Below are 112,526 nucleotides of genomic sequence, written 5' to 3'. Positions count from 1 at the left end.
GACGGTCGATCCGGTGTATCCCGCGCCGAAGCACCGCTTCCGAGACTCGCCGGTATACAACGCCGGCGTCACCGCGCCCGCCGCGACCGACGCCGCTGCGTTGCTGACCCAGCGGATCTACGAGGTCTTCGCTAAGGCTGCCAAGGAGAACCTACCGCCAGGGGTACCACTACGGATATCCGGTGGCTGCGGCCTGAACTGCGAGTGGAACCAGCGGTGGCGCACCGACGGTTTCTTCTCATCGGTATTCGTGCCACCGTGCACGAACGACTCCGGGTCCGCCATCGGCACCGCTATCGACGCGCAGCTCGCCATCGAGGGCGATCCGCACATCAACTGGGACGTCTACCGCGGCCTCGACTTCGCCGTCGACCGGACGCCTGATCCGGACCGCTGGCAAGCCGTGGCGCTGCACCATCGCGCGCTGGCACGGGCCATGGCCGACGGGCACATCGTGGCCTGGGTGCAGGGCCGGTGGGAGATCGGCCCACGAGCGCTGGGCAACCGATCCCTGCTGGCGGAGCCGTTTCACGCCGCTACCAAGGACCGGCTCAACCACATCAAGCAGCGCGAGGACTATCGCCCCATCGCGCCAGCCTGCCGCGTCGAGGATCTGGATACGGCGTTCACCGAGCCGATCGCCGACCCGTACATGCTGTACTTCCAGCGGTTGGCCGCCGAGCGCTACGGCGCGGTCACGCACGTGGACGGGACCGCACGCGTACAGACCGTCGAGCAGGCCAGCAATCCCGAACTACATCGACTGCTGTCCGCGGCGGCCGAGGAATACGGCATCGGCATGACGTGCAATACCTCGCTCAACCACAAGGGCCACGGATTCATCAACCACATGTCCGACCTCGTGGAGTACTGCGAGACCCGTGGTGTCGACGACATGGTCGTCGGCACCACCTGGTATCGCCGCCGGTGACCACCGGTACGTGTCCGAGACGAACGCGGTCGTTTCCGGTCACCGTCGACGGGTACCCCTCGAATATCCCGAACTGACAACCTACTGAGGAGGACGACGTCTATGACCGCCGCGCAGCAAGCCGATCTGGTCTCGGTGATCGTGAACGACCACCGGGCGGTGGAGCAGGCATTCAGCGAATTGGAAAGCGGCGCAGGTGACGCCGAATACCGCCACAACCTCACCGACCACGTCATCGCGGAACTCGTACGTCACTCCATCGCCGAGGAGCAGTTCATGTACCCGGCGGTCCGCAGGTATCTCGACGGCGGCGAGCAAATCGCAGACAAAGAAATCGAGGAGCACGGCGAGGCTGAGAAGATCATGAAGCAGCTGGAATCGGCGGACGCGACCGACGAGAAGTTCGACCAGCTGTTGCGTCAGCTCATCCAGGATGTGCGCCACCACGTCGAGGACGAGGAGAACAATCTGCTGCCGAAGCTGCAACACGCCTGCACCGCGGACGAACTGCGTGACCTCGGGTCGAAGGTAGAGCAGGCCAAAAAGGTCGCGCCGACCCGGCCGCATCCCAGCGCGCCGAACACCCCACCCGCCAACCTTGTCCTCGCGCCGGGAACGGCGTTCATCGACAAGATCCGGGACACGCTGTCCGGGCGGCAGACCTGAGCGAGTCGCATCGGCCGGGCCCCACAGCTCTAACGCCGCGGGGCCCGCGTCGTCGACGGCCTCCGCTCGTGCCGGTGGCCGATAGCCTTGTGACCGTGACCTTTGGCGCGGCCACAAGGCCTGTCACCGGATCGGAATCAGGAAGCCTCGGAGATCGTTATGAATCCAACATACCTCCGATATCAAGTTGTCGTGTTCACGTCGCCCGTGGCACCGTGAAGGCAGAGGCAGGACATGACCGTCTCTCATCGACTGGATGAGGCGAGACCGATGACGTACACCGATCACGGATGCTCCCCAGGCAGCGGATCACTCGACGTCGCGGTGCGACAGCTTGACGGCGACGTCATCCTCGTGGACACTGCTGGCGAGATCGATCTGGCGACTCACGGCGGGCTCAAAGAGTCGTTGTTCGATGTCTTGGCTCCCCCTTCGCCCGGGCTCCTGGTCGCTGACCTGAGCAAGGTGACCTTCTTCGACAGCTCGGGCATCTCCACCGTAGTGGACGCGCATCAACGAGCCCAGACGGTCGGCACCGAATTGCGCATCGTCTGCGACGGTCGCGCCGTGATGCGGCCGCTGGTCATCACCAGCGTCGACCGGTACCTCAACGTGTACTCAGACCGGGCCACGGCGGTCGAGACACCCGTGTCCCCTATGCTCGACGTGAACTAATTCCGGCTCCCTCGCGCACTCCCGAAGTGCGCGTGCGGGCGCGGTGGACGCTCCTAGGCACCACGGTCCACGCTAGAGCCGAGGCAGTTCCTGCTGCACACCGATCAGCGGGGCCAGCGGATCGCCTACCTCCGCCAACCGGTCCAGCACCGTGTGCACCGTCCAGCCGTCCGGCCGTAACTCGGGGTCGTCCAGTTCCTCCCACGTAATGGGCACTGAGACGGGAGCACCTGGCCTCGGCCGGGCGCTGAACGGCGCGACCAGGGTCTTGTTGCTCGCGTTCTGGGTGTAGTCCAAGCGAATGAGACCGGAGCGCTTGCGCTTCTCCCACTCCCAGCTGATCAGGTCCGGCTTCGTCTTACCGATCATGCGTGAGAGCCGGTGTACCCACTGCCTGGTGTCGTCGAAGGTGTAGCCCGCCCTGATCGGCACCCAGATTTGCAGGCCTCGCTGTCCCGTCACTTTCGGCGCGCCCGCGAGGCCGAGGAAGTCAAGGGCCGTGCGGTACAGCCTGGCGTAAACCAAGACATCGTCGAAATCGGTGTCCTCGCCGGGATCGATGTCGATCAGCGCCCAGGTGGGCTCGCGGACGTCGGGCAGCCGCGAGGTCCACGGATGCAGTTCGACCGCGGCGTAATTGGCCAGCCACGCTAGCGCGGGCATGCTGTCCACCACCGCGTAGCGCCGTGTTTCGTCCTCGTCGGCGTCCGGGTTGCGCCATGTCGTCAACCATTTCGGTGCGTGACTGGGCACTTCTTTGTGCCAGAAACCCGGCTTGTCGACGCCGTCGGGGTATCGGTGTGTGTTCACCGGGCGCCCAGCGAGGTACGGCAGCAGGTACGGCGCGATCTCGGCGTGATAGCGGATGAAGTCGCGCTTCGTCACCGGCGGCTCATCGGCGTTGTCCCCGGCGGCGGGGAACAGCACCTTGTCGAGGTTCGTCAGCTTCAGGTCGCGGCCACCGATCCGCCAGCGGCCCTCGGACCTCAGCTTCGCCAGCGCGACCAGCTCGTCGTCACTCGGCGGGTCCCACGTCTGCTCGGGTTGCTCCAGCCGCTGCTCCGCCTCGGCGGCGGGAGCGCCGCTACGCCAGATCGCCTCCGGCCGCGCGGCCACCTCGTCGTTGGTGCGGCCGCTCTTCACCGAGGCGGGGTGCTCCTCGGGATCCCAATCCGCCACGGCATGCTCGTCGTTCTTGTGCAGCAGCAGCCACTGTTCCTTGTCACCGTCCTGGTCGCGGCGGATCAACACGAACCGGCCAGCCAGCTTCTCGCCGTAGAGGTCGAAGTGCAGTTCACCGTCGCGGATGGCTCTGGCAGGGTCGTCGGTGCGCGCGGGCCGCCAGTTGCCGCGATCCCACACGATGACGTCGCCGCCACCGTACTCCCCGCCAGGAATGACGCCCTCGAAGTGCAGGTACTCCAGGGGATGGTCCTCGACGTGCACGGCGAGATGACGCGCCTTCGGATCGAGCGTCGGCCCCTTAGGGACCGCCCAGCTCACCAGCACGCCGTCGACGTCGAGCCGCAGATCGTAGTGCAGCCGCCGCGCCCGATGCCGCTGCACGACGAACCGGCCGCTGCCGGATGCCGCCTCGGCGCCGGACGGCTCCGGGGTGACGGCGAAGTCTCGCTTCGCGCGGTACGACTCCAGGCGTGCCATGCCTCGAGTATTCCCGCCGACGCCGTGGCGGCAATCGTCCTTCCGGTGATCAGATCGTCGCGAGCGTGTGGCCCGATGCGAGGGATACGCGGATTCACCGATCGAAGAGGAATGGCCGCGCGCGCCGCTGGCTATCCCATAGCTAGGCCGTCGGAAAGGAAACCGCGATGACACCCGAAACAGATCCCGCGCGCATGAGCAGGTCCGAGCTGGTCAGAGAAGCGCACGAACTCGGCATGTCCCACCTCGAGCACCTGCACATTGAGGAGCTGATCGAAGCGGTCACCGAGAGCAGGGAAGGAATTGGCGCCGGCTTGGTGTCGGAACCTACCCGATCGGGTATGCGGACCCAGTGACCGCATACCCAACACACGAGACTGCCCATACCCCTACCCTCGCCGGCGACAGCAGCCTGGCGTTCCTGCGCGACCCGTACGGCTTCCTCTCACGTCAGAGCAGGTCGCACGACACGGACGTCATCGCGATGAGACTCATGCTCCGCCCGACGCTCTGCGTCACCGGACCGGAGGCGGCGGAGCTGTTCTACGACCGTAACCGCTTCGTACGCCAGGGCGCCGCGCCATGGTGGCTGCGCATGACACTGTTCGGGCCGCAGCTCGTACTCTCCGGCGCGCTGCGCCTGCTGCTGACCCGCACCGTGGGCGAGTGGGCGGGCATCCCACTGCCGCGTGGGACGACGGACAGGCGGACACGGGAGCTCACGGCGTTGTACGCCGACGCCGTCCCGCTCGGCACACGACACGGACGCGCCTACCTCGCCCGGTTCTCGTTGGAGCGCTGGCTCGGGGCACTCATCCAGCGCGCCCGTACCGGCGCGCTCCGGCCGCCGGAGCAGTCGGCGCTCGTCACCATCGCCTGGCACTGGGACCCCTCTGGCGAGCTGCTGCCGCCGCGCGTGTGGCGGCCGTGGAACTGCTCAACGTCGTCCGCCCGCTCGTCGCGGTGTCGATCTACCTCACGTTCGTCGCGCACGCACTACGCCAACACCCGGAGTCATCCGGTCGAGCATCGGCCGGTCCTGCGCCGACTCATGCATCTGGTACACCGCGACGTCCGGGTGTTCTCCGCGACCCGCATGGCCACCGGTCTCCGCTCATGCATCGCGGCGACCGGGTCGTCGACGGGCTCGCTGCTGCGCACCGAGACCAGCGTGGTCTCCGGCAGATACGGCCCACCCAGCGCGGCCGCGAGGCGCGTGGCCGCTCCGCCGGACGCCCCCACGACGATGGTCGGGTACTGCTGGGTCACTTAGTGCGGGACGTCGCCGGTGTTCACTCGATCGACGTGGTGCCGCGGACTGCCTTGGAGCGAGCCCATCACTTCAAACATCCGGGACCGCAGGGGACCCGGCAGGCTCGACACGAGTCGATCACCTGGCGCGGTGCCCTGGCACGACGCCGAACGCGTGAGACCGGGTTGCTCATCGGACCCACCGCCGTCCCGCCGTGGCGGCCGCGGTGACTACAGCCGCCGCGGTGGCCGCGCGTCGCAGGGCGGTGCGCTTCCGGCCGCCCCAGCCGCCGTGTGCCGTGCCGGTCCCGGCGGCGGGTTGATGCAGGTTGCCCGTACTGGCGGGTGCCGGGCGGTCGCGGTCCAGATGCACCCTATCGACCTGGATGGCCATCGCCCGCTCGGCCAGCCCGGGTGCGACCTTGGCCAGCGCCACGACGGCGCGTCCGGCTGGGCCGACGGTGACCTCGCGGCGCGGCCGTCGACTCAGCCGCACGATCGCCCGAGCCGCCCGCTCAGGGGTGTAGACCGGTGACATCGCGACCGGGGTGCGTCCGGTGTAGTTCGCGCCGTGCTGGTAAATCGGCGTGTCGATCGTGGCGGGCAGCACCGAACAGACGCGCACCCCGCACGGTCCTTCGAGCTGGAGTTCCTGACGCGCGCTGGTGCTCAACGACCGGATCGCCGACTTCGTGAGGTCGTACGCGAAGGTGTAGGGCTGAGGCAGCTCGCCGAGGACGGACGACACGTTAACCAGCACCCCGCTGCCCTGCTCGCGCATCACGCCGAGCGCCGCTCGCACGCCATGGACATAGCCCATTAGGTTGACGTCGAGCACCCGGCGAATGTCGGGAAGCGGGACCTCCTGGATCGGGCCGAACACGGTGACCGCCGCGTTGTTCACCCAGACGTCGATCCGGCCGAAGCGCTCCACCGCGCGGCCTGCCAGCTCGTCGACCTGCGCAGGGTCGGCCACGTCTGTCGGGACCGCGAGCGCCTGCCCGCCCCGGTCGCCGCACTCGCGTGCCACCTCGTCCATGGCGTCCGCGCGCCGTGCCGCCAGCACGACCGCGGCGCCTCGCCGGGCGAACGCGTGGGCCGTCGCCCGTCCGATGCCGTCCGACGCGCCGGTCACGACGACAACGCAGTCCTTCAGTCGCATGGCACGGACATACCCGCACAGGATCAGGGCAAACAAGCCGTGGACCCGGCGTCGTGGTCAGAGCCAGTGCGCCGGTTCGCGACCAGTGTGGCCGGAAGGCCGTGACGCTACCGCGACGCCGCGTGCGGTTCGGCGGGCGCGGCCTCGCCGTGAGTGGGGACGCGGTCGGCTTCGCGCAGACTGACACCGGTTTCGGAGACCAAGCCGAACTGGACGAGCTGCCGCGACGTGAGCGCGTCGGCCAGCCAGTCGAAAGCGACCCGCAGCTTGCCCGCTGGCAGCGCGGCCAGGTGGTATCCCCTGGCGATGACCTTCGCGAGCGGGCCACTGACCGGAACGTGGAACGGGTCGGCGACACCGTGCCAACCGCCCAAATCCACGACGAACCCCTTGGCACGATAGCGATATGGCTCCGGCTCTCCGTAGCCGAGCGCGGCGGCGACGTTGCGTCCGGCCGTCTCGCCGTGGCGCTGGGCGTGCTGTGCCGTCATGGGCGTGCTTTCCCCCGGCTTGGCTGGGTCAGGCACTGCCGCGACGTCACCGATGGCGTACAGCCCCTCCGTGCGGGGCACGCGCAGGTGGTCGTCGACGGTGACACGGCCGCGTTCTGTCTCCAGCCCGAGCGATTCCACGACCGGATCCGGCCGCACCCCAACGCACCAGACCACGGTGCGGGTCGGGATCTCGGTGCCGTCGGTGAGCTTCGCGTAATCCTCGCCGACCTCGCTGACACTGGTCTCCATACGGACGTCGACACCGCGGCGCCGCAGCACGCGCGCCGTCGGCTTGGACAGCCTCGGGTTCAGACCGGGCAACACCCGGGGCGCCAGGTCGAGCAGCATCCAGCGAATCTCGTTGTCATGCAGGCCGGGATGCTGCTTCAGCGCCTGCTGCGCGAGCAGTTGCCCCTGCGCGGCTACCTCCGTGCCAGTGTAGCCCGCGCCGACCACCACGAACGTCGTGCGCGCGGCACGCTCCGCCGGGTCCTCGGTCTGCTCGGCGAGCTGCAACTGCCGCAGGATGTGGTCGCGCAGGTAGATACTCTCCGCGATCGATTTGAACCCCTTGGCGTGCTCGGCGACGCCGGGAATGGACAGCAGCCGGGTGACACTGCCGCTGGCGAGCACAATGTAGTCCCAGTGTTCGCTACGGGCCCTGCCCTCGACGTCGACGATCGTGCACACCTGCCGCTCGACGTCGATGTCGGTGGCGGAGCCCAGCATCAGCTTGGTCCGAGGTAGCGCCGACCGGAGCGGGACGGCCACTTGCCTCGGATCGAGACTGCCCGCCGCCACCTCCGGCAACAGCGGGACATAGAGCATGTAGTCGGACGGGTTCACCGCCACCAGCTCCGCCGCACCGGCCGGGAGTATGCGCTCCAGCGTCCGCAAGCAGTGGAAACCGCCGAATCCGGCGCCAATGACCAGGACACGCGGGCGCTCGCGGCCCACGCCAGTTCCCGAGCTCATCCGTGTCGCTCCTCCATGCACGATGGTCCGCAGCGATCTCAACCTTGCTCACGTTCCGGATTCTCCAGCCGGAAGAAGTTGCTCGTCGAGCCATCGGAACGCTGTTCCTGGTACAGGAAGTTGAGGCGACGCTTGTCGAACGTGTCGAACCACTCCTCCCAGCTCACGTGGCGGAGGTCCTTGCCGCCATAGTCGGGGAAGTCGACCCGCAACACGCCGAGGTGGTCGCCGTGCTCGGTGCCCGGCACCGTCGCGGGCTGACCGCCGCGCGCCTCCACCCACCGGCGGATCACGTCGTGGTTCGTCGTCACCAGCGAACGACCGGGCCGCTCCGGCTTGTCCTCGACCAACTTGATGGCCTGCGCGTACTGCACCGACTTCGACGTCTTCCCACCCATGCGAATCTCGGTCTCGTGGGCGGTGGCCTCCAGCTTGTCCAGCTCCCGTTTGCGGCGATCGGAGAACTGGGTGCCCAGGTCGGCCAGCCGGCCCTTGCCGAGGGACTCCCGCATCGCGGGCAGTACCTCGAACTCCTCCTCCTGAACGTGGTGCGACACCGCATCGACGAGTTGGTCGACGAGCTGATCGAACTCGGTGTCGTCCGGGTCCGCCTGCTGCAACTGGTGAATCAGTTGCTCGGCCTGCTGGTGCTCCTTCTCGCTGTGTTTGATCTCCTGCTTCTCGCCTGCGTCCTTCGCCGCGACCGGATAGACGAGTGCTTCTTCCGCCTTCGAGTGCGCGAGCAGGATGCGGCCGACCTCTTGGGCAAGGCCTGCCCGGTCTCCGTTGCCCGACTTCAGCTGGTCGAACAGCTTCTCGACCTCACGGTGATCCGCTTCGATCAACGCGGTGACGTCCTTGGCCATCAGTAATCGCTCCTTCCGGGGCAGTCAGTTCGCTATTACGTCGTCCTCGGCCCTCTATCGCGTCGCAACGAGGTCGCGTGCGGCGGTGGCGATCCCGGCCGCGTCGATCCCCTGGAACCGCAGTTGTTCCTCCGGCGTGGCGGAGCCGGGCATCTCGCGCACCGCCAGCTGGCGCACGTGAGCGTCAACGCCAGCGAGCGCGGTCAGCACCGCCTCACCGAGCCCACCTTCCGGGAAATGGTCCTCGACGGTAAGCACCCTTCCCCCGGCCGCGCCTGCCGCCGCCGTGAGCGTCTCGACGTCGATGGGCTTGACCGAATAGCAGTCGATCACGCGCGCGGCGATCCCGTCCTCTGTCAGTCGCTCGGCCGCGGCCAGCGCCTCATGCACGGTCACGCCCGCGGCGACGATGGTGACGTCGTCAGCATCGCTTGCCCGCAACACCCGCGCGTGGCCGATGCGAAATTCCTCATCGGCGGGGTAGATCACGGGTGTCTTGCCTCGGTTGGTGCGCAGATATCGGATCCCGTCCCGGTCAATGAGTCGCGCGAGCAGCGCGGCGGTCTGGTTCGCGTCACACGGGTAGATCACGGTGCTGCCGTGGACAGCGCGGAACGCCGCGATGTCTTCCAGCCCCATCTGCGAGGGCCCGTCCTCACCGATCGCGACCCCAGCGTGAGAGCCGGTGACGCAGAAGTTGGCACGGCTGATCGCCGCCATGCGCGTGAAATCGAACGCACGGGCGGTGAACGCGGCGAACGTCGAGACGAACGGTCGCCAGCCACGGACCTGGAGCGCGATCGCGGTGGCGAACATCTGCTGCTCGGCGATGTACATCTCCAGGTAACGCTCGGGCACCGCCTTGGCGAACAGCTCCGACTTCGTGGAGTTGCTGACCTCACCGTCCAGGGCGACGATGTCACCGCGCCTACGGCCCAACGCCGCCAGCGCCTCGCCGTACGCCTCGCGGGTGGCGACCTCGTCGCCGACTCGCCACGTTGGCAGCTCAGCCTCCTCCGTGGCGAATACGTGAGGTGCGGCGTCGACGTCCGGACGCTCGGCTGAGATGCGCACGTCGCGATACCCGCCAAGCTCGGCGACCGCCGCGTCGGTGTCCGGTAACGGCTTACCGTGCTTGCCCGTCGCGTTCTCGACCTCGGCGACGCCCTTGCCCTTGACGGTGCGCGCCACGATCACGGTCGGGCGGCCACTGGTGGTGGCGGCCCGATAGGCGTCGTCGATCGCTCTCATGTCGTGACCGTCGACGGTGATGGCGTGCCAGCCACACGCCCGCGCCCGGGCCGCGTACGCTTCGACGTCCCAGCCATGCATCGTCTCACCGGTCTGACCGAGACGATTGACGTCGATGATCGCGGTTAGGTTGTCGAGATTCTCGTGGGCGGCGTGCTCGAATGCCTCCCACATCGACCCCTCCGCCATCTCGCCATCGCCGCACAACACCCACACTCGGTAGCCGAGCCGGTCGAGGCGCTTACCGCACAGCGCGAGCCCCACCGCGATCGGCAGGCCTTGGCCAAGCGAGCCAGTGGCCACATCGACCCAGGGCAGCACTGGAGCCGGATGGCCTTCCAACCGACTGCCCGCCTTGCGGAAGGTCAGCAGTTCGTCGTCGTCGATCGCGCCGACCGCCTTGTACAGCGCGTACAACAGCGGACTCGCGTGCCCTTTGGAGAAGATCAGGTGATCGTTGTTGGGATTGTCCGGCGCGGCGAAGTCGTAGCGGAAGTGGCGCGCCGCGAGCACGACGGCGAGATCCGCTGCCGATAGTGAGGAAGTCGGATGTCCGGAACCGGCGGCGCCGCTGGCACGCACCGAGTCGACACGCAGCTGTCGCGCGACGTCGGTCAGTGTGTCCAGGTCGGTGGTCATTGTCGTCATCGCATGATCCCCGCGCACATTGGTTTTGTTGCTTCGCACGTCCCCTGCTGGGACGTGCTCCCGGGACTGTGGCTACCCCTAAACCCCGGTCCTCAACCCGGACCAAAACGACCCATCGCGCGCCCGCTACGCCTGCGGCGCCTTCCGCGTCTCCTGAACCGCGCCATCGCGTTCCCGCTCGCCCGCCGCACGATCGCGCCGGCGCCGCTCCGGCTCTCTGCGGATGGGGGCGCGCCCCGCGGGCTGGGACGGCCGCGGCAGCGACGGTGCTGGCGGGATCGGTGCGGTAACACCGTCCTTCTCACCCACGGTCACCACGTCGCCAAAGTGGTAAATGTCCAGGGAGCCGCCGTCAAGCAGGCGATAGGTCGCCTCCGCTTCGCGTACCTCCACCAGCAGGTGCGCGTGTCGGAAGCACATGCGGAAGGCGATCCGGTCCAGTCCGGGTGGTAGCCGGGGCGAAAACCTCAGCTCCCCGCCGCGGTTGCGCATTCCACCGAATCCAGCGACCACCGCGATCCACGCACTGGCGAGCGATCCCATGTGCAGTCCATTGCGGACGTTGTGGTGCAGGTCGTGCAGATCGATGAAGGCGGCTTCCGCCAGGTAGTCGTAGGCGAGGCGCAGGTGCCCGACCTCGGCGGCCAGCACCGCCTGAGTTCCGGCCGACAGCGACGAGTCTCGGACGGTCCGCGCCTCGTAGTAGTCGAAGTTGCGTGCCTTCTGCTCGTCGCTGAAGGCATCGCCGCGCAGGTGCATGGCGAGCACCAGGTCGGCCTGCTTGACCACCTGTTTGCGGTACAGGTCGAAGTACGGATAGTTGAGCATCAGCGGGTAGTGATCCGCCGGGGTGTCCGCGAAGCTCCATTCCGCGTACCGGGTGAACTCATCCGCCTGGGGATGGACCCCGAGCCGCTCGTCGTACGGAATCACCATCACGTCAGCGGCAGTGCGCCATGCGGACGTCTCGGTGCCGTCCACACCGAACGCCGCCGCGATGTCGGGCTGCCGGTCGCAGGCGTCGGCGGCCGAGCGCAAGTTCTGCTGGGCCATCAGGTTGGTGTAGACGTTGTTGTCGCTGACCGCCGAATACTCGTCAGGGCCGGTGACGCCGTCGATCCGGAACTCGCCGGTCGCCTCGTGGTGTCCGAGGGACAGCCACAACCGCGCCGTCTCCACCAGCAGTTCGACACCGTATTGCCGCTCGAACTCGATGTCGTCGCTGGCGTTGAGATACCTGGTGACCGCGTCCGCGATCGCGGCGCCGACATGAAAAGCGGCCGTTCCCGCTGGCCAGTACGCCGAGCACTCCGCGCCGTTGATGGATCGCCACGGGAACGCCGCACCGCGCAGGCCAAGCTGTCGTGCGCGTGCCCGTGCTTTGTCCAGAGTGGCGTGTCGCCAACCAAGCGCGTCCCTGGCTGAGCCGGGCAAGGCGTACGTCAGCGCCTGCAATACGAATGTCTCGGTGTCCCAAAACGCGTGCCCGTCGTAGCCGGGTCCGGTCAGTCCCTTGCCGGGAATCGCCCTGCTCTCACCGCGCGCACCCGCCTGTAGCACGTGGAACAGTCCGAACCGCAGCGCCTGCTGCAGTTCCGGATCACCGTCGATCTCGACGTCCGCCGACGCCCAGAAGTCGTCGAGAAAACCCTGCTGCTCAGCGAGCAGGCCTTGCCAACCGGTCTGCACCGCACCGGCCAGCGCCGCTTCGACCTGTGCTCGCAGCGCGGGCGCGGACCGCTGGGAGGACCAGCCGTAGCCGAGGAACTTCGTGACCGCGAGACAACCACCGCGCGGTACGTCCACCGCAGCCGTCAGACGCGCCAGATCCTCCTCCGCTTCGATCGTGGTCTCCAGCGAGTCGGGCGCGTCGATCTCGTGGTCCATCGCGGCCGCCATCCGGAGGCCGGACCTGGCGGTCCGATGCACCAGGGCCGCGCGATAGTCCTTCGATGATGCGAACTCGGCCACCAGGGGCGCTTCCAGCGCGACCGCGACGCGCGGATCACCTGTCTCGGGTTCGATCGGCTCGTTGGCAAGTAGATCGGACTGGATGACGAACTGGACGTCGTCGTCCAGCGGCTCGATCTCGTACCGGATGGCCGCTACCGCGCGCTGCGTGAACGACACCAGGCGCTCGGTGTGGATGCGGACGCGGCGCCCGGACGGCGAGTGCCATTCGGTCGTGCGGCGCAGCGTGCCCGAACGGAAGTCGAGTACCCGCTCGTGGGTGGCGGTCTCCCCGTACCGCACATCGAGCGGCTCGTCCTGGACCAGCACTCGGATGATCTTGCCGTCCGTCACGTTGACAACCGTCTGCCCCGACTCCGGGTAACCGTACGCACCCTCGGCGTACGGCAATGGGTGCTCCTCGTAGAACCCGTTCAGATAAGTACCCGGCAGCCCTCGCGGCTCGCCTTCCTCGAGCGTCCCTCGCATGCCGATGTGGCCGTTGGACAGCGCGAAGGTCGACTCGGTCCGCTCCAACTGCGTGACGTCGAGGCCACGCCACCGCAGCTCCCAGGGGTGGCACACGTAGCCCTGGTCAGGGGTCGTCACGATTCGTCCTCCAGCAGATCGGCGAGGTCTTCGACGACGACGTCAGCACCATGCGCACGCAACGCCTCCGCCTGGCCTGCCCGGTCGACCCCGACGACGTAGCCGAACCCTCCCGCCTTCGCCGCTGCCACTCCCGCCTGGGCGTCCTCGAACACGGCGGCATGCTCGGGCGGCACGGACAACTCCCTCGCCGCCGAGAGGAACGAGTCCGGTGCGGGTTTGCCGCGCAGGTGGTCGCGCCGGATCACAACGCCGTCCACCAGAGCCCGCACGAACGGCGTCAGCCCGGCCGCGTCGAGCACCGTGGCACCGTTGGCCGACGACGTCACCACGGCGATGGCCAGGTCCGCGTCTCGCGCCGCCTCGAGGAACCGGACGGAGCCGGAATATGGTTCGACCCCTTCCTCAGCGATGATCCGGTGCAGCAGCTCGTTCTTCTTGTTGCCGACGCCGTTGATGGTTTTGGCGTCGGGAGGATCGTCGTGGTGGCCGTTCGGCAGTTCGATGCCCCGCGAACGGAGGAACTCACGCACCCCATCGGCACGCGTCCTGCCGTCGACGTAGTTGGCGTAATCGGCCGCCGTGAAGGGCTCGAACGTCGGCCCGCTGTGTTCTCGGAGGAGGTCGTCGAACGTGCGCTGCCACGCCGCCCTGTGCAGCCGCGCCGTCGACGTCAGCACGCCGTCCAGGTCGAAAAGACACGCTTGGATCGTGTCGGGCAAGCCGATCATGTCTTCTCACGGTAATGCTTTCGGTGACCTACCGCAGGCCCGATGTGGCCATGCCAGCGAGGCAGCCGTCATCCCACGGACACTCGCGCGGTTAACGCCGCACGCGCCGGGGTATCCATAGCCACCGGGATACACGGCCGACACCAGTCTGGAGGACCCGCGCCATGGAGACGGTTCGGAATACGCAGGCCGAGTGGGGTCTCGACCGCTACGTCACGATGATCACGGAAGGGCTCGGGGTGACTGACACACCGAGCTACACCGACATCACCAGCCCCGCGATCGCCTACATCGAGCTCGCGGAGCCATTCCCGCTCTTCCCGAATCGCCCCGCCGCACTGCTGTGGGACGAGGCGTATGGCTGGGCGGCCGCTATCGAGTCGGCGTCCGGCCAGGACTGGGTCATGGTCGCGTACCTCGGCATGGAGATACTCCCTCATCCCGATATGGTTGTCGCGTTCGCACGTCGGCTGCAGCGCGGCAATCACGCCGACGGACCGTTCCCGCCGGAATTCACGGCGTGCGACGATCTCCATGACCGCCTTGCCGCCTACGCGTCGTCGCGGCACTGACCGCCGCCCGAAGCCAGTCGTGCCACTCGCCGAGGCCTGCCCCGCTCACGGCGGACACCGGCAACAACTCCGCATCCGGGTTCACGCGCCGTAGGTGCTCGGTGAAACGCCCCTGCTCGAACGGCACGTACGGCAGCAGGTCCGCCTTGGTGAGCAGTACCAGATCCGCCGCACGGAACATGTGCGGATACTTCAGTGGCTTGTCCTCGCCCTCGGTGGTGGACGCCAGCACGACGCGGCGGCCCTCGCCGAGGTCGAACAGCGCGGGACACACCAGGTTGCCTACGTTCTCGATGAACACCACCGAGCCGTCCTCGGGATCGAGCGACCGCAACGCCTTGGCGAGCATGTCCGCGTCAAGATGACACCCAGCGCCGGTGTTGACCTGGACGGTGCGGCAACCAGTAGCGCGCAGCCGCAGAGCGTCCATCGGCGTCTCTTGGTCACCTTCGATGACGGCGACTGGCTCCGCTACCGCCAGCTCACGCACCGTGCGCTCCAGCAGCGTGGTCTTGCCCGCACCGGGCGAGCTCATCAGGTTCACGGCGCGGATGCCGTGGTCAGCTAGCCATTGCCGGTTTTGCGCGGCAAGGCGGTCGTTCTTCGCCAGGACGTCCTGGTCCAGCGTGATGGTCTCGACCGCACCGTCGGAGGCATGGCCATGAGCGTGGCCCTGCCCGGCGGCGTGCACGTGGTGCCCATCGCCGTGGTAGTGGCCGTTGTGGTGGTGGTCGTCGTGGGTATGCTCGTGGTCGTGGTCATGCTCATCGCCATCGGCATGGTCGTCGAACCCCTCGATCCGCACGCCCTCAGTGTCGTCACACCCGCACGTCGCGCACATCTGTCGTCACTCTCACTTCCTGGATTCGCAGTTGATCCCCTGACGTCACCTCGAGGTCGATACCGCCGCATTCGCAGCGTCCCCAGAGGTCCGACAGCTCGCACGCCGCGCCGCACGACCGGCACCGTGCCTGGCCGGATGGCTCGTCGATCTCCAGGTCCGCCCCCTCCACCGTCGTCCCCGCTGTCACGACGTCGAAGCAGAACCGGATCGCGTCGACCTCCACCCCGGACAGCTTCCCGATCTCCAGCCGGACCAGCACGACCTGGTCGTCGCCGGTCCGCTCCGTGATGGTCTCCACCACCGCCTGCGCGAGCGCCAACTCATGCATATCAGCAGATGCGTGGTAGTGGGTCGCCGACAAGCAGGTCCATGATCCGGGTGCCGCCGAAGGCCGTCTTGATCAGCACCATGCCGGGTGGGTCGTCGCCAACACGGCCGATGATGGCGGCGTCGGTGCCGAGCGGGTCCTGCCGTAGCGCGGCGACGGCGTCGTCGGCCTTGTCACCGTCCACAATGGCCACCAGACGTCCCTCGCATGCGACGTAGAGCGGGTCGATGCCCAGCAGCTCCGACGCCCCACGCACCTCGTCGCGCACCGGCACCATGTCCTCGTCGACGACGACGGACACGTTCGCGGCACGTGCGACCTCGTTGAGGATGGTCGCGACACCTCCCCGCGTCGCGTCGCGCATCGCCCGCACGCCGGGCACGGCGTCCAGCAGCCCACGGCACAGCTCGTGCATCGGCGCGGTGTCGGACTCCAGGTCGTCGGCGACGATGTCCAGCTCGCCGCGTTCCAGCATGATCGTCACGCCGTGGTCTCCGACAGGACCGGATACGATCACCGCGTCACCAGGACGCGCGGTCGCGATGCCGAGCGCGCGATCCGGGTCGAGGACGCCGATCCCGGTGGTGTTGATGTAACAGCCGTCCCCGGTGCCCTTACCGACCACCTTGGTATCGCCCGTCACCAGCGTCACGCCCGCCGCCTCGGCGGCAGCGGTCATCGACGCCACGACGCGCCGCAGATCCTCGACCGGGAATCCTTCCTCCAGGATGAACCCGCAGGACAAGTGCCGCGGCGTCGCACCGGCGACGGCGAGGTCGTTCACGGTGCCGTTGACGGCGAGGTCCCCGATGTTGCCGCCGGGGAAGAACAGCGGCGACACGACGAACGAGTCCGTGGTCATGGCCAGCCTGGTGTCGCCAACGGTCAGCTGCGCCGCGTCCCCGAGCGGCTCCAGCGCCGGGTTGCGGAACGCGTCGAGAAACACCGCCTCAACCAGCGTCTGCGTCGCCTTGCCCCCGGCGCCGTGCGCGGAGGTGATGCGCTCCTCCTTGACCTTGGGTTTGCGGCGGCGGGCCTTGTCGATCCGCTCCAGGACTTGCTGCTCACGGTCAGTCACTGTTGTCATACCGCCGTCGCCTCCTTGATGCGCTCGCGGGTGAAGCGGCCGTAGTTGTAGTACGCGGCGCAGGCGCCCTCCGGTGAGACCATGCAGGTCCCGATCGGCGTCTCCGGGGTGCACGCGGTGCCGAACACCTTGCACTCCCACGGCTTCAGTACGCCCTTGAGTACCTCGCCGCACTGGCACGCCTTCGGGTCGGCGACCCGGACACCAGGCATGTCGAACACCCGCTCGGCGTCGAACTCGGCGAACTCGTCACGCACCCGCATCGCGGAATGCGAGATGAACCCAAGGCCACGCCACTCGAAGTACGGCCGCAGCTCCATCGTCTCCGCGATCGCCTTGAGCGCAACGGTGTTGCCCTGCCAGGGCACCACTCGCGCGTACTGGTTCTCCACCTCGCTGCGCTCGTCGCGCAGCTGCACCAGCAGCTGGTAGATCGACTGCAGGATGTCCAGCGGCTCGAACCCGGCCACCACCACGGGCTTGTCGTAGTCACGGGCGATGAACTCGTACGGACGGCACCCGATCACGGTGGATACGTGCCCGGGTCCGATGAAGCCGTCCAGCCGTAGATCCGGTGAGTCCAGGATGGCCTTGATCGCCGGGATGATCGTGACGTGGTTGCAGAACACCGAGAAGTTGTCGATGCCTTCGGCCTTGGCGCGTTTCAGAGTCATCGCCGTGGACGGCGTGGTCGTCTCGAATCCGATCGCCATGAACACCACGTGCGTGTCCGGATTCTTCTTCGCGATCTTCAGCGAGTCCAGCGGCGAGTACACCATCCGGATGTTGGTGCCCTCGGCGTTGGAGTCGAAAAAGCTCCCGCCCGAGCCAGGCACGCGCATCATGTCGCCGAACGACGTCATCAGCACGTCCGGCTGGCTGGCGATGTGGATGGCGTCGTCGACGCGCCCCATCGGGATGACACACACCGGACAGCCTGGGCCGTGCACGAGCTGGATGTTCTCCGGCAGGTAGTCCTCGATGCCATGCTTGTAGATCGTGTGGGTGTGCCCGCCACAGACCTCCATGAACTTGTAGTGCCTGCCCGGTTCGCACAGGTTCGCGATCTCGGCCGACAGCGCGCGGGCCTTCTCGGCGTCGCGGAACTCGTCAACGAAGCGCATCGCGCCTCCTTACCTATTCGATCTGTGAGTCGCGGAGTGCGGCCAGTTCATCCTCATAGGACTGACCGAGGTCGTTGAGAAACTCCAGTGCGGCCGCCGCTTCGTCCTCGTCGATCTTCGACAGCGCGAAGCCGACGTGGATCAGCACCCAGTCACCGGACACCGGCGGGTCGTCCGAAAGCAGGCCGACGTTGATGTTGCGTTTCACCCCGCTGACCGCGACTTTCGCCAGATCGGGTGTCTCGTTGTCGACCTCGATCACCTCGCCGGGAATACCGAGGCACATGTGTGTCACTCCTCTCGCGCGGCCATCGCGGGTATTCCCCGCGCTTCGGACACAGCCAGTTCGAGCACCTGTTCCACCGCCGTATCCACCGCGGCGGCGACGGGTTCGCTCAGGCCGATGTCCTCGTCGAGGCACGCTGGCTCGCAGCCGAGCACCAGCACCCTGCCTGGCGTCTCGCTGAACCGGTGCAGCAGGCCGATCACCGCCACCGGCGTCATGCCGTGCGCGTCGACGTCGGCGTCCGCGCAGCTGTCCGTATCGGCCTCGATCACGTACAGTTCGCCCGCCTCGCCGCCCCGCGACACCGCGTCGACCATGATCGTGGTGTCGTAGTCACCGTCCATCAGGTCGTAGGCGAGGTGCATGCCTCGAATGCCGTAGTCGGCCGCCGTCACGCCCTCCGGCAGGTCCCGAGTGGCCAGCCTGCGCGCGACCTCGGTGCCGAAGCCGTCATCGGAGAGCATGATGTTGCCGATACCAGCGATCAGCACTCGCGCCATCATGCCGATTCACCCACGTCGAGTGGTCGCACTTCGTCGGTGGTGAAGTGGCGGTACTGCTCGCGCTCATGGAACAGGTCGGCCGCAGGGTCGCCGTCGATGGTCACCGCGACGAAGTACGTGCCGTCGACGTCCTGGCGGATGGCCCGCACCGTTGCTGGTTTGCCCGCCACGAACATGTCCTGCACGTCGGTTCTGCCCTGCGGGGACAGCACCACCCGGGTGCCCGCCGTGATCGGGACGCCCGCGACCCGCACGCTGTCGACGTCACGTGGACCGTCCAACTCGATCTCGGGAAACGTCATCGGGTTCCTTCCGTCAGTCTTGGTGCCGGGCCATCCGCAAGATCTTGATCTCGCGCAGCAGCCCCGGATACTCGCGCATCGCGAGGGCCGCTACTGCCGCGATGACGAGCACGAGCTGGGCGATCAGGATTTTCTTGGCCATGGTCAGGTCCTTTCCTCGCGCGTGGGTGTCCTCAGCCGGGAGGGAGATTCGGCATGATGTCCAGGATCGGGTCGTGGTGCTTCGGGTGGATGCCGGTCGAGCGGCGAGCGTCGGCGGTGCCGTCTTCGTGATGACCGGGCTGCTTCTCATACGGGCCCTCGTTGCCTTGCTTGATGCCTGACACATGCGATGGCGTGTCAGGCGCCACGTCGGGTTCACCGACCCTGATGTCGCTCATGTCGTCCTCCTCGTCGGTTGTCACGTCCGTTCGGTCAACTCGGTGAAGAAGCGCTCGATCTCCGGCCACACCGTGCTGCCTCCCGACAGGCCACGCCACTCACCGCGCACCAGGGCGACCAGCCGGAAGCAGTCGTCGATCGGCACAAGCCAAAACTCCCTCGCGCCGTGTGCCGTGTTGACGAGCAGCGCTTCCACGTCGGTGTCCATGTCCCGCAGGTCGGGCACCTCGTCGAGCAACGCCTGCCACCGCGCGGGCTCCAGCTCGCTCTCGGTGGGGCCGACCGGGCTTGGATAGTGCGCGACGACGACGCCGCCGGCGTGCGCGACGACATAGGCGATGCCGACCGGGACGCCGATCGTCTCCGTCGGCACCGGTGGCAGCCGTTTCCTGCGGCGTGGCAGCCGCCGGTAGTGGCCTTCGCTGGCGGCGTCCCGCTCGAACAGCAGCGAGCACGCCTGGCAGCAGCACTGCACGTCCTGATTCGCGGTGTCCAGCAGGTGGCGGTGCTCGGCGGGCACGGGCTCCCCGCACAGGTCGCAGTGCTCGGCCGCCTCCGTCCGCCGGTCGCTCGCCCGGCGGATGACGCGTTCCAGTTCCGGTGCCCTCACCCGGCTCTCCCCGCGGTCGCGGTGCGGCTCAGCAACGCCTCCACCGGGATCACCGACGATTCCCGCCCCGCATCGGCGATCACCGGCTCGACAGAGGATAGTTCGGGCGCCAGTGCCAACACCGACTCCCGCACCACCTGCTCCAGTTCGTCGGTCCCCGACGAGCAGCCGCAGCCGCCACCGCTAGACGACAGCCGGACCCGTGCGACGTCGCCGTCGATCGCATCAAGCTCGACGCTGCCGCCCTGCGGTCCGGCACGCTCCTGGACGACGTCCAACGCCCGGCGCACCCTGGCCTCAACCGGTTCGGGGTGAATGTCGTGCAGGACCAGCAGATGGCCGAGCAGCTCGTCACTCGCGAGCCGCTCGGCCATCGCCTCGCTGGCGCGGTCGACGACCCGCGCCAGCGCCTCACCATAGACGTCGGTGAGCGCGGCCACCGCCTCGCGAGCGGCGTCGGCAGTGGGGCCGGGGTACTGCTCCAGGTGCGACAACAGCTCATCAAGGTGCCCGAGCCGCTGCTCGACGGCGGTGTCGTCGAGCCGATCAGCACCAGGCTGCTGACTCACGTCAGCGCTGCCGTCGATGCTGGTGCCCGTCGTGACATCTGGGCTAGCCATTGATGCCTCCGAACGTCGGCGAGTGCAGCTTCTTGAGTTCCTTTCCGCCACCGAGGTACATGTGCACCCCGCATGGCAGACACGGGTCGAAGCTGCGCACCGCGCGCATGATGTCGACGCCCTTGAAGTTGTCCTGGTTGTTCTCCTCGAAGATCGGTGTGTTCTGCACCGCATCCTCGTACGGACCAGGCGTGCCGTAGCTGTCGCGGGGACTGGCGTTCCAGGGTGTCGGCGGGTACGGGTGGTAGTTGGCGATCTTGCCGTCCTTGATCACCATGTGGTGGGACAGCACGCCACGCACCGCCTCGTGAAAGCCACAGCCGATCGCCTCGTCCGGCACCTCGAAGTTCTCGAAGATGCGGGTGTCGCCCTGGCGCACCCTGTCGAGACCTTCCTCGGCGAACTGGACCGCCATCGCCGCCGCGTACGCGACGAAGTAGGCCCGCGCACGATCCCGCTCGATCGCGTTGGACAGCGGCTTGCCCTCTTTGTCGTGCGGGATCTTCCACTCCAGCGTCATCTCGGGCAGTTCGGCGCTCTTCGGCAGCGTCATCCGCACCGTTGACCCGGTGCCCTTGACATACGGCGTGTCCACGAGGCCGGACAGCGCCGTCGACCACAGCCGGGCGAACGCGCCGCCGCCGGTGTCCAGCGCCAAATGGTCGGTGCCGTCGAACCAGCGCGGGCTCATCACCCAGCTGTAGTTGTTGTCGAAGTCGCGCTTCTGTGGCACCGGTACGGTTGTTTGGTTCCACGGGTGACGCATGTCGACCGGGTTGCCCAGCGGGTCCCGGGTCACGAACGGCTCCTCGTTGACCCAGTCGTCGTAGAACGAGCTGCCCAGCATGATGCGCATGCCGAGGTTGATGTCGATGAGGTTGTTGGTGACCAGCTCCCCGTCGACGATTACGCCGGGGGTCACGTACATGGCCTTGCCCCAGTCGTTCATCGACGCGTAGCGGTAGTCGCACACCTCGGGGTCGTTCCAGGAGCCCCAGCAGCCAAGTAGCACCCGCCGCCTGCCGACCTCCTCGTAGCCGGGCAGTGCCTCGTAGAAGAAGTCGAAGACGTCGTCGTTGAGCAGGATGGACTTCTTGACGAAGTCGAGGACACTGACCAGCCGGGAGAGATAGTCCGTGAACGTCGTCGGTTCCGGCATCGTGCCGACCCCGCCCGGATACAACGTGGACGGATGGACGTGGCGTCCCTCCATGATGCAGAACATCTCGCGCGTCGTACGGCTTACCTGCAATGCTTCCTTGTAAATCGCGCCTTCGAATGGGTTGAACGCACGCATGATGTCGGCGATGGTGCGATAGCCGTGCACGTTGCCGTTGGGCGCTTCCGCCTTCTCCGCCTTCTTCAGCAGACCGGGATTCGTCTCTTTGACCATCTGCTCGCAGAAGTCGACGAAGACGAGATTGTCCTGGAAGATCGTGTGGTCGAACATGTACTCGGCGGCCTCGCCGAGATTCACGATCGTCTCCGCGAGTGGCGGCGGCTTCACCCCGTAGGCCATCTGCTGCGCGTAGTGCGAGCACGTGGTGTGGTTGTCACCGCAGATACCGCAGATGCGGGTCGTGATGAACCCGGCGTCGCGCGGGTCCTTGCCCTTCATGAACACCGAATAGCCGCGGAACAGCGACGACGTGCTGTGGCACTCCGCGACGGTACGGTTGCTGAAGTCGATCTTGGTGTAGATGCCGAGATTGCCGATGATCCGGGTAATCGGATCCCATGCCATCTCGACGAGCTGGCCCTCCTGCTTCTTACCAGTGACTTTGGGCTCGGTCGCCGTCATCGATCCGGTCCTTTCGGTCTGCTCGTGGGTTGGCGCGGCGGGTTCCGGGCTAGGGCCGGTACCTCGGGTTGTATCCGGTGGTCAGCACTTCCTTGTTGTGCCGCCACTTCGGTTCCTTGTTCACCGTGGCGTTGGTGAACGCCCGCATCCGGCGAATGAACGCGCCATAGGGCTTGTTGAGCATCGAGGACAGGCTGCCGCCGGGTGGTTCGTCCATGAAGGGCATGAACATGTCTGGAAAGCCGGGCATGGTGCAGGCGATGCAGATGCCGCCGACGTTCGGGCAGCCACCGACGCCGGCCATCCAGCCCCGTTTGGGCACGTTGCAGTTCACGACCGGACCCCAGCAACCGATCTTCACCTGGCACTTCGGCGAGTTGTAGTCCTTCGCGAAGTCGGCCTGCTCGTAGTACGCGGCACGATCGCAGCCCTCGTGCACGGTCTTGCCGAACAGCCACTGCGGGCGCAGCTTCTCGTCGAGCGGCGGAGGCGGCGCCGCCCCCGCGGCGTGGTAGAGCACCCAGGTCAGCGTCTCCATGAAGTTCTCAGGCTGCACCGGGCAGCCCGGCACGTTGACGATCGGCAACGCGCCCTCCGATTTGAAATCCCAGCCGAGGTAGTCCGCGAGCCCCATGGAGCCGGTGGGGTTGCCCGCCATCGCGTGAATGCCCCCGTAGGTGGCGCAGGTGCCGATGCCGACCACCGCCCACGCCTTCGGTGCCAGCTGGTCGATCCACCAGTTGAGAGTGAGCGGCTCACCGGTCTCAAGGTCGTTGCCGAACGACGTCCAGTAGCCGTCACCGGAGATGATGTTCTGGTTGGGGATCGAGCCCTCGATGACCAGGATGAACGGTTTCATATCCCCACGTGCCGCCGCCCGGAACGGTTGGAGGAACTCCTCGCCACCCAGCGTCGGTGACAGCACCTTGTTGTAGAGGTTGACCTTTGGCAGACCGGGGATGAGGCCGAGCACGACGTCCTCAATGGACGGCTGGTTCGACGCCGTGACCGACACCGTGTCGCCGTCGCAGCTCATCCCCTCTGAGATCCAGAGGATGTTGACCTCGTCGAAGCCTCGCTGGTGCTCACCTTGCTTCTGCTGCGTTCCGCTCGCGACCGTCATGTCTGTGGCCTCCCTTGCTCAGGGTTTCGTGGTGGGATTCGGGCGCAGGTCGCGCACCGCGCCATGCAGCTTGGCCATCACCTCCTCCGGCATGTCGTCGACGCGGTCGAGGATCTCGGCCGCACGCGGATCGGTGGCCCGCGCCTCGCGCTTCTCGTCCTCGGTGAGCGTCATGGTGCGCAGCGAGAGGATCTCGTCGATCTCGGCGGCGTCGTGGAGGTCGCCGGGGCTTTCCGGAGCGATCTGTGGGTAGTCGTAAAGCAGGATCGGTGAGGACAACATCGAGTCGGCCACATCGAGATCGCCGGTCAGCACCGGGAACGTGTGGGTGTTGCGGCACGCCGCAGCGTGCCGCTCCACCCACTCCGGCGGTTCGATCTGCGAGAGGAAGCGTAGCCCCCGCCCCCGCAGCAGGGTGTGAGTCGCGATCAGCGAGTACCGCAACGCCTCGGCGCGCGTCATCGTCGGCACGACCGTCGAGACGGTGTTCTCGGTGCGTACACGCAGCTTGCAGGCGGCGCGCGGGGCGTCGAGGTGTTCCGCGGCGAGGGTCACGGTCGCCTCGACTGGCCAGCGCCTGCGGACGATCCGCGCGTCGTCATCGAGTGGCTCGACCTGCTCGCCCCGCGACAGCTGGATCGGGAACGACCTGCCGTCCGCCAACAGTTCCGGCAGGCTGACCACGAAGTCGCATTCCCTCGGTACAGCCTCGTCGAACGAAAGATACCGCGCGTCACCGACGTCGAGCGACTCCACCGGCTCGTAGCCGTCATCCGTGCGCCGCTCCACGGTCTTAGCCTGGAGTTGCAGGAACCGGACCCGTACGCGCAGCAGGCGCTCCGGCTCGGCCGGTTCAACCTCGAGCAGGCACTCGGTCTGTTGCTGCCACGACTCGACCGACCCCGCGACACTCTCGGCGATCGGGCCGTCCCACTCGACCCACCGACGGGGTGCGAGAATGCCGAACTGCCAGCGCACCCGGTTCTTCGGTGAGGACTTGCGGTAGGGGTAGAGCAAGTACCCCTCGTATAGGATGGCATCGGCCACCGCGCGTACGTCATCGAGATCGAGCTCCGCCGCAGCCGGCTCCCGGCTTTCCGCCGTGTTGCTCACAGCACAGTCCTCTCTGGTCCGCCGCGTCGCGCGCCACGCCTCGGTGGGCGGCCATGCCGCATTGCCTGGCACCGCTGACCAGCACCAGCGATGCTAGGAAGCTCGCTCCGCCGTCATAAGTGCTCTGACACCCACGGTTCGCTCGGTGGCACCGTCCTCGGAAACGTAGGTACCTTCGAGGTCCGCCGCGTCCGCAGCAGCTTTGCCACCATCGTGCTCGGCCAGGAACAGGCAGAGGGTGCGGACGAGATCTGCCACCGCGTCGCGGGTCTGCCCGAGAACGTCCTCGCCCTCGCGCGTGATCGCGTAGACCTGACGTCCATGACCGGTGCGGTCGGACTCCTGCCAGTTCGCGTGCGCCAGCCCCTCGCCGCTAAGCCGGTGCAGCGCCCGATAAACCGCGCCGGGGTCTTGGCCCTCGAAGCCGAACCGCGCGAGCCTGGCGCGCAGCTCGTAACCGTGCGCGGGCGCCTCTCGCATGAGCAACAGCAGGCACGCCTCCAGTAGTCCGCGAGGACGGCAGAAGTCGGCACAGCGGTGTTTGTTTTCCCCGGCGGTCATAGGGCCATCGCCTCGATCACCTCACGCGGTCGTCCGGTACCGGTATGCGCCCGAGTGACGCATGACACATCTGGTACCCACCGCTGGCGCGGTTAAACACCAAAACTCGCTTCGTGCCCCATTCGCGTGGGTCGTGACGTCCGGGCTCGGACTAGGTCGGCACACACCGGGTACTCACCGGCCGATGCCGGTGTCTACATCCGTTTTCCTGACGAGAAGGAGGTCTGGTGGGTCGCACCGACTACGAGGCCAAGCCCGACGAGGCGGTGGTCGGCGTCGTCTGTGATCCTGGCTCGCCCGCCGAGCTCATGGAGTCGCTGGCTGACCGCCTACCGGACGTCCTCACGGATCGCGTCGACGCTCCGGTCCGCTGGCGACTCGACGTCAGACGCGAGGAGCTGGAGTTGGATGATTCCGGCACCATCCCGATCGCGGCCGAGTCCAGGAAATGGCTGCAGGCCGAAGGCTGGGACTTCGTGCTGTTCCTGACGGACCTGCCCCGCATGAAGCGGAAACGTCCGATGCTGGCCAAGGTCAATCTCAAACAACGAGCGGGGCTGGTCTCGCTCCCTGCCATCGGCTGGTTCCGGTTACAGCGACCCGTGCGCGACACGATCGTCCACCTGCTCGGGATCCTCACCAGCGGCATGCCGGACGGCAGCACCGGCAGGCACCGCATCCGCCGCCGCCCCACTGAGGTCGTCTCCCCGGTCAGGCAGCTCCCGCTCGACGATCAGGACGCCGACTTGTATCTGGTGCTGTCCGGGGCGCGCGGATGGTTACGGCTGCTGTTCGGGATGGTTCGCGACAACCGGCCGTGGCGCCTCGTGCCCGGTCTGTCCAAGGCACTGGCCGCCGCCCTGGCCGCCGCGGCGTTCGGCATCTTCTTCTCCACCATCTGGACGCTCGCCGACGCCCTCAGCGCCACCCGGCTGAGTCTGATCAGCGCCGCTGCCGTAACCGCGATGGTCGTCTGGCTCATCACTCAGCACCGACTGTGGCACCGCCCACGCCGTTCCATCGACCGGGGCGACACGGTGCTGTTCAACACCGCGAGCGTGCTGACCTTGTTTCTGGGGGTCACCTGCATGTACGTCGTGCTGTTCGCCGCGTTGCTGTTCGCCGCCCTCATCATCATCTCCGGCGACTACTTCCAGAGCCAGCTCGGCCACCCTGTCGGCTTCACCGACTATCTCAGCATCGTCTGGCTGTCGAGCTCGCTCGGCACGTTCGCCGGAGCGATCGGCTCCACCCTCGAAACCCAGGACGACCTGCACCGCGCGGCGTACAGCAGGCGGGAACGGCAGCGCCGGGAACGATGGGCCGAGGAGGAGCGCACCGAGAACGACGACCAGAATCCCCGCTCCGAGGCGGCATAGGCAGCCCAGGGGTCGATCTGCGGACACGAAAGGGTGGCCGACATATGACAGCAGCCAACGGGACAGGAACGCCGGACGCGGTGATCATCGGCGCGGGGCCGAACGGCCTCGTCGCCGCGAATGTGCTCGCCGACGCGGGCTGGGATGTCGTGGTCTGCGAGGAGCAGCCCGACCCCGGCGGCGGCGTGCGCAGCGGCAACGGTCCCGCCGAAGGCTTCGTCTACGACCACTGCTCCGCGTTCTACCCGATGACGGCCGCCTCGCGCGCGATTCGCTCGCTCGGCCTTGAAGACTACGGGCTGCGGTGGTCACACGCTCCCGAGGTACTAGCGCACCCCCTCCCTGACGGCCGCGCCGCCGTGCTGTCGCGCGACGTCGACCGCACCGCCGCGAACGTAGAAGCATTGGGGCACGGCGACGGCGCGGCGTGGCGGCGTATCCACCAGATGTGGTCCGAGGTGGGTCCGATCCTGCTCGACGCGTTGTTCGTGCCGTTCCCCCCGGTGCGTCACGGGCTGCGGCTCGCGACGACGCTGGGCGCACGACGGCTGTTGCGGTTCGCGCGGTTCGGTGTTCTGCCAGTACGCGGACTTGCCCGCGAGGAGTTCACCGGCCCCGGCTCGCTGTTGCTCGCCGGGTGCGCGCTGCACGCCGACCTGATGCCCGAAAACGCGGGCAGCTCGGTGTACGGCTGGCTGCTGGCCATGCTCGCCCACGACCACGGGTGGCCGGTGCCGGAAGGTGGTTCCGGACAGCTCACCACGGCGCTCATCCAGCGGCTGGAGTCACGCGGCGGGCGGGTGCTGCGCGGGCAGCCGGTGCGGGAGGTCGTGGTCCGACGGGGACGCGCGGTCGCGGTGCGCACCGCCGCTGGGGACGAGATCCCGGCACGGCGCGCGGTGCTCGCCGCGATGGCGGCCACCCAGCTCTACGGCGGACTGGTCGGCTGGGAGCACCTGCCCGCACGGCTGCGCGACGACCTGTGCCGGTTCGAGTGGGACTTCGCGACATTCAAGGTCGACTGGGCGCTGCGGAAACCGGTGCCGTGGCAGGCGCCCGGCGTGGGTGACGCCGGGACGGTGCATGTCGCGGCGAGCCTCGACGAGATGACCGACTACGCCGCCCAGCTCGCGACCGGGCGGATACCGTCCGACCCGTTCACGCTCGTGGGTCAGATGACCACCGCGGACCCGAGCCGCTCACCGGAGGGCACCGAGTCACTCTGGGCGTATACGCACGTGCCGCGCGAGATCCGAGGCGACGCGGGCGGTGACCTCACCGGGTCATGGAGCGACCGCGAGCGGGAGGCGTTCGCCGACCGCATCGAAACGCAGATCGAACGCTACGCTCCCGGCTGGCGCGAGCTGATCATGGCACGACGCATCACCGCGCCAGGCGAGCTGGAGGCGAGCAATGCCAACCTCGTCGGTGGCGCCATCAACGGCGGTACGACGGCGATCCACCAGCAGCTCGTATTCCGCCCCACCCCAGGCCTCGGCAGGCCGGAGACGCCGGTCGCCGGGCTGTACTTGGCGTCGTCGTCAGCCCATCCCGGCGGCGCCGTCCACGGCGCGTGCGGCGCCAACGCGGCACGCGCGGCGCTCAACGGCGACCGGTTCCACACGCAACGCGCGGCAGCTCGCGGCATCCGCTACGTCATTGGCGACTGAGCGGCGAGCCCCACCCACGCTGCGGCGATCACCGAGCCGATCACAGCGGCAACCCTCCTCACCCGCGCCGCGCATCAGGATGTCGACGGGTGGCGCTCCGTCTCCAGTTACGACATCAGCACGAACGACGACCAGCTCCCGTCCGGTTCCCGCACGATCTCCCTGAGCACGCCTTCCCTGCTGAACCCCTCATTCGCGTACAGGTCTGGCACCACGTGGTTGGTTTCCTTGACCTCAAGCCAGACGCGATGTGCCCCGTGCTCGAACGCGCGCGCCACCACCTCGCGGAACGCCTTCTTGCCAAGACCTCGGCCCCGATGCGCGGTCGACACGACGATGGGACGCAGTTCCACGCTGCGATGCGGATCGGACAAGCCAACGAGGATCGCGAAGCCGACGACGCGGCCTTCATTGTGGGCCTGGTGGCACTGTCTCGCGGTCGGCGCGGCGGCGACCTGCACCCCCACCACCGTGGTGCGATACTGACGCGGCACCGTGAGATGGTTCGGAGTTCGTGGTCAGCCCGATCAACGGCACCTTCGACGATTTGGGCCACATCAGCGTCTTCGTCGGCACACGCGACACTCTCCCGCTCGATTCGCGCAAGCTGCACCGCCTCGCGACACGCGAGGGCATCGACATCGACTACTTCGAGTACTAAGGCATGGTCCACGGCTGGCTCCTGCTCAAGCACATCCCCGAATCCCGCAAGGCCACCGACGAACTCGTCGACGTGCTCCAGCGGTAGAACGGCGCCGTCTACCGCACGGTCGAGGCTGGCCTCGTCGGGTGCGGGTGTCAGAACGGCGGATCGTCGTCTGGCGGGTGGATGATCCGTTCTCGGGCGCGCTCGCGCGTGCCCTCGTCACTCGCCTTACGCGGTGGATCGACGACGGACCGTCTGGCCTTGGTGTAGGTCCGGCCAGCCGGGGTGATGATGGTGGCGACGCCGGTCTGCGTATCGAACTCCACCCGCCAGTCGGGATGGTCTTTCTTGTCGTGGTCGTGATCGCATTTCGGACCGCCGTTCCCGGCGCTGGTCGGCCCGCGTCGCGCGGCCCAGGCGTCGAGGTGGTCGAAGTCGCACGCGGGTGCGGGCCGATGGCAGCCGGGCACAGAGCACTCCCGGTCCCTGGCGTTGACCAGGTCCCGGATCAGCTGCGTCGGGCGACGACGGCTCCGGCCGAGATCGGTGACCGCACCCGTGCCGGGGTCGGTGAGCACCGCCCGCCACACGCTGCGCGGATTCGTCATGATCTCCCGCGCGATCGGTCCCGGAATCTCGCCATACCCGGCGAGTTCGGCACCGGTGTCTGTCATGGTCAACGCGGTCGTCACCGGCACGTGCACGTACACCACGGCGTTCGCGTTCGGATGCGCCCCGCCGGGGTCCTGACCCAACAACAGGCTGCCAGCGATGTCCGCACGCAACTGATCCAGCGTGCGCTCATCGCCGCCGCGCCGCGCGCTGCGCGCCATTCGGTCCAGGCGCGCATACGCCGAGGAAGCGACCTCGGCAGGCAGATCCATGGCCAACGTCGCCATGGCGTCCTCACCGGGGATCAGCTCAACCTTGCGACCGGTACGCGCCGCTCGCGCGCGCACGGTGGCGCCCTCCGGGTCGGCCTTGAGCACCAGACGCCGCGCGGTACGCCGCAGCGCCACAGGGTCGATCACATCGAGCGTGCCGTTCTCCCGCTTGGCCGCCAGCTCCGCGTCGACCTCGTGGGCCTGCTCGTCCGACAGCCCAGCGGCGACCCCGCACACCCGGCCTGCCCCGTAGCCCTCCAGCTCGCCGTCCTCCATCGCGGCCAGCAGCCGCGGGAACCGGCGCACCAACGCCTTCGCCCGCTCCACCCGAGTCTCCGCCTGGCGGCGGGTGACCCGCAGCTCAAGCGCGACCTCATCGGGCAGATACCGCGACTCCCGCCATTGCGGCAAGCCGGTCTCCGGATCAACGGCGCCAGTCGGCTCACGGCGCAGCGTGGCCAACCGCGACAGCGCGTGCGCCTCGATGGCATCCGCCCGCGCCCGCATCCGTCGCGCGGCGGCGAGGGTATCGACCAACTCGCCGTCATCGGTCAGCCGCGCGATCTCGGCTCCCGAGCGCGCCGTGCACACGAAGTCCCGCGCCTGCGGCTCCGACATCTGCCGCTCACCGGCCAGCGCGGCGGGAAGCACCAAGATCCCCGCCGCGCTGCCGACCTGCACGAACTCCGTCATGAACTCATAATTATAGAACTGGTGTTCGATACACAATCACTCGATTGTGCCGTCCACAGTGGAGGTGAGCGCCGACATCACGGTGTCTCGCGTTCTTGGACCACCCTGGCCAACTCACGCACCATTCGCTGGTTGCGGAGACGCAGCGCGGCGTCCGTCAGCACGGTGTGCCACCACGCCCCAGGGCCGGTCAACGGATGCTCGTCGATGACGACGACCGTGCGGCCCTCGCCCCACCGCAGCAGCGAGATCGACACTCGGGCGCTGCCCACCTTCCCCGCGTGCGCCTCCAGTTCCAGCCGTTGGCCGGGCTCGACGTGCCGGACCGTCGTCACGTCCGTGATGGTGAAGCGGCCGATGCCGACCTCGTAGCTGAGCTGGGCGCCCTCCTCCGGCCAGTGCGCGTCCACGTCGAGAATGTGCTGGGTTCCGACCACCCAGTCGGCGTAGGTCCAGCCGTCGCTGAGCACGTCCCACACTTGGTCGACGCCCCGGTTGACGAGCACGTTGAGCACAGCCATGTGCTCTGGGCTACCCGGAATTACGCCCGCTCAACCGGCACCTCATCGGGGACACCGTTTGCCACGGGCCTTGCGGTGGGTACCCACGCGGCGTCTGTGATCCCTTACGCGGAGAAAGCCATGGCCGACACTTCGAACTCCCGCGCGCACGCGCCGTACGACAGTAAGGACGAGCAACTCGAAACCGCAAGGGTCGACCCAGCCGGCACCCGGCTGACGACGCAGCAGGGGGTCGCCGTCGACCACACCGACGACGCGCTCGCCGCCGGTGAGCGCGGTCCGACGTTGCTTGAGGACTTCCACGCCAGGGAGAAGATCACCCACTTCGACCACGAGCGCATCCCCGAGCGAGTGGTACACGCCCGAGGGGCGGGCGCCTACGGCCAGTTTCAGCCCTACGACGACTGGCTCGCCGACTACACCGTGGCGCGGTTCCTCACCGATCCGAGCCAGCGGACGCCGGTGTTCACCCGGTTCTCCACCGTCGCCGGGTCCCGCGGGTCGGCCGACACGGTGCGCGACGTGCGCGGCTTCGCGACGAAGTTCTACACCGAGCAGGGAAACTACGACCTCGTCGGCAACAACATGCCCGTCTTCTTCATCCAGGACGGCATCAAGTTCCCCGATTTCGTGCACGCGGTGAAGCCGGAGCCGGATAACGAGATACCGCAGGCCCAGTCCGCGCACGACACCTTCTGGGACTTCGTCGCGCAGCAGCCGGAGTCGCTGCACATGGTGATGTGGCTGATGTCCGACCGTGCCGTGCCGCGCAGCTACCGGATGATGCAGGGCTTCGGCGTCCACACCTTCCGTTTCGTCAACGCCGACGGCGTCGGCACGTTCGTCAAGTTCCACTGGACGCCGTTGCTCGGCACGCACTCCCTGGTCTGGGACGAGGCGCAGAAGGCCGCGGGCAAGGACCCGGACTTCAACCGCCGCGACCTGTGGGAGGCGATCGAGATGGGCGCCTATCCCGAGTGGGAGCTGGGCGTGCAGTTGGTGCCGGAGTCCGACGAGTTCGCGTTTGACTTCGACCTGCTCGACCCCACGAAGATCATCCCCGAGGAGCACGTGCCGGTCCGTCCGGTCGGCAGGCTGACGTTGAACCGGAACCCGCACAACTTCTTCGCCGAGACCGAGCAGATCGCGTTCCACACGGCGAACGTCGTGCCGGGGATCGACTTCACCAACGACCCGCTGCTTCAGGCGCGCAACTTCTCCTATTTGGACACTCAGCTCATCCGGCTTGGCGGGCCGAACTTCAGCCAGCTTCCGATCAACCGCCCGGTCGCCGAGGTCAGCACCAATCAGCGCGACGGCTTCGGCCAGCAGCGCATCCACCGTGGCCGCACCAGCTACGTCAAGAACAGCATCGCTGGTGGCTACCCCTACGTGGGCGGTGATCACGGCGACGTCTTCCGGCACTACCAGGAGAAGGTCGAGGGCGACAAGATCAGGAAACGCGCCGAGAGCTTCCGCGACTACTACAGCCAGGCGGCGTTGTTCTGGAACAGCATGTCCGAAGTGGAGCAGGAGCACATCGTGAGCGCGTTCCGCTTCGAGCTGGGCAAGGTCGATCACACCGAGGTGCGCCAGGACGTCGTCGACCAGCTCGCGCACGTCGACGTCGACCTCGCGGCGCTCGTCGCGAACGGGATCGGCGTGACGCCGCCGGAGGGCGCCGCGAACCCGAACCACGGTCGCAGCTCCCCCGCGCTCAGCCAGCTCACCACGACGATGAGCACCATCGCGACCCGCAAGGTCGCCATCCTGGCCGCCGACGGCGTCGACGGCGCCACGGTGCAGGCGCTACGCGAGGCGCTGAGCAAGCGCGACGCCGTCCCCGAGGTGCTCGCCCTCTCGGACGGCGCGGTGCGGTCCGCCGACGACACCGAGGTCACCGCCGACCGCGCGATCAACACGGTCGCCTCGGTGCTCTACGACGCCGTCATCGTGCCCGGCGGGGCCGACTCGGTGCGAGCGCTCGCCGCCGACGGCTACGCCGTGCACTTCCTGGCCGAGGCGTACAAGCATGCGAAGGTCATCGGAGCACTCGCCGAAGGACGCAGGCTCCTGGAGCGCGCGTGGGCCTCAGGACTGGCAGTGGCCGCCGATGGCGACCGGGTGGCCGAAGACGAGGGTGTGGTGACCGCGGGCGTCAATGGCGAGGTGCCCACGGAGTTCGTCGACACCTTCGCGAGCGAACTCGCCGGTCACCGTGTCTGGCGGCGCAACACCGCCGAAGTCCCCGCGTGAGCCCGCGCGGCGTTCGGTTCACCCGTCACCGGTGAACCGAACGCTGACGCGTGCGCGACCATACCGATTCATGGCCATACGCTTCCGTCACACGGGTTTGCCCGGGGCGGGCGCGGTGGTACTCCGAGCTCAATACGGAACGTCCACACGAAACGAGCCGACTGCGGGAATCGCACATCAGGCTCAACGGGAGGCATCTGGACGTCTCGCTATGTCTGCTGCCTGCGGTTTTCCGGGAGGAAGCACGATGCTCAATCAGCGCGATCGTCGGCAACTCAACGCCCTTGCCCGCCAAATCACCGAGGATGACCCGGCACTCGCCGAGGCATTCGAAAACTGGCGGATGCCGCCGCCCGAGTCCCCGTCACCCGAGCTGTCACGGACACGTACGACGCAACCAGACAACCACCGGATCACCGGACGCTTCTCAGCCGCCATGTCATTACGGCGGTGGTGGGGTGCGCTGTTCGTCGTGTGTGGGCTCGCGTTGGTGGTACTGACCGCCGTCGGGGTAACGCTCAAGGCGTGGACCATCGTCGCGATCAGCCTGGCCGCGCTGGGCACGGTGTTCGGCGTTGCCGCGTTGTGTTTCTGGCTGTCGTACCGCAACGCGGTCAGCGACCGACGGCGTCGCCGTAGCTGACGCACCGCCTCGCGCCGAGCCAGGCACTAGCTTGCGAAGGCGGCACGCATGGCAGGCCGCTGTCGCGCACCCGTTGCACGATATCCGCCTCTGCCGAGGTGCATAGGCCATCGAGGATGTCCTCGTCGACGACCGCGCACATCAGATCGGGATGCGGGAGGTCGACGGGAACGAAGCCTCGGCCGCACGCCCAGTCGTACACGGCGAGCAGCTCGGCGGAATCACCCAGAAATACGACGCCGTCTCCCGACCGCTCGTCTCGGTGATGATGTCCGGCACGACGTGCCGTGCTGGTCTTCCGTAGCCAGTGGTTCTGTCGCACCATCTTTCACCTCCTGCCCTCGCGTGTACCCACACACGGCGACGGCAATCCAGGTAACCCGATACCACCGTTCCGACACCTACGACGCCTGGTGGTACGCGTCGATGATCTCGGCGGGGATGCGTCCTCGGTCGGACACGTCATACCCCTGTTCCCGAGCCCATTCGCGAATTGCGCGGTTCTCCTCGCGGTCACCCGTTTCCTTCGCCGCCTGCTTGGGCGCCTGCCGAGCCGCCTTTCCCGGTTGTTTGCGCCCGCCAGTCCGACGGGCATGCTCGATGAATTGCCCGAGTGAGTCACGAAGCTCGGCGGCGTTCTTAGCGGAGAGGTCGATCTCGTAGTCCACACCATCCAACGAGAACACCACCGACTCATCCGCTTCGGAACCGTCGATATCGTCAATGAGCTCGACAGACACCTTCTCTGCCATACCAATCCCTTCGAAGAAATTAAACAACCATCTCAGTGAGCATAATAGCCGCATTCATTGCGTCAATCGCATTCCACCCACGAGACACGCCGGGGGTGATCGTGCGCCGGCCGCCGAATCCCCGGCGCGGTGTGCGACAACCCGAGTCGGGGTACTCCGTTCGCGACCATCCCACAGACGAGTCCGGAGGACAGGTATGGCCGCGAAGAACGTCTTCGTGCTTGGTCTCGACGAACAGAACCTCGCGACGCTGCGCGACATCGACACGATTGACCTGCGATTTCACCCGTTGCTACGCATCGAGGAACTGCAGGCGGCCGAGATCGACATATCCGCGCTCCTGGACAAGGCGACCGAGCAGCTGGAGGCGTTCGAGGGCTCCATCGACGCTATCGTGGGGTACTGGGACTTCCCGGTGAGCTCCATGGTGCCGATCCTGTGCGACCGGTTCGGCCTACGCAGCGCCGACCTGGACGCCGTCGTCAAGTGCGAGCACAAGTACTGGAGCAGGCTGGAACAGTCCAAGGTGATCGACGACTACCCTGCCTTCGGGCTGGTAGATCCGTTCCACGACACCATGCCGCCCGACGGACTCGACTACCCGTTCTGGATCAAGCCGGTGAAGTCGTTCTCCTCCGCGCTGGCGTTCAAGGTGCGCGACGAAACCGAGTTCGCCAACGCGCTCGCCGAGATCCGCGACGGTATCCACCGCATGGGTGACCCGTTCGAGTATGTGCTTAACCAGCTCGATCTGCCGAAGGAAATCGAGGAGGCAGGCGGCAACGCATGCCTGGCCGAGGCGGAGATCACCGGCGCGCAGCTCACTGTTGAGGGATACAACGACGGCACCGACATCCACATCTACGGCATCGTCGACTCCGTACCGTACGCGGGCAGCTCCAGCTTCCTGCGCTACGAGTACCCCTCCACGCTGTCGGAAGACATGGTCGAGCGCGCCAAGGAAGCTTCACGCAAGGTCATCCGCCAGGTCGGGCTGGAGTCGGTGGCGTTCAACATCGAGTTCTTCGCAGACCCGGTCCGAGAAGAACTGGCGCTGCTCGAGGTGAACCCGCGCCATTCGCAATCGCACGCACGCCTGTTCGAGCTGGTCGACGGCACGCCGAACCACCAGTGCATGGTTCGGCTGGCGCTCGGTCTCGACCCGAACCTGCCCCGGGACAAGGGGCCGTATGAACACGCGGCGAAGTGGTTCTTGCGCCGCTTCGACGACGCGTACGTGCGTCAGGTGCCATCGAACGAGGACATCGAACGAGTGCGGGAGCACGCGCCGGACACCTGGATCACGATCCTCATCGACGAGGGCGTCCAGTTATCCGAGACGGCGCCGCAGGACAGCTACAGCTATGAGCTCGCGGACATCTTCATCGGTGCGCACAGTGAACAGGAACTACACGAAAAATATGAGCAATGTGTCGCGGGCCTGCCGTTCGAATTCGACGAATAAGACACGCCCGGCACACCTTAGCGCTCGATATGACACAACCGATAACGGTCACGTTCCGAAACCGTGTGACGGACGGAGAAGCGCAATGAGTACGGTATCCCAGCGCGCCCGGGTAGTCGATACATTTCGTGTCGGTGCCGTCGTGTTGCCGAGTGTCGCGACCGGACTCATCCAACGACGCGAGCCGGCGATGGGGTTCGCCGACACGCTGCGCCTGGACCGGAGAGCCATCCGTCGGATGCAACTGCTCCGCGCCCGTTACGGCGCCCGCCTGCTGCGACTGCGAGTACCAGGTCGGTCGATGGCGCTGGTCCTCTCCCCTGACGACGTCGGCGGGATCCTCGCCAACGCACCTGAGCCGTTCAGCCCCGCAAGCACCGAGAAGCGCGCCGCACTGGCGCACTTCCAGCCCCATGGTGTGTTGATCTCGCAGGGAGAAGCGCGCCCACAGCGGCGACATGTGAACGAAGCGGTACTGGACACCCACCAGCCGCTGCACCGGCTCGCGGGCAACATCACGACCCTAGTCTCCGATGAGGCCCTGCGGCTCATCGGCACCGCCACCTCGGCGGGACAGCTGACCTGGCAAGACTTCAGCGAGCGGTGGTGGCGCATCGTGCGCAGGGTGGTGCTCGGCGAGCGGGCGGCCGACGACCAGTTGTTGATCACACAGCTGGAGTCGCTGCGCAGGAGAGCCAACTGGGCGCAGTTCGCGCCGACGGCACGCCGGACACGGCAGCGATTCGCCGGACGTCTTGGCGAGTACGTCGATCACCCCGAGGCGGGCAGCATCGCGGGACTGTTGGCCGACACCCCTGCCGGTCCCGACGCCAACCCGCGCGGTCAGGTGCCGCACTGGCTGTTCGCGTTCGACGCGGCGGGCATCGTGGCCTACCGGACGCTCGCCCTCCTCGCTAGCCGCCCGGACCTGGCGAGGACCGCCCGTGACGAGTCGCACGACTTGGAGTCTCCGCGACAGCTGCCGTTCCTGCGCGCGAGCGTGCTCGACTCGGCCCGACTTTGGCCCACAACACCGTTGCTGTTGCGGGAGACCACGAGCACGACCGAGTGGGACGGGACGACGTTGCCCTCGGGCACGACGCTGCTGATCTACACGCCGTTCTTCCACCGGGACGAGCGCACGCTCTCCTATGCCGACCGGTTCGCACCGGACATCTGGCTGGACGGCACCGCGCGAGCGAATCCCGCCCTCGTCCCGTTCAGTGACGGTCCCGCGCAGTGCCCCGGCGAGAACCTGGTGTTGTTCGTGTCGAGCACACTACTGGCGCACCTACTCGTCGCACGAGACTTCACGCAGGTCGGCGGGCACCGCCTCGATCCGCGGCACCCGCTACCTTCGACGTTGAACCCGTTCGCGCTTCGTTTCGCCGTGTCGTAGGGGCGGGGCGTATTAGCGGTCGTCCCACTCCTCGCCGTCAAGCGTGGCGTCGTCCTCGTCGAAGCTCACCGGGATCGCCTTGTCAGCGGCGTCGACGTCGCTGACCTCGCGATCCGGCACCGTGTCGGGTCGAGGTGGTTCGGCCATAGTTCCCTCCCGCTGGTCCAGCGCGTCGCCGACCGGCGCTTCGTCGTCGAGCTCGGGCTCACGCGCTGTCTCGTCGAAGTGTGTCACCTCCGATGAGTACCCGATCGCCGCGAATCTATACAGCGGGACGACGTCGAGATCGGCGCGGCGTCGTCGTGAGCCACTATGCGCCCGGTGTGTCAACAGGATGTCCCGAATGTCCGACCTCGCTTGTCACAGCGGGCGCATAGTGGGCGACAGGCCGGGCGGGCGAGCGGCGACGTTACTCCTCCGGCTCCGCCAGATCGTCGCGAGCCAAACCCGCCACGTGACCGGTGCGATATGCCGTCCGGCCGAGCAACTGTGCCAGAACCGGTGCCGTGATCGTCTGGAACAGCGCCACCAGCCCAAGCCCGGCCGCGGCCATGACGTCCAACCGTAGTGCCGCCCCGGCCAGGATCAGCAACAACCCGAACGTCTGCGGTTTCGTTGCCGCCTGCACCCGGCTCATGACGTCGGGAAACCGCACCAAGCCGATGGCACCCGCCACGCCGATCAGCCCGCCACTAATCAGCAACACCGCTGAGATCACGTCGGTCATCGGTGCCGCCGCCGTTCCGCGATCGTCCGCACCGCCGTGAGCGAGCCGATGAAGCCAACCAACGCGACTGTCATAGGCAGTGCCAGTTCGCCGGATCGGCCGGTCATGGCCATGTTGGTCACAACGCCCGCCACGAACAGCACCACGATCATCTCCAGCGCGACGATCCGATCGAGCGTTGATGGACCTCGCAGCAGCCGTCCTGTCGCGAGCAGCGCGGCGACGGCGAGCAGGCCGAACGTCACCGTGAACACCACCGTCATCGACTCACCCCACGTTCCGTCTCGACGTCGTCTCGCGCTCCGAACGTCCGCAGGACCAGCCGCTGTAGTCGACGAGCGGTCGCGCGCACCTGCGCCACGTCGGAGGCACCCGCCGTGCCGAGCGCGTGCACGTAGTACTGACCTCGTGTCCGGTCGATCGCAACGACGAAGGTGCCTGGGGACAGCGTCAGCAGGCTCGCCGCGACGGCCGTGGGCACGTCGTCATCGGTGAGCATCTCCACCGCGACGATCGCCGTCCGCACCGTGCCGCCGTATCGCAGCGCGTCCCACCCGACCCGAACGCCCGAGAGCGCGACGTCGGAGAGCACGAATCCGGCGAGCCGCAGCAGTGGGATCGGCCGCACCACGAGCCGTTCGGACACGTCGGGCAGCGGGAACAGCACCACGATCGCGGCGGCGACGGCCACACCGGAGGCCACCGCGAGCGGCGTCAACTCCCACCACAGCAGCAGCCACACCGCGACCAGCCACACCAGCGTCGGTAGCCTGCGGGGCACCCACCAGCCGTTCATCATGGTTCGCCTCCCAACACGGCCGACCGGTACGACGTCACGTCGAGTACGTGGGTCGCGGCGCGATCGGCCACCGCGGACAGCGGCCCGGCGAACGCGGCCATCGCCACTCCCACGCCGATGAGCACCGCGCAGGCCGTAGTCATCACCGGCGCAAGCTCGCCGCTGGAGCGATCGGCGTCGGCGCTACCCTCGCGGCCAGTGCCCCAGAACGCGATCACCCACACCCGAGCGAGCGCGTAGAGCGTCACGAAACTGGTGACGACGGCGGCCCCGGCGAGCACCACGCCCAGTTCGGTGTCGCTGACCGCGCCGCCGCGCAGCAGCGTGACCTTGGCGAGAAACCCGGACAGCGGCGGCAGCCCGGCGAGGTTCGCCGCGCCAGTCGCGAACAGGACGGCGAGCAGCGGCCGCTGCCGCGCCACCCCACCGGGCATCCGTCGCAGCGACGTCGCACCGGTGTGCCGGGCGACGAGGCCGAGCACCAGGAACAGTCCGGCCTGCACCGTGATGTGGTGCAGCGCGTAGAGGATCGCCCCGGTCAGTCCCGCCTCGCTGAAGAGCCCGAGCCCGAACAGCATGAACCCGATGTGGCTGACCAGCAGGAACGACAACATCCGGTTGACGTCGTCCTGCGCGACCGCGCCGAGTGCGCCGAGCAGCATGGTGATCAGCGCCGCGACAAGCAGCACGTGCCAGGCGTCCTGGTGTGCGAACACCGCCGTCTGCACGCGGATCAGCGCGTACACACCCACCTTGGTCAGCAGCCCGGCGAACACCGCCGTGATCGGCGCGGGCGCGGTCGGATAGCTGTCCGGCAGCCAGAAATGCAGCGGCACCACGGCGGCCTTGATGCCGATCACGGTCACGAACAACAGGCTCAGGGCGCCGCGCAGTGCGGGGTCGACGTCGGACAGCTTCGCGCCGAGGTCGGCGAGGTTAACTGTGCCCGTCGCCGCGTAGACCAGCGCGATCAGGGTAATGAGCAGCAACGTCGACGTCAGCCCGGTGATCACGTACGTCATCGCGGCGCGCACCCGATCCGCCGTCACGCCCCGGGTGATGAGCACGTACGACGCGGTGAGCATCAGCTCGAACGCCACGAACAGCGTGAAGAGGTCACCGGTCAGGTACGCCAGCATCACGCCAGCGGTGAGCACAAGGTAGACCGGGTGGAACGAAGTCGTCGCCGTCCGGCCGTGGTCGGTGACGCGCTGGCCGAGCGCGTACAGCATCACGACGACCGTCACCACGGCGGAGACCAGCAGCATGAGCGCCGACAGCCGATCGGCCACCAGCGTGATCCCGGCAGGCGGCGGGTAACCGCCGAGCCGCAGCACCACCGCGCCGTGGGAGTCGACTATCCAAAGCAGGATGGCGGCGTCCACCAACACCGCGCTCAACGCGACGCCGCTGACCACCCGTTGCGCGTGCCGGATACGGCTCACCAGCAACGAGAGCCCCGCCGCTAGTAATGGCAGCAGCGCGGGTAGCGCCACGAGCAGGCCGGTCACGGCTCGCCCTCCCGCAGGGAGATGACCGAGGCGGGTTCGTCCTCGGTCTCCGGCGCCCGCCTGAGCCGTCGGTCCTCGACGTCGTCCTGCACCTCATCGTCCTTGAGTAGCACGGACGACCGGTAGGCCAGCGCCAGCAGCAGCACCGTGACGGCGAAGGTGATCACGATCGCCGTCAGTGCCATCGCCTGCGGGAGCGGGTCCGACGCCGCGCCGAGCGCTTTGCCCACCTTGGCCGGTTCCCCGGCAGGGCCGCCCGCCGCCTGCAGGAACAGGTTGGCGCCGTGGCCGACGAGCACGATACCCAGCAGCACCCGCATGAGTGAGCGCTGCATCAGCAGATAGAAGCCAGCGGCGTAGATGACGGCGAGCACGACCACCAACGTGATGTTGATCGGCACTACTCCTCCTCCCCTTCCCTACTGCGCACTCCGGCGCCGAGCGTGCGCAGGAGGTCGAGCACGGCACCGAGGATGAGCACGTAGACCCCGATGTCGAGTGCCAGGTTGCTGTTCAGCGCGATCTCACTACCCCACGGCGTGTGCGACGTGACCTTCCCGGAAGCCAGAACGGGCTCGCCGAAGGCGACCGGCGACAGCGCGCTCACAGTCGTCAGGGCGAGCCCAGCGCCGGTGAGGGCAAGCGGCCGGACGCGGACCGCGGCGAATAGCTCGGCGCTACCCGCGACGGCATAGCGCAGCACGAACGCCAGCCCGGCGACGAGACCACCGGCGAAGCCGCCGCCGAGATGGTGGTGTCCCGCGAACAGCAGGTACACCGATAGCAGCAGCACCGTCGGAAAGACCGCGCGAGCGGTGACTTCGAGGACGACGGATCGCCGCAGCGGTGGCTGGTCCTCTGCCGTGAGCAGCCACGGCTGGCGAGGCGTGTCCCTGTCCTCGACGCGGCTCGGGACGTCAGGATCGTCTTTCGGCACCATCCGCCTCACCATCCACACGATCCGCGAGTTCGTCTGTGCCCCGCCGCGGTGGCGCGAAGTGCCGCACGGCCCTCGTGGCGGCCAGGATCAGGCCCGCCGCGCCGGTGACAGCGGCGGCCAGCACGCTGATCTCGCCGATCGTGTCCATCGCGCGGTAGTCCACGAGGATCGCGGTGACCACATTGGACGCACCGGTGTCATCTTTGCCATGCCGCAGGTAGTACGCGCTGGCCTCGGCCGCCGTGCCGCGCTGGCCGGACAGCAGCACCGCCCCTGCCGCGACGACACCGCCACCGACCACGGCGATCGTCGCCTTGAGCCACCGGAACGGCGCTGGGTGGCGCGGGTCGTCCCGCGCCCGCATCTTCCCCGCGCCGCGATCGCCGCTGAACGCGGCGGGGAACTGCCGCAACACCAACACGAACACCACCAGGGTCAGCGTCTCGACCAGAAACTGGGCGAGCGCGACATCGATAGCGCCGTGTACGACGAACAGCGCACCGATCGCGTAGCCCGCGCCTCCAACGCACAGCACGGCGGTGAGCCTGCGTCGCGCGACGAGCACCCCGACACAGCCGAGCACGATGATCACCGCGAGCGGCAGCTGCACCCACCGATCCCACGCCCGCATGCCGCCTGGGACTCCGGTACCGGTCAACACCACGGCGGCGGGCACCGCGAACACCGTCAGCAAGGTGACGCCCAGATAGACGGGCAACGACCCGACCTGGGTGTGTCCGGTGACGATCCGCGCGAGCGCGTCGAAACCGTGCACGGTGCGCGCGTAGCCGCGCTGCGCGTCCAGCGGCTGAGGCAGCCTTCGCAGCGTCGGCGTCACCCGGTACAGCAGGTACCCGGTCACCAGGACGAGCGCGGCGAGCCCGAGCGACGGAGTCAAGCCATGCCACAGCTTGAGGGTGTAGCCATAGCTGTCGGGTAACGCGCTCGCGTACGGGTCAACAACGGCGGTCAGCGACGTGCCGGCGAAACCGAGCACGCCACCTAGCACGGCGGGTAACGCGACCGCGACCACGGGCTGCCAGGGCCGCGTACCGGGAAGGTCGGTCCCCTCGACATCTGGCTTGGTGGCGAACGCGCCCCAAACGAACCGCGCCGAATACGCCACGGTGAGCACGGTGCCGAGCGCGATCGCCACGAGCACGACGACGTCCAAGCCGCCCTTGAGGAACGCCTTGAACATAGCCTCCTTCGCGACGAAACCAAGCAGCGGCGGCAATCCCGCCATGGACGCCGCCGCGAGCGCGCCGCCGACCGCCAGCGATGGCCAGCGCCTGCCGACGCCCGACAGCTCCCGCACCGACCGGGAGCCGGACACCTTCTCGATGGCGCCTACCGTCAGAAACAGCGCTGACTTGAACAGCGCGTGCCCGATGAGCAGCGCCATCCCGGCGAGCGCCGCGGTCCTCGTACCCCAGCCCAGTAGCACCAACAGCAGCCCGAGCTGGCTGATCGTGCCGTAGGCGAGCAACGCCTTGAGATCGTCGGTCCGCAGCGCCCGGTAGCCGCCAACCAGGAGCGACGCCAGTCCGGCCACGGTGACGACCGTGACGAACACCGGGTTCGACGCGAACCCTGGCGCGAGCCTCGCCACCAGGTACACGCCGGCCTTGACCATCGCCGCCGCGTGCAGATAGGCGCTCACGGGTGTCGGCGCCACCATCGCGGCGGGCAGCCACGAGTGCAGTGGCAGCTGGGCCGATTTCCCCAGCACTCCGATCAGCACGAGCACGAGTGCGACGTCAACGGCGGCACCGGTCGGCGCGGCGGCCACGATGCCCGACAACCGCCAGGTTCCCGCCGCCTCCCCGAGCATGATCAGCCCGAGCAGCATGGCGAAACCGCCGAGCGTGGTCATCAGCAGCCCCTGGACGGCGTGACGACGCCTGTCGCTGGAACGGCCGGGTCCGCCGATCAGCACGAACGAGCACAGCGTCGTCAGTTCCCAGAACAGGTACAGCCCGATGATGTCGTCGGCGAGGACGAGCCCGAGCATCGCTCCGGCGAACGCGACGAGCACCGCCGTGTCGCGGGCCGTGCCGGGCTCATCGTGTCCGTACCACCCCTGGTAGGCGAGCACGACAGCACCGACGCCGGTGACCAGCAACGCCATGATCAGCGACAGCGCGTCCACGCGGAAGCTCAGCTCGATGCCGAGCGGGCTCGCCCACGGCAGGGTCGCCGTCGCCGGTTTCGCCCCGCCCAGCCACAGATGTGCGACCGCAAGCCACACGAAGGCCGCGGCAGGTGGCGCCGCCCCCACCGCGGCCACGGTCAGCGGTTCCGCATTCGCTTAACGGCGATCAGCGCCGCGACCAGGCCGAGCGAGCCCAGCGCGGACGCGCCGATCGCACCGCGATGCCGCGCCGCCGTGATGTACTGCTGCTGCATCGCCTCGGTGGCGCGTGTCTTGACGTCCAGCTTCGACGCCAGCTCCGAGACCGTGTCGGCCAGTTCCTCGCGAGTCAGCTCGACGTCATGCCGCAGATCTTCCACGGTCGGCGTGCTGCCCGGCATGGTCTTCTCCTCGGTCTTCCTTTCGGACTCCCGCTCCGGGGCGTGGTGTGTCCCCTGCTGTGCCTCGGTCATCGCCGCGCACCTTCCTTCACCGTCTCGACGTCGGTCTTGACGCTGGTGATGGTGTCCTCGGGTGTCGGTGGCGCCGCCTTACGGACCAGCAGTGCGCCGCCGAGTCCCAGCAGCGCCCCGAGCACGATGAGGCCACCGCCCATGATCAACGCGGCGGCCCAGAACGGCAGGCCGAGCGCGATTACCCACACCAGCGCGGCGATCAGCGCGGCGCCACCGTAGAAGGCGCTCACCGCCGCCGCGACGAGCAGACCACCGCCGAAGGCACCGCGTTTGGCCTTCGCGGTCACCTCCTGGACGGCCAGCTTCGCCTCGCTGCGCATCAGATGCGACGTCTGCTGCGAGACGTCGCGCACCAGTTGTGTGGTGGAGCGGCCGTTCTCGCGGGTGTCCGTTACCTCTGCGGTCGTCATGTCACTCTCCCTTCCTACGCTCGATCGCGTGCGGAGTCGGAGAACTCTCGGAGCCGATCGACTGGTCCGGCTGGTTGCAACGGGGGCGTGCTCATGCCCCCGCCCTCGCGAAGTCCGTGCAAGAAGTCCTCCAGCGCCTCGATCGCGGTGTAGCGGGGCGCCCAGCCAAGGTCGACGCGTGCCCGCGTCGTGTCCATGAGCGGTAGCCGCAGCACGGCGTCGAACAGGCCTGGCGACGCGGGGACGACGTGCGTGTGCCACGCGGCGGAAAGTAGCGCCCGCAACGGACCGGCGGGCAGCCGTACCGAGCGCGCCCCGAGCAGATCCGCGATGGTGTCGGCGTCGATCACCGGGTCGGCGGCGATGTTGTAGGCACCGTGCGCGTCGCCGACGGTCGCGATCCGGAAGGCGTCGGCGACGTCGGAGGCGTGCACGGTCTGCATCCGCAGACCCGCGATGTCCGGCACCATCGGGAGGAGCTGCGAGCGCACCAGCTTGCCCGGCAGCAGCGGCCCGGCGAACAGCCTGCGCTGCTCCGCTGCCGCGGTGTCCTTGAAGACGAACGCCGGACGCATCCGCACCACCCGGGTGTCGGGGTTGTCGCGTTCAAAGCCGTCCAGGGCGCGTTCTAGGTACGCCTTCTCGCGGGTGTAGGCCGCGCCGGGCCAGCCATGCGTCGGCCAGCTCTCGGTGACCTGTTCCTCGTCTCGCCCCGGTGAGTACGCGCCGACCGACGAGCTGCACACCAGGGAGGGCACGCCCATGTTCGCGGCCGAGTCGAACACTCGCATGCCGCCGAGGACGTTGGTCTCCCAGGTGGCGACGGGGTCGCGCGTCGGCTGGAACAGCCACGCCAGGTGAATCACCACGTCGCGGTCGCGGAACACGCGGTCAAGGTGCGGTGCCGAGTTCGGGTCGGCGATGTCGATCGTGGCGATGTCCAACTTCGGTACGTGCCACGACGTGTACCTGCGCACGATGCCGGTGATCGACGCGACTCGGGAGTCACGTGAGAGCGCCTGGACCACGCTGGTGCCGATATTGCCCGTCGCGCCAGTCACCGCCACTCTGAGTCCGTCCGCCACGGTTCCACTCCCTTCGGCACGTCCCACCGGCGCGCCACCGTCGGTGGTCGGTCGTCGTCACTGGTTGGGTACCCGGTGAGACGCGTGATCAATCGACCACGAGAGTGGGACGTCGAGGGTAAGCGCTACATCGTGGCCCCGGTGCCGATGATCAGTGAGCGCAGTGCCCGCGGGAAGTCCTCGTCGGCGACAGCATCCGGGTCCGCGATCCGTTGCAGCGCGTGGCCGTAGCGGTTCGCGCCACTCGTCCGACAGTTCAACAACGTCATCGGCAGCGGTCGCTGGTTCGACGGTCATACACGATCCGCCTGCCGAGCACGCGCAACGGCTTCTCCGGGCCCGCGACGTTGGTGGTCAGCGTGATGATGCTGTGCTGTGGGAGCCGCGCGCCGAGGACGTCCAGCAGCTCGGTGCGGTCGGGTACGGGACCGTCGATCACGGTCACCGACCCGATCGACAGCGACACGCGCGGGTCGGCGTCCTCGATCTCAAGGAACGCGGCGTCGAGCGCGTTCAGGTACTCCATGAGGTGAGGATTCGCCCGTGGGTGGGCGCCGCGCAGGGCCGGAAGCACCCGAACCCGGGGTCCAAAGCAGTCGTCCAGTGCTGTTAGTGCCCGGCCGGGTCGGACAGGTAGCGGCGCACGGCGTCGGCGAACGTGGCGGCGTGCAGGCCGTCGACGTAGCGGTGGTCGAACGTCGCGGTGAGGGTGAGCATGGGGCGGACGACGACCTCGCCGTCGACCGCGACCGGCCGATCGGTCACCGCGCCGACCAGCACGAGGACGGGCACGCGGTAGTACGGCGCGAGCGGCGAGAGCCCCTTGGTGACACCCCACATACCGACCGACGTGATCATGGCGCTGCCGAACGCCTGGCGCGGCATGCCGAGCGCGCGCAGGTCGAGGTTGAGGTCGGACGTCAGCCACGCCGCACCTCGCAACGCCAGCCGCAGCAGCCGGGGCGGCAACGCGGACAGCGCCGCCTTGCTGCGGCCGAACGTCTCGTCCTCGTCGTTGCGGATCGCCCTGACGCGCGCGGCGAGCTCGGAGGCGATGTCGGTGACCGACTTGGCGTCGGCGTGCTCGATCTTGACGCCGGTCAGCTCGCCGCCCGCCTCGTCGGCCGTCGCGATGACGAAGACGTCCGTGCTCTCGCGTTCGTAACCACGACCCCAGGCGCGGCGCAGGCGGAACGCGGGCACCTCGGTCAGCGCGTAGGCAACCGACTTGGCGACCACGTGCGTCACCGTGACCGGCACGTCGGTCCGCGCTCGGGCTTCCGCCAGGTGCGTCAGCAGCGGGCCCGCGTCCAGCTCCATCTCGCCGTAGAACTGGGGATCCTTCGGGGGACCCCAGGTGGCCTGTGCCAGCTTCCGCCAGCCACGAGCACGCTCGGACATGTGACGACTGTACGACGTGAGCGGCGCTGCGTCGGGTTTTCGCGCGGGAGCGTGATCGTCTCCCCGCACCGGTTGCGCCGTTCATCGTGCTGATGCCAAGCCTCCGTAACACGTCACCGCCGCGCGGCGAACCTGGAGGCGTCCGAACACTCACGAAGGGCCACGAAGGGCCACGAAGGGCGTAGCCATGCCCGCGCAATCCATCGATGAGGCGCTGGCTGCGCTCGACGACATCATCGAGCGCGCCCGCCGCGACAGCGACCGCCGCGGCTACTTCGCGGTGCTGTATCGGAAGGTCACCGCCAACGTCAAGGACGCCATCGACGCCGGGGTCTTCGACGACGCCGAACGCATGGCGCGGCTCGACATCCTCTTCGCCAATCGGTACCTCGACGCCGAGCACGCCCACACGCGCGGCGGAGAGCTGACGCGGAGCTGGCGGATCGCGTTCGACGCCTGCACGCGATGGCGACCGCTGCTGCTGCAACACCTGCTCGCCGGGATCAACGCGCACATCAACCTGGACCTCGGCATCGCGGCGGCGCGCTGCTCGCCGGGTCCGCGGTTGGCGGATCTGCGCGGCGACTATGGGCGGATCAACGACATCCTCGCGTCGATGATCGCGCAGGTGCAGGAGAATATCGGCACGGTGTCGCCGCTACTCGGGCTGCTCGACACGATCGGTGGCAGGCGCGACGACGAGATCATCAAGTTCAGCATCACGCACGCCCGCAACGGCGCGTGGCGGTTCGCGACACGGCTTGCCGCGTTGCCGGAGGCCGCGTGGGCGGACGCGATCGACGACCAGGACCGCCGCGTGTCGCTGGTCGCGCACGCCGTGCTGCGCCCCGGCCTGCTCAGCGCGGGACTGCTGGTGATCCGGCTCGCCGAGAGCAACGACGTCGCCCGCAACATCGACGCGCTCGCGGTGGCACCGGAGCCGGAGCTGTCGCCGTAGACGCGCTGGCCGCCGGCGCGTTGTCGGCTCCCGACGCCTCGGCGTTACCCCAGGTCGCGCAGGAACGGCCCGGCGCGGGCCTTGGGGTCGAACCACGTCGACTTCGGCGGCATCACGGCCCCGGCGTCCGCGACCGCCATGACGTCCGCGACGCCGGGCGGGTGCAGCATGAACCCCACCGCGTCGTGCTCGGCGGACCACCGCGCGACGGCGTCGGCGTCCCGCGTACCCGGCAATGGCAGGACGCGCGTTCCGGTCGCCTCAATGAGCGGGCCGAGCACGCCGTCTTCCAGCACGGAGACGTCCAGCGACGCGCACGGATCGGCCGACCGCGCCGCGCGCAGCCGCAACCGATACCACCGGCCGTCGAGCCACACCGCAACGCTCCCCGGCTCGGCCGCACCCGAAGCGCACTCCTCGATCGACTCGGTCGCCGGCTGCGACGCCAGGACATCCACGAGATCCGACGTCGACACACCGCCGGGGCGCGGCAGGCCTCGGTGGTAGCCGAGCAGCCGGAGCTGGTCGGCGGGGAACAGTGCGCCGAGCACGGTGTCGCAGGACTCGGGGTGTCGGGTGGCGTGCCGTTCGGCGGCGGCCATGCGGTGATGCCCGTCCGCGATGTAGAGGGTGTCGATGTCGCTGATCTCGGTGCGGATGTCGTCGGCGAGCGCACCGGGCGGCTCGATCCAGACCGACTGCGCGACGTCGTCTCCGAGCAGTTCGACGTCCGGTGTCCGCTGGGTGATGCTCGCGACCAGCGCGCCGAGCTGGGGCCGTGGCTGGTGGGTCAGCATAATCGGGACGAGTTCGCAGCGGGTCGTCGCCAGCAGTTCCTCCAGCCTGCGCACCCGCTCCGGCTGGGTCGCCTCGTGACGGCGGACCCGACCGGCGCGGTAGTCTTCGATGCCGACGTCGGCGAGCACTCCGGTCTGCTCGTGGCCGTCCGCCGCCAGCCGGTACACGATCAGCGCGCCGTCGGGCGGCTGCGTGAACAGCTCCTGCCTGGCGAGCTGCCGCAGCCGCGCCGCGCCCCTGCGAGCGTCGTCCGGCGACCCGCCGGTCAGCTTCGCGTCCAGTTTGGACAGTCGCGTGGCCTGGCGCGGGTTCGCGATCAGCACCCGGGACGTGCGCGGCACGGCCGGGCATGACTCCGGCGCGGTGAGGACATCGACGTTCCGGGATGGCGACGTCATGACGGCCCCGCGTACGCGAGCGGTTCAGGCGTGACGCGGTGCGGCAGCCGTCCTCGCTCGAACTCCTGGATCATGTGCACGACCTCGTCGGCGATGGCGTGCTGCGCCTGCTCGGTGGACGCGCCGATGTGGTGGGTGCCGTAGACGTTCGGGTGCCGCGCCAGCGCGGAGTCGATCGTGCCGGTGGACTGCCCCGGTTCGTCGTCGAAGACATCGAGGCCCGCCCGGATGCCCTTCGTGTCCATGGCCTCGATCAGCGCGTCCTCATCGATGACGTCGCTACGCGAGGTATTGAGCACGAAGCTGCCCGGCTGTACCCGCGCGAGCAGGTCGCGTCCGACGAGATGGCGGGTATCGGATGTGGCGGGGACGTGGAACGACAGGACGTCGCACGTCTCCGCGAGCGTCTCGATGCTGTCCACGAAGTTGACCCCGGCGGCGCGGGCGCGGTCGGTCTGGTGCCGCGGACGATTCGATTTCGCGACGGCGTAGACATGCGCGCCGAACGCCGTGGCGCGTTCCGCGAACGCGAGCCCAATCTGCCCGAGCCCGACGACGCCGATGCGACGACCCAGGATGCCGCGTGCGGTGGCGTAGCGCTTCTTGTCCCAGCGACCGGCGCGCAGGTCGGTGACGGCGTCGGGAATGTTGCGGTCCAGCGCCAGCAGCAGCGCGAACGTCAGCTCCGCGACGGCGACAGCATTGCGGCCAGGGACGTTGCACACGGCAACGCCGTGCTCGATTGCCGCGTCGCAGTCGATGGTGTTCGTACCCGAGCCCGCTCTGATGACCACGCTCAGATCGGACTGAGCGATGGCCTCCGCCGTGACCTTGGTGCTGCGGACGACAAGCGCGTCCTGCCCGCGCACGGTGTCCGGTAGCGCGTCGGCCGTCGTGTCTGGCTGGTAGCTGACCTCGTGACCGTCCCGGCGCAGCGCGGCGACGGCGTGGTCGGGGAAGGTGTCGGCTATCAAGATCCGCATAGGCACCCCTCGACGTGGTTGCGTTATAAACAACCGTTGCGTATTACGATATGGTCGCGCGGATGCCGTACAGACGTCAAGGGTGCGATGGGACGCCCTTTCGTCGGGCGGCTCGCAATGTGCCTAGCGCAGGATGGCGCGTAGTATGCAGTTCTCGTGACCGACCCGGTAGCGTTGTCGTGGAGCGGCGGCAAGGACAGCCTGCTCGCATTGGCCGCGCTCCAGGCGCGCGGGGTCGACGTCGTCGAGTTGCTGGTCAACGTCGTCGACAGCACCGGGCGTGCCGTAATGCATGACGTCCCCGCCGAGTTGTTGCGCGAGCAGTCGTCGGCGCTCGGGGTCGGATGCCGCGAGATCCGGCTACCCGCGCGGGCCAGCAACGCCGAGTACGAGGCAACTGTCGCCACGGCGATGCGGGCACTGCGCGCGGACGGCGTCACGCGCGTGGCATTCGGCGACCTGCACCTGACGGATGTGCGCGCCTACCGCGAGGCGCAGCTCGACGCGCTCGGGATCGAGGCGGTCTTTCCGTTGTGGGGCCGCGATACCGCGCGACTCATGGCGGACTTCCTGCGCGAGGGACACCGGGCCATCGTCATCTGCGTCGACACCGAGCAGCTCGACGGCTCCTACTGCGGCCGGTACGTCACCGAACGGTTCCTGGCGGACCTCCCGGCGGGCGTCGACGCCGCTGGCGAGAACGGCGAGTACCACACGTTCGTCTTCGACAGTCCCCTGTTCGCCCACGAGGTCAGCTTCCGCACCGGCGAGCAGGTGACGAGAACGAACCGGTTCCGCTACCAGGAGCTGGCGCACCCAGACTGAGTGCTACTCCCCCACGAACACCGCCAGCGACGCGGTGAAGCCGTGCAGCGCGTTGCGCCCCGCGACCGGCCCCAACTCCCCCGCCGCGAAGAAGCCCGCGACTGGAATCCCGCCGAGGACGTCCGCGATGAGGGTGGCGTCGTGGTCGGAGACGTCGAACATTCGGCTTCCCCGACCATTACAGGTGAACAGCAGCGCCCCCGCCGGGCTGCTCGCCGCCACGGCCTGCTGGAGCCGCTCACGCAGGTCGGCGTCCGCACTGGCGGCGTCGCGGATCTGGAACTGCACCGTGGTGCCCACCTCGATGACGTCGCCGACCTCGATGGCGCCGGACTCCTGGTCAGCGCCGAGCACACCCCGGATGAGGAAGTCGCCGTGCTCCGGGTCGTCGACATATTCGTCTACGAGGACGCCGATCTGCGGCCCCCGTTGGACAATGTCGAGCTGCTCGTCTGGCAACGTGGCGATGACCTCGCGCAGCCGTTCGAGTGGTGGGCGTCCGCCGAGACCGGAGATCCGGTTTCCGCTGCTTTCCGTGACCGTGTACGCCTCCCCGATCGGCCGACACCCTTGCGAGACCACGGTGACTCCGCGCCAACCAGGCAGCCGCACGCCGACCGCGCCGGAGTCGACCACCTGGTGGTCACGGAACAAGCGGCATTCGCCCGGCCCGCCGCCGCTGACCATGCCGCCCATGACCTGTACGCCGGGTCGGTGCGCGTTGAGGTGATCCAGGAGGACATCGGCGGGGAACGAGTGCGGGTCGGGCAACAACAGATGGAAGTCATCACCCGCGTGGCCGAACTCGTAACCCGCGAACAAACCACCGGACGACGTGCGCACGAACTCCAGGTGGAACGTCTCCACCGGCTCCGGTAGCGACGCCAGCCACACCGCCACCGACGGCTCGCCCTCGAGCTCACGCGTGTTGGCGACGACGGTTTCCGCCACGCAGCCGATGAGCGCGTCCGGTACAGCCGTATCGTGCACCGTCGCGAGGACGCCCTGCGCGTCATCGCCGTACTCCGACGAGGTCAGCAGCACCGCGAGCGTCGCGGACTCGCCGTCGAGATCAGCCAACGCCGACGTCGCCGCTTCGGCCGCGGCCTTCCTGGGGTTTCGCTCCGTGGAGACTCCGACACCAATACGCACCCGTCCATGGTGCACGCAACCACGCTCAGCTCGCGACGCCGTCTACGTAGGTCACCGATTCCGACGGCAGTGCCGCCACGCGAGGCCCTGGCAGCAAGATCCCAGTGAGGTTGAGCGGGTCCGCGGCTGGCAGGCGCACGGTCTCGCCGTCGTGCGGCAGGGCACGGGCCTTCCGAAGCTGGTCGGCGGCCTCCGGGTGGGCGTACTGCTCACCCGCGAAACCGCTGACGAACCGGCCTCCCCTGACGGTGCCGCGCGCTTCCATCCGCCGTAACGCCCACAACACGTCCCGCCACGGCACGCCCGCCGCGCCGGCCGTGTCGCGCATGACGATGTCTCGGAACACCACGCCCCACCGCGCGATGAGCTGCTCCGCGACCGCCTCGGCCAGTTCGTCGGGATCGAAGCAGTCTGGATCACTCGATCCCGCGAGGGTGAGCGGGTTGTCTGCCGAGCCGAACGATACAACTGTATCGGTTTCCGCGAGAGAGACCCCACCATCCTCGGTCCGCCCGAGCTTCCCCACATTGAGTGCCACGCCCGGCAGCAGGGACCACCGTCCGGTGGTACGCGCCGCCGGTGTCCGGCCGGCCTTCCGCAACCGCCGCGTGCCGACGGGACGCCGATTGCGCGACGGGGACAGAAGCGCTCGCAGCGCGCCGAACCCGTCGGCGGTGACCAAGCCGCGCGCGACGGCGTCCCACAACGCCTCGTCGATCTCGCTCGGCAGTCGTCCGGTAATCGTCGCGACCTGCGAGGCGAACAGCGCGCCGTGGCTGGCCAGCGCCTCGACAACGTCCGCGGTGCGACCTGGACCTGGCGGCGTGGGCGCCCGATCCCCGCGCGCGGCCTGAAGCAACCACGCCAGGTCGTCGCGGATGGTCAGGGTGATTGGCGTCGCCTTGGACGGCGTCATGCCGCTGTGGCGCGGCGTCTGTTCGTCGGCCGGGCTGCGCAGCGAGAGCCGTCCCCACGTGACGTCGCCGGACAGGCACACCTCGTCCAGCCACTCGCGCCGGTAGCCCTCGACCCGCGCGGCGAGGACGTCTTCCCACGCGCCCGCCGCGAGCTGGTAGCCCTGCAGCTGTTCCACGACGGCGATGACGCCAAGCTTGCCCTCGCGCCGGGTGTCGGGCGTGACGTGCTGCCAGCGCAGCAGGAACCGCAAGAAGTCCCGCGCCGTCACCGGTTCGATCTCGCGGCGCTGGCGCGCGCGGGTGTAGCCGTGGATGCGGGACAGCAGTCGCCGAGCGCAGATCTCCTCGGGGCCGTCGGACGCCCGGTGGCCGGGCGGGAAGGACGCCGTGTAGTGCCCCCGGAAAGCGAAGCCCTCAGTCTCCAGCCGCGCCACCGCCACCGTGACGTCCGCTGTGGACAGCAGCGTCGCGGCACTGAGGTCGTCCACGGTGGACGGACCGCGGATCTCCAGATGGCCGCGCAGCATCTCGGCCGCGGCCGACTCGCGGTCGAGCGAGGCGGCGGCGCGCGGCGACCGATAGTCCGGCGTCAATCGCGCGCCCGGGAACAGCAGCTCCACGGCCGGTCTGCGCGCAACGGCGACCCACAACTCGCCGTCGTCGGTCCGCGCGGTGACCGCCCGACGTTCGGTCACCAGCTCATCGAACCAGCCCTGCCACTCGGGTTCGGGGCGCAGGCCGATGACGGTCATCAGAACGTCGTGCAGCTCGTCCGGGTCGCGCGGATCGGGCCGCACCTCGGCGCGGACCCGCTCGATCGCCGCCGGGTCCAGCGCGCCCAAATCGTCGGGCTCCACCGGCAGGCCCCGGCGCAGTGGGACCGCACGACTGCGACGTTCCTCGAGCGGCGCGTCGTCCAGGAAGGTGAACGGCGCGCCATTGAGGATTTCGTGCGCGAGCACCGACGGCTCGGTGGTGTCGCGCACGACGACCCGGATGCGGCCGGTCTCGACGCCACGCACCAGCTCCCGCAGCCCGTCGACGTCCATGGCTTCGTGCAGGCAGTCGTCCATGGTCTGCCGCACCAGCGGCTGGTCCGGGACCTCCATCGGGCCGGGCGCGACGTTCTCCTGGCACGCCGCGAGCGTCGGGAACACCGCAGCCATCAGGTCGTCGGCCTCCATCCGCTGGATCGGAGGCGGATTCTTGCGGCCACCGCGCATGCGCGGCACGACCAGCGCACGGTTGAGGTTCCATCGCCAACGTGCGGCGAACATCGGCGAGGTCAGCACCGCCTGGCGAACGACGTCCTCGACGGTCGGCGATGCCAGGAACGTCGGCACCTGCTCCAGCGGGAAGCTGTGCTCCAGCCCGAGCGAGAGCAGGATCGCGTCGTCGCTGGCGGCCGCTTGCAGCTCGAAATCGAAGTTGACGCAAAACCGTTTGCGCAGCGCGAGCCCGAACGCGCGGTTCAGCCGCGCGCCAAACGGCGCGTGCCCGACGAGTTGCATCCCGCCACTCTCGTCGAAGAACCGCTCCAGCACGATGGTGTCCCTGGTGGGCAGCGCGCCAAGGGCGGCATGGGCGGCGGCGAGGTAGCGGACGATCATCTCCGCCCCGTCGTGCCCGATGCCGCACTCGGCCGCCAGCCACGCGACCGCGCCGTCGTGATCGTCGGCGTGCAAACGTCGCTCCACCTCGGCGCGGATGTCCGAGACCTCCTCGGACAGCTCCAGCGTGCGCCCCGGCGCCTCGCCGAGCCAGAACGGCACCGACGGTGGCGCACCGTGAGCGTCAACCACCCGCACTGTGCCCGGCTCGACACGGCGGATGCGCCACGACGTCGTGCCGAGTAGGAAGACGTCGCCGACCATGCTCTCGATCGCCCAGTCCTCGTTGACCGTGCCGACCATCGTCTCGTCCGGCTCGGCCACCACGCGGTAGTCGCCCAGCTCGGGAATCGCGCCGCCAGACGTCAGCGCCGTCAGCCGGGCACCCCTGCGGGCACGCAGCACGCCGTTGACCTGGTCGCGGTGCAGGTACGCCGCGCGCCTGCCACGCCCGGTACGGATGCCGTCGGAGATCAGCTCCAGGACGTCGTCGTACGCCTCCCGCGTGAGGTCCGCGAACGGCGCCGCCCGCCGGACCAAGTCGTAGAGGTCGTCCTCGCGCCATTCCCGCGCGGCGCATTCGGCGACGATCTGCTGCGCGAGGATGTCCAGCGGTGCGTTCGGCACGAGGATCGCGTCGAGCCGTCCGGTGCGCACGCCCCGCAGCAGCGCCGCGCACTCGACCAGCTCGTCGCGACTGGTCGGGTAGAGCACACCCTTCGGGGTGCCGCCGCGGGTGTGGTTGGAGCGGCCGACGCGTTGCAGGAACGTCGCGAGGCTGCGCGGCGAGCCGAGCTGGCAAACCAGCTCGACGGGGCCGATGTCGATGCCGAGTTCGAGCGAGGCGGTGGCGACCAGGGCCCGGAGGTCCCCCGCGCGCAGCCGCGCCTCCACCCGCTGCCTGCGGTCCTTCGACAGGCTGCCATGGTGCGCGGCGACCTGTTCCTCTCCCAGCCGCTCCCCGAGCAGGTGGGCGACACGCTCGGCCATGCGCCGCGTGTTGACGAACACCAACGTCGTCCGGTGCGCGGCCACGTGCGCGGCGATCCGGTCCAGGATCTCGCCCATCTGCTCCGTGGACGCGACCGTGCCCAGCTCGTCGTCCGGCAACTCCAGGGCGAGGTCGAGCGCACGGCGATGTCCGACGTCGACGATCGCGCAGCGCGGTGAGCCATCCGGGTGCGAGCGGGCCGCGCCAATCAACAGTCGCGCCACGACGTCGATGGGCCGCTGCGTCGCGGACAGCCCCACCCGCTGCGGCGGCTCGTGCGCCACGTGCGCCAGCCGCTCCAGCGTGAGCGCCAGGTGCGAGCCGCGTTTGTTGCCCGCGACGGCGTGGATCTCGTCGACAATGACGGTGTCGACGTCGCGCAGCTTCTCCCGGCTGCGTTCGGCCGTGACCAGGAGGTACAGCGACTCCGGCGTGGTGACCAGGATCTGCGGTGGCCGTCGGAGCATCGCGGCACGCTGCGACGCGGCGGTGTCCCCGGTGCGTACCGCGACCTGGATGTCCGGCGCGGACAGGCCCAGCTCGGCGGCGGTGTCGGCGATCTCGCGCAGCGGCCGTTCGAGGTTCTGGTGGATGTCGACGGCCAGGGCTTTGAGCGGCGAGGCGTAGACGACCTGGGTGCCGTCGAGCTCCTCGCCGCGCTCGTGCGCCCGATACAACCGGTCGATGCACACCAGGAAGGCGGCGAGGGTCTTGCCGGAGCCGGTCGGCGCGGCGATCAGGGTGTCCTGCTCGTCGGCGATCGCACGCCAGCCCTCCGCCTGTGGCGCGGTCGGGCCCTCCGGGAACCGCCGCTCAAACCACGTGCGCACCGCGGGATGAAACGTCGCCAACACGCGACCAGGCTACGCCACCGGTCGGACAGTGTTGATGGTTCGCGCGGGCTACGGCCATCAGACGGTCCCGCGACCGCCCGGCGTGACCTAGGCCTCACCTGCCCGGAAAGCGAGGGACCTTGGTCCCCGCATGATCAGGACCGCGGTACCTACCCGCCCGTGCCGCCCGCACGCCACCGTCTGATCCCATGGATGTCCTTGACCTCGCGCGGTGGCAGTTCGGGATCACGACCGTCTACCACTTCCTGATGGTGCCGCTGACCATCGGCCTCGCACTCCTGGTCGCCGGGATGCAGACGGCGTGGGTGCGCACCGGCAAGATCGTCTACCTCAAGATGACGAAATTCTGGGGCAAGCTGCTGCTGATCAACTTCGCGATGGGCGTGGTGACCGGCATCGTGCAGGAGTTCCAGTTCGGCATGAACTGGAACGAGTACTCCCGCTTCGTCGGTGACGTCTTCGGCGCGCCGCTGGCGATGGAGGGCCTGATCGCGTTCTTCGTGGAGTCGACGTTCCTCGGGCTGTGGATCTTCGGCTGGGACCGGCTGCCGAAGCGCGTCCACCTGGCGTGCGCGTGGGCGTTCTCGCTCGCCACGATCGCGTCGGCGTACTTCATCCTCGCGGCGAACTCGTGGATGCAGCACCCGGTGGGCGTGAAGTTCGTGGACGGCAGGCCGCAGATGACGTCGATCGGCGACGTCCTCACGAACAACACGGTGCTAGCGGCGTTCCCGCACACCATCGCGGGGGCATTCGCGGTGGCGGCAGCGTTCCTCGTCGGCGTCGGCGCGTGGTGGCTGTGGCGCAACCGCGAAGCCGCTGACGAACACCGTCAGGTGTGGCGTAACTCGATCAAGCTCGGCGCGCTCACCGGGCTGGTCGCGTTCGTCGTGCTCGTCATCAGTGGCGACTTCCAGGGCAAGCTGATGTTCCAGCAGCAGCCGATGAAGATGGCAGCCGCCGAGGCACTGTGCTCGACCGAGCAACCGGCCGGGTTCTCGCTGTTCGCGGTTGGCGACGTCGGCGACCCGGACTGCGAGAACGTCAAGTCGTTCACCATGCCCGCGCTGTTGTCGTTCCTGGCGCATGGCGACGTCTCCAGCGAGGTCAAGGGCGTCGACGACCTGATCACCGAATACCGGGAGCGGTACGGCACCAACTACCCGGACGATCCCGCGCTGGGCGACCTCGCGGGGAAGCCGATCGAGTACGTACCGAACCTACCGGTCACCTACTGGGGCTTCCGCCTGATGATCGGCTTCGGCGCGCTGTCGGCCGGGTTCGGGTTGGTGGCGTTGTGGCTGACCAGGCGGGGCCGCATCCCCCGGAGCCGGTGGTTCCCACGCCTCGGACTGCTGGCGATCGCGGCGCCGTTCCTCGCGAACAGCGCCGGGTGGATCTTCACCGAGATGGGCCGCCAGCCGTTCGTCGTCGTGCCCAACCCGACCGGCATCGACGGCGTCTGGATGTTCACCGCCACCGCCGTCTCCCGACTCAGCGTCGGGGAGATCTGGACGTCGCTTATCGCGCTGACCACCGTCTACGGCGTGCTCGCGGTGGTCGAGGTGTTCCTGCTGCGCCGCTACATCCGCGCCGGGATCGAAGGCGTGATGCCGCCGAAACCGACCGAAGAGTCCGACCGCGACGTCCTCTCGTTCGCGTACTAGCAAGGGGTGTTCATGGATCTCGCGACACTGTGGTTCGTCATCATCGCGATGCTGTGGCTGGGCTATCTGTTCCTGGAGGGCTTCGACTTCGGTGTCGGCATGCTGCTGCCGGTACTGGGCCGCACCGACCGCGAACGCCGCGTGCTGATCAACACGATCGGCCCGGTCTGGGACGGCAACGAGGTGTGGCTGCTGGTCGCGGGCGGCGCGACGTTCGCGGCGTTCCCGGGTTGGTACGCGTCGTTGTTCAGCGTCGCCTACATTCCGCTGTTGCTCTTCCTGCTGGCGCTGATCGGGCGCGGCGTCGCGTTCGAGTATCGCGGCAAGGTCGACTCCGCACGTTGGCGGCGAGCCTGGGACACCGTGATTGTCACCGGATCGTGGGTAGCCGCGCTCGGCGTCGGCGCGGTGTTGACGACGAACGTCGTGGGCCTGCCGATCGGCGCGGATGGCAATCGCATCGGCGGCCCGCTCGCGATGGTGCGGTGGGAGACGTTGCTCGGCGCGGCGGCCGTCGCTGGGTACGCGATCGTGCACGGCGCGGTGTTCCTCGCGCTCAAAACGGACGGCGACGTCCGCGAGCGCGCCCGCAACCTCGTCCTGCGGCTCGGCCCCGTGTTGCTCGCGCCGCTGGTCGCGTTGTTACTGGTGATCCAGCTGCGGTACGGCTCGGGCTGGTCGTGGCTGGTGCTGCTGGTCGTGCTCGCCGCCGCGGTGGTGGCGTACCTGCGGCTGGCCGCCGGGCGCGAAGGCCAGGCGTTCGCGGGGCTCGGCGTCGCGGTGACCGGCACGGTGGTGGCGTTGTTCGCCGCGCTGTACCCGAACGTCTTGCCGTCCACAGTGGACCCGGCGTTCTCGCTCAGCATCGCGGAGACCGCGAACAGCCCCTACACGCTCACCGTGATGAGCTGGGTCGCGCTGTTCGGCACGCCCGCCGTGCTGGTGTATCAGGGCTGGACGTACTGGGTGTTCCGTCAGCGCATCAGCGCCGAGCACATCCCGCCGGTCCAGGTGCCGTGAACAAGGACCCGCGGGGCACGTCCCCGTCGGACCGTGCAGGCACCGAGAGCCGGGGCCCGCTCGGCGCGCTGCCCACCCTCTCCCGGGTGGCGCGTCGTCAGCGCAGGATTGCGTGCCGCGACGATCCGCAACGCCCTGAGCACGCGATCTTGCGCCTTGGCGTTCTCGAACTCGCGATACTCGATGTCGATATCGATGGCGCGCAGCCGGTACCGGTCGATCATCCGCTGATACGCCCTGGCGAGTGTCTCCGCGTCGCGGCAGTGTGTGCCGAGTTTCCGCCCCGCCCAGCCGCCGAACGAGACGACGACGTCTCCCCCGTTTGCCCGGATCGCGGAGATCACGGTCCCCGCGTCGCGGCCGACACGCGGGCTACCGTCCCAGACCGCCCGGCAGCCACCGTCGGACAGCACGAACGCCAGTGTGAACTCGGTAACCCCGGTGCGTCGCATCACCGCACCGACGTCGGGGACGTGATCGCTGTTCAAGTAAAGGTACGGCTGCACCCGCACCGGACCGCGATCCCGGTTCACCGGCACCGCCTTCTTGCCCAAGGGCGTCGGCGCGTGCCGAGACTCGGACCCTGTGGATTTGGGCTTGCTTCGATCGGTGTCGCTTCGCGAACGCGCGCGCTTCGGGCTCGACGTGGGTGCGTCCCGCGCGGCCGGGGTGTTCAGCAGGTGCCGCGTGAAGTCGACGTGATTGTCGCGAAATGCCTTGGCGGTGGTGAGGAAAGTCCGCGGTGGCGCGTTGCCGACCTGGCTGACGACGCTGGAGATCAGCAGCACCGCGAGCACGACGCCGATGACGCCGGTCAGACTCCCGACTGGTGTGCTGGTTCGCCACGGGATCGGGTCCGCTGGCCGTCGCCAGCCCGCCCACCGGATGTATCGCCAACCGTCGGGCATCGCCAGCCGCCACGCGGCACGGGCGTCTGTCGCGCCCACCGCGTGGAAGGCCTGCCGCAGCCGCCGCGCACTCGTCGTGACCTCGCGCCAGATCGTGCGGTCTTCGGTGGCCCGATGCCGGGCCGGCGTGCGCCCCTTCGGCGGCCGCGGCGGGTACGGTCGCTGGACGTCGTCGAGACGATCCCGTAACAGCCGCCGCCATCGCGGCTTACGCAGCACCGCCGCGATCAGGGCGAGAGCGACCAGCAGCAGCGTCCGCGTGAGAACGTGTCGCCGCGCGTGCTTGCTCACGCCGCGTTCACCCCCACCCATGGGGTCCGTACCGTCCGCAGCGGTTCCGCTGCGCGACCTGCTATTTTTGCTGATCAAACTCCTTAAGGAAAGCTGTCGTGGCCTCGGCGACGCCCGACAGTTAGCGGTTCGTAGCTGAGAAATGCATGTAATCGCGCGGGGCGCGCCACCGTCCGCCCCAGGACCAACCGATGTCCGCGAACGCGCGCACCGCGACGCCGCCGGGGCGGATCATCCCCGGCCGCACCCTGTCCCGATTCAAGTAGGCGCTCGCGCGCTCCGGCAGCACCAGGTCGCCGCGCTGGTACGGATTCTGGAACGGGTTGATGTCGATCGCGAGGCCGTAGGAGTGCGACGACCACGACGAGCCCTTGCGGATCGGCCGGCACACGAACCCGCCGCTGCCGTTGCCGTCGCCGGTAGGATGCGCGTCCAGGTCGACCGACGTCGCGATCCGCATCGCCTCGATCGGGAACCGCGCACGGTACAGCCGAGCGAAGACGCCGACGACGTCACGCGCCGCGCGGCGGTGCACGATGACCTCCCCGGTGTGCGGCTGATCGTCGAATCCCCAAAAACTCACACGCACGTACCGGAGGTCGCGAAGACCGACGGGACAGCCAGGCCGCCACGTGTCTCCCATCCTGTCGCGGATGCGAGGGCCGATCCGGTGGATCGACGACCGGAACCGATCGTCCGGCGGCGGGGGCAAGTGGTCGGTCGTCGGTAACCGGCGGACGCGGAGCTCGCGGGGTGTGGGCAGGACACGGCCGAAACCGTCCGCACGCAGCGGCAACGGCTTCGCACCGACGTCCCAGTCGGAGAACTCCCGGTGCGGTTTCAGGCTGTTCCTGGCCTGTGGCGCGGCGTGCGGGCTCTGGTCGGCGCGCGGCGCGGGCGACGTCGCCGCCCCTGGGGCGTGCGATGACCCGGCGACATCAACGTCGGAACACGCCGTCGCGAGCACGGCGACCACCGCGACCGCGCCCAGAATCCTGCGCACGGACGTCAGTCTGCGCGGTGTCACGGCTTATGGAAACGGACGAGACACGACCGCAACACACGCCCTGAGTCGGAGGACCGGCATTCTACCTCGGCGCGGCGAAGCTGGTGAACGCCGTGTTCTTCGGCAACCGATACACCTCGCGTCCGGTAACAGTGTTGAGGATCGTCGCGTTGCGATACGCGCCGATGCCGAGGTCAGGGGCCGCGACACCGTGGCTGTGTAGGTCAGCGTTCGCCACGAACACCTGACCGCTCACCGCGGGGTCCAGCTCGATCGAGTGGTCCAGCCGCACCCGGTACCGGCCGTGCGCGTCGCGACGCACTAACGACTCCATCGGCGCGAGGCAGTCTGGCACCCGCTGCCGGTACCCGGTCGCCGCGACGACGACGTCCGTGCGATGCTCGAATCGCCTGCCGGTGTCGCGCTGGCGGCAGGTCAGCACGACGTCCCCGGTCTCGGCGTCGACGTCGGATGCTTCCACCGCTACACCGCAGCGCAGCTCTACCGGCGCCAGCCCATCACACAGCTCCCGCCGGTAGAGGACGTCGTGGATCTCCGCTAGCGTTTCCTCCGACACGCCCTTGTAGTGCCGCCACTGCCGTGCCACCAGCTCGTCGCGCGTCGCCTCCGCAAGGCCGTGGAAGTACTCGACGTAAGCCGGGGTCGTCATCTCCAACACCAGCTTCGAGTAGTCCAGCGGCGCGAACGACTCGGTCCTGGTTAGCCAGTTCACCGCGGGCCCACCATCGGTGTTGCGGCGCAGCAGGTCCAGGACGACCTCGGCGCCGGACTGGCCCGACCCGACCACGGTCACCCGATCCGCGCTGGTGACGTCGTCCAGGCGGTGCAGGTAGTCACTGGTGTGCAGCAGCCGGTCGGCGGGCAGCCCCGCTAGGGACTCCGCCACCGCCGGTTCCGTGCCGACCCCCAGGACGACATGGCGCGCGGCTACCGTCAGCGTGCCTCCGGAGCGTTCGACGCCCAGCACGAACCGCTCGGCCGACGGGTCCCAGGTCATCGCGCTGACCCGATGTCCGAACCGGATGGTGTCTACTGTGGACGCCGCCCAGCGGAGATAGTCCTCGTACTCGCGGCGCGTGGGATGGAACCGTTCCCGCACATAGAACGGGTACATCCGGTCGACGTCGCGCAGGTACGCCAAAAACGACAGCGGATGCGTCGGCTCAACCAGCGTCACGAGGTCAGCCAGGAAGCTGACCTGCAACAACGCCTCGTCGAACATCAACCCTGGGTGCCAGCGGAACTCGGGGCGTTCCTCGAACACCACGAGATCGACGTCGTCGACGCCCTCCGCGAGCGCGGCGAGCCCCAGGTTGAAGGGCCCGCAGCCGATGGCGACGACGTCGTAGTCGACTCGATCCGATGTCATCGCGGTCTCCTCCGCTCGTAGGTCATGAGTACGGCCGTTTTGTCGGGCAGCGCGACGTCAGGCCCGGCCGCGAACCCCGCGATCTGGAATGCCCGGATCGACGGCGTGTTCTCCTTGTCCGGCTCGGCGACGACTCGCTGGCAGTTCGGGTCGGCGGCGAGCAGCCCTTCCGCCAGCGCGGACAGCAACGCCCTGCCGAGCCCACGCCCAGTACGGTCACGATCCCCGATGGCGATGTGCACGCCAAGGTCGTGTGGCTCGTGCGGCACGTACTCACCGAGCAGGTCCCGCTGGACGCGGTAGATCTCGATGTAAGCGAGGTCGACACCGTCGTGCGCGACCACGCACGGCAGCGAGTGCGTGCCCGCGAGCTGGGTGTCCAGTTCGCTTTGCCAGCGCTCCGGTGGCCACGCCTGGTGCCAGAACTTCTCGACGTGCGGCTGGATCATCCAGCGGTGGATCAGCTCCAGGTCGGCCTCGGGCGACGCGGCGCGTACCGACCACGGCGCGCACAGCCTCGGCAATGGCGGTGCGGCAACGGCCGCGAAAGCCTCCGCGGTCATCGAGTCACCTCCCGTAGTGGGTTGGGCGCGTCCAAATACACCGACTGCGCGTCGAGCGGCGCGAGCACCTCGTCGATGCCGTGCAGCCGGGTGAGCAGGTTTCCCTTGCACGGCAGCGACTCCGCCGTCAGCCAGCGGCGGGCGAGCCGGTCTCCCTCCGGCCCGGCGTTCTCGAGCTGCCCGAGGGCGACGCGCAGCCGGTCGGCGATGACGCCGAGCAACGTCGTCTCGTCAGCCAGCCCGTCAACCGCGAGGCAGCCGACCACGGCGAGCGCCTGGTTGCGCAGCAGGTAGTACGACAGCCGCTCGTCCACGATCGCGTCATCCACCACCGCCAGCGTCGACGCGTCCACGCCAAGGATGTCCAACACCTTCGGCTCGTGCGACGCGGCCAGGTAGTAGCCCTGGTTGTCGCGGAACGTCGCGCCCGCGACCCCACCGTCCGCGTCAAGGCGTACGAGGGTGTTCTGCTGGTGGGCCTCCAGCCCGATCCCCGTTGCGGCGTAGAGGTGCAGCATCGGCACCAGCACGCGGTCGGTGTAGTCCGCGACCCAGCACTCGGGTGCGCCTGGCCCGAGCGCCGCGACCAGCTCCCCCAGCCTGCTGCGGCCCTCCCCCGGCCGTGGCGCGACCAGACCCGCGAGGCAGCGCAGGTCCGCCACGCCCTCGGGCACCTCGCGCACGGCGACATCCAACCCGGTGACATCGGGGCCTTCCGCGCGGCCGGGCTCGTCCACCGCGAGCCACGCCGGGTCACGCGTGATCGCGAAGCCAGGGTGGGCGGCGAAGGTACTCGCCGCGTACCCAGCGTCGAGCAGCCGGTTGATCTCCAGGCCCCGGCGCAGCTCGGTGCGCGTCGACTCGCGTTTCGAGTTGGTCAGCCGCAGTCCGAGCGACAGCTTGAGCATGACGTCCGCGTCGGGGCGGTACAGGGTGCGCACGCTCGACGTCGGCCACCAGTGCGGGCCGAGTTCCCCGAGCGGTTCCAGCAGTCCCTGCTCGATGAGCGCGGCGATCCGGGGCCGGTGCACCAGGTCGCGGGCCTGCCATGGATGTGCGGGAACGAGGACCCTGCCGTCGGCGAGCCTGCGTTCGGCGAGATCCGCCATGAGCGTGACGGCGTCGCGCCCGTCGAGCGACGGCGCGTCCGCGATGGCGTCGTGCGAGACGACGGACTCGTCGGCGGCGAACCAGTGCAGCCGGAACGACCCGCGCTGCTCCGGCGAGTACACTTCGGACTCCCGTTCGGACAACCCGTCCCTGCTTTTCGGTGCCGGGTGCTTCAGGTGCCCAAGCACCAGCGCCTGTTCGGCGTCGAGGAAGCCGTCGTCTGATGGCTCGGGGTGTTCGCGGCGGTGTTCGATGTACGTCGTCACGCGTCGCACCGATTCCGCCGTCCGCTCCACAAGATCCGCGATCTCACCGGACGGTACGCCGCCCTCGCGGGCGCCACCGCGCGCGGCGGCCTCGGCCGCCAGCAGCGAGATCGCCACGACCGGGTCCGCCGCGGCGCCCACCTGTCCGGACGGCCCCGCGATGGCGACGGGGCCGAATCGGTGCCAGCCGGTCGGTGAGCAGTGCCGCACCTCGGTGACAAGCGCGAGCCCCGTGGCGGGGAACTCGACGCGCAACGGCCCAGGCGTCACCGACGCGCCGGTTTCGATGAGCCAGCACCGCAGCAAGGCTTCCAGGTGTGCGTGCTCGGCCGCGCCGCGTGGGTCGCGGGTGTGCAGCGGGTCGTCCAGCGACGGCCCGGCGGTATATGTCGCGTTCGCGGGAACGTGCTCGGTGATCGTCATGCCGCGCCCTCCTCGGTGCGTGCCGCGCTGGCCCTGCCCGCGAGCAGCACCCTGTCGATCAGTTCGTCGATGTCGTCGGTGGTGGCGGTGGGGTTGAGCAGGGTGAACTTCACGCACACCTGCCCGCGCACGGTGGTGCGCCCGATCAGCGCCTGGCCCGACTCCAGCAGCCTGCGCCGCAGGTCGCCGTTGATCCGGTCCAGCTCGTCACGACGGCCGCCCCGGTAACGGAAGACGACGGTGGTCAGCTCGGCGGGCGCGACGAGTTCCAGATCGCTCTCGGTCGCGATTCGGCGTTCGGCGTGCACCGCGAGGTCGTGGCAGACGTCGACCATCCGGCCAAGGCCCTCGCGGCCATGCGCCAGCAACGTCGCGGCGACCTTCACGGCGTCCGGCCTCCGGGTGGTTTGCAGGCTGCGGCCGAGCAAGCCGTCGTAGCCCGCGTCGGCGTCGTCGGCCGGGTTCAGGTACTCCACCGTGCGGTCGAGCGAGCGGAACGCGGTGGCGTCGCCAACGAGCAGCGCACTGGCGGCGGCCGGTTGCCAACCGAGCTTGTGCAGGTCGAGGGTGATCGAGTCAGCCAGCTCGATCCCGGCGAGCCGGTCGGCCAGTCGCTGGGAGAACAGCGTCCCGAAGCCGTAGGCGGCATCGACGTGCAGCCATACCGCGTGTTCGGCGGCGACCTCCGCGAGCTGCGGCAGCGGGTCGACGGAGCCGAAATCGGTCGTACCCGCGGTGGCGATGATGGCGACCGGTGTCTGGTCGACGTCCAGCTCGTCCAGCGCGTCAGCCAGAGCATCGGGCCGCATCCTGTGCCGCTCGTCGACGGCGATCGGCCGCACCGCACGTTCACCGAGGCCCAGGGCGGCGCACGCACGGTGCACCGAGAAATGCGCCAACTCGGAGCAGAACACGACCGGGTGCGGCAGTGCCGTCACTCCGTCCCGGCGGACATCGCGGCCCCGGTTCAGCGCGGCGGCATCGCGGGCGAGCAGCAGTCCGAGCAGGTTGGACATCGACCCGCCTGGCGTCAGCACGCCGTCCGCCTGCTCACCGAGCCGCGCGAGGCCAGCGAGGCTGCGCACCAGCCAGCGTTCCACGACGATGGCCGACGGGCCGGAGTCGTAGGTGTCCAGCGAGGCGTTGCCCGCGCTGGCCAACGCGTCGGCGGCGACGGCGACGGACAGCGGCGGCGGTTGCAGGTGCGCCGCCGCGCGGGGGTCGGACAGATCGAGGCCGTACTCGGTGAGCATGGTGGCGATACGGCGCAACGCGGCATCGGCGCCGATGCCGTCGGCGGGCACGGCGGGCGGGCCGAGCGTGTCGGTCGCCGCCGCCAGCACCTCGCCCGGCAGGCCGTGCGGGATCGGGCCGTCACGGCGCACCGAGCGTGCCGACGCGACCGCACCGGCAAGGGTGGTCACCACCTCGGCCATGCCCTCACGGGATCCTGCCAGCACCGAGCTGGGCATACTGCTGGGTGCGTCGATGAGTCGCGGCGCGTACTGCGCGGCCGGAGCAACTTGGGTCACGAAAGACTCTCCTCGATGTCGGCGCGGGGAGCCGACGCGATCAGTGGTTCGCCAGCGGGTTCGGCAGCGTGCCGTTCGGGAACAGCGCGTGGCGCAGCGCGCGGTCGCCGTAGCGGGTGACCACGATGCGGTCGCGGTTGAGCGCGTACCTCGGGATTTCCGGCGAGAGCAGGTCGTACTCGCCGAACCGCTCCGCCAGCTCGGGGTGGCGTGCCTGGAAGTCCAGAATGGTCTGTCGCACCAGCTGCCAGAAGCGTGTCTCCGCGACGCCGAGCTGATCGGCGCACAGCGGCGCGAGGTAGCGGAAGTGGCCGACGAACACCTGGTCCATGACGTGCTGCCGGATCACCGATGGGTGTTTGCGCGGCAGCACGTGGTCGTGCCCGTCCGGTTCGGGGCCGCGCTCCGGGACATCGGTGTAGGACACGCAGACGTCGTCCACGAAGTCCTTGAGGTAGAGCCTGCGCGGCACCTCGCGCTCGTCGAAACCGAGCAGCGTGTTCTGGCCGTGCGGGTTGAACGTCACGCCGTAGCGGTAGAGCACCCGCATGATCGGAATGAGCAGCGTCTCGAACAGTTGCCGCAGCCAGTCCTCGGCGGGCAGCCCCGAGGCGCGGGCCAGCTCCGCGACGAACGCCGTGCCCTCGTCGTCGACGTGCAGCAACGAGGCGAACGTTCTGATGCGCTCGTTCTCGTCGCCGTAGGTCACGGCGGACTCGCGCCAGATGCAGCCCAACGTCTCCAGGTGCTGGTACGGCGTCTCATCCACTTGGGACAGATACGGGTGGCGGACGGTCACGGAGGCGACCTCACCGAGCAACACCGTACGGGTCTGCTCGGTAAGCACCTGGTCGTCGGCGAGCATGCCCTTCAGCCACTGCGTGACCACCGGCGCGCCCATGGTGCAATGCGGCGGAATCCCCCGCCACACCAGCGTGTTCAGGATCTTCAGCGGCAGCTTGACATCGAACCGGCCCGGCGTGGTGATGTTGGCCATGGTGCGAATCGACTGGCCAGGCAGGTACTCGTCCGGGCTCGGCCCGAGCGGGACGATCCGCCGCTGCGCGATGTCGGCAGCGTGCAGCACCTGGATGATGTGGTCCCACTGCCACGGATGCGCTGGCATCCACACGAAGGCATCCGGGTCGAGGCCCCGCTCCCGCAGGGAGCGCGTCCAGTCGGCACGGGCGTCCTCGGGCAGCTCCCTGGCCAGGATCTCCTGTTCGGACAGTTCCGACGTTCCCCGGAACTCCGCGAGCCCACGGTGGACGGCCAGCCACCGCAGCCGCACCGGCTGGCGGGACTCTGGCGCGTAGCGGCGGACGTCAGTCGCGGAGAAGCCGATGCGGCCCTTGTTCGCGACCAGCAGGTTGTGCCCGGTCATGCGGCAGTCCAGCTCGGCGTGATCCAGCTCGCGCAGCTCGCGAACGGTCTCGCCGCCCCGTGCGATCCTCGCGGCGTCCACGGCGAGGGTGGCTTCCAGTTCAGTCAGGTAGGTGGCCACAGTGGACGGGTCGGTGCCGAGGGTGCCCGCGACGTCGACGAAAAACTGTAGCGCGTCCCACGCGGGCTGGCCGATCTCGTCGCCGAGCATCCCGGCCGCGACGCGGGTCACCGAGTCGGGGTCGACCAGCAGCCAGCCGAACGCACCCGGCCGCCCCCTGAACCGGTAGCAAACACCGTTGTCTAGGTCGACGCGGTACTCGCCGTCGCCGGTCTCGATCGCCTTGAGCATCGCCTCGAAGGTCCACTCCCCCAGCGCCTTGGCGAGCAGCCGCCGGTTGGCTTCGCGCCACGCCCGCGGGCCGACGTCCGGCAGGTTCGGGACCGGATGTGCCCGCGGTGGCGCGGGATCGGTGTCGTTCTCTTCTCGAGCGGTGCGGTCAGGCATGGACTTCTCTCCGTCTGCGATTCGGCGACATTGGCTGTGATTCAGCAACGCGTCGGCGGTTCAGCAACGGTGAAGACATTAGGCAAGCCTTGCCTAAGTATCAACCCGCCAGATAGGTTCATCGCCATGGTGAGTATCACCCTGGCCACGGGGCATTATTTAGGTTAGGCTTACCGAACTGTTGTCCGCAAGGGGACGTCGACCGGAGGGCGCGCGATGCTGGCCGACCGCACGCGACGCTGGGCGTTCGCGCTGGTCAGCGTGTCCGGCGTGATGCTCACGCTCGACGTAACGGTGGTCAACGTCGCCCTACCCGCGATCGGCGCGGAGTTATCCGCGAGCGCCGAGGTGCTGCCGTGGACGGTGTCCGCGTACTCCCTCGCGTTCGGGGCGCTGCTGCTGACGGCGGGCACTTGGTCGGATGCGGCAGGACATCGCACAGTCTTCGCGACGGGCATGGCGGTGTTCACACTCGCCTCGCTGGCCTGCGCGGCGGCACCGACGATCGGCATGCTCGTCGCCGCGCGCGCGGTGCAGGGCGCTGGCGGCGCGCTGGCGTTCGCCCCCGCGCTCGCGTTGCTGGCGGCTACCCATGAGGGCGCGGTACGACGTTCCGCGATCGCCTCGTTCGCGGCGCTGTCCTCGTTGGCGGGCGCGCTCGGCCCGGTGATCGGTGGTGGTGTCGTCGCCGTGCTGAGCTGGAAGTGGATCTTCCTGCTTAATGTCCCGATCGGCGCGTTCGTGCTGGTAGCCGCGCTGGTGGCCCTCCCCCGCGCACGCCCAGGGTCCAGCACCGTTCCGGTCGACGTCTCGGGCGCGGTACTCGCGGTCGCCACGTTGCTCACGCTGCACTCGGCACTCGCGACCGGCAGCTCGCTCGGCTGGACATCCACGGTCACGGTGGGCGCGGGCGCGGCCTTCTGCGTACTGCTGCCGGTGTTCGTGCGGAACCAGCGTCGCCCGAGAGCGCTGCTCGACGTCGGTGCGGTGGACGGCACGGCGTTCACCGCGGCGGCGACGCTGACCTTCACCGGCAGGATGGCCAGCCTGGGCACGCTGGCGTTTCTGACGTTGTGGCTGCAGGACACCGCTGCCGCGTCGCCCTGGCGCGCGGGCCTCCTCCTGCTGCCGTTGACCGGAAGCCTCGCCCTCGCGGGCACGCTCGTCGCGACGATACAGGCCCGGCTAGGTCCCGCTCGGACAGTCGCGAGTGGATTCGCCTTACAAGCGACGGGTCTCGTCGTCCTCGCGGTCGCCGCGGGTGCGGGCAGCGTGCCGTGGGCGTGCGGCGGCATGACGCTGTTGGGCGCCGGTACCGCGCTGGTGTTCCCACCGCTGCTGACCGTCACGGTGAGCGTGGTCCCCGCCGAACGCACCGGGGTGGCGTCCGGCCTGACGAACGCCTGCTCACCGCTTGGTACCGCCACCGGCGTCGCGGTCCTCGGAGCGCTGTTCGCCACCCTTGGCGGGACCGGGGTGGCGTTTACCGGCGTCTGTCTCGCGGCGGCGACGGTGTCAGTGGTCAGCGTGGTGCTCGCCCTGCGACTGCTGCCCGGTGCGCTGCCGGGTGAACCGCCCGCCGAAGCCCGCACCGACCGCGCGGCCGGACCGCGGGGCGCACAGGCATCCACTCAGGCCGCCGACCTGCGACGCAGCAGCCAGATCAGGTAAGGCGCGCCGACCAGAGCCGTCACGACGCCGACCGGAATCTCCAGCGGGGCGAGCAAGGCACGGCCGATACCGTCGGCGCTGACTACGAGGATCGCGCCGAGTAGCGCCGCCATCGGTACCAACCGTGCCGTGGCGCTGCCGACGATCCGGCGCGCGAGATGCGGCGCGACCAAACCGACGAACCCCACGGTGCCCACCACGGCCGCCGTTCCCGACGCGAGCACGGCGGCCCCGCCGAGAACGAGCATCCGCGTCCGGCCGAGCGCGAGCCCGAACGCGCGGGGGACGTCGTTGCCGTAGGCGAGCAGATCGACCGGCCTGGCGGTCAGCACCAGCGCGATCCCCACGAGAATCGGCGCGACCAGCCATCCGAGTACCGAGAAGTCACGAGCGTAGGTGCTGCCGGACAGCCACGTCAGCGCCGCGGAGAGGTCCATCTGCGCGCCCACCACCATGAGATGCACAAGCGCGCTGCCGGTGTAGGCGCAACCGAGGCCGATCAGCACCACCCGCGTCGGGTCGAGCCCGCCGCCCGCTTTGGCGAGCAGCATGACAAGCGCGATGACGACGATGCCGCCAAGCGCGGCGGCCAGCGGCAACGCGGCGGCGGGCGCGCTTGGTATCACCGCGATCATCAGCACCGCACCGACGGCGGCGCCTTGAGTCACGCCGATCAGGTTCGGCTCCGCGAGAGGGTTGCGAACCACGGCCTGCACCGCGACACCCGCCACCGCGAGGCACGTTCCCGCCAGCGCCGCCACCAGGATGCGGGGCAGCCGGTAGGCCACCATCTGCTGTGCGATCTGATCGCCAGCGCCGCTGAGCACCGCGCCCAATTGGGCCCAGCTGACGTCGACGTCTCCGACGCGCAGGCCCACCGCGATCACCGTGGCCAGCACCGCGACGCCCGCCCCGATCGCCAGCAGGTAGCTGCGACGCGCCACCGGTCGGATCGTGGTGACGGCCGCGCCCACGTCGGCGTCCCCGGTGATGATGCGGCGCGCGAGCAGCACGAACACCGGCCCGCCGATCAGCGCCGTCACCACACCGACCGGTAGTTCGCCGTAACCCGCCGACGGGGGCAGCACGAGCTGCGCACCCGCGTCGGCGGCCAGCACCAGCGCCGCGCCGAGTAGTCCGGCCAGCGGCAGCCGGGCGGCGTGACGGGCGATACCGATCGTGCGCACCGCGACCGCCGCGACCAGTCCCACGAACGCCACCGGACCGGCGACACTCACCGCAGCCGCCGACAACATCACGGCCAGCAGCAGCGCGGCGGGTCGCACGCGGCTGACCCGCACGCCCAGCGACTCCGCCGTCTCGTCACCGAGCGAGATCAGGTCAATGGGCCGGGCCAGCAGCGGCGTCAACAGCACCGCGCCCACTACGACCGCGCCGAACGCCAGCGGGCGGTCGAGTCCGGTCTGCAGTAGCGAGCCTTGTCCCCAGAAGTACAGCCCCCTCGTGGAGTTCTCGTCGAGAATCTGCAGGAAGTCGGCGACAGCCATGCCCGCGAGCGTCACCGTGGCGCCCGCGAGCAGCACGCGGCCAGGGGTGAGCAGCCCGCCCACCGTCAGCAGATACACCACCGCCATCGCGGCGAGACCGCCGAGGAACGCCACACCTCCCCCGCCGAGCAGCCCGACGTCGATGCCGGTCAACGCGACGGCGACGACGGCGAGGTACGCACCCGCGTTGATGCCGAGCGTGTCCGGCGCGGCGAGTGGGTTGCGGGTGACGCCCTGGATGAGCGTGCCCGCGACGCCGAGCGCGACCCCGGCGACCAGTCCGGCGAGGGTGCGCGGCAGCCGCGCGCCCCACAGCATCGCCTCGGCGTGCGGGTCGTCGTTACCCGCGAGCAAGCTCGCGATGTCGGCGATGCCGACGCCGGACGCGCCGAGTCCAAGATGGACGACGGTGACGGCGAGCAGCGCGCACGCGGCTGCGCCGCCCACCAACGCGACGGGTGGGCGGCGCAGCGCGGCACGCTTGGCCTTCAGCACGGTTTCGACGTCAGGCGGTGTAGGCCTTGGCGGTCTCGTCGAGTAGCTGCATCGCCGACAGCGGCCCACCGAACAGCCAGGTGCCCGGGTCGAGTGCGGCCACCTTGTCCTGCTTGACGAACGACAGGTCCTGCCAGGCGGCGTTGTCGGCGAGCACACTGGTGAACGGGTCGTCTGATTCCAGCGCGACGTAGAGGAAGTGGGCGTCGGAGTCGACCTTGGTCAGCCCCTCGACGCCGACCGTGGTCATGCCCCAGCTGTCCGGCTTGCCATCCCAGCCGTTCTCCAGCCCGGCCGATTCCAGCAGGGACGCCGCCATCGCGTCGCTGGTGAACATGCGGATGCCCGGCGCGCCTTCCGCCGTGTAGCCCTGCGCGAGCGCGAACGTGCTGCCCGACTCGCCAGCCTCGTCGAGCCTGCTCTTGACCTCGTCGACCTTCGCGTCCAGCTCGCCGAGCACCTCCTCGGCCTTGTCCTCCTTGCCGACGGCCTCCGCCAGCTCGGTGAAGTTCGTCTTCATCGTCTCCAGCTGCGGCTTCGTCGTCGGCTCGAAGGCCACGACCGGAGCGATCTCGTTGAGCTGGTCGAAGTTCGCGGTCAGCCGGTCGACATCGGACACGATCAGGTCGGGGTCGAGTGTCTTGATCTTCTCGATGCTCGGCTCCTGCCGGGAGCCGACGTCGGTGACGTCGTCCGGCAGCTGCGCCTCGGGCGCGGTGACCCAGTCGGCGTAGGCCTCGGTGTCGGCGGCGCCCACCGGCGTCACGCCCAGCGCGAGGAGCTCCTCGGTGTAGGACCACTCCAGCGAGACGACCTTGGTCGCCGGTTCCTCCAGCTCGACGTCTCCCTTGGCGGTCGCCACGGAGATCGGGCCGGAGTTGGCGTTGGTTGTCTCCTCGGCACCGGGGTCGGCGACCGTACCGCCGCCACATCCCGCCGCCAGCGCGAGCGCCACGGCGGCGCCACCCGCCGTCACCGCACGTACGAGGCTGTTCATGGAAGTTCCTCCTTGATTTTCGGGGTGTTGTGTTCGGGAACGTCTCTTCAGGACGCGACCGGAGGTCGCTGGGGAAAGCACGCCAGGTGGCCGGTCTCGGTGTCGCGGACGACGTTGACGCTGAGGCCGAACGCGCGCTCGATCGCATCGGAGGTCAGCACGTCCTCCGGCGGTCCAGAGCGCAACACCGTGCCGTCGCTGATGACCACGACGGTGTCGCCGTAGGCCGCGGCGTGCATGAGGTCGTGCAGCACGACGCCGCACGCGATGCCGTAGTCCCGCGCCAGGGTGCGCACCACGTCGAGGACGTCGAACTGGTGACGCAGGTCGAGGTAGGTGGTCGGCTCGTCGAGGAGCAGGATCTTCGCGCGCTGCGCGAGCACCGTGGCCAGCCAGGCGCGTTGCCGCTCGCCGCCGGAGAGTTCGTCGAGGCACTTGTCCGCGAGGGGGTGGGCGTCAGTGACCGAAAGCGCCCACTCGATCGACTCGCGGTCCTCGGCGGTGTGCCGGGCGAACGCGCCGCGATGGGCGTAGCGGCCGTGCCGGACCAGTTCGCGGACGGTGACACCCGCCGGGATCTGCGACGTCTGCGGCAGGAACGCCAGCCGCTGCGACAACGCGCGGCGCGAGAGCGAACCGAGCGGGACGCCGTCAACGCGCACGGTGCCGGCCAGCGGCGACAGCAACCCGGCGACGGTGCGCAGCAGCGTGGACTTGCCGCAGCCGTTCGGGCCGACAAGCAGGGTGACTTCCCCGGCCGCGAGCGTGAGGTCGACGTCGGTGAGGACGCGGCGTTTGCCATGCCCGACGGCGAGCTTGTCGGTCGCCACCCGCACATCACGAACAGTCACCAGTCACCTCCGATTCACCGGAAGGTGACCCTACCTTATTAGGTAAACCGAACCTAACTTCCGACGTCAGGTGATGTGGTTGTCCTGATCACACTCGACCGCGGGACCACCGCGGAGTGGCGGCGCGCCCGCCGTCCCTCACCTAGGCCAAAGCTCCTCCGCCGCCGCCTCGGCCGTCGCCCGTGACGCACCGAAGGCCAACACGTGGTGCGGGCCGAGCACCTCCCTCGGCGAGCCGACGTCGTGCTCGACGACGATCAAGTCCGGCCGCTCCCGCCGCGCCCGCGTCACGACGTCGCCCTGCCACGGGTACCGGTGGATGCCCCGCATGCTGACCACGACTCGACGTCCGGAGTGGGTGGCCAGGACCTCGGTGACCGGTGGACCGTCCTCGTCGAGCCGGATGACCGTGGTGCCAGGCAGCCGCGCCGCCAACGGCATGCCGATCCCCCATGGCACCTCCCCCGCCGCGATCGACGGTGGGTCCTGTAGTTCGAGCACCAGCGGCGGACCGGTCAGTCGGACGTCGCCTATGGCACGCACGGCCCGGTGCGTCGCCCGCGCTGTCGCCTCGGCCACAGCGCCATCGCTCACCGGAAACTGCCCGCGCGACCAGGCTCGCAACGCCCGCACCCGCCTGGCCGCCGCCGCGAGCCGCGTCTCGGACAATCGCCCAGAACGCACGGCATCGACCAGCGCGTCCGCCATGGTCTCCACCAGCTCCGGCCCGGTGGTATCGCCGCCGACACACAGCGCGTCCACCCCGGCTCGAACCGCCAGCACGGCTGCCTCGGCATGGCCAACGGTGCCGCTGATCGCGCGCATGTCCAGGCCGTCGGTCATCACGACGCCGTCGAACCCGAGCGTGTCACGCAGCAACCCGGTCACCACCGGCCGCGACAGCGTGCCCAGCTCATCGGAATCCAGCGCGGGTACCCGGACGTGCGCGGTCATCACGACCTTCGTGTCCGTCTTGATCCCCGCACGAAACGGCGGCAGCTCGACCCGCCGGATGACATCCAGCGGTTCGTCCAACACGGGCACGGTGAGGTGACTGTCCTCGCTGGTCCCACCGTGGCCCGGGAAGTGCTTGGCGGTCGCCGCCACGCCATGCCGCTGCTGCCCGGTCACGAACGCGGCGACGTGCCGGGACACCAGCTCCGGATCCGCGCCGAACGACCGCGCCCCGATGACGGGATTCTCGGCGTTGGTGTCGACGTCGGCGACCGGCGCGAAGTTGAGGTCGATGCCGCACCGCCGGAGCCGTCCGCCCAGTTCGGCGGCCACCTCCTCGGTGAGCGCCGGGTCGTCCAGCGCGCCGAGCGCGGCGTTGCCCGGCAAGGACGACCCCACAGCGGCGTCGAGCCGGGTGACGTCGCCGCCCTCCTCGTCGATCGCCACCAGCAACCCGGCAGCTCGCAGGGAGGACGTCAGCTCGGCTACGCCGTCGTCGCCAAGGTCAGGGTCGATGTTGCGGCCATAGAGCACCACACCGCCAAGCCCGTCGGCGGCAAGCCGTCCGACCCAGGACGGCGGCACGGTCGTCCCCACGAAACCGGGGAACAACGTCGTCAGCGCGAGGGAACGCAGATCAGTCATGTCAGCCTTTCACCGCGCCGGTCACCAGCCCGCTGGCCATCCGGCGTTGCACGAACAGGAAAAAGATCAGCACCGGGACCGCGATGAGCACCGAACCGGCCATGATGCCCGCCCAGTCGTCCGCGCGGTTCGCCTCGGTGAACGTGCGCAACCACAGCGGCAACGTCCGATTCTCCGGCCGGGACATGACGACGAGGGCGAGCGCGAACTCGTTCCACGCCTGCACGAACCCGAACACCCCGCTCGCCGCGAGACCGGGTGCGAGCAGCGGTAGCGTGACACGGAAGAACGCCTGGACGCGGCCGCAGCCATCGACGAGCGCCGCCTCTTCCAACTCGAACGGCACGCCCGCGATGAACCCGCGCAGCATCCAGATCGTGAACGGCACCACGGTCGCGATGTAGAGCAGCGACAACCCGACGACGCTGTTCAGCAACTGCCAGCCCTCCAGCATCTTGTACTGGGAGATGAACAGGCCCTCGACCGGGATCATCTGCACCACGAGCACCGTGACGATGAAGCTCTTGCGCCCCCGGAAATGGAACCGCGACACCGCGAGCGCGGCGAAGAACGCGAACAGCAGCGCGACACCGATCGTGATCGCGGTGACCATCGCGGACACCCGCAACGCCGCGAAGAACCCGCTGTCGAACGCCCTGCCGTATGCGGCGAAACCGCCGTCGCTTGGCCAGAACGTCGGTTCGTCGCTGCGGATCTGGTTGTAGGGCAGCAGCGAACTGTTGATCATCCAGTACACCGGGAACGCCCACAGCAGCGCCAGCACCACGGCGAGCACGCTGTAGCTCCTGCGGCGCGCCGTCGATGTCACGAGCCCCGTCATAGCCCCTCCTCCCGGGCGAGCAGCCGCACGTACGCCAGGCTCAGCAGCACGGTGACCAGCAGGATGAAAATGGACGCCGCGCTAGCCATGCCGAACTGGCCCTGCCCGATACCGAGCCGGTAGATGTAGGTGCCGATCAGGTTGGTGTCGCGGGTGATGCCACCCGCGTCCTGCAGCACGAAGATCTGCGTGAACACCTTGAGGTCCCAGATGATCTGCAGCAGCCCGACGATCAGCAGCACCGGCTTGATCAGCGGCACCGTGATCAGCCAGAACCGCCGCCGGGCGCTCGCGCCGTCGATCGCCCCCGCCTCATGCAGCTCGCCGGGCACCTGGGTGAGTCCCGCGTAGACACTGAAGGCGACGAACGGCACGCTCATCCAGGTCACCACGACGGCGGCGACCACGAAGAACGACAGCGGCTCGATCAGCCACGAGTGTCCAGCGAACTGGTCAAACCCGAGCCGCACCAGCAACCAGTTGATCACGCCGTACTGCGAGTCGAACAACCACTGCCACACGGTCAACGACGCGAGGTGCGGCATCGCCCACGCCAGCAGCAACGCCAGTTGCAGCGGCAGCCGCGCCGCCCGCGAGACGTGCGTCATCAGCACCGCGAGCGCCGTGCCGACCACCATCGTCAGCCCGGCGACGGCCAGGCAGAACGCGATCGACCGGCCGATGACCTGCCACAGGTAGGCATCGCTTGCCAGCCGCGCGTAGTTGTCGAAGCCGACCCACTCCGGCGGCTGGCCGAACTGCTGGGCCAGCCCATACTCCTGGATCGACAGCACGACCTGCCTGGCGAGCGGGTAGCCCATCGCCGCGAGCAGCACAAGCACGGCCGGCACAAGCAGGACGTACGGGAAGGTGGCAGGGCGCCGCGATTGCCGCGCCGACGTCACGGCGCCCCGCCTTGCTCGACGAAGCACCTCAGCTACTCGCGAGCAGTCCGGTGATGGTCTCGTCGGCCTCGGCGGCGAGCTTCTCGACGTCCTGTCCGTGCGCGATCCCGACGAACAGGTCCTCTAGCACCCGCGAGCCCTCGACCTTCGCCCAGCCAGCGGCGGCGGGGGTGAGCTTGGCGTTGGTCACCGCGGCCCTTGTCGCCTCGGCGAACTCGTCGTCACCCAAGTGCTCGGCCAGCGACACCTTGGCAGGCGTCAGGCCGTTCTCGGCGTACTGTGTCTGGAACTCGTCGCTGAGCATCAGCTCGACCAGATTCTTGGCGAGGTCCTGGTTGGGCGACTTCGCCGACACCGCGATGTTCGACCCGCCGAGCAGCACCGGAGCGGGCTCGCCATCCGAGCCGGGTAACGCGAACACGCCGACCTTCTTCGCGAGCTTCGGGCAGCCGACCTCCTTGTCGGCGAGGCTGCCCATGACCCAGCCGGGCCGCAGCATCATGCCGATCTGACCGGCGCAGAACGGCACCTCCGGCTCGGCCTCGTTGCCGTCCTTCGGCGCACCGGACGCCTGCTGGAACAGCGTCCGCACCCGCTCCAAACCGTCGATCGAGTCCGGAGTGGACAGTGCACCTCGCCAGCCGCCGTTCTCCTCGACCGCGAGCGCGCCGCCCGCGTCCCATACGAACGCCACGCCGTCGCGCCAGTCCTGGCCGGGCAGCCAGAAACCGGAGAAGCCCTTGACGTCGGAGTTGTCCTCCTTCAGCGTGATCGCCGCGTCGACGAACTCCGACATCGTCTCCGGGACGTCGAGGTCCGACTTCTCGAACAGATCCTTGCGGTAGAAGACGTATGCCGATCCGGCGTAGAGCGGCACGGCGAAGGTCTTGCCGTCCGCGCTGCCCGCCTCGACGAACCCGGACAGCAGGTCGTCCCCGCCGAGTTCCGGCAGCATGCCGGTGATGTCGCTGAACGCGCCGGCGGTGCTGAAAGTAGCCGCCTGGGTGTTGCCCACCTCCACGACGTCCGGGGTCTCACTCTCGCTGGACAGCGACGTCGTCAGCCGGTCGACAAGGCCTTCCCACTGCTGTTCCTCGATGGTCAGCGTGGCGCCGGGGTTTTGTTCCTCGAAGGTCTCGGTCAGCCAGTCGCGCATCGGCTGCGGGGTGTCCGGACCGTTGAGCCAGAGCCGGATCTCCGTCGGGCCGCTCGGTTCGTCGGCCGCGGACTGATCCGTCCCACCGCCGCACGCGGTCGCGGCCAACGCGATGGCCGCGAGACTACATAGAAGACGTTTCACGGGTTGTCCCTCCGTGGGATTGAGTTGCGGGGCGCGCGACCATGCGCGGCGCCGGGTTCTCGAAGGGCGTGCGGGTCGTGACGTACTCACGCCACGACCCGCACGGTCCTCGCAACCACCTGCCCGCCGGTGTCTGCGTTGTGCGGGGCCGATCGACCCCTCTGGTAAACTAACAGGAAACTTTCCTATTCGGAAGACCCGAATATGTATCGCAAGGAGATGCGCGATGAGCCGACGTCCGGGCACCCCTCAGCTCCTCCGCGAGCTCAACGACCGCGCCGCGTTGGAACTGCTGCTCGACGCCGGTCCGCTGACCCGAGCCCAGATCGGTGAGCGAACCGGGTTGTCCAAGGTCACCGCGTCGCAACTGCTCTCGAGGCTCCAGGAGCGTGGATTGATCGGGCTCGTGGGCGAGCAGGCGGGCGGCAGGGGCCCGAACGCGGCGCTGTACGGGGTGCTTCCCAGTAGCGCCTACGTCGCGGGCCTCGACGTCGGTCCGAACTCGGTCACGGTCGGCATCACCGATATCACCGGCTCGCAGGCCACCGAGGTGACCGTCGACCCGAACGGCCAGGCTGAGCCGGTGCGCGTCGTCCACGACGCTCTCGCACGCGCTTGCGCCTCGGCGGGCGTGGCGGAAACGCAGCTCAACGCCGTCGTCGTCGGCACGCCAGGTGTGCTCGACCCATGCACTGGCGACATGCGGTTCGCGTTCGACCTGCCGCACTGGCATGAGGGTGTCCTTGACGGCCTCCGCAACGACCTGCGACGTCCGGTGCTGATCGAGAACGACGTCAACCTGGTGGCGATCGCCGAGCGCGAGTACGGCGCAGCGAGAGACGTCGACGACTTCTGTCTCATCTGGATCGACCGCGGCGTCGGCATGGCGATCATGCTGGGCAGGCGGCTGTATCGGGGGCGATCCGGTGGCGCGGGCGAGATCGGCTACCTGCCGGTGCCTGGGGTGCCGCTGCCCGACTCGGTCCGGGAGTCGCAGTCCTGGGGAAAACCAGCGCTCGCCGGCGGGTTCGGCTCGCTGGTCGGCGCCGACGCCGTGGTCGAGCTCGCCCGCGAGCACGGGATTGGCGCGCCGAGCGCCGTCGAGTGCGTAACGGCCGCCGTGTCCGATGTGGATGCTCAAGCGGGGTTTCTTGACGAGCTGGCCACTCGCATCTCGCTCGGTGTGGCGTCCGTCGGCATCGTGCTGGACCCGGAGTTGCTGGTGATCGCGGGCCAACTGGGCCGCGCGGGTGGCTCACAGCTCGCCACCCGAGTGAACCGTGCGGTGGGGCGGATCTGTCCGGTCACACCACACATCGCGGTGACGGAGGTCGACGGCAACCCCGTGCTGCGCGGTGCCATCTACGCCGCACTGGAGCGAGCGCGCGAGGAACTGCTGGATTCCACCACAGCGACGTAACCGCTGCTCCATTCGCGGTCATTCCGGTGTGACGGACTTGACAATTCCCGCGCGATCACCGCCAATGTGTCGCACACCTGCCCGCCTTCTTGTCTGCCCGAGGCAAGGAGGCACATGTCCACGATTCGATGGCACCTCGTCGCCCTCTTCGTCGCCATCGGCACGGTCATCACCGCGCTGGCGGTGGTGCCCGCCAGTGGCGCCACTGGCGTCACGGCGAGCTTCACCCTGAGCAGCGACTGGGACACCGGCTACGAAGGTAAGTACACCATTTCCAACGGCGGGTCCAGCTCGATATCGAGCTGGACCGTGGAGTTCGATCTGCCGTCAGGACAACGGATCAGCTCGCTGTGGGACGGCGACCACACCGTCGACGGTCAGCACGTCACCGTGCGGAACCTGAGCTGGAACGGCACCGTCGAGGCGGGCGGACAGGTCAGCTTCGGTTTCGTCGTCAACTACAGCGGCGAGTACGCGGCGCCGACCGGCTGCCTGATCAACGGCGAGCCGTGTGACGGGGGGACTCCCCCGCCCACGACGTCTCCTACGACTACGACGAGCACCACTACGAGCACGACGTCGCCGACGACCACGACGACAACTCCACCGCCGAACACCGGGGACGCCAAGAACCTCGGGTATTTCACCGAGTGGGGCGTCTATGGTCGCGACTACCACGTGAAAGATGTCCACACCAGCGGATCGGCGGACAAGCTCACGCACATCAACTACGCCTTCGGCAACGTGCAGAACGGCGAGTGCACCATCGGCGACAGCTACGCCGCCTACGACAAGTTCTACGATGCGGCGTCCAGTGTGGACGGTGAGGCCGATACCTGGGACACCGGTGCGCTGCGCGGCAACTTCAACCAGCTGCGCAAGTTGAAGGAGATGTATCCCGACATCAAGATCCTCTGGTCCTTCGGCGGCTGGACCTGGTCCGGCGGTTTCGGTGAGGCCGCGCAAAACCCAGCGGCGTTCGCCGAGTCGTGCTACCAACTGGTCGAGGATCCCCGGTGGGCCGACGTCTTCGATGGCATCGACATCGACTGGGAGTACCCGAACGCCTGCGGGAAGAGCTGCGACACCAGCGGGTACGACGCGTACACGGACCTGATGAGCGCGTTGCGCGACCGGTTCGGCTCCGACGCGCTGGTCACCGCGGCGATCACTGCCGACGCCTCCGACGGCGGCAAGATCGACGCCGCCGACTACGCCGGCGCCGCGCGGTACGTCGACTGGTACAACGTGATGACGTACGACTTCTTCGGCGCGTGGGCGGCGCAGGGCCCCACGGCTCCGCACTCGCCGCTGACCGCCTACGACGGCATCCCGCGGGAGGGCTTCAACTCCGACGCGGCCATCACGAAGCTCACCGGCATGGGCATTCCGTCGGAGAAGCTGTTGCTGGGCATCGGGTTCTACGGTCGCGGCTGGACCGGCGTGACGCAGTCCGAGCCCGGCGGCTCCGCGACCGGCGCGGCACCGGGCACGTACGAGGCCGGTGTCGAGGACTACAAGGTACTCGTCGAGCGGTGCCCCACCACCGGCACCATCGCTGGCACCGCCTACGCCCACTGCGGTGAGGAGTGGTGGAGCTACGACACGCCAAGCACCATCGGCGGGAAGATGTCGTACGTCCGGGATAACGGGCTTGGCGGCGCGTTCTTCTGGGAGCTCTCCGGGGACACCACGGACGGGGAGTTGATCAGCGCCATCGCGAGCGGGCTCGGCTAGGCCGGGTCGGGCGCCGGGTGCCCTGCCGACGTCCGACTCCCCACCGCAGTCGATCTGAAGACGTTTCGGTTGCTCCAGCGACCGAAACGTCTTCAGATCAACATCGCCATCGCCGAACTCCACCACGCCGCAGGCCACGCTCAACCTGATCGCCGACGCGATCGGGTGAGTGCCGCACAGCGTACGACGTGAACTGCACCAGCCGCCTACCGTCAATCGTCAGCTCGTTGTGTCGGTCGAGATCGGCGTCCCAATTCCGCACTTCCAGGTGCGGCAAACCGTGGATTTCGGCGGACAGATCGTAGTCCTCCCAGTCGGCGTCCAGGTAGTACCTGCCATCGGGCCGGCGGACAACGCGCTGGCGGGTCGGCGACGGAAGCCCACGCTGGCGCAAGATCCGATCGAACGCTCGCTCGGGCAATGACTGAATACCGCCCTCGGCATCGTCGATCGTCTCACTGATCAACGAACGATGTCGGCACTGGCCGCGCCGCGCCAAGGCGTCCCGGAGCCGATCAGGGATGGTGAGTCCCTGCTGGACAACGGCCAGCAGCGGCGCACGTGCCACACGCGGACTGCGTGCGGTGCTGGCCATGTCGAGCACGCTGCGTTCTACGCACGTGCGTCGCGGTGTGCGGAGCGGGTGGAACTCTTCTGGTCCTAACCGGCTCGACCGAAGCACGGTCACGCCCTCCCGGCGAAACCCGCGCTGCCCATGTGGAACAACGACGTACGTCCGGGTCGATTCGAATCCACGCAACCCCTCCAGTCCTGCGGCCGTAGGTCCAGCCAGCGCCGAGCCAGGCGGGGCGGCAAGCAAGCACACCCACATTTCCTCCTCCGTGGTGAGCGGGCCGTTGTGTGCCACGAGCACGCCTCGGTGCGGTCGTTGCCAACGTCCACTTGCGACGCGCGCACGGATTTCACCCGTCGTCATGAACGTCTGCGCCTCCCTGATTGTCAGGACACTGCTCTGGTTGTCGACCGTCGTCATGGCGTCCACGATCGCCGTGCTCGACGTCCGCCGGGGCAGTCCGGCGATAGTGTGGACAAACTGAGGTGCCGCTGGAGCCGGTCGCGTCCTGCGAGGCCGCGGTGGGTACATCGTCGGGACGGACGCGCAGCGGTATGGCGGACTGTGAAGACGTTTGGGTCGTTATGGCAACCGAAACGTCGTCAGATCAACTCCCGGCTACGCTGCCCACCTAGCGCCCCATCGTCCGCACCCGCCGGTCAGCACCGTCACGGTCGCACCTCCCGTCCGATCGCGTGCCACGCCAGCAGGCCAGCACCCAGGCACCCGGCGCGCTCCCCCAGCTCAGCGGCCACGACATGCGGCACACGCTGGAATGTCAGCCGCTCTGCCAGCCGTGCCCGCAGCGGCTCAAGCAGCTGGTCCCCCGAGGTCGCCAGCCCGCCGCCGACCACGATCAACTCCGGCGCGAGCACGCACAGACACACCCGCAGCGCCTCCGCCAGCCCGATCACGGCGGCGTCCCACACCGCGACGGCGTGGACGTCACCCGCGACCGCCCGCGCGGCCACCTCCGCCGCGGCGACCCGCTCGCCTGTACGCAAGGCGTATCGCCGGGCGATCGCCCGCGCCGATGCCGTCGCCTCCAGACACCCACGAGCACCACACGCGCAGGCGTCGCCGCCCGGCTCGACAACGATGTGCCCGATCTCCCCGGCGTATCCACCGCCGCTGTAGGCCGTGCCGCCCAGCATCACCGCACCCGCGATCCCGGTGCCGATCGCCAGGAACAGGTGGTCACCAGCATCACGCCCCGCGCCGAGCACCGCTTCGGCCAGCCCGCCGGCGCGGACGTCGTGGCCGAACGCTACCGGCAGGTCGACACGCTTCTCCACGAGCGCACGCATCGGCGCGTCACGCCAGCCGAGGTTGCCCGCGAGCAGCACCGTTCCAGAGTGCTCGTCCACGAGGCCAGGTGTGACGACGCCGAGCGCGACCGGGGCCGGTCCACGCGCCTGGACCGCGTCCGTCAGCTCGTCCGCGAGCGCGGCGACCTGGTCCGCGACCTGCTCCGCGCCACGCGACGTCGGCACCGTCACCGCGGCGTTGGCTGTGCCGCGCGCGTCCACAACGGCGGCCTTCACCGACGTCCCGCCGACGTCGACCGCGACGACACAGTCCGCAGATGCCATGCCTAACGGTATCCGGGCTCAGGCGGTCAGGATGATCGACCGGGCGAGATTGCGCGGATGGTCGGGATCAACGCCGTACCGGCCGGCGAGCGCCACCGCGAGCCGCTGCACCCGAATCACTTCCGCGAGCGGGTCGCGATCGGACGCCACCCACAGCGCGCCGGTGCGGCGGACCTCGTCCGCGAGCCCGCGCGGTGGCGTGCCGAGCGTCCACACCACGCTGCGTTCGTCGCTCACGCTGATTGGACCGTGCCGATACTCCATGCCCGGGTACGACTCCGCCCACGCCAGCGCCGCCTCTCGCAGTTTGAGCGCGGCCTCGTTCGCTAGGCCGACCGTCCACCCCGTGCCGAGGAACGTGAACTGCGTGCGCTCCACGGACCCGGTGGGCAGTTCGTCCGCCAGCGCCGCCTCGCCATCCGCGATCAGGGCATCGACGTCGAGACCAAGATGTGCCCGCAGCAACACCAGCGCGCAGGTCGCGGACCGCGTTTGCACCACGGACCGCTCGTCGGCGAAGTCCAGCACGAGCGCCCGGTCGGCGACGTCCACGACCGGCGTGTCCGGGTCAGCTGTGAGCACTGTCGTCGGAACCGTGCCACGCAGCCGGGTCAGCAAGTCGACGACCTCCGTCGTCGTACCAGAGCGGCTCAGCGCGACAACGGCGTCGTAGCGACGAGCAGGCATCTCCGACGCCGGGAACGCGTCCGTCTCACCGTGGCCGCTGGCCTCCCGCAACGCCGCGTACGTCTGCGCCATGTAAAGCGACGTGCCGCACCCGACGACGGCGACGCGCTGCCCCGGGCGCGGCAGAACGTCCAGGTTGACCGCGGCCAGCTCGGCGGCCTTGCGCCACAGCGGCGGCTGGCTCGCGAGTTCGACGTCGATATGCGTCATGAAGGTCCCCTTCTAGAGTGGTGATCCAACGGCGAGGTGCGCGACTCTGCGCGTTTATGCACAATATTGACAGATTCACGCACACTCGCGCAACGACGCGGAGAGGGAGACATGAGCAAGTACAGCCGTCTCAACAGGTTGCTCGACCTGCTCGCCGAGCGCGGCGCACTAGACGTCGACGATGCGGCGCGCGAACTGGACGTCTCCCCCGCGACCATCCGCAGAGACCTTGACACACTCGCCAGCCAGCAGCTCCTGACCCGCACCCACGGCGGCGCGGTACCGAACGCGACGGCATACGACCTGCCATTGCGCTACAAGAGCGCCAAGCACGCGCCGGAGAAGCAGCGCATCGGCAAGGCAGCCGCCGAACTGGTCACGCCGGGCGCCATCGTGGCCAGCAATGGCGGGACGACCACCACCGAGGTCGCCCGCCACATCGCGACGTCGTCTGCGCTACAGACCTCCGGCAGCCACGTCACGTTCGTGACTAACGCGCTCAACATCGCCAACGAGTTGACCGTGCGCCCGCATCTCAAGGTCGTTGTCACCGGCGGCGTCGCGCGTACCCAGTCGTACGAGCTGATCGGCCCGTTGGCCACGCCGATCCTGGAACGGCTCAGCCTTGACGTCGTCTTCCTCGGTGTGAACGGTATCGACGCCGAGTCCGGCGCGTGCGCCCACCACGAGGGCGAGGCCAGCATCAACACCCTCATGGTCGCCCGTGCCAAGCAGGTCGTCGTGGTCGCGGATGGATCCAAGCTCGGCCACAGTGCGTTCGCGCGGATCTGCCCGATCGACGACGTCGATGTGCTGGTCACCGACGCGAACGCCCCCTCGGACGCGGTCAGCCGCATCGAGCAAGCAGGCGTCCGAGTCATCAAGGTGTGAGCGTTCCTGCACGAACGGACTCAGAACACGCATGGTCACGCACTAACGTGGGTGCAACAGACCCACCGGGCACGGCGCGTGGTACAGCACGGCGTGGCTGACGGAACCGAGGATGATCCGGTCAAGCAGACCACGGCCATGCGTACCCACCACCAGCAGCTGCGCGTTCGCCGCGGCATCCATCAGCGCCCCCGAGGGCTGGCCGACGACGACCTCGGTCTCGACGTCCTTCGCTGGGTGCTCTTCCAGCAGCCGCTCCACCCGAAGCGCCACCGCGTCCGCTGTCGGTTTCGACCCCTCCTCTTCCTCGAGCAACGGCTCGCGGGGAAGCGCCGGCACCGTGGGCGAACCGGGCGGCAGGTGCGAGGTGCCGGCCACCACGTGCACCACCCGCACGGGTGCGCCGTGACGGCTGGCGAAGTCGAACGCGAACTCCACCGCACGATCGCCCGCCGCCGTCCCGTCCAGACCCGCGATCACCGGCGCCGTGCTTGGCGTGGTCTGCTCACCACGGACGACGACGATCGGTACGCGCACCGTCCTGACCAGCGCGGCCGCGGTAGAGCCCAGCACTACGCGGGACAGAGCGCCGAGTCCGCTCGCGCCGAGCACCAGCAGCCGAGGCGCGCTGGCGTCGACGATGTCGGGAATCGTCTCATCAGCGCGGCCCTCGGAAACTTGAGTGTGCACTGACAGGTCCGGATGGCTGGCACGCACCTTCGCGGCCATGTCGGCCACCTGATCGGAGGCGTGCCGTCTGAGGCGCTCGTCGTAGCTCCCCATCATCGACACGGACCACTCGTACGACTGCACGATCACCAGGTCCCGCTCGCTCGATGTGGCTTCCGAGGCCGCCCACAGCACCGCCCTACGGGAGTGGTCCGAGCCATCGAACCCGACAAGCACTGCATCCTGCGGAAGTGACTGCGGTTCGGACATCTGCTCCCTCCTTGTCGAGTTTCTGGCAGCAGCGCCAACCACGGCGACGCCGCGGACGGTGTTCCCCCTCGTCCGGGTAGGTAATCCTGGTCACGGCATTCGGACTGAATCAGCTCAAACCGCGCTGGAATTCGCGGTATTGCCGCCTAGACGTCCCAATCGTGCCTTGATGGGGCAGTGGATTTGCCAATCGTGCTGGTGGCAGCCTCAAATAGTGCCCCTGCCCACCCCCGACTCATCCAAGGATGGTGCTGTGAGCGCTGGCGCATGGCCCTCATCCACGCTGTCCACACGGCGAGCCGTGGCGAACCACCACCGGACGGCGCTGCTACGACTCGCACTGTGTTTCGGGATGCTCATCGTGGTGCTCGGCCAAGTGTGGGTCAACAGCGGAGTGCTGATCGTTATCGATCGCGCCGCCCGTACGCTGGTCGACGCAGAGCAGTATCCGATCCTCACCGCCATCGCGCTTGGCGCTGATCACATCGGGCAGCGCGAGCCGATCGCTGGCGTGCTGCTCGGCTGCGCGGCGACGTTGGCTCGGTACCAACGCACGTGGCGGCCGATCGTGCTCAGCATCGCCGCGCTGCTCGCCGTCAACTTCGTCGTGGGCGTACTCAAGATCAGCTACGGGCGGGGAAAGCCGCAGTTCGGCGACACCGCGCCGTTCGTGGACGGCATGATCTTCCCGTCCGGCCACACCGCCAACGTCGTGATCACATGGGGACTGCTCGCCTACATCCTCATCACGTACGGCTACCTGCGACGACGCCGCGCCGCCATCCGCATCGTCATCACGTTGTCGCTGCTGATGGGCCTGATCTCGTGGTACCTAGACACGCACTGGGTCACCGACATCATCGCGGGCTGGCTCATCGGCGCCATCCTGTTGCAAGGACTGATCCTCATCGACACGATGTGGCGCTGGCGCCCACCGCGCACTGCCGCGTTGGCCGAGCTGCCGACCGAGGTGATCCGCTTTCCCGACTCGCCAGCTGAGCTCCGCACCACAGAACCGACGGGCGTGCGCTGACTCGTTGCCCACAGTGTTAGCTTTGCCTAAGCTATCCTTGACCTGATCTAGTGACGACAACGCACCGGCACGCCGGTTCTTCAGACCGGTAGCAAGCCGGTCTAGTGAGGAGTGCGATGCGCTCGCCCGTGCTTGCCGTAGTGGCGGCTTCCCTGTTCGCCGTCGGTGGCTGCGGAATCGTGTCCGGCGACGAAGCTGACCTCCAGGTGTACACCGGTCGGCATTACGACCTGGAGCAGGCGTTCACGATGTTCACCGACGAAACCGGCATCACCGTCGAGTTCCTGAGCGGCTCTGACGCCGAGCTTCGCGAACGCATCACGGCCGAGGGCGAGAACACACCCGGCGACATCTACATGACCGTCGACGCGGGCAACCTCTGGAAGGCGGCAGAGGATGGTCTGCTCGCCACACTCGACTCCGCGAAGCTCACCGACGCCGTGCCCGAGGGGCTGCGCGACCCCGACCAGCGCTGGTACGGGCTGGCAATGCGCGCTCGGACCGTGATGTACAACCCGGACGAGGTCTCACCATCCGAGTTCGCCGACGAGCACACCTACGCCGACCTGGCCGACCCGAAGTGGCAGGGGCGGCTCTGCATGCGGGAGTCCACCAGCCCATACACCCAATCGCTCGTCGCCGCCATGATCGACGAACACGGCAAGGAGCGCGCCACCGAGATCGTCCAGGGCTGGGTCGACAACAACGTCGAGATCTTCAGCAACGACGTCCAGATCCTGGAGAACATCGACGCCGGAACTTGCGACGTCGGCATCACCAATCACTACTACCTCGCCCGCCTGCTCGCGGACAATCCCGACCTGTCGGTGACGCCGTTCTGGGCCAACCAGGACGGCCGCGGTACCCACGTCAACATCTCCGGCGCTGGCGTGATCACCAACTCCGACAACAAGAAGCAGGCCAGGCAGCTCATCGAGTGGCTGGCCACCGACGGACAGAACGCGTTCGTCGACGGCAACCACGAGTACCCGGTCAACCCGGACGTCGAGCCCGAACCGATCATCGCCGACTTCGGCGAGTTCGACTTCGAACCGATCAACGCCCAGGCATACGGCGAGCTGAACAGCACGGCCATCGAAGTCATGAACGAGGTCGGTTACGAGTGACGACGACCTCCCCCGCCCCGCCGCGCGCGACGCCGGAACCCCCGGCCCGCGCGCGGCGGCGTACCGGCAGGCGGTTCGGCTGGACGCTGCTGGTCGTGGCGGTAGCGGTGCTCGTCGTCATCCCGGTCGCCGAGGTCACGGCCGGGACGCTCACCCCGACGCCGCACGTCTGGGCGCGGCTGTGGGCCACAGTACTGCCCGGCATGATCGGCGACACGCTCCTGCTGATGCTGGGTGTCACCATCGGCACGGTGGTGCTTGGCGCGGGGCTGGCGTGGCTGGTGACCGTGCACCGATTCCCCGGCAGCCGGGTGTTCCGCTGGCTGTTGGTGCTGCCGCTCGCGATGCCCGCCTACGTGCTGGGGTTCGTCTTCCTCGCGATCTTCGACGCGCCCGGTCCGGTGCAGTCCGGACTGCGCTCGGCGTTCGGACCAGACGTCTGGTTCCCGGACGTCCGCTCGTTGCCCGCCGCCGCGCTGGTGCTCTCGCTGAGCCTGTATCCGTACGTCTACCTGCTGGTGCGCTCGGCGTTGCTGGAGCAGGCGCCCGCGACGTTCGAGGCAGCCCGCATGCTCGGCGCGAGCCGGAGCCGAGCCGCCATCCGGGTCGTCCTGCCACTGGCCCGGCCGTCGCTCGCCGCGGGGCTGGCGCTGGTGCTGATGGAGACGCTCACGGATTTCGCCACGGTGTCGTACTTCAACGTGCAGACCGTGTCCGTCGGCGTTTACCAGGTGTGGAAGGGCCAGTTCGACCGCGCCGCCGCCACCGAGCTGGCGGGGCTGGTGCTGCTCTTCGCCGTCGCCGTGATCGCGGCCGAACGGCTGCTGCGCGGCAGGGCACGCTACCACCAAAAGGGCGGCCGGGGTCGCGGGCTCGCCACCGTGCGGCTCACCGGCGCGCGCCGCTGGCTGGCGACCGCCACCTGTGCCGTCGTGCTCGCCGCCGCGTTCGGGTTGCCCGCCGTCCAGCTGCTGTGGTGGTCCGGCGCCGACCTCATGGCTGGCGCGACCACTCTGCTCGACCCCCGCTACGCGGGCTATGCCACCAACAGCCTCGTCATCGGCACGATCGCCGCCGTGAGCTGTGCGGTGATCGGCCTGCTCATCGCGCACAGCACCCGCATGACCAGCGGCAGACTCACCAGGATCGCCGCACAGGTCACGACCGTCGGCTACGCCATCCCCGGCGTCGTCGTCGCGATCGGCGTGCTGATCGCGTTCGCGCACCTCGACACCGGGCTGGAAGCGCTCGGCGTTCCCGGCGGTACCGGCCTGCTGGTGACCGGCTCGGTCATCGGCATCATTTACGCCTACATCGTGCGGTTCCTCGCGTTGAGCTACCACAGCATCGACGCCAGCTTCACCAAGGTCAGCCCCTCGATGACGGCCTCGGCGCTGTCGCTCGGCGCGGCTCCGGCGCGGGTACTGCGCAGGGTGCACCTGCCGCTGGTGCGCACCGGCGTTGTCACGGCGTTGGTGCTGGTGACCATCGACGCGCTCAAGGAGCTACCGATCGTGTTGCTGCTGCGGCCCTTCGGGTTCGACACGCTCTCGGTGTGGACGTACCAGCTGGCCTCGGAAAGCCGCTGGGAGAGCGCGGCGCTGCCCGCGCTGACGATCGTGGCGGTGGCGCTGGTCCCCGTCGTACTGCTGATCGGCAAGGACCGTCTGGAGGGAGCACGGTGAACGCGCTGGAACTCGACGGGGTCCGCAAGGACTACGGCACGGTACCCGCCGTGAGCACGTTGGACCTCAACCTCGGCGAGGGCGAGATACTGGCGCTGGTCGGGCCGTCCGGCTGCGGGAAGTCCACATTGCTGCGACTCATCGCCGGGCTGGAGGAGCCCGACGCGGGCACGGTGCGGATCGGCGGTGACGTCGTGGCCGGGGACGGCGTGTGGCGCCCACCGGAGCGCCGCGACGTCGGCATCGTGTTCCAGGACCACGCGCTGTTCCCGCACCTGACCGTGGCGGAGAACGTCGCGTTCGGACTCACCGGACTGTCCGGCGCTCGACGTCGGGAGCGCGTGGCCGAGGCCCTTGCCATGATCGCGATGTCGCACTTGGCGGACCGCTACCCGCACGAGCTGTCCGGCGGCGAGCAACAGCGGGTCGCGCTCACCCGCGCGCTCGCGCCCCGGCCCGAGCTGCTGCTGCTCGACGAGCCGTTCTCCAACCTAGACCGGCACCTGCGCACGCAGGTTCGGGCGGACACCTTGGAGCTGCTGCGCAAGACCGGCACGCCCGCCGTGTTCGTCACCCACGACCAGGCCGAAGCGCTCGCCGTTGGCGACCGCGTCGCGGTGATGCGCGCGGGCCGCATCGAACAGCTCGGCGCACCCGAGCCGGTGTTCCACACGCCGACCAACCGGTTCGTGGCGACGTTCATGGGCGACGCGGACTTCCTGCCCGCGACGTTGGCAGGCGACACGCTCGTGACCGAAGCCGGGTCGGTGCAGGCGCCGGAGGACGTCGTCGGTCGGGTGGATGCCCTGGAGGTCATGGTGCGCCCGCACGAGGTGGTGCTGCGGCCCGCCGACGATGGCACTGACGGTGCCGCCCGCGTCATCGACACGGAGTTTCAGGGTGGGTTCATCCTGCACACGGTGCGGCTGGACTCCGGGCGGCAGTTGCGGTCACTGCAACCGCACACCACCCACTACCCCATCGGCACCCGGCTGCACGCGGAGCTGTCCTACGGCCACCCGCCCGCCGTGCTGCCGAACCACGACGCGGCCGCTACCAACGGCCACCACCGGGAACCCGCGCGGCCGCGGTAGATCACCGAGCGGCCGTGCGCAGAATGGCGTCGGCGGAGCGGTCGACGTCCTCGGCCGTGGTGGCATAGTTCGACACCCGAGACGCGCAGTAGACGTCGCCCGCGCCACGTCGTCGGGCGGCGCGACCGCTCGATCCGGCAGGCCCCTCCGCGTCCGTGCTCTTGCCGCGACGTAGGTCGCCCAAGCCGGCCCCGCCTTGCGGCGCTCTAGGGGTTATGTCATAGTAGATATTTGGTCACTGAATGTCGCGGGGATGCCGCAACACACGAGGGGATGGACGATGAAGCGCCTACCGGGACGGACGCGGCAACGTATGGTCGACAGCGCCGTGACGCTGCTGCGAGAACGTGGCGCGTCCGGCGTCAGCATCGACGCCGTCCTCGCGCACAGCGGCGCGCCGCGCGGGTCGGTGTACCACCACTTCCCCCACGGCCGGAACGAAATGGTGCTCAGCGCGGTGCGGCAGGCGGGCAACGAGATCGGCAGGCACATCCGGCCCACCGCCGGTGAGCCGCACGTTGTGCTCGACGGCTTCGTCGACTACTGGCGACGCACGCTGACCGAAAGCAGCTTCCAGGCCGGGTGCCCCGTCGTCGCGCTCGCCGTCGACAACCGGGGCGACCTACCCGAAGCCGCCGACGCCGTCCGCGAGATCTTCTGGGCGTGGCAGGAGAAACTGCGCGAGCTGTTGATCGCTGCCGGACTCCCCTCCGAGCGCTCGAAGCGGCTGGCGAAGGTCGCGGTCGCGGCGATCGAGGGCGCGGTCGTGCTCTGCCGCGCGGAACGCAGCACCGAGCCGCTGGACGTCGTCGTTGAGGAACTGACACCGCTCTTCCAGTGACCCGGGCGGCCAGGGTGGCTTCGCCAAGGATATCGCGCGATTCGCGCCGGATTCGCGACTATCTGTCGGTTTCTCGCGACCGTATACCTGGCGAAACCGCGGTGTGACGTGGCTCTCGCGACGACGTCTTCCGCTGGAAAGGACGACGTCAGGCACGCGACGGCGACGGCGCGCATTCCTCCGATGGGCGTCCACATCCCGAACACACTTGCCGTGCCGCGCATGATCACTACGGTGGGTGGTGCTGGTGGTTCGTTCACCCACGTCGCGTGAACGTGGTGAACGAGGTAAGAGGGAACCCGGTGCGAATCCGGGACTGCCCCGCAGCGGTGTGCGGGAACGAACGCCGTGCCCGGTCCCGACCGGGACCGCACTGGACCGACACGGTCTGGGAAGCGACGGCTAGTAGACACGCCTGGCCCCGAGCCAGGACACGCCCGCGAGTCCGAAGACCTGCCACCGGTACGCGCACCGCCGGTGCGCGTGGTCCGAGGTCTCGCGGGAGGACCTTGCGGACGATCAGCCTCCGCGGCGCGCGCCGCCCGTACCGTGCTGGTCGCACGTGCCCCTCCCCTGGCCTCGGTGCCATTGCCGTCGAGCTCGCGAGGAGAGAGCGTTGACCAGCACGATTGGATCGACAGTCCTTGGCTACCCCCGGATAGGCCCGAACCGGGAACTCAAGCGCGCCCTGGAGCGGTACTGGGCGTCGCGCGGCAGCGAGGCGGAGCTGCGCGCGGTGGCGCGGGAGCTACGCGCCGACACCTGGCGTTCGCTTGCCGCCGCAGGCCTGGATTCGGTGCCAGGCAACACGTTCTCGTTCTACGACCACGTGCTGGACACGGCGGTCATGGTCGACGCCGTGCCGAGGCGATTCACCGATCTCGGCCTGAACCCGCTGGACACCTACTTCGCGATGGCGCGGGGCGTGGCGTCGACGTCTCCGCTGGAGATGACGAAGTGGTTCGACACGAACTACCACTACTTGGTTCCTGAGATCGGTCCGAGCACCCAGTTCTCGCTGGCTGACCGCACACCGGTCGAGCAGTATCGCGAGGCGGCCGAGCTTGGCGTGACGACCCGACCGGTGCTCGTCGGCCCGTTGACGTTCCTACTGCTGTCCAAACCGGACGACGATGCGCCGGCGTCGTTCCTACCGCTTGACAAGCTCGGCGACCTGCTCGAGGTCTACGCCGAGTTGCTGCGGCAGCTGCGCCGCGCGGGGGCGGAATGGGTGCAGCTCGATGAACCCGCCTTCGCCGCGGACCGCTCACAGGACGAACTGGACGCGCTCCGCGAGGCGTACCACGCGCTGGGTGAGCTGACCGACCGGCCGAACCTGCTGGTGGCGGGCTACTTCGGCAATCTCGGCGACGCGCTGCCGGTAGTGGCGTCCTCGCCGGTGGAGGCGCTCGGCGTCGATCTGGTCGCCGCGCCGTCCACAGTGGATACCCTGTCGATGTGCCGAAGCCTGCGGGACAAGACGCTGGTCGCCGGGCTGGTCGACGGCCGCAATATTTGGCGTACCGACCTCGACCAGGCGTTGACGACGGCGGCCACACTGCTCGGCCTCGCCGACGAGGTGGCGGTGAGCACGTCGTGTTCGCTACTACACGTGCCCTACGACGTCGAGGTGGAAACGCGGCTGGACCCGCGCGTCAAGTCGTGGCTTGCGTTCGCCGCGCAGAAAGTCCACGAAGTCGTGGTGCTCGGCCGTGCGCTGCGAGAAGGCCGTGACGTCGTGGCGACCGAGCTGGCAGAGGCGCGGGAGGCAGTCGCGGACCGCGCCACCGCCGAGGGCGTGCGCGATGACCGGGTGCACGCGCGGCTGGCATCCCTACGCCCAGAGCACACCCGTCGCGGAGACTACGCGGCGCGGCAGCGGGCGCAGCAGCAGTCGCTGCGCCTGCCCCCGTTGCCGACGACCACCATCGGCTCGTTCCCGCAAACCACCGACGTCCGCAAGGCACGTGCCGCACTTCGCACGGGTGAACTCGATCCAACGACGTACACCGACCGGATGCGGAGCGAGATCGAGCGAGTCATCCGGTTACAGGAACGGATCGGGCTCGATGTGCTGGTGCACGGCGAGCCGGAGCGCAACGACATGGTGCAGTACTTCGCCGAGCAGCTCACCGGATTCGCCGCGACCGACCATGGGTGGGTGCAGTCGTACGGCTCGCGGTGCGTGCGGCCGCCGATCCTCTACGGCGACGTCGCACGGCCAGAACCGATCACCGTGGAGTGGGCGCGGTTCGCGCAGCAGCTCACCGACAAGCCGGTCAAGGGCATGCTCACCGGGCCGGTGACGATCCTGGCGTGGTCGTTCGTTCGCGACGACCAGCCGATGGCGGACACGGCACGACAGGTGGCACTAGCGATCCGCGACGAGACGCGCGACCTGGAAGCGGAAGGCATTCGGGTGGTGCAGGTCGACGAACCGGCGCTGCGAGAGCTGCTGCCGTTGCGGTCGCAACGACGCAAGGCGTACCTCGATTGGGCGGTGGAGGCGTTCCGGCTGGCGACGTCCGGAGTGGCGGATTCGACGCAGATCCACACCCATCTGTGCTACTCCGAGTTCGGCGACGTCATTGACGCGATCGTGGCACTGGACGCCGATGTCACCAGCATCGAGGCGGCGCGCTCCCGCATGGAGGTGCTGGATGATCTCAACGCCGTCGGCTTCGACCGGGGCGTCGGGCCGGGCGTGTACGACATCCACTCGCCGCGCGTGCCGGACCAGGCGGAGATCGCCGACCTCCTGCGGGCCGCGTTGCGCGCGGTGCCGGCGGAGCGGCTGTGGGTGAACCCTGACTGCGGGCTTAAGACGCGAGCCTATGCCGAGGTGGACGCGGCGTTGGCGAACATGGTGCGCGCGACGGCGACGGTGCGTGAATCGCTGTAGCCCGACGCGGGCGGCCCCGGAGACGTCCGGGGCCGCCGACGGGCGTTCCGGGGCCGCGGCGGTGTCCAGGGCCGCCGGATGTCGATACCGTCACTACCCGAACGGCACCACAGTCGGCGACCCCGATAGGAGTTCCCGTGACCTACGACGTCTCCGCGATCCGCGCCCAGTTCCCCGCTCTCGCGGCGGGCGTCGCCCACTTCGACGGACCGGGCGGCACGCAGACGCCGCGGCCCGTCATCGACGCGATCAGCGATGCGTTGTCACGGCCGCTGTCGAACCGGGGAAGCCTCGTACTCGGCGAGCGGAACGCGGACGCCATCGTCACCGAAGCCCGACAGGCGATGGCGGATCTGCTGGACGCGTCACCGTCCGGGGTCGTGTTCGGGCGCAGCGCCACCCAGTTGGCATACGACGTCTCCCGCGCACTGGCCAAAACTTGGTCGCCCGGCGACGAAATCGTCGTCACACGGTTGGATCACGACGCCAACATCCGTCCGTGGGTACAGGCCGCCGAGCAGGTGGGCGCCACAGTGCGATGGGTAGAGTTCGACCCGGACACCGGCGAGCTCACTCCGGAACACGTGCGCGCCGCGCTGTCCGACCGCACTCGACTGGTCGCGATCACCGCGGCGTCTAACCTCATCGGCACGCGGCCCACTATCACGGAGATCGCGACCGACGTGCACCGGGCGGACGCGTTGCTCTATGTCGACGGCGTGCACTACACCGCACACACGCTGGTCGACATCGAACGGCTCGGTGCGGACTTCTTCGCGTGCTCACCGTACAAGTTCCTCGGTCCGCACCATGGCGTCGTCGCGGCGCGACCCGAGGTGTTGGAGACTCTGTGGCCCGACAAGCTGCTGCCGTCCACCGACGCGATCCCCGAGCGGTTCGAACTCGGCACGTTGCCGTACGAGCTGCTCGCGGGCACCCGAGCCGCGGTGGACTTCCTCGCTGGACTCGCTCCGGACGCATCGGGGCGTCGTCGCGATCGGTTGGCGACCGCGTACGCCGCGATCGCCGAGCACGAAGAAGTCTTGTGTGGGCATGTCGAGAAAAAACTGTCCGCGTTCGACGAGCTCATAATCCACTCCCGCGCGAGCGACCGCACCCCTACCCTGCTGATCACGTTCGCCAACCACGACCCCGTCGACGCCTATCGGTTTCTCGCCGAGCGCGGTATCCACGCGCCGTCGGGCGCGTTTTATGCGATCGAGGCGTCTCGGTGGCTCGGTCTGGGCGATTCCGGTGGCCTTCGCATTGGTATGGCGTCGTATACGAATGATGACGACGTCGACCGATTGCTCGCCGGAATCGCGGAGTTTCTGCGAAGTTGAACAGATATCCGTGGGGTGAATTCGGACTCGGCGTGTCGACGGCGTTCATCCCACCGTCGTGGCAGGCTCCCAACCAGACCCCATGCGCAAATCCCTACACGCGGGCGTTACTAGAACGTCGGCACCACGGCACGGGTCCGGCTGGGATCAGGAACGCCCACGACTTCAGAGTGCAGGATCGTCGCCAGCACCTCGACGCCGTCGACGACCCGAGGGCCAGGACGGACGAACAACGCGTTCGCGTCCACCGCCCAGACCGGCACTCCCGATGGCAGGACGTCCTTGCCGACAACGTCGGAAGCGAGCGCGGCCGAGTCGGCAAGGTCGAAGCCACACGGCGCGGCGATCGTCACCTCGGCACCGGACGACGCCACGGTGTCCCAGTCGGTACGCATCGAACGCTCACCGGACCGGCCCAGCACGCAGTTACCGCCAGCCGCGGTCACCATGTCCGGAATCCAATGTCCCGGCGCGTACGGCGGATCGGTCCATTCCAGTACCAGTGTGGGTACGCGACGACGGCCCGCCACCGTGTCCCGGATGGCTTCCAGCCGCTCGGACAACTCCGCCACGAGCCGTTCGGACTGGGATGTCCGGCCGAGGGCGGTGCCGATGGTGCGGATCGAGTCGAACACCTCCGGCAACGTGCGGGGATCGACGTTGACGACGTCCGCCGAGCTACCGAGGAAATCGAGCGCATGGCGCACCTGGCTGATGTCGACAGAACACACCGAACACAGGTCCTGGGTGAGCACCAGATCGGCGTCGAGGTCGGCCAGCGCGTCCTCATCGAGCCGGTAGACGTCCTCGCCTGCCGCCTTGCGTTCGGCGACCACCGCGTCGATCTCGGCGGCGGACAGTCCCCCGGGTAGCGTGCTGGTCGACACGATGCGCTTGCCGCGCGCCTCGGCCGGATAGTCGCACTCGACCGTGACTCCGACCAAGTCGTCACCAGCGCCGAGCGCGAACACGATCTCGGTGGCCGAGGGCAAGAGCGACACGATTCGCATGCCTCCACCGTAGCCTCGATGTATGACCGTCACCGCACGCACCGAGCACGTCGGCAGTCTGCTGCGGCCGGACTACCTGCTGGCCGCTCGGTCGGCGCACGCCGCCGACGCGCTGTCCGCCGCCGAGTTCAAGGCGATCGAGGACACAGCCGTCCGGGAGGTCGTCGCGCTCCAGCGGGATGTTGGAATGCCGGTGATCACCGACGGCGAGCTGCGTCGCGAGTCGTTTCAGAGCGAACTGGCCGCGGCCGTCGACGGCATCACCGGCGCCGGGCTGGACGCGTGGCTATGGGGCGAGTGGCATTCCGAGGAGTTCGGGGACACGAGTGTCGACCGGCCCGCCGACCTGAGCATCACTGGCCCGCCGCGCAAGCGCCGCAACCTGGCAGCAGAGGAGTTCACGTTCTTGCGATCGCATGTCGACGACGCGATCGTGAAGGTGACTCTGCCGAGCCCCACGCTGTTCGCGAGCCTGTGGTCGCCGGAGCGGACGGGACCGTACCGCACGCTCGACGCCTTCCTGGCCGACGTCACGCAGATCTTGTGCGACGAGGTGCGGGAGCTGACGCGGCTGGGCTGCCACTACATGCAGCTCGACGCGCCGCACTACCCGCTGCTGGTCGACGCGGCATGGCGCGAGTTCTACGAACGGCGCGGCTGGCCCGCCGAACGCTGGCTAGCTTACGGCGCCGAACTCGACAACGCGGTCATCGCGGCGGCTCGGCCCGCCACCACCGGGTTCCATCTGTGCCGGGGCAACCAGCGGAGCCGCTGGCTGGTGTCCGGCGGCTACGACGCCATCGCTCGCCAACTCTTCGGCACCATCAATGCCGACCGGCTGCTCCTGGAGTACGACGACGAACGTTCAGGTGACTTCGCGCCGCTGCGACTCGTGCCAGACGACCGCACCGTCGTGCTAGGGCTGATCACGACGAAACGCCCCGATCTCGAAGCGGAGGACACGCTGCTGGCGCGGATTCGCGAGGCGGGCGACGAGGTGGGCACGGACCGGCTCGCGCTCGGCACCCAGTGCGGGTTCGCCACGTCGCTGCTCGGCAACGCCCTCAGCGTCGACGACGAGCGCCGCAAACTGGGCCTGCTCGTCCGGACCGCCGAGCGGGCGTTCGGGTCGCGGTGACGGCGATTTCGTGCGGTTCGACCACGCCATCGACATCGTGCCGCTCTGAGCTAGGGTCTGAGATCTCAGACATCGGGAGCGCGAATGGCGGAGCCGGCACCACGGCAGCGCGGCACGAAGGCAGCACGCGGGAGCATGAACAGCAACGTGCCGGCCGTGCGCACGGCCGTCGCCGTGCTGCGTCGCCTCGCGGCCAGCCCCGATCCACTACCCGCGGCGGCGCTGGCACGGGCACTGAACGTGCCGCGCAGCTCGATGTATCACCTGCTGTCGGTGCTGGTCGACGAGGGACTTGTGGTGCACCTCCCCGAGCGGCACCGGTACGGGCTCGGGCTCGGCGTGTTCGAGCTGGGCTCCGCCTACCTGCGCCACGACCCGCTGGAGCACCTCGCACGCCCGCTACTGGCCCGGCTGGTCTCCGAGGTCGGTGACACCGCGCATCTGGCCGTGCTGCACGGGGCGGAGTCGCTCTACTTGCTCAAGGTTCAGCCGGAACATCCGACGACGCTGGTCACCGATGTCGGTGTGCGCCTGCCCGCCCACCTCACGGCATCCGGGCGCGCGCTGCTCGCGCACCTACCGCAGGAGCAGGTGCGCGCACTGTTTCCAAGCAAGGACTCGTTCCCCACCCGCACCGGCACTGGGCCGCGCAACCTGCCGGAACTGCGGTCGATGCTCAACAGCGAGCGTAGGCAAGGCTGGGCGGTCGAGGACGGCCTGGTCACTCCTGAACTAGCGTGTGTCGCCGCGCCGTCGTTCGACCACAACGGCCACCCCGTCGCCAGCATCGCGGTGCCGTTTCGGCGCACCGCTCGGCCGCCGGACACCTGGCCGCTGCTGGCCGAGCAGGTGCGAGCCACCGCCGACGCGCTCACTCGCAGGCTCGACGGAACGCCGCCAAGCGAGCCCGCGCAACTGAGGCGCCGCATCGACGGCTGAAAAGGTCAGCTGTCAGGCAGGCTCGGTGACGAGCACCGTCCGGTCGCGGCCCGAGTTCTTCGCCTCGTACAGCGCGGCGTCGGCGGCCCGACGCAGATCGTCGAACGTCGTCCCGTGGTCCGGCTGCGCCGCGACCCCGATCGACGCGGTCCTGTCCGTGATCAGGATCGGCGCGCCGTTCTTGTCAGTGGCCACGACCTCCAGCGCGGCCAACTCGGCACGGATCCGGTCCGCCACCACCGCCGCGTCCTCGATCGTGGTGTCCGGCAGGACCACGACGAACTCCTCGCCACCGTCGCGCGCGGCGACGTCACCAGGCCGCACGGCGTGTCGGAGCACCCGTCCGACCGCACCGAGCACGGCGTCCCCCGCGGGATGCCCCCAGGAGTCGTTGATCGATTTGAAGTAGTCCAAGTCGATGATCAGCATCGCGGCGGGTGACGCCGACCCGTGACAGCGCTGCAGCACGCGAGCCCCCTGCTCGGCGAGTCCACGAGCGTTGAGCAGTCCGGTTCGCGCGTCGGTGCGGGCGTGCTCACGCAACTCGGCAGCGTCCGCCTGCCGGTCGGCGAGCAACAGGTTCAGCGGCGCCAGCACCGCCAGCACCAAGAGCGGATACAGCACACCGTGCGTCATGATGACGCCGAGCAGCCCGCCAACCGCGAGCGTGCCAGCCTCGATCAAGTTCTCCGTGCGCGTGCCCCACTGCTCCCGAAACCGTTCGCCGGGAAGCGTGAGCGTCAGTATTCCCGCGTGCGCCGCGGCCTGCACGAGCCAGTACACGCCGCCAGCCGCGGCGAGCGTGGCGAGCATGAGCGCCTGCTCACCGACGTCACCACCCGTCAGCGGAGCATCGATGACCGCGAACACGATCTCCGCCGCGGCTGCCGAAGCCAGGATGACGGCCGTGCCGAACAGATACCGCCACCACGGCCTGCGCCGGATGGCATACGTGCCGATCCGCATGCCGAGTATCAACCCGAGCGCCAACGCGGCGGGCAGCACCACGACAGCCGCGAACGTCCACACACTGGTGAGGTCGAAGATCGGCCCCATAGCCCGATCACGTCGGCGTTCCTCACCCCGCCAGACGATGACGATATGCGCCCCGAGGACGACGGCGAGCACACCGAAAGCCACCACGTCCTTAGCGGTGGGCAGCGGGGACAACTGAACCGCGACCAGGCACGTCACCACGGCGGCGAGGTCGACGAGGAGCGCGTAGACACCGTGAGGGCGAAGCAGGCGCCGCACGCGGCCGTATCTGTCGGCCTCGCTAGTCGTTCCCTCGAAAGAGTTCCCTCCACCGTGGGAAGCAAGGACAATACGATCTGTCCACCGCATCAGGTCACCGCCACCCGGAGTGACCGAATCGGCACCGCGTGTAGTTGCAATTCGCCATTACCCCCGCTGGGAGACCGGACATCGTGAAACTTCACACTATTGAGCGATTCATGCACCGTTCTTCCCCGAGCGCGCGATGGGAGGTGCCTCCAGTGTCGAACCGCGACTCCTGAGTACCAAGAATCCGTTCTGACCAGCCCCCACCGACGCACGGAAGGACACGCGCGATGCGTAACCGCGACAGCTGAACCGTTCGAAGCCGATCTGACAAGGCCACACTCAGCCAGGAAGGGACGTCTCCGATGCGCAACCGCGACAGCTGATAGCACCAGCGGGCTGTGGCGTGCCAGCACGCCGATGGTCCCATCCACACCCACGTGTTCCCCTGCCAGTTTCGCCGTTAGGTGTCACTCGTAAGAGCGACGACTGCAACGGTACCTGACAGTGCGTGCGCGTGGGAGTACGTTCTGCCTACTTTCGCCTCCGACCGCACCAGATGGTGATGTCGACGCGTGCCGTGGCCGGAACGCGAGGCTAGATAACAAGGCCCGCGACCGTCGTGGCGTAGACGAGCGCGAGCACGATGCCGTCAAACCCCACGCGGAGCCAGCCACCGCGCTGCCGGAGCAGTAGCCCGCCCAGCACGACGCCAGTCATGACAAGGCCGGCTGTGGTCACTAAGAGTTGATCGGGTCCTGCCGCGTGGTACAGCGACCCGCCGCGGTAGGCGATGTCACCGACCACCAGGTTGAGGGCGTCGAGGCAGTTCCCACCGATCACCGCGGCGATGGCCAGGGTGAGCGCGCCCTGCCGCACGGCGGCGATGGCCGTCACCATCTCGGGGAGGGCATTGACGAGGCCCATCAACACCGCGCCGACGAACCCGGCACGCAACCCGGTGGCATTGATCGTGACCTCCGCCGACCGCGCCACCGCCCAGCCCGCCACGATGACGCCGAGCGCGACCGCGGCGAACTCGGTCCAGAGTCCCGCCATACCGCGCGACCCGAACGAGCCGTGCGCCTCGGGGACATCCGCGCGAGTGTCGATCGTCGTCACCGCTCGCCACAGCGGCCTGCCCTGTTTGGTGATCAGCGCGAGCCCGCCCCAGTAGAAGCCGATCAGGACGACGGACATCGGGTGCACACCGAACGCGGTCACCGCTGGACTGAAGGAAGCGAACAGCGCCGTGGCCAGCAATACGATCAGCAGGCAACCGAAGAGGAGGTTACGCGCCGACGCGGCGGCGTGCTCCAGATTGACCCTGCGGTACGCGATGTCGGCGAGCACGATCGCCAGCGTCTGCACCGCGATCCCACCGACCGCGTTGCTGTAGGCCAGCTCAGGTTCGTCCAACCCGGCACTGACGCCGGTCATCACGATGCCGGACAGGGACGTCGCGGCGCCGAACAACACCGCGCCGAACAACGCCTCGCCCCAGCCGGTGCGGTCGGCAAGGGCATCACCCAACCGGACTAGGCGCATGCTGAACACGATCGTCACCACGGCCGCCGCGATGAAGATCCCGCCAGCAATCCCTACTGTAGACGTCGCGGGCACCACGTCCCACGACATACCCTGCACGAACCGGTATCACCCATCCCGTGGTCCGTGCGGGCGCTAGGTGGCAGTCTTAAGACTTTATACGGTTCGCCCGATCTTGGCCGGACGACTACGGTGACACGCAGCGCACGACCAGGCCCGGGGAACGAGCAGCACGATGAGGAGTTGGCCGACGTGAACATGAACTCCGAGCCGGACGACCGCCGCGGAGAGTCCTCAGAAGGAACCTCGTACTTCACGCCCGCCTTCCGCAACGACGCGGGCCGAGGCGAGTCGCAGTCCTCGGATGATCTCGTTGAAGCCCGCATCCCGGCGGGTTCGGCGCTACTGGTGGTCAAACGCGGACCGAACGTCGGCTCACAGTTCCTGCTTGACAAGGACACCGTCAGCGTGGGGCGGCATCCGGACAGCGACATCTTCCTCGATGACACCACGGTCTCGCGGCATCACGTCGAGTTCCACCGTCGGCAGGGACAGTTCGTGATCCGCGATGTCGGCAGCCTCAACGGCACCTACGTCAATCGGCACCCGATGGACGAGGCCGAACTCACCCACGGCGACGAGGTGCAGATCGGCAAGTTCCGCCTCGTCTTCCTCACCGGCCAGTGACGCTCGTTCGGCGGCTCGCGACCCTCTGCGCACCGGCTCGCGGTTAGCGATGTCGCCACCGGGGTAATCATTCGGCCGATGCTTGAGATCGGTTGGCTTACCTGGTCCCTCACCGTTGGCTTTGTCCTCGGGCTGCTGGCGATTGATTTGGCCGCGTGGGCTGCCCCGTGTTTTCCGGACTGGTGAGTTTGTGTCCTTTTATGCCGCGAACTGCTGATTCAGGTATTCGTTGCGGACTTCGTGCGGAGTTTTGTATCCCAGTGCTGAATGGATTCGTCGCCGATTGTAGTGAAGTTCGATATAGCGGGCAATATCAGTCGAAGCCCTTTTTCGTGTGGGATACACCATATGATGAACGCGCTCGTTTTTGAGGCTGGCGAAGAACGACTCGGCGAGCGCGTTATCCCAACAAATCCCGGTGCGACCGAGGGAATGTCGCAAATCGAGTTCATCCAGTTTCGCGCGATATTCGGCCGATGTATATTGGGTGCCGCGATCGCTGTGCATAATACAGCCCGACTCAAGCGTGTGATTTCGTGCGGCCATGTCGAGGGCGTCGGTGACCAATTCGGTGCGCATGTGATCGGCCATCGCGTAGCCGATGACCTCGTTGTTGAAACAATCAATCACGGTCGCCAAATACAGCCAGCCCTGCCAGGTGGAAATGAACGTGATGTCGCCGACCAGCTTGGCCCCGGGCCGGTTGGCGGTGAAGTTCCGCTCGACCAGATCTGGCACGCCGTCGGGCTGTTCAGCGCTGCGGACGGTGGTGGTGCGGTACGGCTTCAGCTGCACCGTGACCAGGCCCATCTCGCGCATGAGTTGGCGGACCGTCTCGTCATCGACCCGCTCACCAGCACGGACGAGCTCGGCATGGATCCGCCGGTAACCGTAGGTGCCGCCGAAGAGGTCAAACAGTGTCTCAATCTTGGTCTTGAGCAGTTCGCGGCGCCGCTCGGTCGCCGACGGCGGCCGGCGAAACCACTCGTAGTAGCCCGATTTCGACACATCCAGCCACGCCAGCATCTGCGTCAGGGTGGGAGCGTCCGCCACATTATGGCCCTTGTTGTGCGCGTACTCGGCGGCGATGAACTCGTACTTCTCGCTCACCGCTGCTCCCTCGCAAAGTACGCTGCCGCTTTTTTCAAAAAGGACAGTTCCATCTCCTGCTCGCGCACCCGGCGACGCAGTTCGGCGAGTTCGGCACGCTCAGACAATTCCAGCGGCGGCTCGTCCCCGGCGTGATCCTCGCGGTATTTCTTCACCCAATTAGCTAGGGTCGTTTCCCCGAGACCGTACTCGCGAGCGACCTCAGCGATCGGACGCTGCCCTTCCACAACCAGCTTCGCCGCCTGCTCACGAAATTCAGGCGTGTACTTCTGATACTTCCTTGCCACGAACCAACATCCCTTCCAGAACGGACCCTATGCGGTCCACAGTCCGGGAAATAACGGGCACCCCAGCGGCGGCGGTGCGCCCGCATCGAGTCGGGTTTGGTGAGGCGACCGCTTGGTCGATCTTCTACATCTTCGTCGCGATCGCCTTCGGCGTCTGGTTCACCATGGCGCACGGCGGCGACTTAGGCATCGAGTACTTCACCGGCTACCTCGTCGAGAAAAGCCTGTCGGTGGACAACCTCTTCGTCTTCGTCCTCATCATGACGACGTTCAGCGTGCCGCCGCGGCATCAGCACAAAGCGCTCACCTTTGGCATCGTGCTGGCGCTGGCCATGCGGGCGGTGTTCATCGCGATCGGCGCGAGCCTGATCTCGCTGTTCTCTTTCGTGTTCCTCCTGTTCGGGCTGCTGCTGATCTACACGGCGATCCAGTTGTTCCGGCACCGCGACGAGGATCCGGATGTCGAGAACAGCCTCGTGATTCGCACCGCACGCAAGATCCTGCCGCTCACCGACGACTACGTCGACGGCAAGCTCGTCGCGCGAGTAAACGGCCACCGCGCGGTGACGCCACTGTTCATCGTGCTGCTGGCCATCGGCAGCATCGACGTGCTGTTCGCCGTGGACTCGATTCCGGCCGTCTACGGCATCACCAACGAGCCCTACATCGTGTTCACCGCCAACGCCTTCGCGCTCCTTGGCTTGCGCGCGCTGTACTTCCTGGTGAAGGGCCTGCTGGATCGCCTGGTGTACCTGTCGACCGGCTTGTCGGTCATTCTCGCGTTCATCGGGGTCAAACTGCTTCTGCAGTGGGCGCATCTCGACGTCGACAAGAGCGTGCCGGAGATCCCAACGCTGGTGAGCCTCGGCGTGATCGTGGTGGTGCTCTCCGTCGTGACGGTGGCGAGCTTGGTCAAGGTTCGCCGCGATCCCACGGCGCGGGCGCACGCCGGTGCGGTCCAGGCGCACCGCGATCGAACACGCGACACGGCACGGTGAAGGACGCTTTCACCGCACTGCCTCACTCCACACGGAACCCGTTCGCTAGGTCCCGCATGGCACTGTCCATGATGTCGGTCAAGTTCTCGCCCGGATTCGCGAGCCAATGCTCATACGCGGCGAGCGCGGCGCCTAGTGCGGTGTAGGCCAGCGCCTGTGGCACCAGGCTGTCCTCGGGTACCCCAAGCCTGTGCGCGGCGAACTCGGCGACAACCTGGCGCCATGAGGCGTAGCGCAATGTGGAGTGGGCTTGGAGCGCGGGCGTGCGCAGGATCAACTCCATCCGCCTGCGGTGCCAGGGCACCTCATCGGGGTCGAACCGGTTGAAGTCGACGACGACAGTGCGGACGGCATCCATGAGGGGCTGGTCAGCGGGACACTGGGCGAACTGCTCGCGCATGTAGCCGAGGTGCTCGGAGAAGTTTCCCCAGACCACGTCGTTCTTGGAGTCGAAATAGCGGAAGAACGTACGCCGTCCGATGCCAGCGGCCTTGGCGATGTCATCGACCGTGGTGGCATCGAACCCTTTGCTGCCGAACAGCTCGAACGCCACACCCTCCAGGTGCACAGGACTGGTCGAGGGGCGCCGCCCTCTCCGAGTGGTGCCCATTCGCTGCCGATCGGACGGTGTCGCGGTCATATCCCTTCCCAATTGACACTCGGTGTCATTATGTTCCGGCTAGTGCTGTGCATACCCCACCAGAATGAGGAGGGCACGCGATGAGCGACCAGGAGATCACGACAACAGTAGCCGTCGATGCCGAGAGCACTGACGACGTCGCCGAGGACTTGTTGGTCGAGGATGTGTCGATCGATGGCATGTGCGGTGTCTACTGAGGCCGCTACCGGTACGGCGAGGCTGGACCCAGCCTCGCCGTACCGACTGGCGCCATCGGTGGCGTTGCGACCGGAGCCGTTCGGCGCGCTGGCATACGACTTCCACAGCAGGCGATTGTCATTCCTCAAGACGCCGACGCTGGTGCGGGTGGTTCGCGAACTCGCCGATGCGCCCGACGTCACTCACGCGTTGACGGGGGCCGGTGTGCCCCCCGACGAACATCCGCAGTACCTACACGCCCTGGCTGGTCTTGCCGAGGCGGGCATGATCCAGCCGCGCGAGACCGGGTCGTGAGTGCTGATCGGAGTTCTCATCCTGATCAGCACTCACGACGGGAAGGAAAGCGTATGCAGCTGGTTGAGCACTTTCAGGATGGTCTTGATGCGCCGATCTGTTTGACGTGGGAGCTGACGTATGCGTGCAACCTGGCGTGTGAGCATTGCCTGTCGTCGTCGGGCAGGCGTGATCCGCGTGAGTTGTCGACCGCCGAGTGCAAGACGGTCATCGATGAGTTGCAGCGGATGCAGGTGTTCTACGTCAACATCGGTGGTGGCGAACCGACCGTGCGGCCCGATTTCTGGGAGCTGCTGGACTACGCCGTCGCGCACGACGTCGGGGTGAAGTTCTCCACCAACGGCGTGCGCATCACCCCCGACCGGGCACGCCAATTGGCGGCGACCGACTACGTCGACATCCAGATCTCGCTCGACGGCGCCACGCCTGAGGTCAATGACCACGTGCGCGGACCCGGCTCGTACGACATGGCGGTGCGCGCGATGGACAACCTCGCCGCCGCGGGGTTCACCGGGTTCAAGATCTCGGTGGTGATGACCCGGCAGAACGTCGATCAGCTTGACGAGTTCCAGGCCATCGCCGACGCCTACGACGCGCAGTTGCGCATCACCCGGCTCCGTCCGTCGGGGCGGGGCGCGGACGTGTGGGATGAGCTGCACCCCACCCAGGCGCAGCAGCGCCAGATCTACGACTGGCTGCTGGCCAACGGCGAGAACGTGCTGACCGGCGACTCGTTCTTCCACCTCAACGCCCTCGGCTCGACCCCGCTCCCGGGACTGAACCTGTGTGGCGCGGGCCGGGTGGTGTGTTTGATCGACCCGGTCGGCGACGTCTACGCCTGCCCGTTCGCCATCCACGACGCCTTCCTCGCGGGCAATGTTCGCGACACCGGTGGGTTCACCCACGTGTGGCGACACTCGGAGCTGTTCACCGAGCTACGCAGCCCGCAAACCGGTGGTGCCTGCACGTCCTGTTCGGCGTTCGACTCGTGTCGGGGTGGCTGCATGGCGGCGAAGTTCTTCACCGGCCTGCCCCTCGATGGCCCCGACCCGGAGTGCGTGAAAGGCAACGCCGAACCCGCGCTCGCCGCCGTCGGCGCCAACAGCACACCCACACCGGATAAGGACCATTCCCGCACCGCCCGCCCGGCGCGGATCGGTCTCGGCATGCCCACCCCGCGCACGTCGGTGCCGGATCGGGCGTGCGACACCAGCCCGCTGGCCGACCTGCGCTGACGAGGGGTGTGAGTCGTTTCGGCCGTCATCGCGACCACAACGACTCACACTCTCCACCCACGATCCACCGAAACATCACGAAGGACACACTCATGGCGAGCACCAAGGACTGGTTCGAGACCGTCGCCGAGGCCCAGCGGATGGCGCGTAAGCGGGTACCGAAGTCGGTGTATCTGGCGCTACTCGCGGGCTCGGAGTCCGGCCGCACGCTCGACGACAACGTCGCCGCGTTCGCCGAACTCGGGTTCCGCCCCCACATCGCCGACCTGCCCGCTCACCGCGACCTCACCACCACCGTGATGGGCCAAGAGCTGTCGCTGCCGGTGCTCTGCTCACCCACCGGGGTGCAGGCGGTCGACCCGGACGGCGAGGTCGCCGTCGCCCGCGCCACCGCCACCTCCGGCACCGCGTTGGGGTTGTCGTCGTTCGCGTCGAAACCGATCGAGGACGTCGTCGCCGCCAACCCGAAAACGTTCTTCCAGGCCTACTGGCTCGGCGACAAAGACAGCATGCTCGCCCGCCTCGACCGCGCCACACACGCCGGCGCGAAGGGCCTGATGGTGACGCTGGACTGGAGCTTCGTCACCGCCCGCGACTGGGGCAGCCCACCCCTACCCGAAACGGTCGACCTCAAGACCATGACGAAATTCGCACCCCAAGTGCTCGCCCGGCCCGGCTGGCTGGCCCGGTTCCTCCGCCGGGGCACCCTGCCCGACCTGACCACGCCGAACCTCGTGCCGCGCGGCGAGGCCGGGCCGACGTTCTTCGGCGCCTACGGCGAATGGATGTTCACCCCACCACCCAGCTGGGACGACCTCGCCTGGCTACGCCAACAGTGGGACGGACCGTTCCTACTCAAAGGCATCACCCACCCCGACGACGCGAAACGCGCCATCGACATCGGTGCCACCGCGATCTCGGTGTCCAACCACGGCGGCAACAACCTCGACTCCACCCCCGCCACCATCCGACTTCTGCCCTCCATCACCAACGCCGTGAACGGTCAGCTGGAGATCCTGCTCGACGGCGGCATCCGCCGCGGCAGCGACGTCGTCAAAGCCCTCGCCCTCGGCGCGAACGCCGTCATGATCGGACGCCCCTACCTGTGGGGCATGGCCGCCAACGGCGAACGCGGCGTGCACAACGTCCTCGAGATCCTCCGCCAAGGCATCGACTCCACCCTCTACGCCCTCGCCCGCCCCTCACTGGCCGACCTCTCCCCCGACGACATCGTCATCCCCCACGGATTCACCCGAGGCATGTAGCCATGTCCGCCGACACTCCCAGAGGCAGCCCGAGAGTTGCGGTCGTCACCGGCGCCGCCCGCGGCATCGGCGCGGCCACCGTCCGCACACTCGCCGGTGCGGGCTGGCGGGTGATAGCCGTCGACCGCTGCGCCAACGACCCCCGCGTGCCCTACCCCCTCGGCAGCAAGGACCAACTCGCCGCGCTCGCCGCCGAACACCCCGACCGCGTGGTCGACGTCGTCGCCGACGTGGGCGACCTGCCCGCCCTACGCGACACGGTCACCGTCGCCGAAGACCGGTTCGGCCGCCTCGACGCCGCCATCGCCGCCGCCGGGATCATGGCCGGTGGACAACCACTGTGGGAAACCGAGCCGGAAGACTTCGACGCGCTGTTCGACGTCGGTGTGCACGGCGTCGCCAACCTCGCCCGCGCCACCATCCCCGCCCTGCTCCGCAGGCCCGAACCACGCAGCGGCCGGTTCGTCGCGCTCGCTTCGGCCGCCGCCCACCGCGGCCTCTACCACCTCGCCGGCTACACCGCCGCCAAACACGCCGTCATCGGACTCATCCGGGCACTGGCCCACGACCTGCGCGGCACCGGCATCACCGCCACCGCCGTCTCCCCCGGCTCCACCCACACCGACATGCTCACCGAAACCGCCCGCCTCTACCACCTCAACAGCCCCCATGACTTCGCCCAGCACCAACTGATCGGCAGGCTGCTTGAGCCCGATGAGGTCGCCGCCACCGTGGTGAGGGGCTGTTGATCTTCCGGACAGCGAACCCACTAGGGTTTTTGTTCGGAAGAGAGGAAGCCAGTGTCAAAGAATCGTCGGTCGTTTACTCCTGAGTTCAAGGAGGAGGCGGCGAAAATGGTGGTCGAGACGGGCCGCCCGGTGGCGTCGGTCGCGCGGGAGAACGGGCTGAACGAGCAAACGCTTCGTAACTGGGTGAACGACTACCGGAAGGCTCATGCTGCGGACGAGCCACCATTGACCGTGTCGGAGCGCGCGCGGCTGCGTGAGCTGGAGAAGGAAGTCCGTGAGCTACGGATGGAGAAGGAGTTCCTGGGAAAAGCCGCAGCCTTCTTCGCGAGCGAGTATCGGTGAACGAGAGGTACGAGTTCATCGAGGTGGAGAAGGGCGCAGTGACCGATACTGGCGAGAAAAAGTACACAGTGACCAAAATGTGCGAATGGTTGGGTGTGTCGAAGTCGGGATTCTATGAATGGCGTTGTCGGCCCAAGTGCGCGACGGCGCAGCGTCGCGCCTACCTGGCTCCGTTGATCACGAAGGTTTTCGACGATTCGGATGAGACCTACGGTCACCGGCGCGTCCACGCCCAGCTGCAGCGCCAGGGTGAGCGGTGCACCCCTGAGCTGATCCGCAGCATCATGCGTGAGCTGGGGCTCGAGCCTTGCCAGCCCCGTCCGTGGCGACTCGGCCTGACTGAGCCGTCTGCCAGCTTGCTGCCCGACCTCGTTGGCCGCGACTTCGCCGCATCCGCGCCCGGCGAGAAGATGGTTGGCGATATTACCTATATCCCTACGTGGGAGGGCTGGGTTTATCTCGCGACGGTCATCGACTGTCATACGAAGGGCGTTATCGGGTGGGCGATGGACGATAATTACCAGACGCCTCTCATCGAGAAGGCGATTCGCATGGCCGTACGCAACTATCCTATCGCACGCGGGGCGATATTCCACTCCGACCGTGGCAGCAATTACACTTCCGCCCAGTTTGCCAGCACGCTCCGATCATTGGGCATCAGGCAATCGGTCGGACGCACGGGAATATGCTATGACAATTCGATGGCCGAATCGTTTTTTGGTGCCCTGAAGAACGAGCGGGTTCACCGAGTGATCTACTCCACCCGAAAGAGGGCCAGGACAGATATTGCTGCCTATATCGAACTTAGATATAATAGTCGACGTCTCCATTCGGGACTCGACTATAAGGCCCCAAATGAGGTCTACAACGAGTACCTGAACCGGCAGCAAGCGGCATGAATTGACCCACTAAACAGCTGTCCGGAAAGATCGAGGCCGCTCATGGCGTGGCTGTGCCAACCCGACGCCAACGCCATCACCGGCACCACCCTCCACGCAGACGGCGGCTTCACCCCATGACCAGCCACACACCGGGAGCGCGCCACATACCCACTCCGGCATCCGACACCGCGCTCGCGGGACACCACGTCACCCCCGATGTGTCGCTGCGCCGCCACGCGGGCGGCCGCGTCATGCTCGGCGGCTCCCCCACCCGACTCCTACGACTCACCACCCACGGCGCCACACTGCTCGACCGCTGGTGCGCGGGCCAACCCATCGGCACCGCCCCGCGCGAGACCGCGCTCGCCCGTCGCCTCCTCGACGCCGGACTCATCCACCCCGAACCTCGGCCCGGCCGCTACACCCCCGCCGACGTCACCGTCGTCGTTCCGGTCAACGACAACCCCCACGGGCTCGCCCGGCTCCGCGCCGCCACCGGCGACCTCACCACCATCGTCGTCGACGACGGCTCCACCGCACCACTCCTGGACGCCACCCTCCGGCACCGCACCCCCGCCGGGCCCGCCGCCGCCCGCAACACCGGCTGGCGGCAGGCGAGCACCGATCTGGTGGCGTTCCTTGACGCCGACACCCTCCCCGAACCCGACTGGCTCGAGGCGATCCTCGGGCTGTTCGACGACCCCGACGTCGCGGCCGCCGCACTGAGGTGTGTCTGAGTTAATTGACCAATCGCGGGTTGAAATACCCAGCCACGGCCGGTGCGTGGTCATTGGTTCTCCTCAGGTGCTCTGCTTCGACGGTATGCCAGGCGGTTCTCGCGTGCTTGGGCGAGTCCGTCGCGTCGGTTCTTGCGGATGGCGTCACCTCGTCCTTCGTGTTCGTCGTCGGGCGTGACATACCCGATGGCGGCGTGCAGCCTGACCCCGTTGTATTGGGCCCGTACGAGCTCGAGTTCGGCTTCGAGCTCGCCGGGGTCGCGGATCTTTTCCAGGTGCGGCCACTCGCCCTTCACGTGCCCGAACAGCGTCTCGATCCACGCCTGATCGGTCGGTGTGCCGGGCCGTCCGAACTGGCGGGCGATGGCCACACCGGCGAGGAACTCGCGGGTGGTGTGGCTGCGCATCTGCGGCCCGTTGTCGCTGATGGCCAGCAGCAACGGCAGCTGCCCGTCACCGATCGCGGTGCCGACGG

The 112,526-nt window shown here is 68.3% G+C and carries 109 protein-coding genes and 1 riboswitch (2 of these 110 running past the window's edge); of the genes, 39 read left to right on the top strand and 70 right to left on the bottom strand.

Annotation, left to right across the window (positions count from 1 at the left end):
* The 3 genes from ACFQGD_RS17070 to ACFQGD_RS17060 all read left to right on the top strand — a co-directional run.
* A protein-coding gene (locus ACFQGD_RS17070; protein ID WP_345396890.1) for a carbamoyltransferase C-terminal domain-containing protein crosses the window boundary here: on the top strand, positions 1 to 931 show its 3' portion. 620 nt of this gene lie to the left of the window's left edge; the window shows 931 of its 1,551 coding nt (coding positions 621-1,551); its start codon lies off the left edge, out of view; it ends in the stop codon at positions 929 to 931.
* 102 nt (positions 932 to 1,033) lie between these two features.
* Positions 1,034 to 1,597, top strand: a complete 564-nt coding sequence (locus ACFQGD_RS17065) for a hemerythrin domain-containing protein (RefSeq protein ID WP_345396887.1) — start codon at positions 1,034 to 1,036, stop codon at positions 1,595 to 1,597.
* Positions 1,598 to 1,867: 270 nt separating this feature from the next.
* Positions 1,868 to 2,272: an STAS domain-containing protein gene (locus ACFQGD_RS17060; RefSeq protein ID WP_345396883.1), complete on the top strand. Its 405-nt coding sequence runs from the start codon at positions 1,868 to 1,870 to the stop codon at positions 2,270 to 2,272.
* 72 nt (positions 2,273 to 2,344) lie between these two features.
* Here ACFQGD_RS17060 and ligD read toward each other — a convergent pair whose 3' ends face one another.
* On the bottom strand, positions 2,345 to 3,934 hold the full coding sequence (ligD, locus tag ACFQGD_RS17055; RefSeq protein ID WP_345396880.1) for a non-homologous end-joining DNA ligase: 1,590 nt from the start codon (positions 3,932 to 3,934) through the stop codon (positions 2,345 to 2,347).
* A 167-nt stretch (positions 3,935 to 4,101) separates the two neighbouring features.
* Here ligD and ACFQGD_RS17050 point away from each other — a divergent pair, with 167 nt between their 5' ends.
* Both ACFQGD_RS17050 and ACFQGD_RS17045 read left to right on the top strand, forming a co-directional pair.
* Entirely contained in the window at positions 4,102 to 4,290 is a 189-nt protein-coding gene (locus ACFQGD_RS17050) for a hypothetical protein (RefSeq protein ID WP_345396877.1), read from the top strand.
* The gene (locus ACFQGD_RS17045; protein WP_390183645.1) at positions 4,287 to 5,207 is read left to right on the top strand and encodes a cytochrome P450 family protein; all 921 of its coding nucleotides are present in this window, start codon (positions 4,287 to 4,289) and stop codon (positions 5,205 to 5,207) included. The genes ACFQGD_RS17050 and ACFQGD_RS17045 overlap by 4 nt, the downstream gene beginning before the upstream one ends.
* 168 nt (positions 5,208 to 5,375) lie before the next feature.
* Here ACFQGD_RS17045 and ACFQGD_RS17040 read toward each other — a convergent pair whose 3' ends face one another.
* From ACFQGD_RS17040 to ACFQGD_RS17015, 6 genes are all read right to left on the bottom strand, one after another.
* Positions 5,376 to 6,347: an SDR family oxidoreductase gene (locus ACFQGD_RS17040; RefSeq protein WP_345396871.1), complete on the bottom strand. Its 972-nt coding sequence runs from the start codon at positions 6,345 to 6,347 to the stop codon at positions 5,376 to 5,378.
* A gap of 107 nt (positions 6,348 to 6,454) precedes the next feature.
* Positions 6,455 to 7,816, bottom strand: a complete 1,362-nt coding sequence (locus ACFQGD_RS17035) for an NAD(P)/FAD-dependent oxidoreductase (protein ID WP_345396868.1) — start codon at positions 7,814 to 7,816, stop codon at positions 6,455 to 6,457.
* A gap of 38 nt (positions 7,817 to 7,854) precedes the next feature.
* The gene (locus tag ACFQGD_RS17030; RefSeq protein WP_345396865.1) at positions 7,855 to 8,682 is read right to left on the bottom strand and encodes a hemerythrin domain-containing protein; all 828 of its coding nucleotides are present in this window, start codon (positions 8,680 to 8,682) and stop codon (positions 7,855 to 7,857) included.
* 54 nt (positions 8,683 to 8,736) lie between these two features.
* Positions 8,737 to 10,581, bottom strand: a complete 1,845-nt coding sequence (locus ACFQGD_RS17025; RefSeq protein ID WP_345396862.1) for a transketolase — start codon at positions 10,579 to 10,581, stop codon at positions 8,737 to 8,739.
* Between the two features lie 126 nt (positions 10,582 to 10,707).
* On the bottom strand, positions 10,708 to 13,140 hold the full coding sequence (locus ACFQGD_RS17020) for a glycoside hydrolase family 65 protein (RefSeq protein WP_345396859.1): 2,433 nt from the start codon (positions 13,138 to 13,140) through the stop codon (positions 10,708 to 10,710).
* Positions 13,137 to 13,871 (bottom strand): beta-phosphoglucomutase family hydrolase, encoded by a 735-nt coding sequence (locus ACFQGD_RS17015; RefSeq protein WP_345396856.1) that lies wholly within the window; start codon positions 13,869 to 13,871, stop codon positions 13,137 to 13,139. The genes ACFQGD_RS17020 and ACFQGD_RS17015 overlap by 4 nt, the downstream gene beginning before the upstream one ends.
* Before the next feature lie 164 nt (positions 13,872 to 14,035).
* Between ACFQGD_RS17015 and ACFQGD_RS17010 the strand changes: the two genes are divergently transcribed.
* Complete coding sequence (locus ACFQGD_RS17010) at positions 14,036 to 14,443, top strand: DUF6292 family protein (RefSeq protein WP_345396854.1); 408 nt, start codon at positions 14,036 to 14,038, stop codon at positions 14,441 to 14,443.
* On the opposite strand, the gene hypB is transcribed toward ACFQGD_RS17010, so the two are convergent.
* The 15 genes from hypB to ACFQGD_RS16935 all read right to left on the bottom strand — a co-directional run bounded on the left by hypB (position 14,385) and on the right by ACFQGD_RS16935 (position 25,126).
* A complete protein-coding gene (hypB, locus tag ACFQGD_RS17005; protein WP_345396851.1) occupies positions 14,385 to 15,248 on the bottom strand; it encodes a hydrogenase nickel incorporation protein HypB in 864 nt (287 codons plus the stop codon). The genes ACFQGD_RS17010 and hypB overlap by 59 nt on opposite strands.
* 13 nt (positions 15,249 to 15,261) lie before the next feature.
* Positions 15,262 to 15,615: a hydrogenase maturation nickel metallochaperone HypA gene (hypA, locus tag ACFQGD_RS17000; protein ID WP_345396848.1), complete on the bottom strand. Its 354-nt coding sequence runs from the start codon at positions 15,613 to 15,615 to the stop codon at positions 15,262 to 15,264.
* 1 nt (position 15,616) lies between these two features.
* Entirely contained in the window at positions 15,617 to 16,702 is a 1,086-nt protein-coding gene (gene hypE, locus ACFQGD_RS16995; RefSeq protein WP_345396845.1) for a hydrogenase expression/formation protein HypE, read from the bottom strand.
* Positions 16,699 to 17,826 carry a hydrogenase formation protein HypD gene (hypD, locus tag ACFQGD_RS16990; RefSeq protein WP_345396842.1) on the bottom strand — a complete coding sequence of 376 codons (1,128 nt, stop codon included), beginning with the start codon at positions 17,824 to 17,826 and terminating at the stop codon, positions 16,699 to 16,701. Before hypD ends, hypE begins: the two co-directional genes overlap by 4 nt.
* 13 nt (positions 17,827 to 17,839) lie before the next feature.
* Positions 17,840 to 18,112: a HypC/HybG/HupF family hydrogenase formation chaperone gene (locus tag ACFQGD_RS16985; protein WP_345396839.1), complete on the bottom strand. Its 273-nt coding sequence runs from the start codon at positions 18,110 to 18,112 to the stop codon at positions 17,840 to 17,842.
* Between the two features lie 5 nt (positions 18,113 to 18,117).
* Positions 18,118 to 18,615: a hydrogenase maturation protease gene (locus tag ACFQGD_RS16980; protein ID WP_345396836.1), complete on the bottom strand. Its 498-nt coding sequence runs from the start codon at positions 18,613 to 18,615 to the stop codon at positions 18,118 to 18,120.
* Positions 18,612 to 18,917: a hypothetical protein gene (locus ACFQGD_RS16975; protein WP_345396833.1), complete on the bottom strand. Its 306-nt coding sequence runs from the start codon at positions 18,915 to 18,917 to the stop codon at positions 18,612 to 18,614. The genes ACFQGD_RS16980 and ACFQGD_RS16975 overlap by 4 nt, the downstream gene beginning before the upstream one ends.
* 13 nt (positions 18,918 to 18,930) lie before the next feature.
* Complete coding sequence (locus ACFQGD_RS16970; RefSeq protein ID WP_345396830.1) at positions 18,931 to 19,059, bottom strand: hypothetical protein; 129 nt, start codon at positions 19,057 to 19,059, stop codon at positions 18,931 to 18,933.
* Positions 19,060 to 19,090: 31 nt separating this feature from the next.
* Positions 19,091 to 19,297, bottom strand: coding sequence for a hypothetical protein (locus ACFQGD_RS16965; protein ID WP_345396827.1), 207 nt, complete (start codon positions 19,295 to 19,297; stop codon positions 19,091 to 19,093).
* A 20-nt stretch (positions 19,298 to 19,317) separates the two neighbouring features.
* Positions 19,318 to 19,908: a DUF5947 family protein gene (locus tag ACFQGD_RS16960; RefSeq protein ID WP_345396824.1), complete on the bottom strand. Its 591-nt coding sequence runs from the start codon at positions 19,906 to 19,908 to the stop codon at positions 19,318 to 19,320.
* The gene (locus ACFQGD_RS16955) at positions 19,905 to 20,528 is read right to left on the bottom strand and encodes a nitrogen fixation protein NifU (protein ID WP_345396821.1); all 624 of its coding nucleotides are present in this window, start codon (positions 20,526 to 20,528) and stop codon (positions 19,905 to 19,907) included. The genes ACFQGD_RS16960 and ACFQGD_RS16955 overlap by 4 nt, the downstream gene beginning before the upstream one ends.
* Complete coding sequence (locus tag ACFQGD_RS16950) at positions 20,521 to 22,329, bottom strand: nickel-dependent hydrogenase large subunit (protein WP_345396818.1); 1,809 nt, start codon at positions 22,327 to 22,329, stop codon at positions 20,521 to 20,523. The genes ACFQGD_RS16955 and ACFQGD_RS16950 overlap by 8 nt, the downstream gene beginning before the upstream one ends.
* Before the next feature lie 49 nt (positions 22,330 to 22,378).
* Positions 22,379 to 23,452, bottom strand: a complete 1,074-nt coding sequence (locus ACFQGD_RS16945; RefSeq protein ID WP_345396815.1) for an NADH-quinone oxidoreductase subunit B family protein — start codon at positions 23,450 to 23,452, stop codon at positions 22,379 to 22,381.
* Between the two features lie 18 nt (positions 23,453 to 23,470).
* On the bottom strand, positions 23,471 to 24,565 hold the full coding sequence (locus ACFQGD_RS16940) for a hypothetical protein (RefSeq protein ID WP_345396812.1): 1,095 nt from the start codon (positions 24,563 to 24,565) through the stop codon (positions 23,471 to 23,473).
* Between the two features lie 93 nt (positions 24,566 to 24,658).
* Positions 24,659 to 25,126 (bottom strand): PadR family transcriptional regulator, encoded by a 468-nt coding sequence (locus ACFQGD_RS16935; RefSeq protein ID WP_345396809.1) that lies wholly within the window; start codon positions 25,124 to 25,126, stop codon positions 24,659 to 24,661.
* 227 nt (positions 25,127 to 25,353) lie between these two features.
* On the opposite strand from ACFQGD_RS16935, the gene ACFQGD_RS16930 reads away from it, so the two are divergent.
* Together ACFQGD_RS16930 and ACFQGD_RS16925 are read left to right on the top strand one after the other, a co-directional pair.
* Positions 25,354 to 26,505 carry a hypothetical protein gene (locus tag ACFQGD_RS16930; protein WP_345396806.1) on the top strand — a complete coding sequence of 384 codons (1,152 nt, stop codon included), beginning with the start codon at positions 25,354 to 25,356 and terminating at the stop codon, positions 26,503 to 26,505.
* Positions 26,506 to 26,549: 44 nt separating this feature from the next.
* Entirely contained in the window at positions 26,550 to 28,175 is a 1,626-nt protein-coding gene (locus ACFQGD_RS16925) for a phytoene desaturase family protein (RefSeq protein ID WP_345396803.1), read from the top strand.
* A gap of 107 nt (positions 28,176 to 28,282) precedes the next feature.
* On the opposite strand, the gene ACFQGD_RS16920 is transcribed toward ACFQGD_RS16925, so the two are convergent.
* Complete coding sequence (locus tag ACFQGD_RS16920; protein WP_345396800.1) at positions 28,283 to 28,669, bottom strand: GNAT family N-acetyltransferase; 387 nt, start codon at positions 28,667 to 28,669, stop codon at positions 28,283 to 28,285.
* Between the two features lie 20 nt (positions 28,670 to 28,689).
* On the opposite strand from ACFQGD_RS16920, the gene ACFQGD_RS16915 reads away from it, so the two are divergent.
* Entirely contained in the window at positions 28,690 to 28,836 is a 147-nt protein-coding gene (locus ACFQGD_RS16915; protein ID WP_345396797.1) for a hypothetical protein, read from the top strand.
* Between the two features lie 137 nt (positions 28,837 to 28,973).
* Here ACFQGD_RS16915 and ACFQGD_RS16910 read toward each other — a convergent pair whose 3' ends face one another.
* Positions 28,974 to 30,398, bottom strand: coding sequence for an HNH endonuclease signature motif containing protein (locus ACFQGD_RS16910; protein WP_345396794.1), 1,425 nt, complete (start codon positions 30,396 to 30,398; stop codon positions 28,974 to 28,976).
* Between the two features lie 77 nt (positions 30,399 to 30,475).
* Positions 30,476 to 30,919, bottom strand: a complete 444-nt coding sequence (locus ACFQGD_RS16905) for an SRPBCC family protein (RefSeq protein WP_345396791.1) — start codon at positions 30,917 to 30,919, stop codon at positions 30,476 to 30,478.
* Between the two features lie 120 nt (positions 30,920 to 31,039).
* Here ACFQGD_RS16905 and ACFQGD_RS16900 point away from each other — a divergent pair, with 120 nt between their 5' ends.
* Both ACFQGD_RS16900 and ACFQGD_RS16895 read left to right on the top strand, forming a co-directional pair.
* The gene (locus tag ACFQGD_RS16900) at positions 31,040 to 33,175 is read left to right on the top strand and encodes a catalase (RefSeq protein WP_345396788.1); all 2,136 of its coding nucleotides are present in this window, start codon (positions 31,040 to 31,042) and stop codon (positions 33,173 to 33,175) included.
* A 247-nt stretch (positions 33,176 to 33,422) separates the two neighbouring features.
* A complete protein-coding gene (locus tag ACFQGD_RS16895; RefSeq protein ID WP_345396785.1) occupies positions 33,423 to 33,818 on the top strand; it encodes a hypothetical protein in 396 nt (131 codons plus the stop codon).
* On the opposite strand, the gene ACFQGD_RS16890 is transcribed toward ACFQGD_RS16895, so the two are convergent.
* Positions 33,790 to 34,143 (bottom strand): hypothetical protein, encoded by a 354-nt coding sequence (locus ACFQGD_RS16890; protein ID WP_345396782.1) that lies wholly within the window; start codon positions 34,141 to 34,143, stop codon positions 33,790 to 33,792. The genes ACFQGD_RS16895 and ACFQGD_RS16890 overlap by 29 nt on opposite strands.
* A gap of 76 nt (positions 34,144 to 34,219) precedes the next feature.
* Complete coding sequence (locus ACFQGD_RS16885) at positions 34,220 to 34,570, bottom strand: histone-like nucleoid-structuring protein Lsr2 (RefSeq protein WP_345396779.1); 351 nt, start codon at positions 34,568 to 34,570, stop codon at positions 34,220 to 34,222.
* 196 nt (positions 34,571 to 34,766) lie between these two features.
* Between ACFQGD_RS16885 and ACFQGD_RS16880 the strand changes: the two genes are divergently transcribed.
* Together ACFQGD_RS16880 and ACFQGD_RS16875 are read left to right on the top strand one after the other, a co-directional pair.
* The gene (locus ACFQGD_RS16880) at positions 34,767 to 36,035 is read left to right on the top strand and encodes an ATP-grasp domain-containing protein (protein WP_345396776.1); all 1,269 of its coding nucleotides are present in this window, start codon (positions 34,767 to 34,769) and stop codon (positions 36,033 to 36,035) included.
* 85 nt (positions 36,036 to 36,120) lie between these two features.
* Positions 36,121 to 37,434 (top strand): cytochrome P450, encoded by a 1,314-nt coding sequence (locus tag ACFQGD_RS16875; protein ID WP_345396773.1) that lies wholly within the window; start codon positions 36,121 to 36,123, stop codon positions 37,432 to 37,434.
* A gap of 12 nt (positions 37,435 to 37,446) precedes the next feature.
* On the opposite strand, the gene ACFQGD_RS16870 is transcribed toward ACFQGD_RS16875, so the two are convergent.
* The 14 genes from ACFQGD_RS16870 to ACFQGD_RS16805 form a co-directional block, all read right to left on the bottom strand.
* Positions 37,447 to 37,668 carry a hypothetical protein gene (locus ACFQGD_RS16870; RefSeq protein ID WP_345396770.1) on the bottom strand — a complete coding sequence of 74 codons (222 nt, stop codon included), beginning with the start codon at positions 37,666 to 37,668 and terminating at the stop codon, positions 37,447 to 37,449.
* 175 nt (positions 37,669 to 37,843) lie between these two features.
* On the bottom strand, positions 37,844 to 38,161 hold the full coding sequence (gene mnhG, locus ACFQGD_RS16865) for a monovalent cation/H(+) antiporter subunit G (protein ID WP_345396767.1): 318 nt from the start codon (positions 38,159 to 38,161) through the stop codon (positions 37,844 to 37,846).
* A complete protein-coding gene (locus ACFQGD_RS16860; RefSeq protein ID WP_345396764.1) occupies positions 38,158 to 38,424 on the bottom strand; it encodes an MrpF/PhaF family protein in 267 nt (88 codons plus the stop codon). Before ACFQGD_RS16860 ends, mnhG begins: the two co-directional genes overlap by 4 nt.
* Positions 38,421 to 38,960 (bottom strand): Na+/H+ antiporter subunit E, encoded by a 540-nt coding sequence (locus ACFQGD_RS16855; protein WP_345396762.1) that lies wholly within the window; start codon positions 38,958 to 38,960, stop codon positions 38,421 to 38,423. The genes ACFQGD_RS16860 and ACFQGD_RS16855 overlap by 4 nt, the downstream gene beginning before the upstream one ends.
* On the bottom strand, positions 38,957 to 40,471 hold the full coding sequence (locus ACFQGD_RS16850; protein ID WP_345396759.1) for a Na+/H+ antiporter subunit D: 1,515 nt from the start codon (positions 40,469 to 40,471) through the stop codon (positions 38,957 to 38,959). Before ACFQGD_RS16850 ends, ACFQGD_RS16855 begins: the two co-directional genes overlap by 4 nt.
* On the bottom strand, positions 40,468 to 40,872 hold the full coding sequence (locus ACFQGD_RS16845) for an NADH-quinone oxidoreductase subunit K (protein ID WP_345396756.1): 405 nt from the start codon (positions 40,870 to 40,872) through the stop codon (positions 40,468 to 40,470). The genes ACFQGD_RS16850 and ACFQGD_RS16845 overlap by 4 nt, the downstream gene beginning before the upstream one ends.
* The gene (locus ACFQGD_RS16840; RefSeq protein WP_345396753.1) at positions 40,872 to 41,411 is read right to left on the bottom strand and encodes an MnhB domain-containing protein; all 540 of its coding nucleotides are present in this window, start codon (positions 41,409 to 41,411) and stop codon (positions 40,872 to 40,874) included. Before ACFQGD_RS16840 ends, ACFQGD_RS16845 begins: the two co-directional genes overlap by 1 nt.
* A complete protein-coding gene (mbhE, locus tag ACFQGD_RS16835) occupies positions 41,389 to 43,692 on the bottom strand; it encodes a hydrogen gas-evolving membrane-bound hydrogenase subunit E (protein WP_345396750.1) in 2,304 nt (767 codons plus the stop codon). The genes ACFQGD_RS16840 and mbhE overlap by 23 nt, the downstream gene beginning before the upstream one ends.
* An 11-nt stretch (positions 43,693 to 43,703) precedes the next feature.
* Positions 43,704 to 44,018, bottom strand: coding sequence for a DUF3618 domain-containing protein (locus ACFQGD_RS16830; RefSeq protein WP_345396748.1), 315 nt, complete (start codon positions 44,016 to 44,018; stop codon positions 43,704 to 43,706).
* The gene (locus ACFQGD_RS16825) at positions 44,015 to 44,431 is read right to left on the bottom strand and encodes a phage holin family protein (RefSeq protein ID WP_345396746.1); all 417 of its coding nucleotides are present in this window, start codon (positions 44,429 to 44,431) and stop codon (positions 44,015 to 44,017) included. Before ACFQGD_RS16825 ends, ACFQGD_RS16830 begins: the two co-directional genes overlap by 4 nt.
* 14 nt (positions 44,432 to 44,445) lie before the next feature.
* Positions 44,446 to 45,516 (bottom strand): NAD-dependent epimerase/dehydratase family protein, encoded by a 1,071-nt coding sequence (locus tag ACFQGD_RS16820; protein ID WP_345396743.1) that lies wholly within the window; start codon positions 45,514 to 45,516, stop codon positions 44,446 to 44,448.
* A 125-nt stretch (positions 45,517 to 45,641) separates the two neighbouring features.
* Positions 45,642 to 45,785, bottom strand: coding sequence for a hypothetical protein (locus ACFQGD_RS16815; RefSeq protein WP_345396740.1), 144 nt, complete (start codon positions 45,783 to 45,785; stop codon positions 45,642 to 45,644).
* Positions 45,782 to 46,042: a hypothetical protein gene (locus ACFQGD_RS16810; RefSeq protein WP_345396737.1), complete on the bottom strand. Its 261-nt coding sequence runs from the start codon at positions 46,040 to 46,042 to the stop codon at positions 45,782 to 45,784. Before ACFQGD_RS16810 ends, ACFQGD_RS16815 begins: the two co-directional genes overlap by 4 nt.
* An 83-nt stretch (positions 46,043 to 46,125) precedes the next feature.
* The gene (locus tag ACFQGD_RS16805; protein ID WP_345396734.1) at positions 46,126 to 46,917 is read right to left on the bottom strand and encodes a 2-oxo acid dehydrogenase subunit E2; all 792 of its coding nucleotides are present in this window, start codon (positions 46,915 to 46,917) and stop codon (positions 46,126 to 46,128) included.
* Between the two features lie 187 nt (positions 46,918 to 47,104).
* On the opposite strand from ACFQGD_RS16805, the gene ACFQGD_RS16800 reads away from it, so the two are divergent.
* Complete coding sequence (locus ACFQGD_RS16800; protein WP_345396731.1) at positions 47,105 to 47,875, top strand: DUF5995 family protein; 771 nt, start codon at positions 47,105 to 47,107, stop codon at positions 47,873 to 47,875.
* Between the two features lie 44 nt (positions 47,876 to 47,919).
* On the opposite strand, the gene ACFQGD_RS16795 is transcribed toward ACFQGD_RS16800, so the two are convergent.
* Together ACFQGD_RS16795 and ACFQGD_RS16790 are read right to left on the bottom strand one after the other, a co-directional pair.
* Positions 47,920 to 49,071 carry a DUF1015 family protein gene (locus ACFQGD_RS16795; protein WP_345396728.1) on the bottom strand — a complete coding sequence of 384 codons (1,152 nt, stop codon included), beginning with the start codon at positions 49,069 to 49,071 and terminating at the stop codon, positions 47,920 to 47,922.
* Entirely contained in the window at positions 49,068 to 50,054 is a 987-nt protein-coding gene (locus ACFQGD_RS16790; protein ID WP_345396725.1) for an NAD(P)-dependent oxidoreductase, read from the bottom strand. The genes ACFQGD_RS16795 and ACFQGD_RS16790 overlap by 4 nt, the downstream gene beginning before the upstream one ends.
* Positions 50,055 to 50,210: 156 nt before the next feature.
* Here ACFQGD_RS16790 and ACFQGD_RS16785 point away from each other — a divergent pair, with 156 nt between their 5' ends.
* Positions 50,211 to 50,879 carry a Dph6-related ATP pyrophosphatase gene (locus tag ACFQGD_RS16785; protein ID WP_345396722.1) on the top strand — a complete coding sequence of 223 codons (669 nt, stop codon included), beginning with the start codon at positions 50,211 to 50,213 and terminating at the stop codon, positions 50,877 to 50,879.
* Positions 50,880 to 50,882: 3 nt separating this feature from the next.
* Here the strand turns inward: ACFQGD_RS16785 and ACFQGD_RS16780 are convergent, their stop codons facing one another.
* Both ACFQGD_RS16780 and ACFQGD_RS16775 read right to left on the bottom strand, forming a co-directional pair.
* Positions 50,883 to 52,031 carry an FIST signal transduction protein gene (locus tag ACFQGD_RS16780; protein WP_345396719.1) on the bottom strand — a complete coding sequence of 383 codons (1,149 nt, stop codon included), beginning with the start codon at positions 52,029 to 52,031 and terminating at the stop codon, positions 50,883 to 50,885.
* Between the two features lie 25 nt (positions 52,032 to 52,056).
* The gene (locus ACFQGD_RS16775) at positions 52,057 to 56,403 is read right to left on the bottom strand and encodes a DEAD/DEAH box helicase (protein WP_345396716.1); all 4,347 of its coding nucleotides are present in this window, start codon (positions 56,401 to 56,403) and stop codon (positions 52,057 to 52,059) included.
* A 188-nt stretch (positions 56,404 to 56,591) separates the two neighbouring features.
* On the opposite strand from ACFQGD_RS16775, the gene ACFQGD_RS16770 reads away from it, so the two are divergent.
* The gene (locus tag ACFQGD_RS16770; protein ID WP_345396713.1) at positions 56,592 to 58,070 is read left to right on the top strand and encodes a cytochrome ubiquinol oxidase subunit I; all 1,479 of its coding nucleotides are present in this window, start codon (positions 56,592 to 56,594) and stop codon (positions 58,068 to 58,070) included.
* 12 nt (positions 58,071 to 58,082) lie between these two features.
* A complete protein-coding gene (gene cydB / locus ACFQGD_RS16765; RefSeq protein WP_345396710.1) occupies positions 58,083 to 59,090 on the top strand; it encodes a cytochrome d ubiquinol oxidase subunit II in 1,008 nt (335 codons plus the stop codon).
* Here the strand turns inward: cydB and ACFQGD_RS16760 are convergent.
* The 7 genes from ACFQGD_RS16760 to ACFQGD_RS16730 form a co-directional block, all read right to left on the bottom strand.
* Positions 59,045 to 60,289, bottom strand: coding sequence for a glycoside hydrolase family 18 protein (locus ACFQGD_RS16760; protein WP_345396708.1), 1,245 nt, complete (start codon positions 60,287 to 60,289; stop codon positions 59,045 to 59,047). The genes cydB and ACFQGD_RS16760 overlap by 46 nt on opposite strands.
* A 121-nt stretch (positions 60,290 to 60,410) precedes the next feature.
* A complete protein-coding gene (locus ACFQGD_RS16755) occupies positions 60,411 to 61,292 on the bottom strand; it encodes a M15 family metallopeptidase (RefSeq protein WP_345396705.1) in 882 nt (293 codons plus the stop codon).
* A gap of 85 nt (positions 61,293 to 61,377) precedes the next feature.
* Positions 61,378 to 62,685, bottom strand: a complete 1,308-nt coding sequence (locus tag ACFQGD_RS16750) for a lysine N(6)-hydroxylase/L-ornithine N(5)-oxygenase family protein (RefSeq protein ID WP_345396702.1) — start codon at positions 62,683 to 62,685, stop codon at positions 61,378 to 61,380.
* Positions 62,682 to 63,248, bottom strand: a complete 567-nt coding sequence (locus ACFQGD_RS16745; protein ID WP_345396700.1) for a GNAT family N-acetyltransferase — start codon at positions 63,246 to 63,248, stop codon at positions 62,682 to 62,684. Before ACFQGD_RS16745 ends, ACFQGD_RS16750 begins: the two co-directional genes overlap by 4 nt.
* Positions 63,245 to 65,047 carry an IucA/IucC family protein gene (locus tag ACFQGD_RS16740; RefSeq protein WP_345396697.1) on the bottom strand — a complete coding sequence of 601 codons (1,803 nt, stop codon included), beginning with the start codon at positions 65,045 to 65,047 and terminating at the stop codon, positions 63,245 to 63,247. Before ACFQGD_RS16740 ends, ACFQGD_RS16745 begins: the two co-directional genes overlap by 4 nt.
* Complete coding sequence (locus ACFQGD_RS16735; protein ID WP_345396694.1) at positions 65,044 to 66,579, bottom strand: pyridoxal phosphate-dependent decarboxylase family protein; 1,536 nt, start codon at positions 66,577 to 66,579, stop codon at positions 65,044 to 65,046. The genes ACFQGD_RS16740 and ACFQGD_RS16735 overlap by 4 nt, the downstream gene beginning before the upstream one ends.
* A gap of 40 nt (positions 66,580 to 66,619) precedes the next feature.
* Complete coding sequence (locus ACFQGD_RS16730; protein ID WP_345396691.1) at positions 66,620 to 68,470, bottom strand: IucA/IucC family protein; 1,851 nt, start codon at positions 68,468 to 68,470, stop codon at positions 66,620 to 66,622.
* Positions 68,471 to 68,686: 216 nt separating this feature from the next.
* Here ACFQGD_RS16730 and ACFQGD_RS16725 point away from each other — a divergent pair, with 216 nt between their 5' ends.
* The gene (locus tag ACFQGD_RS16725) at positions 68,687 to 70,141 is read left to right on the top strand and encodes an MFS transporter (protein WP_345396688.1); all 1,455 of its coding nucleotides are present in this window, start codon (positions 68,687 to 68,689) and stop codon (positions 70,139 to 70,141) included.
* Here ACFQGD_RS16725 and ACFQGD_RS16720 read toward each other — a convergent pair.
* The 7 genes from ACFQGD_RS16720 to ACFQGD_RS16690 form a co-directional block, all read right to left on the bottom strand.
* Complete coding sequence (locus tag ACFQGD_RS16720) at positions 70,102 to 72,144, bottom strand: iron ABC transporter permease (protein ID WP_345396685.1); 2,043 nt, start codon at positions 72,142 to 72,144, stop codon at positions 70,102 to 70,104. The two genes, ACFQGD_RS16725 and ACFQGD_RS16720, sit on opposite strands and share 40 nt — an antisense overlap.
* A gap of 10 nt (positions 72,145 to 72,154) precedes the next feature.
* Entirely contained in the window at positions 72,155 to 73,141 is a 987-nt protein-coding gene (locus tag ACFQGD_RS16715) for an ABC transporter substrate-binding protein (RefSeq protein WP_345396682.1), read from the bottom strand.
* Between the two features lie 47 nt (positions 73,142 to 73,188).
* Entirely contained in the window at positions 73,189 to 73,992 is an 804-nt protein-coding gene (locus ACFQGD_RS16710; protein WP_345396679.1) for an ABC transporter ATP-binding protein, read from the bottom strand.
* A gap of 138 nt (positions 73,993 to 74,130) precedes the next feature.
* Entirely contained in the window at positions 74,131 to 75,591 is a 1,461-nt protein-coding gene (locus tag ACFQGD_RS16705) for a glycoside hydrolase family 3 protein (protein WP_345396676.1), read from the bottom strand.
* 1 nt (position 75,592) lies between these two features.
* Positions 75,593 to 76,432: a carbohydrate ABC transporter permease gene (locus tag ACFQGD_RS16700; protein WP_345396673.1), complete on the bottom strand. Its 840-nt coding sequence runs from the start codon at positions 76,430 to 76,432 to the stop codon at positions 75,593 to 75,595.
* On the bottom strand, positions 76,429 to 77,337 hold the full coding sequence (locus ACFQGD_RS16695) for a carbohydrate ABC transporter permease (protein WP_345396670.1): 909 nt from the start codon (positions 77,335 to 77,337) through the stop codon (positions 76,429 to 76,431). Before ACFQGD_RS16695 ends, ACFQGD_RS16700 begins: the two co-directional genes overlap by 4 nt.
* A gap of 28 nt (positions 77,338 to 77,365) precedes the next feature.
* On the bottom strand, positions 77,366 to 78,637 hold the full coding sequence (locus ACFQGD_RS16690) for an extracellular solute-binding protein (protein WP_345396667.1): 1,272 nt from the start codon (positions 78,635 to 78,637) through the stop codon (positions 77,366 to 77,368).
* A 226-nt stretch (positions 78,638 to 78,863) separates the two neighbouring features.
* Here ACFQGD_RS16690 and ACFQGD_RS16685 point away from each other — a divergent pair, with 226 nt between their 5' ends.
* Both ACFQGD_RS16685 and ACFQGD_RS16680 read left to right on the top strand, forming a co-directional pair.
* Complete coding sequence (locus tag ACFQGD_RS16685; protein ID WP_345396664.1) at positions 78,864 to 80,057, top strand: ROK family transcriptional regulator; 1,194 nt, start codon at positions 78,864 to 78,866, stop codon at positions 80,055 to 80,057.
* 114 nt (positions 80,058 to 80,171) lie between these two features.
* Complete coding sequence (locus ACFQGD_RS16680) at positions 80,172 to 81,794, top strand: glycosyl hydrolase family 18 protein (RefSeq protein ID WP_345396661.1); 1,623 nt, start codon at positions 80,172 to 80,174, stop codon at positions 81,792 to 81,794.
* 97 nt (positions 81,795 to 81,891) lie between these two features.
* Here the strand turns inward: ACFQGD_RS16680 and ACFQGD_RS16675 are convergent, their stop codons facing one another.
* The 3 genes from ACFQGD_RS16675 to ACFQGD_RS16665 form a co-directional block, all read right to left on the bottom strand.
* Complete coding sequence (locus tag ACFQGD_RS16675; protein ID WP_345396658.1) at positions 81,892 to 82,788, bottom strand: hypothetical protein; 897 nt, start codon at positions 82,786 to 82,788, stop codon at positions 81,892 to 81,894.
* Positions 82,789 to 83,036: 248 nt separating this feature from the next.
* Positions 83,037 to 83,960: an ROK family protein gene (locus tag ACFQGD_RS16670; RefSeq protein WP_345396656.1), complete on the bottom strand. Its 924-nt coding sequence runs from the start codon at positions 83,958 to 83,960 to the stop codon at positions 83,037 to 83,039.
* A gap of 18 nt (positions 83,961 to 83,978) precedes the next feature.
* Complete coding sequence (locus tag ACFQGD_RS16665) at positions 83,979 to 84,857, bottom strand: SIS domain-containing protein (protein WP_345396653.1); 879 nt, start codon at positions 84,855 to 84,857, stop codon at positions 83,979 to 83,981.
* 111 nt (positions 84,858 to 84,968) lie between these two features.
* Here ACFQGD_RS16665 and ACFQGD_RS16660 point away from each other — a divergent pair, with 111 nt between their 5' ends.
* A complete protein-coding gene (locus ACFQGD_RS16660) occupies positions 84,969 to 85,748 on the top strand; it encodes a DeoR/GlpR family DNA-binding transcription regulator (RefSeq protein WP_345396650.1) in 780 nt (259 codons plus the stop codon).
* A 42-nt stretch (positions 85,749 to 85,790) separates the two neighbouring features.
* On the opposite strand, the gene ACFQGD_RS16655 is transcribed toward ACFQGD_RS16660, so the two are convergent.
* Positions 85,791 to 86,687, bottom strand: coding sequence for a universal stress protein (locus ACFQGD_RS16655; RefSeq protein ID WP_345396647.1), 897 nt, complete (start codon positions 86,685 to 86,687; stop codon positions 85,791 to 85,793).
* Between the two features lie 253 nt (positions 86,688 to 86,940).
* Between ACFQGD_RS16655 and ACFQGD_RS16650 the strand changes: the two genes are divergently transcribed.
* From ACFQGD_RS16650 to ACFQGD_RS16635, 4 genes are all read left to right on the top strand, one after another.
* The gene (locus tag ACFQGD_RS16650) at positions 86,941 to 87,720 is read left to right on the top strand and encodes a phosphatase PAP2 family protein (protein WP_345396644.1); all 780 of its coding nucleotides are present in this window, start codon (positions 86,941 to 86,943) and stop codon (positions 87,718 to 87,720) included.
* A gap of 116 nt (positions 87,721 to 87,836) precedes the next feature.
* Positions 87,837 to 88,847 (top strand): extracellular solute-binding protein, encoded by a 1,011-nt coding sequence (locus tag ACFQGD_RS16645; RefSeq protein ID WP_345396641.1) that lies wholly within the window; start codon positions 87,837 to 87,839, stop codon positions 88,845 to 88,847.
* Entirely contained in the window at positions 88,844 to 90,532 is a 1,689-nt protein-coding gene (locus ACFQGD_RS16640) for an ABC transporter permease (protein ID WP_345396638.1), read from the top strand. Before ACFQGD_RS16645 ends, ACFQGD_RS16640 begins: the two co-directional genes overlap by 4 nt.
* Entirely contained in the window at positions 90,529 to 91,626 is a 1,098-nt protein-coding gene (locus ACFQGD_RS16635; RefSeq protein WP_345396634.1) for an ABC transporter ATP-binding protein, read from the top strand. The genes ACFQGD_RS16640 and ACFQGD_RS16635 overlap by 4 nt, the downstream gene beginning before the upstream one ends.
* A 1-nt stretch (position 91,627) precedes the next feature.
* Here the strand turns inward: ACFQGD_RS16635 and ACFQGD_RS16630 are convergent, their stop codons facing one another.
* Positions 91,628 to 91,810, bottom strand: a complete 183-nt coding sequence (locus ACFQGD_RS16630; RefSeq protein WP_345396632.1) for a hypothetical protein — start codon at positions 91,808 to 91,810, stop codon at positions 91,628 to 91,630.
* Between the two features lie 96 nt (positions 91,811 to 91,906).
* Here ACFQGD_RS16630 and ACFQGD_RS16625 point away from each other — a divergent pair, with 96 nt between their 5' ends.
* The 3 genes from ACFQGD_RS16625 (at position 91,907) to ACFQGD_RS16615 (ending at position 96,712) form a co-directional block, all read left to right on the top strand.
* Positions 91,907 to 92,467, top strand: a complete 561-nt coding sequence (locus ACFQGD_RS16625) for a TetR/AcrR family transcriptional regulator (protein WP_345396629.1) — start codon at positions 91,907 to 91,909, stop codon at positions 92,465 to 92,467.
* Positions 92,468 to 92,698: 231 nt separating this feature from the next.
* Positions 92,699 to 92,942: riboswitch (cobalamin riboswitch) on the top strand.
* A gap of 141 nt (positions 92,943 to 93,083) precedes the next feature.
* The gene (metE, locus tag ACFQGD_RS16620; RefSeq protein ID WP_345396626.1) at positions 93,084 to 95,369 is read left to right on the top strand and encodes a 5-methyltetrahydropteroyltriglutamate--homocysteine S-methyltransferase; all 2,286 of its coding nucleotides are present in this window, start codon (positions 93,084 to 93,086) and stop codon (positions 95,367 to 95,369) included.
* A gap of 137 nt (positions 95,370 to 95,506) precedes the next feature.
* Complete coding sequence (locus ACFQGD_RS16615; RefSeq protein ID WP_345396623.1) at positions 95,507 to 96,712, top strand: cysteine desulfurase-like protein; 1,206 nt, start codon at positions 95,507 to 95,509, stop codon at positions 96,710 to 96,712.
* A gap of 110 nt (positions 96,713 to 96,822) precedes the next feature.
* Here the strand turns inward: ACFQGD_RS16615 and ACFQGD_RS16610 are convergent, their stop codons facing one another.
* The gene (locus tag ACFQGD_RS16610; RefSeq protein WP_345396620.1) at positions 96,823 to 97,722 is read right to left on the bottom strand and encodes an ABC transporter substrate-binding protein; all 900 of its coding nucleotides are present in this window, start codon (positions 97,720 to 97,722) and stop codon (positions 96,823 to 96,825) included.
* Between the two features lie 22 nt (positions 97,723 to 97,744).
* On the opposite strand from ACFQGD_RS16610, the gene ACFQGD_RS16605 reads away from it, so the two are divergent.
* Both ACFQGD_RS16605 and ACFQGD_RS16600 read left to right on the top strand, forming a co-directional pair.
* Entirely contained in the window at positions 97,745 to 98,860 is a 1,116-nt protein-coding gene (locus ACFQGD_RS16605) for a cobalamin-independent methionine synthase II family protein (protein ID WP_345396617.1), read from the top strand.
* 84 nt (positions 98,861 to 98,944) lie between these two features.
* Entirely contained in the window at positions 98,945 to 99,799 is an 855-nt protein-coding gene (locus ACFQGD_RS16600; RefSeq protein ID WP_345396614.1) for an IclR family transcriptional regulator, read from the top strand.
* Positions 99,800 to 99,811: 12 nt separating this feature from the next.
* Here the strand turns inward: ACFQGD_RS16600 and ACFQGD_RS16595 are convergent, their stop codons facing one another.
* Both ACFQGD_RS16595 and ACFQGD_RS16590 read right to left on the bottom strand, forming a co-directional pair.
* The gene (locus ACFQGD_RS16595; protein WP_345396611.1) at positions 99,812 to 101,053 is read right to left on the bottom strand and encodes a GGDEF domain-containing protein; all 1,242 of its coding nucleotides are present in this window, start codon (positions 101,051 to 101,053) and stop codon (positions 99,812 to 99,814) included.
* A 624-nt stretch (positions 101,054 to 101,677) separates the two neighbouring features.
* Positions 101,678 to 102,718, bottom strand: a complete 1,041-nt coding sequence (locus tag ACFQGD_RS16590; RefSeq protein ID WP_345396608.1) for a sodium:calcium antiporter — start codon at positions 102,716 to 102,718, stop codon at positions 101,678 to 101,680.
* Between the two features lie 162 nt (positions 102,719 to 102,880).
* Between ACFQGD_RS16590 and ACFQGD_RS16585 the strand changes: the two genes are divergently transcribed.
* A complete protein-coding gene (locus tag ACFQGD_RS16585; RefSeq protein WP_390221064.1) occupies positions 102,881 to 103,315 on the top strand; it encodes an FHA domain-containing protein in 435 nt (144 codons plus the stop codon).
* Positions 103,316 to 103,513: 198 nt separating this feature from the next.
* Here ACFQGD_RS16585 and ACFQGD_RS16580 read toward each other — a convergent pair.
* Positions 103,514 to 104,712 (bottom strand): IS3 family transposase gene (locus ACFQGD_RS16580; protein WP_345398863.1). Its coding sequence is split into 2 segments (ribosomal slippage): positions 103,514 to 104,454 and positions 104,454 to 104,712, totalling 1,200 coding nucleotides; the frame shifts between segments, so codons are not numbered across the junction.
* Between the two features lie 29 nt (positions 104,713 to 104,741).
* On the opposite strand from ACFQGD_RS16580, the gene ACFQGD_RS16575 reads away from it, so the two are divergent.
* Positions 104,742 to 105,710 (top strand): TerC/Alx family metal homeostasis membrane protein, encoded by a 969-nt coding sequence (locus tag ACFQGD_RS16575; RefSeq protein ID WP_345398974.1) that lies wholly within the window; start codon positions 104,742 to 104,744, stop codon positions 105,708 to 105,710.
* A 22-nt stretch (positions 105,711 to 105,732) separates the two neighbouring features.
* Here ACFQGD_RS16575 and mftR read toward each other — a convergent pair whose 3' ends face one another.
* Entirely contained in the window at positions 105,733 to 106,320 is a 588-nt protein-coding gene (gene mftR / locus ACFQGD_RS16570; protein ID WP_390221149.1) for a mycofactocin system transcriptional regulator, read from the bottom strand.
* A gap of 110 nt (positions 106,321 to 106,430) precedes the next feature.
* Between mftR and mftA the strand changes: the two genes are divergently transcribed.
* The 7 genes from mftA (at position 106,431) to ACFQGD_RS16535 (ending at position 112,051) form a co-directional block, all read left to right on the top strand.
* Positions 106,431 to 106,547 (top strand): mycofactocin precursor MftA, encoded by a 117-nt coding sequence (gene mftA, locus ACFQGD_RS16565; RefSeq protein WP_345398968.1) that lies wholly within the window; start codon positions 106,431 to 106,433, stop codon positions 106,545 to 106,547.
* Positions 106,537 to 106,842 (top strand): mycofactocin biosynthesis chaperone MftB, encoded by a 306-nt coding sequence (gene mftB, locus ACFQGD_RS16560; RefSeq protein ID WP_390183662.1) that lies wholly within the window; start codon positions 106,537 to 106,539, stop codon positions 106,840 to 106,842. Before mftA ends, mftB begins: the two co-directional genes overlap by 11 nt.
* A gap of 53 nt (positions 106,843 to 106,895) precedes the next feature.
* A complete protein-coding gene (gene mftC / locus ACFQGD_RS16555) occupies positions 106,896 to 108,077 on the top strand; it encodes a mycofactocin radical SAM maturase (RefSeq protein WP_345398962.1) in 1,182 nt (393 codons plus the stop codon).
* A 92-nt stretch (positions 108,078 to 108,169) separates the two neighbouring features.
* Positions 108,170 to 109,342: a pre-mycofactocin synthase MftD gene (gene mftD / locus ACFQGD_RS16550; protein ID WP_345398959.1), complete on the top strand. Its 1,173-nt coding sequence runs from the start codon at positions 108,170 to 108,172 to the stop codon at positions 109,340 to 109,342.
* Positions 109,343 to 109,344: 2 nt separating this feature from the next.
* Positions 109,345 to 110,091 carry a mycofactocin-coupled SDR family oxidoreductase gene (locus ACFQGD_RS16545; protein ID WP_345398956.1) on the top strand — a complete coding sequence of 249 codons (747 nt, stop codon included), beginning with the start codon at positions 109,345 to 109,347 and terminating at the stop codon, positions 110,089 to 110,091.
* A 51-nt stretch (positions 110,092 to 110,142) separates the two neighbouring features.
* A protein-coding gene (locus tag ACFQGD_RS16540) for an IS3 family transposase (protein ID WP_390221019.1) occupies positions 110,143 to 111,332 on the top strand; the annotation gives its coding sequence in 2 pieces (ribosomal slippage) (positions 110,143 to 110,395 and positions 110,395 to 111,332; 1,191 coding nt in all).
* A gap of 116 nt (positions 111,333 to 111,448) precedes the next feature.
* A complete protein-coding gene (locus ACFQGD_RS16535) occupies positions 111,449 to 112,051 on the top strand; it encodes a glycosyltransferase (protein WP_345398848.1) in 603 nt (200 codons plus the stop codon).
* A 50-nt stretch (positions 112,052 to 112,101) separates the two neighbouring features.
* Here the strand turns inward: ACFQGD_RS16535 and ACFQGD_RS16530 are convergent, their stop codons facing one another.
* A protein-coding gene (locus tag ACFQGD_RS16530) for an integrase core domain-containing protein (protein ID WP_345398882.1) crosses the window boundary here: on the bottom strand, positions 112,102 to 112,526 show its final stretch. 670 nt of this gene lie beyond the right edge of the window; 425 of the gene's 1,095 nt are visible here — the last part of the coding sequence; its start codon lies off the right edge, out of view — the gene reads right to left on this strand; its stop codon occupies positions 112,102 to 112,104.

The sequence above is a fragment of the Haloechinothrix salitolerans genome, assembly GCF_042662605.1.
GTDB lineage: Bacteria > Actinomycetota > Actinomycetes > Mycobacteriales > Pseudonocardiaceae > Haloechinothrix_A > Haloechinothrix_A salitolerans.
This window is presented reverse-complemented; position numbering and strand designations above follow the sequence as displayed.

Excerpts from the sequence above, each read along its gene's own strand:
- ACFQGD_RS16700 (WP_345396673.1), bottom strand. The coding sequence starts at position 76,432 with ATGACGGGGCTCGTGACATCGACGGCGCGCCGCAGGAGCTACAGCGTG.
- ACFQGD_RS16800 (WP_345396731.1), top strand. The coding sequence starts at position 47,105 with ATGCCCGCGCAATCCATCGATGAGGCGCTGGCTGCGCTCGACGACATC.
- hypE (WP_345396845.1), bottom strand. The coding sequence starts at position 16,702 with ATGACAACAGTGACTGACCGTGAGCAGCAAGTCCTGGAGCGGATCGAC.
- ACFQGD_RS16985 (WP_345396839.1), bottom strand. The coding sequence starts at position 18,112 with ATGTGCCTCGGTATTCCCGGCGAGGTGATCGAGGTCGACAACGAGACA.
- ACFQGD_RS16740 (WP_345396697.1), bottom strand. The coding sequence starts at position 65,047 with ATGACGATCACCGAGCACGTTCCCGCGAACGCGACATATACCGCCGGG.
- ACFQGD_RS16925 (WP_345396803.1), top strand. The coding sequence starts at position 26,550 with ATGACAGCAGCCAACGGGACAGGAACGCCGGACGCGGTGATCATCGGC.
- ACFQGD_RS16890 (WP_345396782.1), bottom strand. The coding sequence starts at position 34,143 with ATGGTGCGACAGAACCACTGGCTACGGAAGACCAGCACGGCACGTCGT.
- cydB (WP_345396710.1), top strand. The coding sequence starts at position 58,083 with ATGGATCTCGCGACACTGTGGTTCGTCATCATCGCGATGCTGTGGCTG.
- mnhG (WP_345396767.1), bottom strand. The coding sequence starts at position 38,161 with ATGACCGACGTGATCTCAGCGGTGTTGCTGATTAGTGGCGGGCTGATC.
- ACFQGD_RS16895 (WP_345396785.1), top strand. The coding sequence starts at position 33,423 with ATGCTCAATCAGCGCGATCGTCGGCAACTCAACGCCCTTGCCCGCCAA.
- ACFQGD_RS16600 (WP_345396614.1), top strand. The coding sequence starts at position 98,945 with ATGGCGGAGCCGGCACCACGGCAGCGCGGCACGAAGGCAGCACGCGGG.
- ACFQGD_RS16575 (WP_345398974.1), top strand. The coding sequence starts at position 104,742 with ATGCGGTCCACAGTCCGGGAAATAACGGGCACCCCAGCGGCGGCGGTG.
- ACFQGD_RS16790 (WP_345396725.1), bottom strand. The coding sequence starts at position 50,054 with ATGCGGATCTTGATAGCCGACACCTTCCCCGACCACGCCGTCGCCGCG.
- ACFQGD_RS16655 (WP_345396647.1), bottom strand. The coding sequence starts at position 86,687 with ATGTCCGAACCGCAGTCACTTCCGCAGGATGCAGTGCTTGTCGGGTTC.
- ACFQGD_RS16950 (WP_345396818.1), bottom strand. The coding sequence starts at position 22,329 with ATGACGGCGACCGAGCCCAAAGTCACTGGTAAGAAGCAGGAGGGCCAG.
- mftD (WP_345398959.1), top strand. The coding sequence starts at position 108,170 with ATGGCGAGCACCAAGGACTGGTTCGAGACCGTCGCCGAGGCCCAGCGG.
- ACFQGD_RS16745 (WP_345396700.1), bottom strand. The coding sequence starts at position 63,248 with ATGACCGCGGAGGCTTTCGCGGCCGTTGCCGCACCGCCATTGCCGAGG.
- ACFQGD_RS17025 (WP_345396862.1), bottom strand. The coding sequence starts at position 10,581 with ATGACGACAATGACCACCGACCTGGACACACTGACCGACGTCGCGCGA.
- ACFQGD_RS17050 (WP_345396877.1), top strand. The coding sequence starts at position 4,102 with ATGACACCCGAAACAGATCCCGCGCGCATGAGCAGGTCCGAGCTGGTC.
- ACFQGD_RS16935 (WP_345396809.1), bottom strand. The coding sequence starts at position 25,126 with ATGACCGCCGGGGAAAACAAACACCGCTGTGCCGACTTCTGCCGTCCT.
- ACFQGD_RS16750 (WP_345396702.1), bottom strand. The coding sequence starts at position 62,685 with ATGACATCGGATCGAGTCGACTACGACGTCGTCGCCATCGGCTGCGGG.
- mftA (WP_345398968.1), top strand. The coding sequence starts at position 106,431 with ATGAGCGACCAGGAGATCACGACAACAGTAGCCGTCGATGCCGAGAGC.
- ACFQGD_RS16830 (WP_345396748.1), bottom strand. The coding sequence starts at position 44,018 with ATGACCGAGGCACAGCAGGGGACACACCACGCCCCGGAGCGGGAGTCC.
- ACFQGD_RS17035 (WP_345396868.1), bottom strand. The coding sequence starts at position 7,816 with ATGAGCTCGGGAACTGGCGTGGGCCGCGAGCGCCCGCGTGTCCTGGTC.
- ACFQGD_RS16680 (WP_345396661.1), top strand. The coding sequence starts at position 80,172 with ATGTCCACGATTCGATGGCACCTCGTCGCCCTCTTCGTCGCCATCGGC.
- ACFQGD_RS16810 (WP_345396737.1), bottom strand. The coding sequence starts at position 46,042 with ATGGAGTACCTGAACGCGCTCGACGCCGCGTTCCTTGAGATCGAGGAC.
- ACFQGD_RS16910 (WP_345396794.1), bottom strand. The coding sequence starts at position 30,398 with ATGACGGAGTTCGTGCAGGTCGGCAGCGCGGCGGGGATCTTGGTGCTT.
- ACFQGD_RS16980 (WP_345396836.1), bottom strand. The coding sequence starts at position 18,615 with ATGATGGCGCGAGTGCTGATCGCTGGTATCGGCAACATCATGCTCTCC.
- mftC (WP_345398962.1), top strand. The coding sequence starts at position 106,896 with ATGCAGCTGGTTGAGCACTTTCAGGATGGTCTTGATGCGCCGATCTGT.
- ACFQGD_RS17040 (WP_345396871.1), bottom strand. The coding sequence starts at position 6,347 with ATGCGACTGAAGGACTGCGTTGTCGTCGTGACCGGCGCGTCGGACGGC.
- ACFQGD_RS16715 (WP_345396682.1), bottom strand. The coding sequence starts at position 73,141 with ATGAACAGCCTCGTACGTGCGGTGACGGCGGGTGGCGCCGCCGTGGCG.
- ACFQGD_RS16725 (WP_345396688.1), top strand. The coding sequence starts at position 68,687 with ATGCTGGCCGACCGCACGCGACGCTGGGCGTTCGCGCTGGTCAGCGTG.
- ACFQGD_RS17015 (WP_345396856.1), bottom strand. The coding sequence starts at position 13,871 with ATGATCGGCTTGCCCGACACGATCCAAGCGTGTCTTTTCGACCTGGAC.
- ACFQGD_RS17065 (WP_345396887.1), top strand. The coding sequence starts at position 1,034 with ATGACCGCCGCGCAGCAAGCCGATCTGGTCTCGGTGATCGTGAACGAC.
- hypD (WP_345396842.1), bottom strand. The coding sequence starts at position 17,826 with ATGCGCTTCGTTGACGAGTTCCGCGACGCCGAGAAGGCCCGCGCGCTG.
- ACFQGD_RS16860 (WP_345396764.1), bottom strand. The coding sequence starts at position 38,424 with ATGACGGTGGTGTTCACGGTGACGTTCGGCCTGCTCGCCGTCGCCGCG.
- ACFQGD_RS16770 (WP_345396713.1), top strand. The coding sequence starts at position 56,592 with ATGGATGTCCTTGACCTCGCGCGGTGGCAGTTCGGGATCACGACCGTC.
- ACFQGD_RS16590 (WP_345396608.1), bottom strand. The coding sequence starts at position 102,718 with ATGTCGTGGGACGTGGTGCCCGCGACGTCTACAGTAGGGATTGCTGGC.
- ACFQGD_RS16825 (WP_345396746.1), bottom strand. The coding sequence starts at position 44,431 with ATGACGACCGCAGAGGTAACGGACACCCGCGAGAACGGCCGCTCCACC.
- ACFQGD_RS16665 (WP_345396653.1), bottom strand. The coding sequence starts at position 84,857 with ATGACGCATATCGACGTCGAACTCGCGAGCCAGCCGCCGCTGTGGCGC.
- hypA (WP_345396848.1), bottom strand. The coding sequence starts at position 15,615 with ATGCATGAGTTGGCGCTCGCGCAGGCGGTGGTGGAGACCATCACGGAG.
- ACFQGD_RS16730 (WP_345396691.1), bottom strand. The coding sequence starts at position 68,470 with ATGCCTGACCGCACCGCTCGAGAAGAGAACGACACCGATCCCGCGCCA.
- ACFQGD_RS16965 (WP_345396827.1), bottom strand. The coding sequence starts at position 19,297 with ATGAGCGACATCAGGGTCGGTGAACCCGACGTGGCGCCTGACACGCCA.
- ACFQGD_RS16855 (WP_345396762.1), bottom strand. The coding sequence starts at position 38,960 with ATGATGAACGGCTGGTGGGTGCCCCGCAGGCTACCGACGCTGGTGTGG.
- ACFQGD_RS16675 (WP_345396658.1), bottom strand. The coding sequence starts at position 82,788 with ATGACGACGGTCGACAACCAGAGCAGTGTCCTGACAATCAGGGAGGCG.
- ACFQGD_RS17060 (WP_345396883.1), top strand. The coding sequence starts at position 1,868 with ATGACGTACACCGATCACGGATGCTCCCCAGGCAGCGGATCACTCGAC.
- ACFQGD_RS16955 (WP_345396821.1), bottom strand. The coding sequence starts at position 20,528 with ATGGCTAGCCCAGATGTCACGACGGGCACCAGCATCGACGGCAGCGCT.
- ACFQGD_RS16905 (WP_345396791.1), bottom strand. The coding sequence starts at position 30,919 with ATGGCTGTGCTCAACGTGCTCGTCAACCGGGGCGTCGACCAAGTGTGG.
- ACFQGD_RS16625 (WP_345396629.1), top strand. The coding sequence starts at position 91,907 with ATGAAGCGCCTACCGGGACGGACGCGGCAACGTATGGTCGACAGCGCC.
- ACFQGD_RS16840 (WP_345396753.1), bottom strand. The coding sequence starts at position 41,411 with ATGGTGCCGAAAGACGATCCTGACGTCCCGAGCCGCGTCGAGGACAGG.
- ACFQGD_RS16685 (WP_345396664.1), top strand. The coding sequence starts at position 78,864 with ATGAGCCGACGTCCGGGCACCCCTCAGCTCCTCCGCGAGCTCAACGAC.
- ACFQGD_RS16970 (WP_345396830.1), bottom strand. The coding sequence starts at position 19,059 with ATGGCCAAGAAAATCCTGATCGCCCAGCTCGTGCTCGTCATCGCGGCA.
- ACFQGD_RS16945 (WP_345396815.1), bottom strand. The coding sequence starts at position 23,452 with ATGACGGTCGCGAGCGGAACGCAGCAGAAGCAAGGTGAGCACCAGCGA.
- ACFQGD_RS16705 (WP_345396676.1), bottom strand. The coding sequence starts at position 75,591 with ATGACTGATCTGCGTTCCCTCGCGCTGACGACGTTGTTCCCCGGTTTC.
- ACFQGD_RS16795 (WP_345396728.1), bottom strand. The coding sequence starts at position 49,071 with ATGACGTCGCCATCCCGGAACGTCGATGTCCTCACCGCGCCGGAGTCA.
- ACFQGD_RS16535 (WP_345398848.1), top strand. The coding sequence starts at position 111,449 with ATGACCAGCCACACACCGGGAGCGCGCCACATACCCACTCCGGCATCC.
- ACFQGD_RS16805 (WP_345396734.1), bottom strand. The coding sequence starts at position 46,917 with ATGTCCGAGCGTGCTCGTGGCTGGCGGAAGCTGGCACAGGCCACCTGG.
- mftR (WP_390221149.1), bottom strand. The coding sequence starts at position 106,320 with ATGGGCACCACTCGGAGAGGGCGGCGCCCCTCGACCAGTCCTGTGCAC.
- ACFQGD_RS16660 (WP_345396650.1), top strand. The coding sequence starts at position 84,969 with ATGAGCAAGTACAGCCGTCTCAACAGGTTGCTCGACCTGCTCGCCGAG.
- ACFQGD_RS16875 (WP_345396773.1), top strand. The coding sequence starts at position 36,121 with ATGAGTACGGTATCCCAGCGCGCCCGGGTAGTCGATACATTTCGTGTC.
- ACFQGD_RS16975 (WP_345396833.1), bottom strand. The coding sequence starts at position 18,917 with ATGACGTTTCCCGAGATCGAGTTGGACGGTCCACGTGACGTCGACAGC.
- ACFQGD_RS16815 (WP_345396740.1), bottom strand. The coding sequence starts at position 45,785 with ATGACGTTGTTGAACTGTCGGACGAGTGGCGCGAACCGCTACGGCCAC.
- ACFQGD_RS16610 (WP_345396620.1), bottom strand. The coding sequence starts at position 97,722 with ATGCGAATCGTGTCGCTCTTGCCCTCGGCCACCGAGATCGTGTTCGCG.
- ACFQGD_RS17010 (WP_345396854.1), top strand. The coding sequence starts at position 14,036 with ATGGAGACGGTTCGGAATACGCAGGCCGAGTGGGGTCTCGACCGCTAC.
- ligD (WP_345396880.1), bottom strand. The coding sequence starts at position 3,934 with ATGGCACGCCTGGAGTCGTACCGCGCGAAGCGAGACTTCGCCGTCACC.
- ACFQGD_RS16605 (WP_345396617.1), top strand. The coding sequence starts at position 97,745 with ATGACCGTCACCGCACGCACCGAGCACGTCGGCAGTCTGCTGCGGCCG.
- ACFQGD_RS16880 (WP_345396776.1), top strand. The coding sequence starts at position 34,767 with ATGGCCGCGAAGAACGTCTTCGTGCTTGGTCTCGACGAACAGAACCTC.
- ACFQGD_RS16545 (WP_345398956.1), top strand. The coding sequence starts at position 109,345 with ATGTCCGCCGACACTCCCAGAGGCAGCCCGAGAGTTGCGGTCGTCACC.
- ACFQGD_RS16645 (WP_345396641.1), top strand. The coding sequence starts at position 87,837 with ATGCGCTCGCCCGTGCTTGCCGTAGTGGCGGCTTCCCTGTTCGCCGTC.
- ACFQGD_RS16885 (WP_345396779.1), bottom strand. The coding sequence starts at position 34,570 with ATGGCAGAGAAGGTGTCTGTCGAGCTCATTGACGATATCGACGGTTCC.
- ACFQGD_RS16670 (WP_345396656.1), bottom strand. The coding sequence starts at position 83,960 with ATGGCATCTGCGGACTGTGTCGTCGCGGTCGACGTCGGCGGGACGTCG.
- ACFQGD_RS17030 (WP_345396865.1), bottom strand. The coding sequence starts at position 8,682 with ATGGCCAAGGACGTCACCGCGTTGATCGAAGCGGATCACCGTGAGGTC.
- ACFQGD_RS16900 (WP_345396788.1), top strand. The coding sequence starts at position 31,040 with ATGGCCGACACTTCGAACTCCCGCGCGCACGCGCCGTACGACAGTAAG.